Annotated in this window: 123 protein-coding genes and 1 pseudogene (2 of these 124 running past the window's edge); 80 read left to right on the top strand and 44 right to left on the bottom strand. The window is 55.2% G+C overall.

Features of this window, described 5'->3' with window-relative positions:
* Positions 1 to 1276, top strand: the 3' portion of a protein-coding gene (gene cydC, locus ACAM29_RS06205) for a thiol reductant ABC exporter subunit CydC (protein ID WP_369623571.1). It extends 455 nt beyond the left edge of the window; 1276 of the gene's 1731 nt are visible here — the last part of the coding sequence; its start codon lies beyond the left edge, outside the window; the stop codon is at positions 1274 to 1276.
* Positions 1277 to 1293: 17 nt separating this feature from the next.
* On the opposite strand, the gene ACAM29_RS06200 is transcribed toward cydC, so the two are convergent.
* Positions 1294 to 1905: a peptidoglycan binding protein CsiV gene (locus ACAM29_RS06200; RefSeq protein ID WP_369623570.1), complete on the bottom strand. Its 612-nt coding sequence runs from the start codon at positions 1903 to 1905 to the stop codon at positions 1294 to 1296.
* A 4-nt stretch (positions 1906 to 1909) separates the two neighbouring features.
* Positions 1910 to 5359 carry a transcription-repair coupling factor gene (mfd, locus tag ACAM29_RS06195; protein WP_369623569.1) on the bottom strand — a complete coding sequence of 1150 codons (3450 nt, stop codon included), beginning with the start codon at positions 5357 to 5359 and terminating at the stop codon, positions 1910 to 1912.
* Between the two features lie 174 nt (positions 5360 to 5533).
* Here mfd and ACAM29_RS06190 point away from each other — a divergent pair, with 174 nt between their 5' ends.
* The 9 genes from ACAM29_RS06190 (at position 5534) to nqrM (ending at position 14464) form a co-directional block, all read left to right on the top strand.
* The gene (locus ACAM29_RS06190) at positions 5534 to 6976 is read left to right on the top strand and encodes a glyceraldehyde-3-phosphate dehydrogenase (RefSeq protein ID WP_091824384.1); all 1443 of its coding nucleotides are present in this window, start codon (positions 5534 to 5536) and stop codon (positions 6974 to 6976) included.
* A gap of 315 nt (positions 6977 to 7291) precedes the next feature.
* The gene (locus tag ACAM29_RS06185) at positions 7292 to 8632 is read left to right on the top strand and encodes a Na(+)-translocating NADH-quinone reductase subunit A (RefSeq protein WP_369623568.1); all 1341 of its coding nucleotides are present in this window, start codon (positions 7292 to 7294) and stop codon (positions 8630 to 8632) included.
* Positions 8633 to 8644: 12 nt separating this feature from the next.
* A complete protein-coding gene (locus ACAM29_RS06180) occupies positions 8645 to 9853 on the top strand; it encodes an NADH:ubiquinone reductase (Na(+)-transporting) subunit B (RefSeq protein WP_369623567.1) in 1209 nt (402 codons plus the stop codon).
* Positions 9843 to 10619: a Na(+)-translocating NADH-quinone reductase subunit C gene (locus ACAM29_RS06175; protein WP_091824373.1), complete on the top strand. Its 777-nt coding sequence runs from the start codon at positions 9843 to 9845 to the stop codon at positions 10617 to 10619. The genes ACAM29_RS06180 and ACAM29_RS06175 overlap by 11 nt, the downstream gene beginning before the upstream one ends.
* Positions 10620 to 10622: 3 nt before the next feature.
* Entirely contained in the window at positions 10623 to 11282 is a 660-nt protein-coding gene (locus tag ACAM29_RS06170; RefSeq protein ID WP_091824370.1) for an NADH:ubiquinone reductase (Na(+)-transporting) subunit D, read from the top strand.
* A complete protein-coding gene (nqrE, locus tag ACAM29_RS06165; protein WP_217632953.1) occupies positions 11283 to 11894 on the top strand; it encodes an NADH:ubiquinone reductase (Na(+)-transporting) subunit E in 612 nt (203 codons plus the stop codon). It begins immediately after the preceding gene.
* A 38-nt stretch (positions 11895 to 11932) separates the two neighbouring features.
* Entirely contained in the window at positions 11933 to 13165 is a 1233-nt protein-coding gene (gene nqrF / locus ACAM29_RS06160) for an NADH:ubiquinone reductase (Na(+)-transporting) subunit F (RefSeq protein ID WP_091824365.1), read from the top strand.
* Positions 13166 to 13170: 5 nt separating this feature from the next.
* The gene (locus tag ACAM29_RS06155) at positions 13171 to 14208 is read left to right on the top strand and encodes an FAD:protein FMN transferase (RefSeq protein ID WP_206841416.1); all 1038 of its coding nucleotides are present in this window, start codon (positions 13171 to 13173) and stop codon (positions 14206 to 14208) included.
* Between the two features lie 19 nt (positions 14209 to 14227).
* On the top strand, positions 14228 to 14464 hold the full coding sequence (gene nqrM / locus ACAM29_RS06150; protein WP_369623566.1) for a (Na+)-NQR maturation NqrM: 237 nt from the start codon (positions 14228 to 14230) through the stop codon (positions 14462 to 14464).
* Positions 14465 to 14827: 363 nt separating this feature from the next.
* Here the strand turns inward: nqrM and ACAM29_RS06145 are convergent, their stop codons facing one another.
* Positions 14828 to 15046 (bottom strand): hypothetical protein, encoded by a 219-nt coding sequence (locus ACAM29_RS06145; protein WP_369623565.1) that lies wholly within the window; start codon positions 15044 to 15046, stop codon positions 14828 to 14830.
* 272 nt (positions 15047 to 15318) lie between these two features.
* Positions 15319 to 16320, bottom strand: a complete 1002-nt coding sequence (locus ACAM29_RS06140; protein WP_369623564.1) for a hypothetical protein — start codon at positions 16318 to 16320, stop codon at positions 15319 to 15321.
* Positions 16321 to 17150: 830 nt separating this feature from the next.
* Between ACAM29_RS06140 and sthA the strand changes: the two genes are divergently transcribed.
* Positions 17151 to 18551, top strand: a complete 1401-nt coding sequence (gene sthA, locus ACAM29_RS06135) for a Si-specific NAD(P)(+) transhydrogenase (RefSeq protein ID WP_091824360.1) — start codon at positions 17151 to 17153, stop codon at positions 18549 to 18551.
* Between the two features lie 51 nt (positions 18552 to 18602).
* Here sthA and ACAM29_RS06130 read toward each other — a convergent pair whose 3' ends face one another.
* Positions 18603 to 18899: a hypothetical protein gene (locus ACAM29_RS06130; RefSeq protein ID WP_091824357.1), complete on the bottom strand. Its 297-nt coding sequence runs from the start codon at positions 18897 to 18899 to the stop codon at positions 18603 to 18605.
* A gap of 2 nt (positions 18900 to 18901) precedes the next feature.
* Positions 18902 to 19465, bottom strand: coding sequence for a PilZ domain-containing protein (locus ACAM29_RS06125; protein ID WP_175527593.1), 564 nt, complete (start codon positions 19463 to 19465; stop codon positions 18902 to 18904).
* A gap of 106 nt (positions 19466 to 19571) precedes the next feature.
* Between ACAM29_RS06125 and ACAM29_RS06120 the strand changes: the two genes are divergently transcribed.
* Both ACAM29_RS06120 and lolD read left to right on the top strand, forming a co-directional pair.
* On the top strand, positions 19572 to 20822 hold the full coding sequence (locus ACAM29_RS06120) for a lipoprotein-releasing ABC transporter permease subunit (protein WP_091824352.1): 1251 nt from the start codon (positions 19572 to 19574) through the stop codon (positions 20820 to 20822).
* Entirely contained in the window at positions 20815 to 21492 is a 678-nt protein-coding gene (lolD, locus tag ACAM29_RS06115; RefSeq protein ID WP_091824349.1) for a lipoprotein-releasing ABC transporter ATP-binding protein LolD, read from the top strand. Before ACAM29_RS06120 ends, lolD begins: the two co-directional genes overlap by 8 nt.
* A gap of 8 nt (positions 21493 to 21500) precedes the next feature.
* Here the strand turns inward: lolD and ACAM29_RS06110 are convergent, their stop codons facing one another.
* Positions 21501 to 22076 (bottom strand): DUF2062 domain-containing protein, encoded by a 576-nt coding sequence (locus tag ACAM29_RS06110; RefSeq protein ID WP_369623563.1) that lies wholly within the window; start codon positions 22074 to 22076, stop codon positions 21501 to 21503.
* A gap of 43 nt (positions 22077 to 22119) precedes the next feature.
* On the opposite strand from ACAM29_RS06110, the gene ACAM29_RS06105 reads away from it, so the two are divergent.
* From ACAM29_RS06105 to kdsB, 6 genes are all read left to right on the top strand, one after another.
* Complete coding sequence (locus ACAM29_RS06105) at positions 22120 to 24366, top strand: DNA internalization-related competence protein ComEC/Rec2 (RefSeq protein ID WP_369623562.1); 2247 nt, start codon at positions 22120 to 22122, stop codon at positions 24364 to 24366.
* Positions 24367 to 24428: 62 nt separating this feature from the next.
* Positions 24429 to 25049: a MotA/TolQ/ExbB proton channel family protein gene (locus ACAM29_RS06100; protein ID WP_206841423.1), complete on the top strand. Its 621-nt coding sequence runs from the start codon at positions 24429 to 24431 to the stop codon at positions 25047 to 25049.
* Positions 25050 to 25060: 11 nt separating this feature from the next.
* Positions 25061 to 25483 (top strand): biopolymer transporter ExbD, encoded by a 423-nt coding sequence (locus ACAM29_RS06095; protein WP_091824338.1) that lies wholly within the window; start codon positions 25061 to 25063, stop codon positions 25481 to 25483.
* Positions 25483 to 26526 carry a tetraacyldisaccharide 4'-kinase gene (gene lpxK, locus ACAM29_RS06090; RefSeq protein ID WP_369623561.1) on the top strand — a complete coding sequence of 348 codons (1044 nt, stop codon included), beginning with the start codon at positions 25483 to 25485 and terminating at the stop codon, positions 26524 to 26526. The genes ACAM29_RS06095 and lpxK overlap by 1 nt, the downstream gene beginning before the upstream one ends.
* Entirely contained in the window at positions 26507 to 26698 is a 192-nt protein-coding gene (locus tag ACAM29_RS06085) for a Trm112 family protein (RefSeq protein ID WP_091824332.1), read from the top strand. The genes lpxK and ACAM29_RS06085 overlap by 20 nt, the downstream gene beginning before the upstream one ends.
* Before the next feature lie 3 nt (positions 26699 to 26701).
* A complete protein-coding gene (gene kdsB, locus ACAM29_RS06080) occupies positions 26702 to 27469 on the top strand; it encodes a 3-deoxy-manno-octulosonate cytidylyltransferase (protein WP_369623560.1) in 768 nt (255 codons plus the stop codon).
* Between the two features lie 143 nt (positions 27470 to 27612).
* On the opposite strand, the gene ACAM29_RS06075 is transcribed toward kdsB, so the two are convergent.
* From ACAM29_RS06075 to ACAM29_RS05975, 21 genes are all read right to left on the bottom strand, one after another.
* Positions 27613 to 28752, bottom strand: coding sequence for a phage integrase Arm DNA-binding domain-containing protein (locus tag ACAM29_RS06075; protein WP_369623559.1), 1140 nt, complete (start codon positions 28750 to 28752; stop codon positions 27613 to 27615).
* Between the two features lie 227 nt (positions 28753 to 28979).
* Positions 28980 to 29246, bottom strand: a complete 267-nt coding sequence (locus ACAM29_RS06070) for a hypothetical protein (RefSeq protein ID WP_369623558.1) — start codon at positions 29244 to 29246, stop codon at positions 28980 to 28982.
* Positions 29247 to 29506: 260 nt separating this feature from the next.
* Positions 29507 to 29647, bottom strand: a complete 141-nt coding sequence (locus ACAM29_RS06065) for a hypothetical protein (protein WP_369623557.1) — start codon at positions 29645 to 29647, stop codon at positions 29507 to 29509.
* Positions 29648 to 29708: 61 nt separating this feature from the next.
* Positions 29709 to 29873 (bottom strand): hypothetical protein, encoded by a 165-nt coding sequence (locus ACAM29_RS06060; RefSeq protein WP_369623556.1) that lies wholly within the window; start codon positions 29871 to 29873, stop codon positions 29709 to 29711.
* Positions 29870 to 30148, bottom strand: coding sequence for a hypothetical protein (locus tag ACAM29_RS06055; RefSeq protein ID WP_369623555.1), 279 nt, complete (start codon positions 30146 to 30148; stop codon positions 29870 to 29872). Before ACAM29_RS06055 ends, ACAM29_RS06060 begins: the two co-directional genes overlap by 4 nt.
* Before the next feature lie 100 nt (positions 30149 to 30248).
* Complete coding sequence (locus tag ACAM29_RS06050) at positions 30249 to 30512, bottom strand: hypothetical protein (RefSeq protein ID WP_369623554.1); 264 nt, start codon at positions 30510 to 30512, stop codon at positions 30249 to 30251.
* Positions 30509 to 30850 (bottom strand): hypothetical protein, encoded by a 342-nt coding sequence (locus ACAM29_RS06045; protein WP_369623553.1) that lies wholly within the window; start codon positions 30848 to 30850, stop codon positions 30509 to 30511. Before ACAM29_RS06045 ends, ACAM29_RS06050 begins: the two co-directional genes overlap by 4 nt.
* A complete protein-coding gene (locus ACAM29_RS06040; protein ID WP_369623552.1) occupies positions 30847 to 31389 on the bottom strand; it encodes a hypothetical protein in 543 nt (180 codons plus the stop codon). Before ACAM29_RS06040 ends, ACAM29_RS06045 begins: the two co-directional genes overlap by 4 nt.
* Positions 31382 to 31882 carry a hypothetical protein gene (locus ACAM29_RS06035; RefSeq protein WP_369623551.1) on the bottom strand — a complete coding sequence of 167 codons (501 nt, stop codon included), beginning with the start codon at positions 31880 to 31882 and terminating at the stop codon, positions 31382 to 31384. Before ACAM29_RS06035 ends, ACAM29_RS06040 begins: the two co-directional genes overlap by 8 nt.
* Positions 31879 to 32052, bottom strand: coding sequence for a hypothetical protein (locus tag ACAM29_RS06030; protein ID WP_369623550.1), 174 nt, complete (start codon positions 32050 to 32052; stop codon positions 31879 to 31881). Before ACAM29_RS06030 ends, ACAM29_RS06035 begins: the two co-directional genes overlap by 4 nt.
* The gene (locus ACAM29_RS06025; RefSeq protein ID WP_369623549.1) at positions 32049 to 32318 is read right to left on the bottom strand and encodes a hypothetical protein; all 270 of its coding nucleotides are present in this window, start codon (positions 32316 to 32318) and stop codon (positions 32049 to 32051) included. Before ACAM29_RS06025 ends, ACAM29_RS06030 begins: the two co-directional genes overlap by 4 nt.
* Positions 32315 to 33199, bottom strand: a complete 885-nt coding sequence (locus ACAM29_RS06020; protein ID WP_369623548.1) for a DNA cytosine methyltransferase — start codon at positions 33197 to 33199, stop codon at positions 32315 to 32317. Before ACAM29_RS06020 ends, ACAM29_RS06025 begins: the two co-directional genes overlap by 4 nt.
* On the bottom strand, positions 33196 to 33993 hold the full coding sequence (locus tag ACAM29_RS06015) for a DUF3310 domain-containing protein (RefSeq protein ID WP_369623547.1): 798 nt from the start codon (positions 33991 to 33993) through the stop codon (positions 33196 to 33198). The genes ACAM29_RS06020 and ACAM29_RS06015 overlap by 4 nt, the downstream gene beginning before the upstream one ends.
* On the bottom strand, positions 33978 to 34169 hold the full coding sequence (locus ACAM29_RS06010) for a hypothetical protein (protein WP_369623546.1): 192 nt from the start codon (positions 34167 to 34169) through the stop codon (positions 33978 to 33980). Before ACAM29_RS06010 ends, ACAM29_RS06015 begins: the two co-directional genes overlap by 16 nt.
* Positions 34166 to 35095 (bottom strand): hypothetical protein, encoded by a 930-nt coding sequence (locus ACAM29_RS06005; protein WP_369623545.1) that lies wholly within the window; start codon positions 35093 to 35095, stop codon positions 34166 to 34168. Before ACAM29_RS06005 ends, ACAM29_RS06010 begins: the two co-directional genes overlap by 4 nt.
* Entirely contained in the window at positions 35092 to 35589 is a 498-nt protein-coding gene (locus ACAM29_RS06000; protein WP_369623544.1) for a hypothetical protein, read from the bottom strand. The genes ACAM29_RS06005 and ACAM29_RS06000 overlap by 4 nt, the downstream gene beginning before the upstream one ends.
* A complete protein-coding gene (locus ACAM29_RS05995; protein ID WP_369623543.1) occupies positions 35586 to 35831 on the bottom strand; it encodes a hypothetical protein in 246 nt (81 codons plus the stop codon). The genes ACAM29_RS06000 and ACAM29_RS05995 overlap by 4 nt, the downstream gene beginning before the upstream one ends.
* Positions 35828 to 36769, bottom strand: coding sequence for a recombination-associated protein RdgC (locus tag ACAM29_RS05990; RefSeq protein ID WP_369623542.1), 942 nt, complete (start codon positions 36767 to 36769; stop codon positions 35828 to 35830). Before ACAM29_RS05990 ends, ACAM29_RS05995 begins: the two co-directional genes overlap by 4 nt.
* Before the next feature lie 2 nt (positions 36770 to 36771).
* Positions 36772 to 37386: a 3'-5' exonuclease gene (locus ACAM29_RS05985; RefSeq protein ID WP_369623541.1), complete on the bottom strand. Its 615-nt coding sequence runs from the start codon at positions 37384 to 37386 to the stop codon at positions 36772 to 36774.
* 10 nt (positions 37387 to 37396) lie between these two features.
* Positions 37397 to 37639 (bottom strand): hypothetical protein, encoded by a 243-nt coding sequence (locus tag ACAM29_RS05980; RefSeq protein WP_369623540.1) that lies wholly within the window; start codon positions 37637 to 37639, stop codon positions 37397 to 37399.
* Positions 37639 to 37791, bottom strand: coding sequence for a hypothetical protein (locus tag ACAM29_RS05975; RefSeq protein WP_369623539.1), 153 nt, complete (start codon positions 37789 to 37791; stop codon positions 37639 to 37641). The genes ACAM29_RS05980 and ACAM29_RS05975 overlap by 1 nt, the downstream gene beginning before the upstream one ends.
* 460 nt (positions 37792 to 38251) lie before the next feature.
* Between ACAM29_RS05975 and ACAM29_RS05970 the strand changes: the two genes are divergently transcribed.
* Positions 38252 to 38962: a BRCT domain-containing protein gene (locus ACAM29_RS05970; protein WP_369623538.1), complete on the top strand. Its 711-nt coding sequence runs from the start codon at positions 38252 to 38254 to the stop codon at positions 38960 to 38962.
* Positions 38963 to 38972: 10 nt separating this feature from the next.
* Here ACAM29_RS05970 and ACAM29_RS05965 read toward each other — a convergent pair whose 3' ends face one another.
* Positions 38973 to 39704, bottom strand: a complete 732-nt coding sequence (locus ACAM29_RS05965; protein WP_369623537.1) for an XRE family transcriptional regulator — start codon at positions 39702 to 39704, stop codon at positions 38973 to 38975.
* On the opposite strand from ACAM29_RS05965, the gene ACAM29_RS05960 reads away from it, so the two are divergent.
* From ACAM29_RS05960 to ACAM29_RS05835, 26 genes are all read left to right on the top strand, one after another.
* Positions 39695 to 39994 carry a Cro/CI family transcriptional regulator gene (locus ACAM29_RS05960; protein ID WP_369623536.1) on the top strand — a complete coding sequence of 100 codons (300 nt, stop codon included), beginning with the start codon at positions 39695 to 39697 and terminating at the stop codon, positions 39992 to 39994. The two genes, ACAM29_RS05965 and ACAM29_RS05960, sit on opposite strands and share 10 nt — an antisense overlap.
* Positions 39995 to 40037: 43 nt before the next feature.
* On the top strand, positions 40038 to 40469 hold the full coding sequence (locus tag ACAM29_RS05955) for a phage regulatory CII family protein (RefSeq protein ID WP_369623535.1): 432 nt from the start codon (positions 40038 to 40040) through the stop codon (positions 40467 to 40469).
* The gene (locus ACAM29_RS05950) at positions 40469 to 41098 is read left to right on the top strand and encodes a hypothetical protein (protein ID WP_369623534.1); all 630 of its coding nucleotides are present in this window, start codon (positions 40469 to 40471) and stop codon (positions 41096 to 41098) included. The genes ACAM29_RS05955 and ACAM29_RS05950 overlap by 1 nt, the downstream gene beginning before the upstream one ends.
* 374 nt (positions 41099 to 41472) lie before the next feature.
* Positions 41473 to 42228, top strand: coding sequence for a Rha family transcriptional regulator (locus ACAM29_RS05945; RefSeq protein WP_369623533.1), 756 nt, complete (start codon positions 41473 to 41475; stop codon positions 42226 to 42228).
* Positions 42225 to 42710 (top strand): HNH endonuclease, encoded by a 486-nt coding sequence (locus ACAM29_RS05940; RefSeq protein ID WP_369623532.1) that lies wholly within the window; start codon positions 42225 to 42227, stop codon positions 42708 to 42710. Before ACAM29_RS05945 ends, ACAM29_RS05940 begins: the two co-directional genes overlap by 4 nt.
* The gene (locus ACAM29_RS05935; RefSeq protein ID WP_369623531.1) at positions 42710 to 43675 is read left to right on the top strand and encodes a DnaT-like ssDNA-binding domain-containing protein; all 966 of its coding nucleotides are present in this window, start codon (positions 42710 to 42712) and stop codon (positions 43673 to 43675) included. Before ACAM29_RS05940 ends, ACAM29_RS05935 begins: the two co-directional genes overlap by 1 nt.
* A gap of 10 nt (positions 43676 to 43685) precedes the next feature.
* On the top strand, positions 43686 to 43919 hold the full coding sequence (locus ACAM29_RS05930) for a hypothetical protein (protein WP_369623530.1): 234 nt from the start codon (positions 43686 to 43688) through the stop codon (positions 43917 to 43919).
* Positions 43906 to 44091 (top strand): hypothetical protein, encoded by a 186-nt coding sequence (locus ACAM29_RS05925; RefSeq protein WP_369623529.1) that lies wholly within the window; start codon positions 43906 to 43908, stop codon positions 44089 to 44091. The genes ACAM29_RS05930 and ACAM29_RS05925 overlap by 14 nt, the downstream gene beginning before the upstream one ends.
* Complete coding sequence (locus tag ACAM29_RS05920) at positions 44088 to 44561, top strand: hypothetical protein (protein ID WP_369623528.1); 474 nt, start codon at positions 44088 to 44090, stop codon at positions 44559 to 44561. Before ACAM29_RS05925 ends, ACAM29_RS05920 begins: the two co-directional genes overlap by 4 nt.
* Positions 44543 to 44821 (top strand): hypothetical protein, encoded by a 279-nt coding sequence (locus ACAM29_RS05915; protein ID WP_369623527.1) that lies wholly within the window; start codon positions 44543 to 44545, stop codon positions 44819 to 44821. Before ACAM29_RS05920 ends, ACAM29_RS05915 begins: the two co-directional genes overlap by 19 nt.
* 18 nt (positions 44822 to 44839) lie before the next feature.
* A complete protein-coding gene (locus ACAM29_RS05910) occupies positions 44840 to 45064 on the top strand; it encodes a hypothetical protein (RefSeq protein WP_369623526.1) in 225 nt (74 codons plus the stop codon).
* Positions 44988 to 45551 carry a transglycosylase SLT domain-containing protein gene (locus ACAM29_RS05905; RefSeq protein ID WP_369625122.1) on the top strand — a complete coding sequence of 188 codons (564 nt, stop codon included), beginning with the start codon at positions 44988 to 44990 and terminating at the stop codon, positions 45549 to 45551. The genes ACAM29_RS05910 and ACAM29_RS05905 overlap by 77 nt, the downstream gene beginning before the upstream one ends.
* Positions 45552 to 45554: 3 nt before the next feature.
* A complete protein-coding gene (locus ACAM29_RS05900; RefSeq protein WP_369623525.1) occupies positions 45555 to 45929 on the top strand; it encodes a hypothetical protein in 375 nt (124 codons plus the stop codon).
* A complete protein-coding gene (locus ACAM29_RS05895) occupies positions 45907 to 46101 on the top strand; it encodes a hypothetical protein (RefSeq protein WP_369623524.1) in 195 nt (64 codons plus the stop codon). Before ACAM29_RS05900 ends, ACAM29_RS05895 begins: the two co-directional genes overlap by 23 nt.
* A complete protein-coding gene (locus tag ACAM29_RS05890; RefSeq protein WP_369623523.1) occupies positions 46082 to 46450 on the top strand; it encodes a hypothetical protein in 369 nt (122 codons plus the stop codon). The genes ACAM29_RS05895 and ACAM29_RS05890 overlap by 20 nt, the downstream gene beginning before the upstream one ends.
* 168 nt (positions 46451 to 46618) lie before the next feature.
* Positions 46619 to 46945, top strand: a complete 327-nt coding sequence (locus ACAM29_RS05885) for a DUF4258 domain-containing protein (RefSeq protein ID WP_369623522.1) — start codon at positions 46619 to 46621, stop codon at positions 46943 to 46945.
* 67 nt (positions 46946 to 47012) lie between these two features.
* Positions 47013 to 47447, top strand: a complete 435-nt coding sequence (locus ACAM29_RS05880; RefSeq protein WP_369623521.1) for a helix-turn-helix domain-containing protein — start codon at positions 47013 to 47015, stop codon at positions 47445 to 47447.
* A gap of 458 nt (positions 47448 to 47905) precedes the next feature.
* The gene (locus tag ACAM29_RS05875; protein ID WP_369623520.1) at positions 47906 to 48445 is read left to right on the top strand and encodes a terminase small subunit; all 540 of its coding nucleotides are present in this window, start codon (positions 47906 to 47908) and stop codon (positions 48443 to 48445) included.
* Positions 48432 to 50423 carry a phage terminase large subunit family protein gene (locus ACAM29_RS05870; protein WP_369623519.1) on the top strand — a complete coding sequence of 664 codons (1992 nt, stop codon included), beginning with the start codon at positions 48432 to 48434 and terminating at the stop codon, positions 50421 to 50423. The genes ACAM29_RS05875 and ACAM29_RS05870 overlap by 14 nt, the downstream gene beginning before the upstream one ends.
* A gap of 71 nt (positions 50424 to 50494) precedes the next feature.
* Positions 50495 to 50797 carry a hypothetical protein gene (locus ACAM29_RS05865; protein WP_369623518.1) on the top strand — a complete coding sequence of 101 codons (303 nt, stop codon included), beginning with the start codon at positions 50495 to 50497 and terminating at the stop codon, positions 50795 to 50797.
* A 192-nt stretch (positions 50798 to 50989) separates the two neighbouring features.
* Positions 50990 to 51199, top strand: coding sequence for a phage head-tail joining protein (locus ACAM29_RS05860; protein ID WP_369623517.1), 210 nt, complete (start codon positions 50990 to 50992; stop codon positions 51197 to 51199).
* Complete coding sequence (locus tag ACAM29_RS05855; protein ID WP_369623516.1) at positions 51196 to 52689, top strand: phage portal protein; 1494 nt, start codon at positions 51196 to 51198, stop codon at positions 52687 to 52689. Before ACAM29_RS05860 ends, ACAM29_RS05855 begins: the two co-directional genes overlap by 4 nt.
* Positions 52676 to 53059, top strand: coding sequence for a hypothetical protein (locus ACAM29_RS05850; protein WP_369623515.1), 384 nt, complete (start codon positions 52676 to 52678; stop codon positions 53057 to 53059). The genes ACAM29_RS05855 and ACAM29_RS05850 overlap by 14 nt, the downstream gene beginning before the upstream one ends.
* A 33-nt stretch (positions 53060 to 53092) precedes the next feature.
* A complete protein-coding gene (locus ACAM29_RS05845; RefSeq protein WP_369623514.1) occupies positions 53093 to 55075 on the top strand; it encodes a prohead protease/major capsid protein fusion protein in 1983 nt (660 codons plus the stop codon).
* 36 nt (positions 55076 to 55111) lie between these two features.
* On the top strand, positions 55112 to 55447 hold the full coding sequence (locus tag ACAM29_RS05840) for a DUF2190 family protein (RefSeq protein ID WP_369623513.1): 336 nt from the start codon (positions 55112 to 55114) through the stop codon (positions 55445 to 55447).
* Positions 55447 to 55761: a hypothetical protein gene (locus tag ACAM29_RS05835; protein WP_369623512.1), complete on the top strand. Its 315-nt coding sequence runs from the start codon at positions 55447 to 55449 to the stop codon at positions 55759 to 55761. The genes ACAM29_RS05840 and ACAM29_RS05835 overlap by 1 nt, the downstream gene beginning before the upstream one ends.
* 104 nt (positions 55762 to 55865) lie before the next feature.
* Here ACAM29_RS05835 and ACAM29_RS05830 read toward each other — a convergent pair whose 3' ends face one another.
* A complete protein-coding gene (locus ACAM29_RS05830) occupies positions 55866 to 56345 on the bottom strand; it encodes a DUF4124 domain-containing protein (protein ID WP_369623511.1) in 480 nt (159 codons plus the stop codon).
* 132 nt (positions 56346 to 56477) lie between these two features.
* On the opposite strand from ACAM29_RS05830, the gene ACAM29_RS05825 reads away from it, so the two are divergent.
* From ACAM29_RS05825 to ACAM29_RS05760, 14 genes are all read left to right on the top strand, one after another.
* Complete coding sequence (locus ACAM29_RS05825) at positions 56478 to 57101, top strand: hypothetical protein (RefSeq protein ID WP_369623510.1); 624 nt, start codon at positions 56478 to 56480, stop codon at positions 57099 to 57101.
* A complete protein-coding gene (locus ACAM29_RS05820; RefSeq protein WP_369623509.1) occupies positions 57098 to 57565 on the top strand; it encodes a hypothetical protein in 468 nt (155 codons plus the stop codon). Before ACAM29_RS05825 ends, ACAM29_RS05820 begins: the two co-directional genes overlap by 4 nt.
* Positions 57558 to 57851, top strand: a complete 294-nt coding sequence (locus ACAM29_RS05815; protein WP_369623508.1) for a co-chaperone GroES — start codon at positions 57558 to 57560, stop codon at positions 57849 to 57851. Before ACAM29_RS05820 ends, ACAM29_RS05815 begins: the two co-directional genes overlap by 8 nt.
* On the top strand, positions 57844 to 58020 hold the full coding sequence (locus ACAM29_RS05810) for a hypothetical protein (protein WP_369623507.1): 177 nt from the start codon (positions 57844 to 57846) through the stop codon (positions 58018 to 58020). The genes ACAM29_RS05815 and ACAM29_RS05810 overlap by 8 nt, the downstream gene beginning before the upstream one ends.
* Positions 58021 to 58031: 11 nt before the next feature.
* Positions 58032 to 58781, top strand: a complete 750-nt coding sequence (locus tag ACAM29_RS05805; protein WP_369623506.1) for a hypothetical protein — start codon at positions 58032 to 58034, stop codon at positions 58779 to 58781.
* Between the two features lie 129 nt (positions 58782 to 58910).
* Positions 58911 to 63503 (top strand): phage tail tape measure protein, encoded by a 4593-nt coding sequence (locus ACAM29_RS05800; protein ID WP_369623505.1) that lies wholly within the window; start codon positions 58911 to 58913, stop codon positions 63501 to 63503.
* A gap of 68 nt (positions 63504 to 63571) precedes the next feature.
* Positions 63572 to 63967 (top strand): hypothetical protein, encoded by a 396-nt coding sequence (locus tag ACAM29_RS05795; RefSeq protein ID WP_369623504.1) that lies wholly within the window; start codon positions 63572 to 63574, stop codon positions 63965 to 63967.
* Positions 63967 to 64314, top strand: a complete 348-nt coding sequence (locus tag ACAM29_RS05790; protein WP_369623503.1) for a hypothetical protein — start codon at positions 63967 to 63969, stop codon at positions 64312 to 64314. Before ACAM29_RS05795 ends, ACAM29_RS05790 begins: the two co-directional genes overlap by 1 nt.
* The gene (locus ACAM29_RS05785) at positions 64315 to 67836 is read left to right on the top strand and encodes a hypothetical protein (RefSeq protein WP_369623502.1); all 3522 of its coding nucleotides are present in this window, start codon (positions 64315 to 64317) and stop codon (positions 67834 to 67836) included.
* Positions 67836 to 68900, top strand: a complete 1065-nt coding sequence (locus ACAM29_RS05780; protein WP_369623501.1) for an RCC1 domain-containing protein — start codon at positions 67836 to 67838, stop codon at positions 68898 to 68900. The genes ACAM29_RS05785 and ACAM29_RS05780 overlap by 1 nt, the downstream gene beginning before the upstream one ends.
* An 11-nt stretch (positions 68901 to 68911) precedes the next feature.
* The gene (locus tag ACAM29_RS05775; RefSeq protein ID WP_369623500.1) at positions 68912 to 69481 is read left to right on the top strand and encodes a hypothetical protein; all 570 of its coding nucleotides are present in this window, start codon (positions 68912 to 68914) and stop codon (positions 69479 to 69481) included.
* Positions 69482 to 69484: 3 nt separating this feature from the next.
* On the top strand, positions 69485 to 71941 hold the full coding sequence (locus tag ACAM29_RS05770) for a hypothetical protein (RefSeq protein ID WP_369623499.1): 2457 nt from the start codon (positions 69485 to 69487) through the stop codon (positions 71939 to 71941).
* Positions 71942 to 71978: 37 nt separating this feature from the next.
* Entirely contained in the window at positions 71979 to 72323 is a 345-nt protein-coding gene (locus tag ACAM29_RS05765; protein ID WP_369623498.1) for a hypothetical protein, read from the top strand.
* Positions 72316 to 72549 (top strand): hypothetical protein, encoded by a 234-nt coding sequence (locus ACAM29_RS05760; protein ID WP_369623497.1) that lies wholly within the window; start codon positions 72316 to 72318, stop codon positions 72547 to 72549. Before ACAM29_RS05765 ends, ACAM29_RS05760 begins: the two co-directional genes overlap by 8 nt.
* Here the strand turns inward: ACAM29_RS05760 and ACAM29_RS05755 are convergent.
* Complete coding sequence (locus ACAM29_RS05755) at positions 72546 to 72758, bottom strand: hypothetical protein (RefSeq protein WP_369623496.1); 213 nt, start codon at positions 72756 to 72758, stop codon at positions 72546 to 72548. The genes ACAM29_RS05760 and ACAM29_RS05755 overlap by 4 nt on opposite strands.
* Before the next feature lie 506 nt (positions 72759 to 73264).
* On the opposite strand from ACAM29_RS05755, the gene ACAM29_RS05750 reads away from it, so the two are divergent.
* Positions 73265 to 73756, top strand: coding sequence for a low molecular weight protein-tyrosine-phosphatase (locus ACAM29_RS05750; protein WP_369623495.1), 492 nt, complete (start codon positions 73265 to 73267; stop codon positions 73754 to 73756).
* Positions 73749 to 74768 carry a UDP-N-acetylmuramate dehydrogenase gene (gene murB / locus ACAM29_RS05745; RefSeq protein WP_091824323.1) on the top strand — a complete coding sequence of 340 codons (1020 nt, stop codon included), beginning with the start codon at positions 73749 to 73751 and terminating at the stop codon, positions 74766 to 74768. The genes ACAM29_RS05750 and murB overlap by 8 nt, the downstream gene beginning before the upstream one ends.
* A gap of 75 nt (positions 74769 to 74843) precedes the next feature.
* Here the strand turns inward: murB and rne are convergent, their stop codons facing one another.
* Complete coding sequence (rne, locus tag ACAM29_RS05740; RefSeq protein WP_369623494.1) at positions 74844 to 78116, bottom strand: ribonuclease E; 3273 nt, start codon at positions 78114 to 78116, stop codon at positions 74844 to 74846.
* 468 nt (positions 78117 to 78584) lie between these two features.
* On the opposite strand from rne, the gene rluC reads away from it, so the two are divergent.
* The 5 genes from rluC (at position 78585) to ACAM29_RS05715 (ending at position 83732) form a co-directional block, all read left to right on the top strand.
* Positions 78585 to 79553, top strand: a complete 969-nt coding sequence (rluC, locus tag ACAM29_RS05735; RefSeq protein WP_369623493.1) for a 23S rRNA pseudouridine(955/2504/2580) synthase RluC — start codon at positions 78585 to 78587, stop codon at positions 79551 to 79553.
* Positions 79554 to 79569: 16 nt separating this feature from the next.
* Complete coding sequence (locus ACAM29_RS05730; protein ID WP_369623492.1) at positions 79570 to 80676, top strand: DNA-binding protein; 1107 nt, start codon at positions 79570 to 79572, stop codon at positions 80674 to 80676.
* An 87-nt stretch (positions 80677 to 80763) separates the two neighbouring features.
* Positions 80764 to 81738 (top strand): HTH-type transcriptional regulator CysB, encoded by a 975-nt coding sequence (gene cysB / locus ACAM29_RS05725; protein ID WP_091824311.1) that lies wholly within the window; start codon positions 80764 to 80766, stop codon positions 81736 to 81738.
* 97 nt (positions 81739 to 81835) lie between these two features.
* Positions 81836 to 82453, top strand: a complete 618-nt coding sequence (gene thrH, locus ACAM29_RS05720) for a bifunctional phosphoserine phosphatase/homoserine phosphotransferase ThrH (protein WP_091824308.1) — start codon at positions 81836 to 81838, stop codon at positions 82451 to 82453.
* A gap of 43 nt (positions 82454 to 82496) precedes the next feature.
* Positions 82497 to 83732: a peptidoglycan DD-metalloendopeptidase family protein gene (locus tag ACAM29_RS05715; protein WP_354407499.1), complete on the top strand. Its 1236-nt coding sequence runs from the start codon at positions 82497 to 82499 to the stop codon at positions 83730 to 83732.
* 33 nt (positions 83733 to 83765) lie between these two features.
* Here ACAM29_RS05715 and pabB read toward each other — a convergent pair whose 3' ends face one another.
* A complete protein-coding gene (pabB, locus tag ACAM29_RS05710; RefSeq protein ID WP_369623491.1) occupies positions 83766 to 85145 on the bottom strand; it encodes an aminodeoxychorismate synthase component I in 1380 nt (459 codons plus the stop codon).
* Between the two features lie 106 nt (positions 85146 to 85251).
* Between pabB and ACAM29_RS05705 the strand changes: the two genes are divergently transcribed.
* The 7 genes from ACAM29_RS05705 to ACAM29_RS05675 all read left to right on the top strand — a co-directional run bounded on the left by ACAM29_RS05705 (position 85252) and on the right by ACAM29_RS05675 (position 94665).
* Entirely contained in the window at positions 85252 to 86118 is an 867-nt protein-coding gene (locus tag ACAM29_RS05705) for an alpha/beta fold hydrolase (protein WP_369623490.1), read from the top strand.
* Positions 86119 to 86248: 130 nt separating this feature from the next.
* Positions 86249 to 86971: a GntR family transcriptional regulator gene (locus ACAM29_RS05700; RefSeq protein WP_206841446.1), complete on the top strand. Its 723-nt coding sequence runs from the start codon at positions 86249 to 86251 to the stop codon at positions 86969 to 86971.
* Entirely contained in the window at positions 86964 to 87857 is an 894-nt protein-coding gene (gene prpB / locus ACAM29_RS05695) for a methylisocitrate lyase (protein ID WP_206841449.1), read from the top strand. The genes ACAM29_RS05700 and prpB overlap by 8 nt, the downstream gene beginning before the upstream one ends.
* 54 nt (positions 87858 to 87911) lie before the next feature.
* The gene (prpC, locus tag ACAM29_RS05690) at positions 87912 to 89042 is read left to right on the top strand and encodes a 2-methylcitrate synthase (RefSeq protein ID WP_206841451.1); all 1131 of its coding nucleotides are present in this window, start codon (positions 87912 to 87914) and stop codon (positions 89040 to 89042) included.
* Positions 89043 to 89130: 88 nt separating this feature from the next.
* A complete protein-coding gene (gene acnD, locus ACAM29_RS05685; RefSeq protein WP_369623489.1) occupies positions 89131 to 91743 on the top strand; it encodes a Fe/S-dependent 2-methylisocitrate dehydratase AcnD in 2613 nt (870 codons plus the stop codon).
* Positions 91744 to 91974: 231 nt separating this feature from the next.
* Positions 91975 to 93153: a 2-methylaconitate cis-trans isomerase PrpF gene (prpF, locus tag ACAM29_RS05680; protein WP_369623488.1), complete on the top strand. Its 1179-nt coding sequence runs from the start codon at positions 91975 to 91977 to the stop codon at positions 93151 to 93153.
* A gap of 198 nt (positions 93154 to 93351) precedes the next feature.
* The gene (locus ACAM29_RS05675; protein ID WP_369623487.1) at positions 93352 to 94665 is read left to right on the top strand and encodes a diguanylate cyclase; all 1314 of its coding nucleotides are present in this window, start codon (positions 93352 to 93354) and stop codon (positions 94663 to 94665) included.
* A 21-nt stretch (positions 94666 to 94686) separates the two neighbouring features.
* On the opposite strand, the gene ACAM29_RS05670 is transcribed toward ACAM29_RS05675, so the two are convergent.
* Positions 94687 to 95754, bottom strand: a complete 1068-nt coding sequence (locus ACAM29_RS05670; protein WP_206841460.1) for a 3-deoxy-7-phosphoheptulonate synthase — start codon at positions 95752 to 95754, stop codon at positions 94687 to 94689.
* A 217-nt stretch (positions 95755 to 95971) separates the two neighbouring features.
* Here ACAM29_RS05670 and dsbD point away from each other — a divergent pair, with 217 nt between their 5' ends.
* The gene (gene dsbD, locus ACAM29_RS05665; RefSeq protein ID WP_354407484.1) at positions 95972 to 97813 is read left to right on the top strand and encodes a protein-disulfide reductase DsbD; all 1842 of its coding nucleotides are present in this window, start codon (positions 95972 to 95974) and stop codon (positions 97811 to 97813) included.
* 51 nt (positions 97814 to 97864) lie between these two features.
* On the opposite strand, the gene ACAM29_RS05660 is transcribed toward dsbD, so the two are convergent.
* Positions 97865 to 99811, bottom strand: a complete 1947-nt coding sequence (locus ACAM29_RS05660; RefSeq protein WP_369623486.1) for an acetoacetate--CoA ligase — start codon at positions 99809 to 99811, stop codon at positions 97865 to 97867.
* A gap of 145 nt (positions 99812 to 99956) precedes the next feature.
* Entirely contained in the window at positions 99957 to 100502 is a 546-nt protein-coding gene (locus ACAM29_RS05655; protein ID WP_091824275.1) for a hydrolase, read from the bottom strand.
* A 167-nt stretch (positions 100503 to 100669) separates the two neighbouring features.
* On the opposite strand from ACAM29_RS05655, the gene paaY reads away from it, so the two are divergent.
* Positions 100670 to 101287 carry a phenylacetic acid degradation protein PaaY gene (gene paaY, locus ACAM29_RS05650; RefSeq protein ID WP_091824272.1) on the top strand — a complete coding sequence of 206 codons (618 nt, stop codon included), beginning with the start codon at positions 100670 to 100672 and terminating at the stop codon, positions 101285 to 101287.
* Between the two features lie 20 nt (positions 101288 to 101307).
* Here paaY and ACAM29_RS05645 read toward each other — a convergent pair whose 3' ends face one another.
* The 4 genes from ACAM29_RS05645 to ACAM29_RS05630 form a co-directional block, all read right to left on the bottom strand.
* A complete protein-coding gene (locus ACAM29_RS05645; RefSeq protein ID WP_206841467.1) occupies positions 101308 to 101898 on the bottom strand; it encodes a DUF2889 domain-containing protein in 591 nt (196 codons plus the stop codon).
* 31 nt (positions 101899 to 101929) lie between these two features.
* Positions 101930 to 102853 (bottom strand): phenylacetic acid degradation operon negative regulatory protein PaaX, encoded by a 924-nt coding sequence (paaX, locus tag ACAM29_RS05640; RefSeq protein WP_206841469.1) that lies wholly within the window; start codon positions 102851 to 102853, stop codon positions 101930 to 101932.
* 81 nt (positions 102854 to 102934) lie between these two features.
* Positions 102935 to 103501: an elongation factor P-like protein YeiP gene (gene yeiP, locus ACAM29_RS05635; protein WP_206841472.1), complete on the bottom strand. Its 567-nt coding sequence runs from the start codon at positions 103499 to 103501 to the stop codon at positions 102935 to 102937.
* 73 nt (positions 103502 to 103574) lie between these two features.
* Complete coding sequence (locus ACAM29_RS05630; protein ID WP_206841475.1) at positions 103575 to 104393, bottom strand: pyruvate, water dikinase regulatory protein; 819 nt, start codon at positions 104391 to 104393, stop codon at positions 103575 to 103577.
* Between the two features lie 210 nt (positions 104394 to 104603).
* Between ACAM29_RS05630 and ppsA the strand changes: the two genes are divergently transcribed.
* The 3 genes from ppsA (at position 104604) to ACAM29_RS05615 (ending at position 108911) form a co-directional block, all read left to right on the top strand.
* A complete protein-coding gene (gene ppsA / locus ACAM29_RS05625; RefSeq protein ID WP_369623485.1) occupies positions 104604 to 106979 on the top strand; it encodes a phosphoenolpyruvate synthase in 2376 nt (791 codons plus the stop codon).
* Between the two features lie 83 nt (positions 106980 to 107062).
* Positions 107063 to 107245 carry a tRNA (uracil-5-)-methyltransferase gene (locus tag ACAM29_RS05620; RefSeq protein ID WP_091824254.1) on the top strand — a complete coding sequence of 61 codons (183 nt, stop codon included), beginning with the start codon at positions 107063 to 107065 and terminating at the stop codon, positions 107243 to 107245.
* A 124-nt stretch (positions 107246 to 107369) separates the two neighbouring features.
* Positions 107370 to 108911, top strand: a complete 1542-nt coding sequence (locus ACAM29_RS05615; protein WP_369623484.1) for a diguanylate cyclase — start codon at positions 107370 to 107372, stop codon at positions 108909 to 108911.
* Between the two features lie 385 nt (positions 108912 to 109296).
* Here the strand turns inward: ACAM29_RS05615 and lpdA are convergent, their stop codons facing one another.
* Positions 109297 to 110730, bottom strand: coding sequence for a dihydrolipoyl dehydrogenase (gene lpdA, locus ACAM29_RS05610; protein ID WP_369623483.1), 1434 nt, complete (start codon positions 110728 to 110730; stop codon positions 109297 to 109299).
* 94 nt (positions 110731 to 110824) lie between these two features.
* On the opposite strand from lpdA, the gene ACAM29_RS05605 reads away from it, so the two are divergent.
* Positions 110825 to 111388, top strand: a complete 564-nt coding sequence (locus ACAM29_RS05605; RefSeq protein WP_369623482.1) for a TetR/AcrR family transcriptional regulator — start codon at positions 110825 to 110827, stop codon at positions 111386 to 111388.
* Positions 111389 to 111684: 296 nt separating this feature from the next.
* On the opposite strand, the pseudogene ACAM29_RS05600 reads toward ACAM29_RS05605, so the two are convergent.
* The 3 genes and pseudogenes from ACAM29_RS05600 to pxpB all read right to left on the bottom strand — a co-directional run.
* Positions 111685 to 111979 (bottom strand): annotated as a pseudogene (locus ACAM29_RS05600) (transposase); the annotation flags it as partial.
* Positions 111980 to 112123: 144 nt separating this feature from the next.
* Complete coding sequence (locus tag ACAM29_RS05595) at positions 112124 to 113068, bottom strand: biotin-dependent carboxyltransferase family protein (protein WP_369623481.1); 945 nt, start codon at positions 113066 to 113068, stop codon at positions 112124 to 112126.
* Positions 113065 to 113252 carry the final stretch of a 5-oxoprolinase subunit PxpB gene (pxpB, locus tag ACAM29_RS05590; protein ID WP_206841488.1) on the bottom strand. It continues 517 nt past the right edge of the window, so only the last 188 of its 705 coding nucleotides appear in the window; the start codon falls outside the window, past its right edge; it ends in the stop codon at positions 113065 to 113067. Before pxpB ends, ACAM29_RS05595 begins: the two co-directional genes overlap by 4 nt.

Raw genomic sequence — 113252 nt, 5'->3', positions numbered from 1 at the left:
GGTATTGGGTTTTCTGGCACTGTACAGCCCTGGGATAGCGTTGCTGACAGCTGTGGGGTTATTGCTGGCAGGGGTGATCACGCCACTGCTGGCACACTTGTCAGCACGTCATGTGGGCGAGCAGCAAGTAATGGCGACCGCTCGCCTGCGTCAACGGCTGATAGGGTTGGTACAGGGGCTGGCCGACCTGTACATCTATGGCGGTGTTCAGCGAGCGATTGATGCTACCGCTGCCGAGGAGGCGAGGCTGCAGAAAACCCAGCTGCGCATGGCGCTGCTGACGGGGCTGATGACGGCGCTGATCGTATTTATTGGTGGTACAACTGGCCTGCTGGCTTTGGCTATGGGTGTTGAGCGCGTATACGATGGCAGGCTTGAACCTGCTCAGCTGGCCATGGTGCTGTTCTGTGTGTTGGCTGTGTTTGAAGTTGTGGCTCCACTATCTCTGGCATATCAGTATCTTGGCAAAACTCGCCGTGCGGCTGCACGCCTGCAGGAAGTTGCTGCAACCGCCCCGCTGATCCACTATCCGCCAGCCGATGAAGCTCCTGTGTTGCTGCCCGGCAGCTTCAGTTTTGATCAGGTATATTTCCATTATGATCGTTCTTCATCAGCGGTACTTGAGAAATTCTCACTGCAGGTATCGGCCGGAGAAAAAATACTGCTGCTGGGGCATACCGGCAGCGGCAAGAGCACGCTTATCAGCTTGCTGGCGCGATTCCACGATCCGCAACAGGGGCATGTGTTGTTGGGTGGTCAGTCGGTTGCCTGCTACAGTGAGTCAACCCTGAGAGCTCAGATGAGTGTGCTATCACAACCGGTTCAGCTCTTTGCCGGTACTGTCGCCGATAACCTTGCCCTGGCCAATGTGAGTGCCGATGAGGCCGATATGGCATCGGTACTGGCAGCTGTGCGACTGGATATGGAGTTGGGCGAAGAGCCTCTTGCATACTCAATAGGCGAGTCTGGCAGCCGCCTTTCAGGGGGGCAGCGCAAGCGGCTGGCACTGGCAAGGGCGCTATTGCGTGACGCCCCCATCCTACTGCTTGATGAGCCAACCGAGGGGCTTGATGCCGCAACGGAAGCCGCCGTTGTGGAGAATGTGTTGCGGCTTTACCCCGAACGAACACTTGTGATGATCAGTCACCATCTGCAAACGGCAGCGTTGTTTGATCGTGTTGTGATACTGGACAAGGGGCGGGTAATTGAGGAAGGATCGCCACAGGCTTTGGCGGCTATCCCCGACAGCCGCTTCAGTCAGCTAAATGCAGTTTGAAAGCCCGTTAAGCCGATTCAGTTACCGACAGGACGAATGATCAAAAGCACGCCCATATGCGGGTGATCAATGTAATGTATCTCGTTGGAGCGCATGCGGCGGGCATCCTGCAGCAGCCATGCAGCAGGGCTATAGCGGTCGCTGCTGTCGGTTTCAGACAGTGTCGGCTGCATCGATCCGTGGCTGCTTAGTTGCAAGCTTGGCTGAGCGTGCAGAAAGCGATTGCGGTAGATACTGATTGAACCGTCCAGCTCGTAGCCTTCAGTACTGGCTTTGATGCGCACGGGTCGTGCCTGGCTTTTGCTGCCAATGGATTGTAGCCATCCGCTGTGATACAGCACTTTGTACTCGCCGCTGCGGGCCAGACGGCTGGCATCTGCACTCAAACGCAGATCGTTGCGTGGCAGCTCCTCAAAGGCCTGTAGAGGGTAGCCGTCCCAGCTGCGTGGGAATACGGCACCACTGACGTCGGCAGGTGCGATATCCGGCCAATATTCCTCGTTCACACCGATTCCGTTTTGATTGGCAAACACCAGCATTTCGACCTTGTACAGGTTGGCGGCGCTGGCCATTGCCGTCAGGCTTGAAAGGGTTACCAGTGTCAGGGTGCGTTGCAGTAAACCGGGCATAGGATTACTCTTTTTCTTTGGGTGACAGTTGGGTGAGCAGTGACTCGACCGCTTCAAAGCGGGACGCGACCTTTTCCATGGGTTGAGTAAACCGCAATACGCTGGCACCGTCCAGACGGAAGCGCTGAGGTTGGCGCTGAATCATGGTGATCAGTGTCAGTGGATCGATGTTCGGCTCGGCTTCAAACTCGATGCGACCGGCCTTGTCGCCGGCATCAAGCTTGACGATGCCCAGGGCTTCCGCTTTCAGTTTGAGATGCGTCAGTCTCATCAGGTTGCGGGTCGGTTCGGGCAGCAGGCCAAAGCGATCAATCATTTCAACCTGCAGTTCATCAAGTGCGTTGGCATCAGCAGCATTGGCGATGCGTTTGTAGATGATCAGTCGATTATGTACGTCCGGCAGATAGTCATCCGGAATCAGTGCGGGCAGGTGCAGGTTGATCTCGCAGCCATGATGCAGGGGTTTGTCCAGATCAGGAGTCTTGCCCTCGCGGATCGCCTTGATCGCCTGATCCAGCATTTCCATATACAGACCGAAGCCAACGCTTTGCATCTGACCGCTTTGCTCTTCGCCCAGCAGCTCGCCCGCACCGCGGATCTCCAGGTCATGGGTGGCAAGGGTAAAACCGGCTCCAAGGGTGTTGGCCTCGCTGATCGCTTCCAGTCGTTTGATCGCATCCTGTGTTATGGCCCGAACGGGCGGTGTCAACAGATAGGCGTAGGCCTGATGGTGAGAGCGGCCCACACGACCCCGCAGCTGATGCAGCTGGGCCAGGCCGAATTTGTCGGCGCGATCAATGATAATGGTGTTGGCACTGGGTACATCAATGCCGGTTTCAATGATGGTGGTGCAGACCAGTACGTTAAAGCGCTTGTGATAAAAGTCGCTCATGACCTGCTCCAGTTCACGCTCGCGCATCTGGCCATGGCCAATGGCCACCCTTGCTTCCGGTACCAGAGCCGTTATCTCCTCGGCAACCTTCTCGATCGTCTTGACCTCGTTGTGGAGGTAGTATACCTGGCCGCCACGCAGCAGCTCACGCAGGATCGCTTCCTTCACCATTGGCGCATCATTCTGGCGCACAAAGGTTTTGACCGACAGGCGGCGGGCTGGCGGGGTGGCAATAATCGACAAATCACGGATACCGGACATGGCCATGTTAAGCGTTCGTGGAATCGGGGTTGCCGTCAGGGTCAGAATATCGACTTCTGAACGCAGCGATTTGAGTCGCTCTTTTTGTTGGACGCCAAAGCGGTGTTCTTCATCAATAATCAACAGTCCCAGATCACTGAAACGGATATCCCCCTGCAGCAGTTTATGCGTGCCGATCAGGATGTCGACCTTGCCCTCGCTGAGTGCGAGAAGAGTGGCCTGTTGTTGTTTGGCGCTTTTGAAGCGCGAAATCAGCTCCACTTCAACGGGCCAATCGGCAAAACGGTCACGGAAGTTTTCAAAATGCTGTTGTGCCAGCAGCGTGGTGGGTACCAGTACGGCGACCTGCTTGCCACTCTGTACCGCGATAAAGGCCGCGCGCATGGCAACCTCAGTCTTGCCGAAGCCGACGTCGCCACACACCAGCCGATCCATGGGCGCCGCAGCGCGCATGTCACCTACCACTGCATTAATGGTATTGGCTTGGTCCGGGGTTTCCTCAAATGGGAAACTGGCTGCAAAGCGCGCATATTCAGCCTCGCTGCAATCAAAACTGAACCCCTTGCGTGCAGCACGGCGTGCATAGATGTCGAGCAGCTCGGCAGCAGAGTCACGAACCTTTTCGGCTGCCTTGCGCCGTGCCTTGCTCCACTGCTCTGTCCCCAATCGGTGCAATGGGGCTGATTCGTCGCTGGCACCGGAGTACCGACCGATCAGATGTAGTGAGGATACCGGCACATACAGTTTGGCCTCATCGGCATATTCAAGCACCAGAAATTCGGCAGGCTGTTGATCGACACTAATGGTTTGCATGCCCTGATAGCGGCCAACACCATGATCAAGGTGCACTACCGGTGCACCTATGGTCAGTTCTGACAGGTGGCGAATGGCCTGATCCGAGTCGATCTGCTGTTTTTCACGCCGACGACGTTGAAATACCTGGCGTCCGAATAGCTGTGTCTCTGTGATCAGCTGCAGCTGGCCTGGTATGAACAGTCCACGCTCCAGTGCGAAGGTGGTGATGGCCAGGTTGGGCCTTTGTGAGATGAAATCCGACCAGTTATCACACTCAGCAAGATCAAGTCCGGCCTTGCGTGCATGTTCCAGCAAGGCCTCACGGCGACCGGCTGACTCCGCACAGATCAGGATCGGCGTAGTGTCATGCTGTCGATATGCCTGAAGAGAGGCCAGCGGTGTCTGGCGGTCATCCGTGCTGAAGTCGGGCAGGTCGACACAGGGCAGGTTGTCACGGCCAGGCTTGAGCTCTTCTGCCTCTTCATTGAGACGGATGACGGGGCGTTGTCGCAGAGTGCTGAAAAGCTCTTCAGCTGAAAGAAACAGCTCGTCAGGGGAAAGTATCGGGCGCTGCAGGTCACCTCGGCGTTCATCGTGGCGTTGGCGTACATCATGGTAGAAGTGTTCGGCTGCCGAGTTGAGTTGTCGGTCATGAAGAATCAGTGTGTTTTCGGGCAGATAGTCAAACAGGGTTGCTGACTGTTCGAAAAAGAGTGGGGCGTAGTATTCGATACCCGGCGGCGTCAGTCCGCTGGATACATCCTGGTATATGGGGCAGCGGGTGTGATCCACATCAAAGCGTTCACGCCAGCGCTGCTTGAAGCGGGTGATGGCATCTTGATGAAACAGGAACTCTTTTGCAGGCAACAGTCTTACCCGATCCACCTTGTCGATGGAGCGTTGGCTTTCCGGGTCAAATGTTCGGATGGTGTCAATTTCATCATCGAACAGGTCGATGCGCAGCGGCAACTCAGATCCCATGGGATACAGGTCGATAATTGCGCCGCGGATGGTAAATTCACCATGCTCATAGACAGTATCTACGGCAGTGTAGCCGGCGTCCGTGAAGCGTTGGCGCAAGGCGATGCTGTCGAGTTTCTGTCCAGGCTCAAGAAACAGAGCGCTGGCGGTAATGAAGCTCAGTGGGGGAAGGCGGTGCATCAGTGTGCTGATCGGCAGAATCAGTACACCGTGTTTCTGTTCCGGGAGTTGGTGCAATGTCTGGATGCGTGTGGAAATAATGTCCTGATGCGGTGAAAAACTGTCATAGGGCAGAATCTCCCAGTCGGGCAGCAAGCGCACCGGCAGTTGGTCACAACTGTAGAACCTGACCTCATTCTGCAGCCGCTCCGCGCTTTCCATATCTTGACAGATCAGCAGCATCAAGCCGTTATGACGGCAAGCGATCTGCTGTGTCAACAGGCCGGTGGCACTGCCCTGTACCTGACCCAGACGGCGGATGTCACCGGGGCCCTTGGGTAATGGAAAGTTGAATTCGACCGCCAATGCTGTCTCTCCCTTCAGGTTGTAAAGGCGAGCAGTTTAACCGTTGAAACTGCAAAACGCAGCCTCACGACAGCAAGGGGACCAAAGTCTAGCCTTGTCAGGTTTGCCCCGACCGTGTGAAAAGAGGATAATGCGCGCACCCAAATTGAGCGTTGACAATTTCGGAGTTACCCCGTGAGCCAAGAACTGATTTTTGCAGACTGGAAAGCCCGTGAAGCGATCGCGGAAGCGATGGTGCCGCTGGTGGGTCGTCTGTATCGTGACCGAAACGTAGAGATCTCTGTCTATGGTCGTCTGATCGTCAAGCGGTCTGTGATCAATATTCTCAAGGCACATCGTTTTGTGCGCCAGCTGGAAGCTGAAGAGCTGTCCGTAGTGGATACCTTCCCGGTACTGGAAGCCGTGGCCGAAATGGATGTGACCAATGCTCACATCGATATTGGCAAACTGGCGGTAAAATTCCGCAACGAAGGTAATGGCCGCACCCTGCAGGCCTTCCTTGCTGATGAACTGGCCGACGCTTCTACCGAGCCGGCTGAAGCGCACGAATCGACCGATGTTGTATTGTACGGCTTTGGCCGTATCGGTCGCCTGTTGGCGCGTCTGATGCTGGATCGTGCTGGCGGTGGCCATTCCCTGCGCCTGCGTGCCATTGTTGTACGCAAGGGTAACGCCGATAACGATCTTGAGAAGCGTGCCAGTCTTCTGCGTCGTGACTCGGTTCACGGCTCCTTCAAGGGCACCATCCAGATCGATGAAGAAAGCAATGCGATCATCGCTAACGGCAATTACATTAAGGTGATTTTTGCCGATGGTCCGGACCAGGTTGACTATACCCAGTACGGCATCAAGAACGCGCTGGTGATCGACAACACCGGCAAATGGCGCGATGAAGCAGGCTTGTCACTGCACCTGCAGTCCAAGGGTGTCGCACGTGCGCTGTTGACGGCGCCGGGTAAGGGCGTCAAAAACATTGTTATGGGTGTTAACCATAACGACATCAATGATGATGACCGTGTGCTGTCCGCTGCCTCATGTACCACCAACGCTATCGTGCCGGTACTGAAAGCGGTTAATGATCAGTTTGGTGTCGTGAATGGACATGTTGAAACTGTGCATTCCTACACCAACGACCAGAACCTGATCGACAACTACCACAAGGGTGATCGCCGCGGTCGTGCGGCTGCGCTGAACATGGTTCTGACCGAGACCGGTGCTGCCAAAGCCGTTGCCAAGGCGCTGCCGGAGCTGGAAGGCAAGCTGACCGGTAATGCGATCCGCGTGCCGACGCCGAACGTGTCAATGGCGATCCTGAACCTGAACCTGGAAAAGTCCACCGACAAAGACGAGCTGAATGCCTTCCTGCGCGATGCAGCACTGCACTCTGATCTGCAAAAGCAGATCGACTACAGCAACTCGCCGGAAGCGGTTTCCAGTGACTTTGTAGGATCGCGTGCGGCTGGTGTGGTCGATGCCCTTGCAACCATCGTGGATGGCAATCGTTGCGTGCTGTACGTATGGTATGACAACGAATTTGGTTACAGCTGTCAGGTGGTCCGCATGGCACAGCATCTGGCCAAGTGCACTTTGCAGGCGTTCCCGAAAAACAGCAAGTAAGCGTCTGTTTGCCTGTGCTGTTGAAAAGGGCTGCCCGTGTTGGGTGGCCTTTTTTGTTTCTGAGATATCTTATTCTTAAATATAATATCCATATTCCTATACGGTCTATTCGTATATACCTTTTTATCACTCTGTTCCAGCTCAGGAAATCAGTGGCTTGTAGAAAAACGACAAGGGTGTCGGTTATACTTGTGCGGATTTTTAGGTGGGAATCCTGCGTCTGTTTCCCGGCACGGAAGGCTGGTTTTATTTTGGCTGACCGCGTTTGGGCGGGGGCGTGATCTCCTGAATATTTTTGATAGTTGGGTGAGACGAATGATCAAGATCAATAAGGGTCTGGATCTACCGATTGCAGGTGCGCCCGAGCAGACCATCAGTGATGGTCCCGCTGTACGCACTGTGGCTCTCCTTGGCCAGGATTATGTCGGCATGAAGCCGTCAATGAAGGTCAAAGAGGGTGACCGGGTGAAACTCGGTCAGGTGATCTTTACCGATAAAAAAACAGAAGGGGTCCAGTATACGGCTCCGGGCGCCGGTGTGGTCCGTGCGATCAACCGTGGCGAACGACGTGTACTGCAATCCGTGGTCATTGAGCTGGACGAACAGGAAGAAGCGGTCGAATTCCCTCGATATTCTGCCGATGAACTGGGCAGTCTGACACGCGAGCAGATCGAAGAAAGCTTGCAATCATCCGGTCTCTGGACTGCGCTGCGTACCCGTCCTTTCAGTCGTGTGCCTCAGGTCGGTACCACGCCTCACTCCATTTTCGTTACTGCGATCGATACTAATCCGTTGGCAGCCAGTCCTGAGCTGATCATCAATGAACAGGCTGACGCATTTACCAACGGCCTCAAGCTGCTGACCTGTCTCAGCGGTGGCAAGGTGTATCTCTGCAAGGCTGCCGGCGCCAACGTGCCGACAGCGGATGGTGTTGATGTGGCCGAGTTCGTCGGCAAGCATCCTGCTGGAAATGCCGGTACACATATACACTTCCTGGACCCGGTGTCGCAGCAGAAAACAGTCTGGACCATCGGTTATCAGGACGTGATCGCACTTGGACGCCTGTTTACTGAAGGTCGTCTGCCGGTCGAGCGTGTTGTTGCGTTGGCAGGTCCTCAGGTTGAGAAGCCGCAGCTTGTGCGCACTCGTATTGGGGCTTCTACCGAGGAGTTGATTGCCGGTCGGTTACTGCCGGGCAAAAACCGTGTTATCAGCGGCTCTGTCTGGAACGGCCGTGCAGCACTGGGACCTCATGCCTTTTTGAGCCGTTATGCCAATCAGGTGAGCGTGCTGCTGGAAGGTGACAAGCGCGAGTTTATGGGCTGGATTGCCCCTGGCAGCAATAAGTTCTCTGTCTTGAACATGTTTGCGTCCGTGCTTTCACCGGGCAAGAAATTCAACTTCACCACAACGACAAACGGATCCGAGCGGGCGATGATCCCCGTAGGTCAGTTTGAAACGTTGATGCCGCTGGATATCCTGCCGACTCAGTTGCTGCGTGCACTGGTGACCGGCGATATCGTGACCGCGATGCAGCTCGGTTGTCTTGAGCTGGATGAAGAGGACCTCGCACTGTGCACGTTTGCGTGCCCTGGTAAGTACGAGTACGGTCCGATTCTTCGCGACAACCTGACGCGCATCGAGAAAGAGGCGTAAGAGAGGCTGGTCATGAGTTTAAGAACCGTTCTGGATAAAATGGAGCCGCATTTCCATAAAGGCGGCAAATACGAGAACTGGTACGCCCTGTATGAAGCAGTGGATACCATTTTTTACACACCCGGCCAGGTCACCAAAAACGCCGCTCATGTACGTGATGGTGTTGACCTGAAGCGCATCATGATTCTGGTGTGGCTGTGTACTTTCCCGGCGATCTTCTTCGGGATGTACAACATAGGCCTGCAGGCCAATACCGCCATGGTGGATTTGGGCCTGACCGAGTCTACCGGCTGGCGTGGTGCGCTGGCTGCATCACTGACCGGGTTCAGCCCGGACAGCGTGTGGGACAACATCATTCACGGTGCTGTCTACTGGCTACCGATTTATGCAGTGACATTTATTGTTGGTGGCTTCTGGGAAGTGCTGTTTGCCATGAAGCGCGGGCATGAAGTGAACGAAGGCTTCTTCGTGACCTCCATCCTGTTCTCGCTGATTCTGCCGCCGACCATCCCGCTGTGGCAGGTTGCACTGGGTATCAGCTTCGGTGTGGTGATCGGTAAGGAAGTATTCGGCGGTACCGGCAAAAACTTCCTCAACCCGGCGTTGACCGGTCGTGCATTCCTCTTCTTTGCCTACCCGGCACAGATGTCAGGTGATGCGATCTGGACCGCTGTTGACGGCTTCTCTGGAGCAACCCCGCTGGGTCTGGCTGCCATGGGCGGCGTTGAAGCGATTCTGGCTGCGAACGTAACCTGGTTCGATGCTTTCATCGGTACCATTCAAGGCTCGGTGGGTGAAACTTCCACTCTGGCGATTCTAATCGGTGGTGCGGTTATCCTGTTTGCCCGGATTGCGGCTTGGCGAATCGTTGCGGGCGTATTCCTTGGCATGGTGGCCACGTCCACGCTGTTCAACCTGATCGGCTCCGATACCAACCCGATGTTCAACATGCCGTTCTATTGGCACTTGGTTCTGGGTGGCTTCGCTTTCGGTATGATTTTCATGGCGACCGACCCCGTGTCTGCATCCATGACCAACACCGGCAAGTGGTTCTTCGGCGCGCTGATCGGTGTGATGGTAGTGCTGATCCGTGTGGCCAACCCGGCGTTCCCGGAAGGTATGATGCTGGCCATTCTGTTTGCCAACCTGTTTGCACCGCTGATCGACAACTTCGTTGTCCAGGCGAACATTAAGCGGAGGATGAAGCGTAATGTCGGCTAATAACGATACTATGGGTAAAACCCTGCTGGTCACCATCCTGCTGTGTGTTATCTGCTCGGTAGTGGTGTCGGCGGCGGCGGTAATTCTCAAGCCCAAGCAGGTTGCCAACAAAGAACTGGACCGCAAGAGCAACATTCTTGCTGCGGCCGGTATCAGTGATCCTGCCAAGAGCGTTGACGAGCTGTTCCAGCAAATCACGACCAAATATGTTGATCTGGAAACCGGCAAGTTCGTTGATGTTGCGTCCAGTTATGACGAAACCAAGGCTGCAAAGGATCCTGCGCAGAACATTCGTCTGAGCCGTGATGAAGATCAGGCCGGTATCAAGACCATTGCGCGTGTGCAACCGGTCTACCTGGTTGAAAGTGCCAACGGCGCTGTCGAGAAGGTAGTCCTGCCGGTTCATGGCAAGGGTCTTTGGTCCACCCTTTACGGATTCCTGGCGCTGGAAGGCGATCTGAACACCGTTGTAGGGCTTGGCTTCTACTCGCACGCCGAGACCCCGGGGCTGGGTGGCGAAGTCGACAATCCTGCCTGGAAAGCGCTATGGCCAGGTAAGGAAGTCTACGGTGAAGACAAGATGGATCCGAAAATCCAGCTGATCAAGGGCAGTGTTGACGCCTCTACAGCCGATGCCGAGCACAAGATCGACGGTCTGTCTGGGGCTACGCTGACCGGCAACGGTGTCACCAACCTGGTTCAGTTCTGGATGGGCGAGAATGGCTACGCGCCGTTCCTGAACAACCTGCGTGCAGGGGAGGCTTAATCCATGTCCAAGACTAAAGACGTTCTGGTAACGCCAATCTTCAAGAACAACCCGATCGCTCTGCAGATTCTGGGTGTATGTTCTGCGCTGGCGGTTACCTCCAACATGGCGACGGCGCTGGTCATGACCCTGGCGGTTATGGTGGTAACGGCGTTCTCGAACTTTTTCGTATCGCTGATCCGTAACCACATTCCGGGCAGTATCCGTATCATCGTGCAGATGACCATTATTGCCTCGCTGGTAATCGTGGTAGACCAGTTCCTGAAGGCCTTTGCTTACGAGATCTCCAAGCAGCTGTCGGTATTCGTTGGTCTGATTATTACCAACTGTATCGTGATGGGTCGCGCTGAAGCCTATGCGATGAAAAATCCGCCGATCCCGAGCTTTCTGGACGGTCTCGGCAACGGTATGGGCTACGGTGTGGTGCTGCTGTTCGTCGGTTTCTTCCGTGAGCTGTTCGGCTCAGGCTCGTTGTTCGGTATTGAAATCCTGCCGTTGGTCAACAACGGGGGCTGGTATCAGGGCAACGGTCTGCTATTGCTGCCGCCGAGCGCATTCTTCCTGATCGGCATGTTCATCTGGATCATCCGTACCTGGAAGCCGGAGCAGGTTGAAAAGCCGGAGTACGAAATGGCTCCGAACACCAAGAAGGAGGCTGCGTAAATCATGGAACAGCTGATCAGCCTTGCTGTTAAGGCGATTTTCGTTGAAAACATGGCCTTGGCCTTCTTCCTCGGGATGTGTACCTTCCTGGCGATTTCGAAGAAGGTACAGACCGCCATTGGTCTGGGTATTGCCGTTATTGTGGTGCTGGTCATCACGGTGCCGGTGAACAACCTGATCTATAACCACCTGCTGCGTGAGGGTGCACTGGCGTGGGCCGGTTATCCTGAAGTGGACCTGAGCTTCCTGGGCTTCATCTCCTACATTGGCGTAATTGCCGCGATTGTGCAGATTCTGGAGATGTTCCTGGACAAGTTTGTACCGGCCCTCTACAACGCGCTGGGCGTATTCCTGCCGCTGATTACCGTGAACTGCGCCATCATGGGTGCTGCTTTGTTCATGGTTGAGCGTGACTACACCTTCGGTGAGAGTGTCGTCTACGGCGCTGGCGCTGGTATCGGCTGGGCGCTGGCCATCGCTGCGCTGGCAGGTATCCGTGAAAAGCTGAAGTACAGCGATGTGCCGCACGGTCTGCGTGGTCTGGGTATAACCTTCATTACCGTGGGTCTGATGTCTCTCGGCTTCATGTCCTTCTCCGGCGTACAGCTGTAACCGGTTGGCATGAATAGCGAAAAGGATGGGATGAACCGATGAATACAGAAGTCATCATTCTCGGTGTAGTGATGTTCACGGCGGTGGTGCTTGCACTCGTAGCCGTAATCCTCGCTGCCCGAGCCAAGATGGTCAGCTCCGGCAATGTGACCATCGAGATCAACGACGATCCGGAAAAATCGATCACTGTTCCTGCAGGCGGCAAGCTGCTGCAAACTCTGGCTGACAAGGGGATTTTCCTTGCGTCTGCCTGTGGTGGTGGCGGTACCTGCGCGCAGTGCAAATGTCAGGTGCTGGATGGTGGTGGCTCCATGCTGCCGACCGAAGAATCCCACTTCACCCTGCGTGAGGGCAAGGAAGGCTGGCGTTTGTCCTGCCAGGTCGCCGTTAAGCAGGATATGAAGGTCCACGTGGAAGATGATGTCTTCGGCGTGAAGAAGTGGGAGTGCACTGTTGAATCCAACCCGAACGTGGCAACCTTCATCAAGGAGCTGACTCTGCGTCTGCCTGAAGGTGAGAACGTGGATTTCCGCGCCGGTGGTTACGTACAGTTGGAAGCACCGCCGCATGAAGTGCACTACAAGGATTTCGATATCCAGGAAGAGTTCCGCGGCGACTGGGACAAGTTCGATATGTGGCAGTTTGTCTCCAAGGTGGATGAGCCGGTTATCCGTGCCTATTCAATGGCAAACTACCCGGAAGAGCGTGGACTGGTTAAGTTCAATATTCGTATTGCCTCGCCGCCTCCGGGCAGCCAGGGCATTCCGCCGGGGCAGATGTCTTCTTACGTCTTCAGCCTGAAGCCGGGGGACACCATTACTGTTTACGGACCCTTCGGTGAGTTCTTCGCCAAGGAAACCGATAATGAGATGGTCTTCATCGGTGGTGGTGCTGGCATGGCACCAATGCGCTCACACATCTTTGATCAGCTCAAGCGTCTTAACTCTACGCGCAAGATCTCCTTCTGGTACGGTGCTCGATCCGTACGTGAGGCTTTCTATGTGGAAGAGTTCGACAAGCTGGCTGAAGAGAATGAGAACTTTACCTGGCATCTGGCCCTGTCCGATCCTCTGCCGGAGGATAACTGGACCGGCTATACGGGCTTCATCCATAACGTGCTGTATGAACACTATCTGAAGGAGCATGAGGCCCCTGAGGATTGCGAATACTACATGTGCGGACCGCCAATGATGAATGCATCCGTTATCAAGATGCTTGAAGATATGGGTGTCGAGCCTGAGAATATCCTGCTGGACGACTTTGGTGGCTGATATTGATGGCTAATCAGATACGTCTGACAAAATGGCTGGCAGCTTCGCTGCTGGCCGTTTTTGTTTTGGGGCTGCTGGGGTGTGACAGTCGCCCCCGAGAGCGCATTGTTTCCTTTGACGGTTTAACGATGGGAACCAGCTTTAGTGTGAAGTGGGTTGCCGAGGATGACACCCGTGTTGCCTCGATTCGTGCCAAGGCCGGTGCTTTGCTGGCTGAAGTCAATCGTCAAATGTCGACCTACATTGACGACTCGGAGCTGTCGAAACTCAATAGTGTTGAGCCTGGTTATGCTCAGACCATTCCTGCCGAGCTGATGTTTGTACTGCAGGAGTCGCAACGGATCAGTGAGTGGACCGACGGTGCGTTTGATGTAACCGTAGGCCCGCTTGTGAACCTCTGGGGGTTTGGGCCGGATGGCCGGATAATACATGCACCGACGGACGAGCAGATTGAGTATTTGCGGGAGCGGATTGGGTACCGGTTTGTTGAGCTGATACCTGCAACCCGACAGGTTCGGCGTCTCGGTGAGCAGTACATTGACCTTTCAGCAATCGCCAAGGGCTATGGTGTAGACGCACTGGCCAATCTGCTGGAGCAAGAGGGAGTTGATCGCTACCTGGTTGAAATTGGAGGTGAATTGCGAGCAGAGGGGCTTAAACCGGACGGTTCAGCCTGGAAACTTGCGATCGAGGCGCCTGTGGCCGGCGCTGAGCGTGTGGCTCAGACGATTATAAGCCTTGAAAGTGATGCGGTCGCGACGTCAGGCGATTATCGTAACTATTTTGAAGAAGATGGTGTACGTTACTCCCATACCATTGATCCCCGCACCGCGCGTCCCATCACTCACCGCCTGGCTTCGGTAACGGTGATCAGGCCCACCTGTGCAGAGGCAGACGCACTTGCCACTGCACTCATGGTGATGGGAGAGGAACAGGGGTACAATTTTGCTATCGAACATAATGTGAAGGCCTTTTTCATCAGCAAGGGTGCTGAGGGGTTTATAACCCGCGCCACGCCTGATTTTGAGGCCTATCTGAACTGATAATGCTCGGAGGTATGTAATGGAAACCATGATTCTGACCTTCGCTGCGCTGCTGTTGATCATCACAGCCATGTCTGTGGGGGTGTTGATGGGGCGTAAGCCAATTACCGGTTCCTGTGGCGGCATGAGTGCCGTTGGCATGGATACCGTATGTGACATCTGTGGCGGTGATCCGAACAAGTGTGATGAAGAGCAGGAGCGCCAACAGGGCAATGTTGGTGGTGATCTTGCCTATGAGGTTAAAGCTAAAGGTTAATGAGGTGTGATCTTGTACCATCAAGACACACCAATCGCCAAAGAAGGCCATAAATGCTTATTTATCATAGCTTTCGTACCATACCGACTACCATCAAGATGCACTGAAGTGCACCGACGCTCACAAAAAAATGTGGGCCATGTTTGGGCCAGTTGTGGCGCAGAGGATGATATGTGGCACAAATCCACCATGGATGGATTGAAGGGCTGTCGGTTGAGGTGCGTACCAGGTTACCGATACCATTAATCCATCTCTTTTTCTTCGGGTTATGCCGAAGAATCAAAGGCCTTCTACTATCGTGCTCTACATAAGTACCGCGGTGTCGTGGAGAGAAAAATCAGGCCGTTCCCAGTGGTCGATTGATCAGGCAAAAGCTAAGGCCTCTGAAATGGCTGCAAGCTTTATGCCGGTATAGATCCTGAAACTGCCAAAAAGGAAGAAGCCAAGAATAAGCAGGCTGCATTGACGCCCAATCACGTTATCGGTGATTGGCTGGCTGATTTTCAGCAAAAGATTGACGATGGTAAGCGTAGGCCGCGTACCTTTGAGGCATACACCGATATTTATGAAAGCCACCTGCATTCGCAGGTGGGCTTAAGAGACATCCTGCTGGCATATATTCACTGCAGGCCTCGCAGTTACCTTTACATTTTTCTCAACGAATGCACGACACTGGTCATACCCCAAGTACATCCGGCTCACAGTCGTCTGGCAGGTTGATCAGCTTGTACTTCGGGTAACAGTAGAGCACGGGACCGGCGGGGACAAATGAACATGAAATAAACATAGGCAATTAAACCCTCATGACACTACGAGTGTAATTGGTTCCGTGACCACTCCTTTTTAAGTACTTATTATTCTAATGACCAGTTCTTACAGAAGTTGAACATATCACGATCACCCCAGACATTTCTTAGAGGTTCTCCAGATATCTTCATGATTAAAGACCGTGTTTTATTTTTGTCACGAGCAAGGCATGAAAATTTTGCAAAATTATTAATATTCCATTGATCTGGATATTTTGCCAATACATCATCAATACCTTGACTCATCTTATCCCAAGAAATTAATGACTTTGTAAAGAGTTGATCGCCGTAAAGCGACTGTGATACGTACCAATAGACTCGAGCATACATGCCAACGCCTTCGGTTTCACGAGTTAGCTCAACAGATCTGGCTGCAAAACTTTCCATCATTTCTAGAGACCCATGCCATCTCGGAGCAAATCTGTTTATAGCAGAGAAATAAATTGGATAGTAATAAGGGTGTAAATCAAGAGCCTCGTCAAGAATATTATTGTAAATATCATCGTCCACTCCTAATCCTTTGGCTACTTCAAGCTTTGCTTCGTACCAGTTAGGATCTTTTGAGGATCGATCTTTGAAATTATCTAAGTGATTTGACGCTTGATTAAGAAATTTATAAAATAAAGCCCATTGTTGCTTATCTACAGTGTTTGCATATCCGGCCCCTCTATAATACCAAGCTTTTCGCAGGAGTATTTTAGAATAATATATTTGGGCTGTAGCGGACTGAGGATATTCTTCAATCCAAGAAGTATATCGATCATCATGAAAGCCCCAATATTGATCTTCATTGGGAATTTTGCTATTGCCTGAGATTTCAGTAATTCCTGCATAAATGAATCCAATTTTCCATACTCCACTAGGAGTTCTTGCATTGGAGTTAGAGTATTGTTCTACAAGTTCTTCTAAAGCCCCGAAATTTTGAGAAACGAGATGCTCTCGGGCCTTATTCATAATGGAGTTTCGAACTTCATGTTCTGTCAGAATTTTTTGGGATGACGCTACATTTGGTATTAATAATATTGTTAATAAAAATAGTAAATTTTTCATCTAACCTCCTCAACAGCTTCAATATTAGCAAGTATGTTTTAAGCCTAAAGAATAATTGTGAACGAATCTGATAAATTAAAGAAATAAAATTAGATATCAAAGCCGATCATTTATAATCATGCAGCGATTCAGTGCATCGCTGTATGGTCCGGCTTGAGCTGTGGTAGAGGCGGAGATAGATGGCAATATAGTGGTAAGAAGCTTTTTCATGTATTCATTCCTTTGAATATTGGGTCGAGCATGAGTTCTAGAATAGCTGAAACGCTGTGGCTTGGCCACTGGTGCTGGGGTGGGTAATCAGGAGTCTTCCACCGCTAGGGTCGAATCCACTCCTCCCTGTGCACATCTACATATTATGGCGACTCAATGGTTACATTGACGCTTCCTTTCTGCAGTGGTGGACCGTAACCTTGATATCGTGATCCAGTAGCAACGACTCGCCTTCTTTTAGTGTGAAGGTAATGGATGTTGTCCGTGCCTTGTACACCTTTGTGTACATTTCTATCTGAGCTTTAATCTATTCCACCGGCCGGCACAAGTCAAATCGATCCTGATCTGGGATTATTGTCGTTTGCCCGCGGCAGCTGTGACAGATAAGATTACGGCACCAGTGGGCGCGACTGCAGCGACACCCAGTCTCGATTCCGGCTCATGAATTCAAACTACTGTAGGCTATGAGTGGGCCAAAATTTTAAATTTGTCTGTAAAGGCAGTGGTTTGGGGCTTATGCCTAAAAGCTAATTGGCTGTTGTCGGCAGTATCTCTATGCTGGTCAGCAACCAAGGGCGGAGTAGTTGGCTCCGATCTCGTTTTCTACTAAGGGGAAAGTAATGGCTGTGTATGACTATGATGTCGTTGTGATTGGCTCCGGTCCGGCTGGCGAAGGCGCTGCGATCAATGCTGCCAAGCAGGGCCGCCGTGTTGCCATTGTCGAAGAGCAGAATACCGTGGGCGGGAACTGTACTCACAAGGGCACGATTCCCTCCAAGGCATTGCGACACTCGGTCAAGCAGATCATTGAGTTCAACACTAACCCCATGTTCCGTGATATCGGCGAGCCACGCTGGTTTTCTTTTCCCAAGGTGCTAAAGCGTGCTGAGAAGGTAATCTCCAATCAGGTTATGCTGCGGACCAATTTCTACGCCCGCAACCGGGTTGATGTGTTTTTCGGCCGTGCTCACTTCCAGAAGCCTGGTGAGATTGAGGTAGCGGGAGAGCATAATTCGAAGGAAACCTTGCGCAGCCGTAACTTTGTGATCGCAACCGGCTCCAGTCCCTGGTGCCCACCGGATATCGATTTCGCGCATCCGCGTATTTATAACTCCGATACCATTCTCAAGCTGAGTCACACACCGCGTACGCTGGTGATTTTTGGCGCCGGCGTCATAGGCTGTGAATACGCGTCCATTTTCAGTGGTCTTGGGGTTAAGGTTGACCTGATTGATATGCGTGATCGACTGCTTTCATTCCTTGATGATGAAATCTCCGATGCGTTGAGCTATCACCTGCGCAACAACGCTGTAAAAATTCGTCATAACGAAGACTACAAATCGGTTACCGGCGATGCGCATGGTGTCACCATCGAATTGCAATCCGGTAAGAAGATACGTGCCGATGCGTTTCTCTGGTGCAATGGCCGCAGTGGCAATACGGCGGGTCTGGGGCTCGACAAGATTGGACTTGAAGCCAACAGCCGGGGTCAGTTGGCAGTCGATGAACACTATCGCACCGAGGCCGATGGGGTGTATGCGGTCGGTGATGTGATCGGTTGGCCGAGCCTGGCATCGGCTGCCCTGGATCAGGGGCGGTCTGCATCGGCTGACATGTTGTCAGCGGATGATTTCCGCTATATCAATGATGTCCCGACCGGCATCTATACCATCCCGGAGATCAGCTCCATCGGCAAAACAGAAGAGGAGCTGACAGCGGAATGTGTACCCTATGAAGTTGGGCAGGCGTTTTTCAAGGACACGGCACGTGCCCAGATTTCCGGTGAACCTGTAGGCATGCTGAAGGTGCTCTTCCATCGTGAAACGTTTCAGATTCTTGGTATCCACTGTTTTGGCGATCAGGCTTCGGAGATCATTCACATTGGCCAGGCGATCATGAGCCAGTCGGGTGAGGCGAATACACTGAAATATTTCATCAACACAACCTTCAACTATCCGACCATGGCTGAAGCCTACCGTGTTGCTGCTATTTCCGGGCTCAACAGGGTTGCGAACCTTTAAGCAACCGACTTTGGTGTGTTGGATTTTTCAGCCGGGCCCAGCCCGGCTGTTTCATTTCTGCTTTGGAGGCAGATAGACACCATCTTCGTAATAACGCCCCTTCACCTTGAGACGCTTTTCAATCCAACGGTTATAGTATTTCCACAGCAGAAAGCCGGGTGTCATCAGTGCCATGATGGCGACCATAAGTCCGGCGCCTGCATGTGACTCAGGAAACAGGCCGCTTATCCAGTCCAATATGCCCAGTGAACGCCCAATCACGAACCATGCAATCAGACCGGCAAAACCGGCTCCCATGGCCAGCAGGTAGAGTTTTGGATGAGGCGTAGGTGTGGGGACATTATTCATGCTCATTCCTGATAGAGCTCGTTCTGGCGTTGTCGAGCCTGTGCTTCAAGAATCAGGCGGGCAAGTTGGGTGCGACAGTTTTCAGGCATATGCAGGAACTCTGCAGCAACTTCGAAGCCTTCGGCCTGGGCCTCGGAACGAATCACACGAGCATAGAGCATCATGCCAAGCCTTGACTCGGTGAATACCAGTTTAAGGGCCAGTGCCTGTCCCGGCTCCAGTGACTGCTGAGACAAAAAATTGATGCCGCCTTCACTTAGGTTGATGAACTGAGGTTCCCCCTGGTCCAGCTTCAGGCTGTCGGCAGTCAGTGCTTGTGCAATCAGTTCTATCTTTCTGTTAAGGGACTGGAGGTAGGCGCTCAGGGGAGCAGAGCTCTCACTGATCCGGTGCAGATAATGGCTACATTCGGCATCGATTGCGTGCAATTGTGCCTGCAATGAAAAATAGGCAGATACCTCAAATTGGAACGGCTGATTTGAATGAGCCACATCCTCGTCACTGACACATTTGTGTTCAATGATGACCGGATGATCGATCCGATAGTATTGACGCCTTTCAGACACGTTAATACTCCTGCGGTTAGTGATAGAATCGCGTAACATTCAGTATAACCAACATAGTGTCGCTGCTGTTAGAGCTGCGGCCACAACAGTGATTGAAACCGGCCACATGTACAGACCTTTGTCGCTTTTTGTCGGACTGCGCTATACCGCAGCCAGACGCGGGAATCATTTCATCTCCTTCATTTCACTTGTATCGATGCTCGGGCTGATGCTGGGCGTGGCGGCGCTCATTCTGGTGCTCTCTGTCATGAATGGATTTGATCGCGAGCTTCGTCAGCGTATTCTCGGCATGGTGCCGCATGCCACGCTTGGAGCCTATGGAGATGAAGGTCTTGATGGCTGGCAAGAGCTGGCCACGGAAATTCGTCTCGAGCCAGGAGTAGCTGGTGTAGCGCCGTTTGTCCAGGCCCAGGGCATGTTGACCAGTTATGGTCGAGTACAGGGCGTGCAGGTCAATGGCATCGACCCACGGGTTGAGAATGAAGTGTCGATAATCAGCGATCATATGCAGCAGGGTGAGACCGGGTTGCTGCAGGCGGGGGAGTACAACATCGTGTTGGGCGAGTTGCTTGCCAGGTTTCTTGGTGTCAGTGTGGGTGACAAGGTGACACTGGTGTTGCCCGAAGCTTCGGTCAGTGTGGCAGGTGTGGTTCCCCGCATGAAACGTTTTACGGTGGCGGGCCTGTTCTCGGTGGGTGCCGAACTGGATGCCAATCTGGCGTATATCCATATCGACGATGCCGCCAGACTCAAGCGAATGCAACCGGGGCGGGTGGATGGACTCCGGCTTAAACTGGACGATCTGTTCAAGGCACCAGAGCTTGCCAGAAGGGTAGCAATGGCGCAGGAACGGCCGTTTTATGTCAGCGACTGGACCCGTACCCACGGCAACCTGTTTCAGGCCATTCAGATGGAAAAGCGCATGATTGCGCTGCTGTTGCTTTTGATTGTGTTTGTGGCTGCGTTCAATATTGTGTCCACACTGGTGATGGTAGTCACAGACAAGCGTTCGGATATTGCGATTTTGCGCACCATGGGCGCAACTCCTGCCAGTATCCTGCGGATTTTTATGGTGCAGGGCGTTTTGATCGGCTTCATTGGAACGGCACTCGGCGTTGGGCTTGGGGTCACATTGGCACTGACCGTGACTGACCTGGTGGCTTGGGTTGAGCGCATGCTGGGAATCCAGTTTCTGTCATCCGAGGTCTATTTTATCAGTTACCTGCCCTCTGAGCTGGTGTGGTCGGATGTTGGGCTTATTACCTCTGCCGCTCTCCTGATTAGCTTTGTCGCCACGCTTTATCCAGCCTGGAGAGCATCACGAACCCAGCCCGCGGAGGCCCTGCGTTATGAGTGAGCCAGTGCTCAGCTGTCGTAATATCAACAAGCGTTATGAAGAAGCGGGTAATACAGTCGAAGTGTTGCACGACATTAGTCTGACCGTCGCTGTGGGAGAGCGCGTAGCCATAGTGGGTAGTTCGGGCAGCGGCAAAAGTACCCTATTGAATATCCTCGGCGGATTAGATACGCCGGATAGTGGTGAAGTTGAAGTGGCAGGTCAGGCGTTGTACTCGATTTCCGAAACGCAACGATGTCGTTTGCGTAACCAGTCGCTTGGGTTTGTGTATCAGTTTCATCACTTGCTGCATGAGTTTACGGCACTGGAAAATGTGGCAATGCCACTTCTAATCGGAGATATGAACTCCAAACAGGCGATCGAACGTGCCGAGCAGTCACTGGTGCGGGTTGGTCTTGGGCACAGGCTTGCGCACAAGCCAGCCCAGCTCAGTGGCGGGGAGCGTCAACGTGTGGCTATTGCCAGAGCATTGGTGATGGAGCCGGCCTGTGTCTTGATGGATGAGCCTACCGGCAACCTGGACCGACATACGGCGGCTGATGTTCAACACTACTTGGATGAGCTTAATCAGACGCTTGATACGGCATTTGTTATTGTGACACATGACATGCAGCTGGCTGAAAGAATGGGGCGCGTGTATGAGCTGGTGGATGGGCGTTTTGACGCCTGAATCCTTGCTCAGGTATTGTCCTTTGGTCGGCGGCTGCGTGACAGTATGCGGCGGCGCCAGCTCTTGTTGACATGCCAGATCCAGAAACGGTTTATCAGAAAGTAACCGATCAGGCCGCTGAGAACCCCGCATATGATGGAGCCCACTAAAAGGGGCCACCAGATGGATGTAAGCTCGGTCTGAAGGGTCTGCAGGTTCCAGCTGTGCTCACTGGCAATGCCGCGTTCAATGCCCAGCACCCAAACGCCGAGACGGTAGGAAAGATAAAAGATGGGCGGCATTGTCAGAGGATTGGTAATAAACACCAGCCCGACTGATATCGGCAGATTGCTGGAGACTAGCACGGCGATCAGTGCCGCGACCAACATCTGCCCTGGTATGGGCAGGAATGCACAGAAAAGCCCCACCAAAAAGGCACGCGCAACGGACTTGCGTGTGAGGTGCCAGAGGTTGGGGTCATGCAGATGACGGCCGAGCCAACCCAAGTGACGGTGGTTGCGCAGCTTGTGTTCGTCGGGCATGAATTTTCGGATCAGCTTTCGAGGCATGAGAAACAGTCGCGGCCAGAGTCTGAAAGTGGCCACATTATGACGCCTGTGCTCTGCCAAGCCAACTCGGAGATCAAGGATGATCGCGTATATCGGCGGAATTCTTACAGTAGCACTGTTGCCGTCACTGACCTATGCCGCATTGTTGGCTCTGTTGCTGCTACTATTGCGCTTCAAGCGGCTTCGCCAATCGCTTCTGTTTTATCTCCTTGGTGTGGCTGTTGCTGCTATTTGGGGTGCCTGGCAGTTGCATCATCGTTTGCCATCTAGCCCTCAAGCGCAGGATCTGCAGATTACCGGTCGAGTGGACAGTCTGGTTCAGCGCGATGACCAGCGGCAGGTATTTGAGCTTGCGGTCCTGACTGTAGAGTCGGATTTACCCACTCATCAACGGCTGCGACGCATTCGGCTCAGTGTTTACCATACTGATATCCGTTTCGGCTTTGGTGATGAGATCAAGGCCGTCATACGTCTTCGCGCTCCAAGGGGACTACACAACCCCGAAGCAAGAGATACTGAACGCTACTACCTTGCTTCGGGTCTTGATGCGCGCGGGTATATCCGCACGCTTGTGAAGCATAAACCTGCAGAATCTTTCGGTGTGGGTGTGGTGCGTATGAGAGTCAAAAACTGGCTGCACGAGCAATTTGAACCACAGGCAGCAAACACCTTAAGTGCATTGATCATTGGTGATCGCACAGGGCTGGATGATCAGCACTGGGAATGGCTGCGCCGTATCGGAACTGCACATTTGCTGGTCGTCAGTGGTTTGCATATTGCCGTAATGGCAACGCTGGGCTGGCTGTTTGGACGGCTGATCGCGGTGCCCCTGCAGTTGTGCGGTTGGATGGGGTGCAGTCGCTGGCTGCCAACCGCTGCTGCCTTGCTGCTGGCGACTCTGTATGCGGCACTGGCAGGCTGGGGATTACCAGTACAGCGCGCGTGGCTAATGCTTGTGGTGTTTCTGCTGGGTAACTGGCAATTGTTGAGCCTGTCAGGCTGGCAGCGCCTAAAGCTTTCGTTGCTGGTGATAGTATCCGTACAGCCGCTGGCGATATTGGAGCCGGGGCTGTGGCTTTCCTTTGGCGCGGTGGCACTGATTCTCTGGCAGCTGCAGCAACGCCGGCAGCAGCCGCTCTCCTGTGTCTGGTTACGCTTGCCCGGAGAGTGGTGGCGATTACAGCTGACACTGTTTGCTGGCATGTCTCTGGTTATGGTTATGAACTTCAATCAGCTCAGTCCGGCGGGGATTGTGATGAATCTCATTGCCGTGCCTTGGATCTCGGCCACGATCTGGGCGCTGCCGGTTCTGCTTCTGTTAGTGCTTCAGTGGCCTGATGCCGCGACGCTGTTGAACTGGAACCTTGAGATGATCTGGGGGCTGCTGCAATGGGCTGCACAGATTCCAGGTCTGTTGCTGCAGGTCGGTCGCCCGAGTCTGACGTTGCTGGTGCTGGCCATTTTGGGTTCAGCAATCATATTACTGCCGCTGCCGTTTCGAATACGGGCCATCGCACTTTTGCCCTGTTTGCCGTTGCTTGTTCAGCCTGTGTCTCAGCCATCAAAAGGGCATTTCAATGCCTGGGTATTTGATGTTGGCCAAGGGCAGGCAATCCTGATTGAAACGGCAGAGGGCCGTCTTCTCTACGACACCGGTCCCGGATTTGGTAATGGACGTTCAGCCTTTGCATATACAGTGGAGCCCTATCTTCGCAGCCAGGCTCGCCCTGAACTTGAGTGGGTGGTAGTCAGTCACGCAGATGCGGATCACAGCGGAGGTTTTGCAGCGTTGCGGCAGGGATATGCAATCGGTACGTTGCTGGGAGGTGAAGAGCTTCCCAATGCACAGGTGCAGGAGTGTCGCAGCGGCAGCTGGCAAATAGGGGACATCTCGTTCACCTTGCTGGATCCCTTCGGCGACTATGCAGGCCTCAGCAGCAATGATCGCTCCTGTGTATTGAGGGTCAGCAATGGGCGCTGTTCACTGCTGCTGACCGGTGATCTGAGTCAGAGTGGTGAATATCGCCTGCTGTCGTCAGGGCAGGTTGAACCGGTTACCTGGCTGGTAGCGGGGCATCATGGCAGTCGTGATTCCACTGCAGGGGCGTTATTGGATTACGCCATGCCAGAACATGTTGTGATCAGTGCCGGATATGGCAATCGCTTCGGTCATCCGCATGCGGATGTCATTGAACGCATCGAGAACCGCGAAATCCCCTGGAGCAGTACTGCCAGGCAGGGTGCGCTGCTGCTGAAAGCTGACAGTGACAGCTGTAGCGTGATCTCACACAGAGAACTTAAAAAGCGTTACTGGACAGCTGGTTAACGCCTACTCCTGCCTATGGGGCTGTGTTAGAGTTATTTCAATCAACAGGAGGTGATCTGAAGGTGTTTGAACTTATTGTCGCTGGTGGCTGGCTGATGCTGCCAATTATTGCCTGTTCAGTGGTTGCGCTGGCTATCTGCCTGGAGCGGCTGATGGTGTTGCGCCCACGGAAAATTACTCCCCCGGGACTGTTGGCCCAAGTCTGGGAGATGACGCGCAGTGGTACTCTCACTGCCGAGTACATGAGTGTTATCCGACAGGAAAGCCCACTCGGGCGCATCATTGTGGCCGGCATGAACAACTCCCGTCATGGTCGTGACATCATGAAAGAGAGTATCCAGGAAGAAGCCTCACATGTGGTGCACGATATGGAGCGGTTCCTGAACCCTCTGGGGACCATTGCTGCCATAACACCACTGTTGGGTCTGTTGGGTACTGTTATTGGCATGATCAAGGTGTTCACGGAGATCATGATTCAGGGTACCGGTAACGCCGGGGTGCTGGCTGGTGGCATCTCCGAGGCATTGATAACCACGGCGGCAGGTTTGTCTGTTGCCATCCCCGCCCTGGTCATGCACCGTTATTTCCAGCGGCGCGTCGACTCTCTGGTACTGACCATGGAGCAGGAATCGATCAAGCTGGTCGAAGCGATCCATGGTGATCGTGAAGTTGATATTCGCTAACGGAGTCCAGGGTGAAATTTCAACGTCAACGCAGGGAAGAGATCAATATCAACCTGACACCATTGATTGATGTGGTCTTTCTGCTGCTGATTTTCTTTATGATATCCACCACCTTCACGCGCGAAGCTCACCTGACCATCAGTTTGCCGGAAGCTTCTGCGGAAGGAGAAGCCCAGCAACAGACAGGCAGCATTGATGTAGTTGTAGGAGCTGAAGGGCAGTACACAATCAATGGCGAATCTTTGGTGAGCAGCGATGCCCTGACCCTGCGCCGAGCGTTGCTCAAGCTCGCGGGTGAGGCGCGCGACGTGCCATTCATTATCACGGCAGATGCCCAGGCGGCACACCAGTCGGTGGTTACCGTCATGGATGTAGCCGGAAAGCTGGGTTTCAGTAAGCTCAGCATCACCACTCAAAAAACCAGCGCCGACTGATGTCACTAGCCTCTGCCTGGTATCGCAATGCCCGTTGGTTGAAGTTGCTGAGACCACTGTCAGCGCTGGTGGAGCGGGTTTCCCGCAAGAGGTTTTCGAACCGCTTCGAAGCGTCCGCGGAAAATCAGCTGCCGGTCCCTGTGATCATCGTGGGCAATATCAGTGTAGGGGGAACGGGCAAGACTCCGCTTACCATCGCGTTGATTGAACTGCTGCGAAGGCACGGCTGGACACCGGGCGTTATCAGTCGAGGCTATGGCGCCAAGCCGGCGTGCTACCCATGGCCAGTTACATCTTCTACTTCAGCCCGGGAAGGGGGAGATGAGCCCTGTCTGATAGTGCGGCGAACAGGAGTGCCACTGTATATTGATCCGAATCGCGTTGCGGCTGCACGTGAGCTTCTGCAGCATCATGCCTGCGATGTTCTGATCAGTGACGATGGCCTGCAGCACTATGCATTGCCGCGTACGGTTGAAATCGCAGTGATAGACGGTGCTCGAGGGCTTGGCAATGGGCGCTGTCTGCCGGAGGGACCTCTGCGTGAGCCTCCAGAACGGCTGCAGCTGGTGGATCTCGTGGTCGTCAATGGCCCGCTTTCACCAACCGCACGAAAGCAGCTGACTGATCTTCGCCTGCCATGGTGCCCAATGAATCTTGAAGCTGGAAAACTGTATCCGCTTGCTGGTGGTGACGCGATAACGGCCGATACCTGGCCACTTGAGCGACGTGTCGATGCGGTAGCTGGTATTGGTAACCCGGCCCGTTTTTTTCAAACTCTGCGTGAACTGGGCTTTGATCCGATTGAGCACCCTATGGCTGACCATGCAAACCTGAATGAAGATGCACTCAGCTTTGGATCCGGGTTACCGTTGATCATGACCGAGAAAGATGCGGTAAAATGCAGCCAGTTCGATCTTGCCAATGGCTGGGCTCTTAGAGTGGATGCCCAGCTGGATGCTCATGTAGAGCAGACCTTGCTGACACGCCTGACCTCCAGGTCGGCACAACCCACAGGACACAAAGATGGATCCGAAACTGCTTGATATTCTCGTTTGCCCAGTCTCCAAGGCACCGCTTGAGTGGAACAGGGAAAGCAATGAGCTGATCTGCCGTGCCAGCGGCCTGGCCTACCCGATCAGAGACGATATTCCGGTCATGCTGGAGTCCGAGGCCCGTACCCTGACGACCGATGAACGACTCAAAGAGAGCAAGTAAGCCATGAGTTTTTCAGTTGTCATTCCTGCTCGATATGCTTCCAGCCGCTTTCCGGGCAAGCCGCTGGCGGATCTTGCCGGCAAACCGATGTTGCAACATGTCTATGAGCGTGCCTGTGAAAGTGAAGCAGTTCGCGTCATCATTGCAACGGATGATGAGCGTATTGCACATGTTGCCCAGAACTTTGGCGCTGAAGTATGCATGACTTCAGACGACCATCCTTCCGGTACTGACCGGCTGCAGGAGGTCGTTCACAAGCTGGGGTTTTACGCCGACGATATTGTGGTGAACGTTCAGGGCGATGAACCCTTGATTCCACCCAGAATCATCAACCAGGTTGCACACAACCTTATGGCACTGCCGATGGCTGGAATTGCAACCCTGTCCGAGCCGATCGAAACGGTTGATGCGCTAGTCAACCCCAACGTAGTCAAGGTGGTGACCGACCACCAGGGCATGGCACTGTATTTCAGTCGCGCACCAATACCTTGGCCGCGTGACAGCTTCATGAGCGAGGTAGGTCGGTCCACCATGCCGGAAGGTTTTTCCTGGCAAAGGCATATTGGCCTGTATGCCTATCGGGTCAAGTTGCTGAATGACTTTGTTCGTTGGCCACCAGCACCCTTGGAACAGACCGAATGCCTGGAACAGCTGCGTGCACTCTGGAATGGTGTTGGCATCCATGTGGATTCGGCTGATGAAACACCGCCTGCAGGGGTTGATACGCCTGAAGATCTGGAACGCATCCGCCAGCTGTTGGTACTTAAATAGCAGGGGTAGGGATGACTAAACCAACGCGCATTCTTTTTGTTTGCTTAGGCAATACACGAACAGACATATAACACATTGAAGCAAAAGGCGCTTTTTCGATTTTCTCAAAACTTTCGCAATAAATTCGAAAAACCAAAAGCGCCTTAAATCGCCAGATCGGCAGATACAACCGTCCATTCTATGCCGTGACCGTCCAGATAATGCTTGGTCATCTTGGCGTCTGTGTGTCCAAGGAGGGCCTGCGGATCGATACCCTGATCGCGGTAGAGGTGGGCGCCCAGTGAGCGTATTTCGTGGAAGGTTGGGCGTTGCTTCTGCGGGAGGTCATCGAACAGCCCGCTGCGGTTTCGTGCGCTGGCAAAACCCCTTGTGATGTTGTCAGGCTGCAGTGGCATGCCCGGCGTGATTGCCACGTTGGTAACACCTGATGATTTGCGACCGTTTAGGTGGTGTATCAGGTAGCGACTGACAATATTGGTTTTTCGGCAGCGCCCAATGATTTCTGCAAGCTGCGGCGTGATCTGTATCGCCAGATGCGCAGCTTCGTTGATTGAGTCGGTGCGCTGGCCCTTCTTGGCCCGTGATGTTTTCTGCTGCTTCACGTACAGCACGCCGTCACGGATATCCTTGAACTGCATGGCGGCAATGTCTTCACGGCGCTGAAGAGTAATGAGCCCGAGCATCATTGCGTTTTGGATGTGTGCTGGCGCCAGTTCATAGATTGCATCGAACTGGGTTTTGGTGAGCCGGTTACGCTGCACCTTGGCATTAATCGGAAGAGTCTTGGTAGCAGGGTTCTCATCGGCAAGGCCATGAGCAATGGCGTAGTCGAAGCACCTGATCAACTGGCTACGCATGCGCGATGCCATACGGCGCTTGCCTTCTGCCAGCCACTGATCCAGAAACTCGGCGCAGTGATAGACGGTGATATCGATCACAGGCAGGTGCCCGAGCTTGCTCTTCATCAGAGTGCAGTCATACGTGAGCTGCTTATCTGTCTTTTCGGCCAGGTTCTTCTCGTCCTTGCGGATCTTCTCGTATTTATCCAGCCATGCCGAAAACAGCGCTGTCTTGCCCAGCACTCGATCAACCAGTGATACTTCAATCATCAGCATGCTGTTGAGCTGCTGCGCTGCCAGTATCGCCTGCGTGCGGTCTGCACCCATGCCGTGCGATTTGCCGGTGTGTGGGTGCTTGTACCGGTAGTAGACTGCGCCGGCTTTACGGTCGGCGTATAGGTTGGGTGGCATGTCTTTATTGCGTTTGTTGCGTGGCCTATTCATGCTGACCTCAGTACACGTTCCACCATAAGATCGGCTTCTGTCAGGGTCTCATAGACCCACCATTTGCCGCCAAACTTCACGCCATCGACGTGCCCCCTTTGGATCCAGTTTATGACGGTCTTCTGGGTCGGGCGAGATTCTGGCGTAAACTCTCTCTCCAGGTATTGTTCGATGGACATTTTCCGCTTTCGGATGGTCATCGTATATGTCCTCTCTATGATGTGTTTCTATACAGCTGGCGCACATGTCAGTCGGTATTCGTTAAAAAAACCTCGATATTCTGGGCCCGGCCAGCGGCTACCCGGGTATATTTCGCGCTCTTCCAGATGCGGCAGTACATCGCGGTACCAGGTTTGCCGGAAGTGGTTATCGAAGTGCGATTCGTATCCGAGCGCATCAGCCAGCTGCTGGATATGAAACCACTCCGGCAACTGGCGCGCCGTCTCAAGTGCGATCGGTGGGGCGAAGAGGTCGATCTGCTGTTCTTCCGGCATGGGGCCTCCGATTAATCTGTCGCGACACCGCTCGCCAGTCCCAGTATTGCGGCTGGGGTGGCCGGGCTTCTGCGGGTTTTGGTGGTTTCATGTATGAGGCGTTATCCAGCGACAAAATGCCGCGAGGATTAACCATTATCGGAATATTCCAGAACAGGTTATCCGCTTTATATTCATCTACCGCGCACTTCTCGCACTGCGCGCCATCTACGCCGATAGAGCCGTAAAAGCTACTACCGTTCGGGCCGGGTATTTCAACATCACAGGTTCTGCATTTCATTTCCAACCTCAATCTTGTCCGTGCAATCCCGCTGCGCCATCGTCACTGGGATGCCTTTGTAGTGCTCTATGCCGGCCTCTTCATCGCCCAGCATCCAAGCGCGATATCGCTCACAACTCATGCGCTCCGGGCACCATTCCCCGTCCGGGTCGAAGTCGTACCGACCAGCGCACCGAGGTACATCAAGAGGTAGGGTCATTGGCTTTTTCCTTTGGATGCCAGTCTGCAAATACCCACCAAAGAACGATTATCACCCAAAGCCCGGCTGCGTTCTTATCGTGGATTTCAAGCATGGCTGCCGCGATTGCCAGTCCGGCGAGAGCTATGCCTTGGCCGATGTAGGTCATGCTTCATCCCTCACTACCTTCTTCGGCTTGAACCAACCGAGATAATTGATCTGCTCGATCTGCAGCGTTCCATTTTTCCCCATCCATAGCGGAAGCTTCCCAATGCTACAGAAAGTTTGTTTGAGCATTCTTTGATCGTTGATCAGCCGTTGATCATCTATCCAGATGGTCACCACGTTATCGGCGTACTGGCTGTCATTGCCGCGATGAGGTCGGTACCGGAACCGAACAAGATAGTGATACCTGCGTCCGGTTATTCTGCTGAGAATGCTCATCCCGCCACCCACTGATAAATCCCATATCCGACACCGAACACCACTGCTACAACAATCACGATGGCGATGTAGGGCAGGGCGCGAAAGAATTTGTTGCCTGTCACGACTGCACCTCCTCTGCTTCTCTGAGGAAGACGATACCTAAAGCGGTCAGTCTTTTTTGTTCGCTGGTTTTCGCGTCATGCAAAAAACCGCCATGAACCAGAATGTTGTAAATGGTATGGCCAGACCAATAACCGTCGAGCTGATTCTTCAGGTTCTTGATAATCAACTTCCGCTTCTCGGCAACGCTGCCGTTCACCAAGTCACCAAAATTCGTGCCAATGAACAGCGAGTTTATGTATTCGTCAGATAGGACTATCACGACTGCACCTCCACCCATTTGCAAAAGCCCTTCAGGATAGGCTGTACATTTCTCTGATCAGCCCAGCCAGCGAAGCCGATAAAGCCGTCTGGGTTGAAGCTCACCGCCTCACGATCATCGAAGTAAAGCGCCTTGCAGCGGATGGTTGCCCATATGCCGCGTTTATTGTCAGGCTTTAAAATAGGGCGCTGCTTGCACCGGAGTGACTCTCGAATCAGTCCCGATTCGACCATCTCCTGATTTATCAGATTGCGGAGCTGCTGCAGGTTATGGCGTGTCAAGTCGTCGTACTTCAGTCCGGATTTATCGAACGCCGTCCGTGCTTCATCTCTGGTCACGACTGCACCTCATTGGCTTGCTGGCGGAGTTGGTTGGCGTAATCCTTGATGGTGTATCGTGGCACCTCGATGTATTCCTGATCATCGTATTCAGGATCGAAAACGCCCAGCTCTCTGGCAAACTGCTCAATCACCTCGGCATCGTGCTGGGCTAAGCTGTGCTCTGACTTCCGCTTAAGCACAGCCTTTGCATCATCTGCATACACTGGTGTTACTTCGCCGGCATGAGCAAGCATGTGCAGCACTGACTGGCATGATGTCAGTTCGCGCACCAGTTCAGCCTGATAGGCGATCAGTTGATCGCGCTCTTGCTCTGCTTCCGCCTTCGCCTGCAGTGCCTGCTCGCACACTGCAACGCTGTCGATGTTGGCGGTACGCAACCGCTCCACCTCGGCCTGCAGCTTCGAGTTCTCCTCTTGTATCTCGGATATTCGCTCATCCGCTGACATTGCAGCACTGCGCATTTCACCGCCCAGCTTGATCATTTTTTCGTAAATGACACGCACGTCATCTATCAAGGTTTTATTGTCCTTATTCATCCGCTTTCACCTTTCGCTTAATTTCCATCATGTGCTCATGACAGCATGCGCCATGCCCCATCCAGAGCTGGTTCGAGGGGCGTCCGCAGTGGCAGGCAGGGAAGGGATCTGCTTTGTTGGCGTCGTAGTAGGCTTGAGGATCTTTGGCCCAAGGCTCGCTCTCGTCAGGTATGTGGCCGGGTCCAAGCAAGCCGTTTTGCACCCACGCCATGGCGGCCTCTGCGCCTTTGCCGTGCTGCCATTCGATCCATGCCGCTTGGTTTGCGACAACTTGGTCGTGGATGATCTTTCCGAATTGTTTGTTGGTATCCGTCAGTCGCTCCACCTCGGCATGCAGTTGCTCAATCACTCCAATCGCACGCTCCAGCTCCACCTTGCGGCCAATCATCCGGGCAATCACCCGGTCATCACCAGTTATGCCTTTTGCCTTGCGGGTGCCTACCCGCTGCTGCAGGCGCTCCAGATCGCTGCGCATTTTCTCTATATCGTTCATCGCTCGGTCCTCTCAAACCCTGTGCATTTAACGATCACCAGCTGCTCGTCGCTTTTGTCTTTGGCCACCAGCGGCTGCATGCTTTCAAAGTCACGCCAGCTGCAGTCGGCGTCACGGTGCTGGCAGGCGGCGCAGCGTCCGCCTTTTGGGTATGCCTTTGGCTGGGTCATACAGGCGCCTCCGGAAACATATCAACGGTCTTGTCACAGCGAGGCGTTGCGGCGGCATCACCAATGGGCTCAAAGGCCGTGCAACGTGGGCCAGACTCATCCTCTACCCATTCCGCCGGGTATTCGGGGTCGCTGATATCAAAGGCCATGGTGGCAGTAATGATCGAGCAGTCCTGGTTAATGTCGCGCTTGCACTGCTCGCAGAATTTGCTCATGAAGCACTCGCCTTCGGTGCCATTACTTGGGCGGTAGGGTGTGGTGGTCATGCTGATTCCTCAAATCCGAAATAACGCTGAAACTCGCGGCCCAGCCATTCGCCCACCGGTACGCTGACGCCGTTGCCGATCATGCGGTAGGCGTCGGTGTCGCTGCAGTTGAATTGATACCAGTCGGGCACACCCTGCAGGCGGGCATATTCGCGGACGGAGTAGGGGCGCACGCCCAGTGGGTACCGCTTGTCTGCGATCAGGCGGGTGCTTTTGTCCTTGGCATAGTGGGCAACGCAGGTGGGGGCTATGTCGCCCCGGGCTGGGTCGCTGATGATCGGCAGATCCCGATAGGCACCATTCATGCGTTTGGCCACAGCCTTGGGCATGGTGATGCGGGGCTCTTCTTCCAGGATGGCCGACAGTGGTATCTGTTTGCCTTGCTCTGGCTGGCGCCAGTTAAACCGGCGGCGACTGCCAATGATGATCAGCCTGTCCCGGCGCTGCGGTAGCCAGGTGCTGCTGGCGATGGGGCAGAACACTTGCACGAAATAGTCCGGCATCTGCGTCATGGCTTCCATGACGACCGGAAAGGCCCGCATGCCGGGGACGTTCTCGACTGCGTAGACTTCTGGCCGTGCGATGGCGAGGTGACGCAGGGCATGCAGGAACAGCTCGTCACCGGTGCGGGTGCCGTGTATGTCGGCAATGGTGCTGTACTTGGTGCAGGGGTAGGTGAACACCATGCCGTCACAGTCATCACCGGCAACCAGCTTTTCGGAGATGTCGGTCTGCTGGACGTGTTCGCCCAGGTTGTCGGCCTGCACTCGGCAGCAGGTTGGGTCGATCTCGTAGGACTTGCCGATCTGCAGCCCGGCCTGCAGCAGGCCTATGTCCATTAGACCGCCTCCGCTGAAGTAGGAGTTGATGGTGGGGGTCACTGATCTTTCTCCAGCTCAATCAGAAGGTCGATGAAGTGCCGGGCTTTGCGCAGATCCTCGGTGCCGTTTTTGGATCGCCAGCGGGTGACGTACTTGATCACGCAGCCCTCGAAGTAACCGATGCCGTTGGCGTGGATGTACTCGACTGGCTGGATCTTCAGGGACTTGTAGTGGTCGCCGCCTTCCTGTGTATCGAGCGCGCGTACCGGCTCGACCATTTTGGTGTCGTCACCGGAATGGTCCTGCTTCAGCTGCTGGCGCTTTGCTTCGAGCGCTGTGGGATCGCCTTCGATCATTTTCCCGGCGTCGGGAATATGGTCTGAACTGTCCGGAATCTCCGGTTGGTTGAGCGTGACGCGTGGATGAATAACGCGGTCTACGCTGCCGGGGTTGGGAGCTGTGCAGCCAATCCATTGTTTCAAGCCGCTTTCCCAGTGCTCCCAGCCATACTGGCCCAGCCGGAAATAGTAGCTGCCGATTACGTGGGTGGCGGTGTCGAGTGGCGGCAGTGCTTCAAGGTTGTTTAACACATCATCCGCTGGACAGGGGGCGTGCAGCCAGCAATCCCTATCAGTGCGCCAGAACCACCACTCGCCATCGTGCGCTACTTTGTACCAGCCGGGAACGTGGCCGGCGCCACCGGTGCTCCAGTAGTGAGCGGTGGCCGGTCGCTGGTCGACTGGCTCGATGCGCTTGTCGACGCGGTGCTGTTCGTCGCCTGCGTCTTCCAGGTAGTGCAGGCCGTCGTTTCCGTTCTGGCCGACTACATCCATACGGCTCATTTCAGCTTCCATCCTGCTATCTCCTCTGGATTGATACGGTTGCCCTTCATGTCGTGCCAGATCGGGGCGGAGTCGGTGTTGCCGGGGTGGTTGGGGCGGACGCCTTCAATCTGGCGCCCGGTGATTAGTTCGATGATCAGGGGCTTGCCCAGTGCCGGCAGGTCGGCGGGTGGGTTGAATGGTTTCATGATGCATCCTGTTCAGTTCTCGCGGGTGCGCTGAGGGTGTCGATGGCTTCTTGCAGCTTGTGGTACTTCACGACCCACTGCTGAGCAATCGCCTTAATGTCTGCCGGGATCGGCTCGGTGCGCATCACGTCACCGGTCTGGTGTGTGAGTACGCGGCGCTGCCCGGTTGGCAGGTGTTCAATGAAGATCCAGTCACGGGTGTTGCGGTCGTGGCCGGTGATGCCCCATGTGTCGTCCTTGTAGGCCCATTTGTACTGCTCGGGGTCTGCATTGCCTTCTGCGATGGCGGTCATGTCATCGAGGCTGTCTTGCAGATCGCGGTTCATTTGCCGGGTGGCGTCCAGCTCCCGCGCCAGTGCCGCCTTGTCCTTCTTGAGCTGCTCGGCTGAGCGGACGGCGGTTTCGTTGCGGGCGGTCAGATCCTTGTTTTTGTCCTGCAGCCGTTTGACCTGCTTTTTCATCTTGTCGGGGTTCATTTCCCGGTAGATGCGGATCTGGGCGTTGAGTGACCGGATCTGTTCCTGCAGGCGCTCGATGGTTTCGTTCGCCTTGTCGACGTTGGCGTTGTTCTTGTCGAGCATCTGCTCACACTGGCGCTGGTAGTGCTCGGCCAGTTGCTGATACTTGGCTGCGTTCTCCATCGCGGTGGTGAGCGATTCGGTGACCAGTGCATGCTCGGCACGGGCTTTGACTTCGGCGGCTTCGGCCTTTTCGGCACGCTGGATGGCGGCAGGGTAGCCGTTCCAGCGTTCGATCATGCGCTCAAGCGGTTCCTGTTCGGCCTGGCGTTTGGCGGCGCTGAGTTCTTCGGTGTGGGCAATGCGCTGCTGGCGCAGTTGATCCTTGAGCTGCTGGATCTCGAACTGTTCCAGCGCTGCCGCGATCTGGGCGGGGCTGGGTTCGGTGTGGCGGGTGAGGGTGGTCATGCGGCCTCCTGTTCTACCAGTTCGACTTTTTCAAACTCACAAACCCAGCGCACACCGGCTTTCGCTTCTGCTTCGCTGCGTTCGTCTGGAATCACCAGGTAACAACCGGGGCTGTATTCGCACACCTCATCAATCACGCCGGTTCGTCCGCGCTGCGTGCATTTGATGCGACTGCCGATCGGATAGGGAGGCTGGATGTTGTTGTGTTTCAGCCAGCGCCGCTCGGCTTCTTTGAGCTGCTGGCGGGCGAAGTAATCCAGCTCATCCAGCGTTTCCATATCTTCCCGGTCGGTGTCCCAGTCACACCACTTTTCAAGGCGCTTGCACAGCTCGAAGCCGCCCATGCCCAAGTGGTACTGGCTGGCAATGTCGTCTGCGTCGCTGCAGAGTTTTTCAACAAGGTCTGGGTTCTTGTCCAGGAATGCCCGCACTGCAGTTTTGAGAAGGTCGCCTGTGAGTGTTGGGCGAGGTGGGTATTGGGTCATGGGGTTCATGCTGCTTGCTCTCCGTTATATTCCAAAAGCTCAACCTCAATGTGGCCAATGTCGGTAAAGTCGGGGTCACCCTCCACGTACACACAATTGAGTCCGTTAATCATGCAGATGACTTCATTCATGGCGCTGGCGAGGTCTTCTTTGTCGACGTGCTCGTCATTCAAGAAGGAGTTGATCTCATTGCGGAGGCGGTTAACTTCATCGCTCAGGTTGCGTCTGAAGCCGTTCATCGAGAGCTTCATGCCGCCACCCCGTCTGTCTCCTGTGCCAGCTGGTAATCTGATCCACCAAATGCGGCAATCAGTTCGTTCGTCAGCTGGGTGAGTTGCACATTCCAGCGCCATACATCTGCAAGAATGGCTGCTTCTGCGTCTTCAGGCGTTTCAGCCTCAAGGTAATCGCGGTATTCATCCACCATGCGCAGGCGGTGAATACTGAGGTCCGAGTGCAGTACGAACCGGAACTGCTGCATCCACTCCAGCGCCAGGCGTCGGACGTAGTAGCCCCCGGCAATGTGGGCGGTGATCTCTTCACTGAGTAGGTCCTGACCTTTGGCTGCGATCCGTCCGGCTTCAAGCATCGGATCGATCAGCACGCACTCATCTTCAAGCGCAAAGCCTTTCGGCATGCTGGCACCCTGTAGCCAGGTGGTCATCACCTTGTCTAAAGGGTGCAGGGTCTGGATCAGTGTGACCTTGAGTGAGCCCAGCGCCTGACGTAGCTGGTTCAGCAGGTTTTCGGCTTTGGTGTGGCTTGATGCGTCAATGAAGATGTAGCCGCCAGCTGGATTGATCAGGGCATTGGTGGTGCGCGTTTTGTTGAATGCCCGGGGCAGCATGTCGAGGATCACTTCATCCTTGAGCTTAAGCTTTTCCTTTCGGTAGACCTTGCGGGACTGCTCGGCTTCGATCAGCGCCACACGTTCGTCCAGTGCTTCGCGCACAACGGAGCTTTTCAGGTCGGCTTCCTGTTCTTTCAGGGTGATCAGCAGCATGCCGTTGCTGTCGATCACCAGTGTTTCCTCTGCGAACACGTCTGGCGCTGGCTCTGCCCAGCCGGAGCGGCTAAGTTCTGATGCGCCACGCGGCTTGAAGATGTGTTCACGCAAGGCAGCTTCGAGGTCGTGAACGGGCGGCAGGCCTGTAACGGTGTAGGCGATGATGTTTTTGGGTGCGAACATGGTCAGATAGCCTCTTTCTGTTTTGCGTTCTGGTAGCCAAGGCGCTTCAGGTCATCCAGGTACTGGATGATCCGGCAGGCGTGTTCGGCTTGGCTGGCAGCGTCATCGATGGCGCAGTGGTGGATGCCCGTGCGCTGGATCTCGATGTTGGGGAACTGCTTTTTCAGCGTGCGGTAGCAGCGGTTGTGGTACCGGCCCCAGGGCAGATCGAAACCGGCCACGCGGTAGGCGTTTGCCAGTATCACGTTGTCGAAGTCTGCGCCGTTGCCCCAGATTTCGAGATGCGGGCCGTAGGGGTCGCCATCAGGCGGGCAGGCCGCGACGTTAAGGTTGTGCAGCCAGCCTTCCAGCGCCCTCAAAGCCTCTTCCAGCGGTTCTGACCAGCCGGTGATCTGTTGGCGCGCTTCTTCTCTCTGCTTGAGCCAGAAGTTGATGGTGCTGCCGCTGACGGTCAGGCCTGCATCAAGGCAGCTCTGCAGGTCTACGGTGACGTAGAAGCCTCCTTCGCGGTCGACTTTGCCCATGTGCGGGTTAAAGGCCACTGCGCCGATGGCGACAATGGCGGCAGTGGGGCGGGTGTCCATGGTTTCGAGGTCGAGCATTACGTGGTTGAGCACGCTGTTCTCCTTACGATTTGATTAGCCGCCAGAATTCGGCGCCGTCAATTGGGTTACCGCCCCAGGCGATCCAGTGGGTGCCATGCTCATCGATGGCGGCGATGCCGGGTTGCCATTTGTGCGGGTCACGCAGGGTGTCTATCCAGCTGGTTGGGACGCCTGCGTTAAAGATCACCAGCCCACCGGTCAGGCGTTTGCGCTGGCGGTAGCGGTTGGCGGTTTGGGTTAGCAGGTGGGGGAAGGGGGTCTGCATCACAATTCATCCAGTAATGGCTTGATGCGGATGTAGACGTTGTCACCCTTGTACACAGCATGGATGACGGTACCTACAACCATGACGCACCAGCCAGCGAAGAAAATGGCGCAGATGCCAAGGCAAAAGGCCAATAGGTAGAATGCTTCCATTGCGGTTCTCCTGTTTCGTTACGGCTGCGCACTCGGTGGAATGCGCAGCGATAATGTGCAGGTGTTGCGGTGTGCTGCAGTTACTCGCCACTGTCAGCTTGGCGATGGTTTATCAACCGTCACGCTGTACTCGGGACTGCTGCCGTTCTGAGGCATCCGCGCAGGGAGCGATGGGAAGCACGGCGGTGCCGTGGGTGGGTCAGAGCCACCATGGGCCAGAAGTTTATTGCTCGCGCTGTGCCGACTGGCGCCGGGATCTGGCCGCGAGGATCTTGTTTTTTAAAGAGCGGTGCAGGTTTGGCCTGCTGCGGAAGTTATCTAGCTATACCCTTCCGATAACCAAAATATAACCAAAGTTATAATTCATGACAATAACCAAAGTTATATTTTTTTTTCTAAGCCTTTCCGGAAGTGCGTGAAAGTGGTCTTCTTGAGAGGGGTTAATCAGGGAGGTTATAGGATGCAGGTACCAACAGATGACCACGGACAGCCAATTTCACAGCGCATTCAGCGCACAGCTCGGGTAACTCGGGATATCGATGAACTACTGGGGATTTGTCGTGGAATTGCCTTTGATGGCGATGTGAACCAGCGGGAGGCAGAGAATCTGTTCGCATGGCTATCTGCCAATGCAGAGCTGGCGTCGGTATACCCTGGCAATGTTATTATTGAAAGACTGGCGGATGCTTTACGTGATGGTGTTTTGGATCAGAAAGAAGCATCAGAACTGCTACTGTTGCTTAAGTCTGTAATCGGTGGACAGGTTCAAGCAGTCGCAGAGAAAGTGGATTACTCCACAGGCGAGGTTCTTCGCAAGCTTGGCCCAACCGAACTGCCAATCAATGATGATGTAGATGTTGTGTTCGACGGGATGGTGTTTACGGTTACAGGTGAGTTCTGTAGCGGTAAGCGGAAGGAGGTAGAGCAAGAAATCACCAAGCGCGGTGGCGCATGCGTCCGCAAGCCAAACCGTTCAACCGACTATGTTGTGGTGGGTACTTTCGCCAGCCGTGACTGGGTGCACGGCAACTATGGACGAAAGATAGAGTACGCTATCGAGATCCGCGCGGCAGGGTACGGCATAAACTTGATATCTGAAGAGCGTCTTCTTCAGGCATTAAGAGCCACTCTCCACAAGAACCTTGAGGCGGCACGATACGACGATGTGTGAAAGTAGGCGTCTAAATTTGCCTGAATGTTAACCCTACCACTTGGCCGATGATGCGAATGCAGTCCAGATTGTGATTTGCCAGAACCTCATCCGGATAGTGGTTTTTGTCTGAATTGTCACTGATGATACGCCACGCACCATCAATCCTGCGGGCAAAGCGTTTTACTCTTGTTTCGCCCTCAAATTCAAATGCATAGACCTTTCCATCAAGCAATCGGGTGGCGGCCAAGTTCACCATCACCTGATCACCATGCATTAGTGTCGGCTCCATGGATTCACCGTTTACGTTTACAATCTGAGCGGCGTGTGGATCAACGCCCATGGCACTGAGTCTGGAAAGCGATACAGGCACTGTTTCAACTACCCTGTCATGGTCAACACATATCCCATTGCCTGCAGAAATCTCTGCATTCCTGACAGGCACTTCAAATACCTCTGAAGCTGGCTGATAGATACCCGCTGACTCCTTGATTTTCGCTTCCTTGCCTTTCTTGATCTCGTCGAATACCAGCAAACTTTGATTGTGCAAATCTTCGACTTCGCAGCCCAGGGCCTTAGCTATCTTCCATAGATAACGCGAATTGTCCGTCTTCCCGGAGATGATCTTGTGGATAGTTGGCTGTGAAACCCCAGTGGCGTCCGCGAGAGCCTTCTGGGAAAGGCCTCGTTTGTTCATGAGGTGGGCGATATTGCGCGAGATGATGTCTTCCATATAACCCATGTTATAGGCAAGTGAGCCCATCTCAAATTCCCTCAGGTATTGATTTATTTATAACTAAAGTTATTATTCATCTGTTGGCTATAACTCAGGGTATAAAGCAGATGAAGAAAACTGAAGTCTTGCAGCACTTTAAGAGTCAGAGCGAGCTTGCGCGCAGGCTCACAGCTCATGGCTTCCCGATCAGTCAGCCTGCCATTAGTAAGTGGCCTGAAGAGGTTCCCTCTCTGCGTGCATTCCAAATCCAGTTGATCACAGGTGGTGCACTTAAAGCTGATCGTGCTCATGACCAACCATCTACATCTGCAGCATAACCACGAACAACTGAAATATCTCATTTAAAAAGGACGGCTCAATATGGACCACATCGATTCCGCAATTTACGACACCGTTCACAACGCTGAGCTGGCGCCAAAACAGCTGGCTGAGCGGCTGGGTATGTCACACCAGATACTGATTAACAAGGCAAACCCTCAGTGCGAGGCCAACAAGTTCAGTGTTCATGAGCTGATGGCGTTGCAACGCCACACGCAGAGCACGCGCATTGTTGAGGCGATGTGTCTTGAGCTGGGCGTGAACGCACTTGGCCCGGTGAAAGCAAAAGCCGATTCGCTTATGGACGCAATGCTGACGGTGGTGGCTGAGTGCGGGGATGTATCCCGTGCCGTTCATGACTCGCTGGAAGACGGCAAGCTGACCAACCGCGAGCGCAACGAGATGCAGCGTGAAATCAATGAGGCGATCGATGCGCTGATGAGCATGCGCCTGGCGATCAAGGAGCATAAGTGATGACGACCCATGATCAATGCATTTTTGATTTGCTCGAACTCATCCATACATCACCAGGGCTGACAGGCGGCCAGCTGTGTGCGCGCACAGCCTCGTTGACTCATCGGGTCATCCACTCAGCCATCGTAGATATGACCGGACGAGGCTTGATTGTCAAAACAGGCCAGCAGGGAGAAAAGAATGCGTACTACCTGACTGACGCAGGCCGCGCATCGCTTGAATGTGGTGAGCTTCCGGGGCCAAAGGCAGCCCAGCAGGCCGCTGAACAGGAGAACCCTGCCGAGCCGGAAGCTGCCACAGAGGCTGTTGAAGCCGCACAGGATGAATTCGTGGATATCCCTGTATTCGGTGCTCTGCCTGAAGCTAAAGCTGGCGCTGATGAGGTGATTTTTGAAGCGCAGGTGTGTGAGCCCTTGCCGGTGATCGATCTGGATCAGCGCACGATTGATTTGGCGCTGGCTGAGGTGCGAAAGCTGACCGCCGAGCGGCGCAAGCCTTCCAGTGTTGATGATTGCCTTCTTTTCCTGCGTGAGTTTTCGGACTGCGTTAAGGCCCGATTTCCGGCTGCTGCTGCGATGTTGAACTGCACAGCCAACCATTTGGAAAAAGTTTACCAGCAAGACGTGTAACGCTGGTTGTGGCCCTGCGGAGGGGTAAAACGCCGACCGGGATTAGCAGAGAGCGCCAGCAGTATTAGGCCGTGCCCGGCATAGGAAAAACATCTGCAGCAGAGCGATGACGCCTCCTTTAGTCAGGCGCTCTCCTGAAAGCACAGGGTAATACAGCAGCAGTTCGGCTGCGCCGGGTGTGAGTAGGGTCGCGGACAGCTCGGAAAGACGGGCCACTGATCTGCGCCTTCAGCCGCTGGGTTTTTATCCTGGCCCGCAGGCATGGAAGAGGGTGCAGTTCAGTGGGTGGCAGATTTGGCACTTACCAGACAAAAGAAAACCCGGTGCTGAATGGCTGGGGAGCCGCACCGGGTTAACTCAAAGAGGGCTTCATTATGAATGATGTTATCCGAGTGAGCAATACCGAAACAGTCACCATGACCAGTGATGAGATCGCTGATCTGGTTGAAAAGCGCCACGACAATGTAAAGCGCACCATTGAGACCTTGACCAATAAGGGCGTTATCCAACTTCCTCAAATTGAGGAAGTACGTAATCACTTGGGTCAGGCAGTGAGCGTCTACTTAGTCGGCAAGCGCGACAGCTATGTGATCGTTGCGCAGCTATCCCCTGAGTTCACAGCCCGGCTGGTAGACCGCTGGCAGGAGCTTGAGCAACAAGTAAGTAATCTTTACCAGTTGCCCGATTTCACCAACCCCGCAGCCGCCGCGCGTGCCTGGGCTGATGCAGTTGAGCAGCGCCAGCAGTTGGCTATTGAACACCAGAAGGTGAGCCGCGATCTGGAGCACATGAAGGCTCATTTCATCGATGGCATGAAGATTGTCGACTTTGCCAAAACGCTGAACGGCGTGAACTGCCAAGAGGTTCAGAAGTATTTGGCTGAGCAGGGCTGGCTGCGCCGTGATGGTTTCAGCGGCTGGCGCGTTAACAGCCGTGTACGTGACAAATACCTGGCTGAGCGCACCACCATATGGACACACCCCACCACTGAAGAGGAGCGCGAGCGCCATTACCCTGTGCTTTTGCGTGCTGGCGCTGTTCGCCTGTTTCAGATGTACACGAAGGAGTTGCTGCCCATGAAGCAGACATGGAACGGCAAGATTGGGCATGGCTCGGAGGTAATGCAGTGAGCAGCGAATTGTTAATGCGCGCATGGGCCTACAACGGCAAGCCGGCATCCAAACTGGTTGCTATCTACATCATGGATAGCTTGGGCGAGCCTGTTCAAATGCGGGACATGGGATTGCAGGACTACTTCAGCCGCTTTGAAGAGTCAGCTGCTGAATTTGCAGGCATTACTGTCCTAGAGGCGCGCACAGAAATTAACACCCTCTGGCATCAGGGATTCTTTTTCGTACCTGAACTATGGTCTGCAGAGGTCCAGAAAGCCCGTCCGGCCTACAAGAAACGGAAAATATCGAGCAAGATCAGGAATTCTGTATTAGAGCGGGATAGCTATACCTGTCAACATTGTGGCTCGACTGATGACCTGACAATAGATCATATCTACCCCGAGTCACGAGGCGGATCAGATGACATGGATAACCTTCAGGTTCTGTGTCATCGCTGCAACAGCATCAAAGGCGCTTCCTTGCCTGAGGAGGATGTCTAATGCAATACACCCTATCCATCAACCAAACCAAAGCGCTTGAGTGGGGCCTTAACGCTCAGCAGGCGCTGCTGTTCTCGTTTGTGTACGAGTGCCCGAGCTGGTGCAAGGCTGTCACAAAGGATGACACGGTGTTCTATGCGCTCAGCAAGCAGAAGATCGTTGATGAACTGCCCCTGCTGACCGACAAAATCGACACGGCATACCGCCTGCTGAAGCAGCTTGCCGCCAAGGGCATGATCGAGCTGTCACACACCAGCAGCATCACTCTGGTGCGCCTGACCGACATCGGCAAGACCTGGAATCATGACCACAAAGGGTCGGAAAAATATCCGAGCAAGGGTCGGAAAAATATCCGAGGTAAGGTCGGAAAAATATCCGAGCAAGGTCGGAAAAAAATCCGTGAAGGGTCGGAAAATTCTCCGACAAATCAAGATACCAGTAATCAAGATACCAGTAATCCTGTTGATGACGCTGGCGCGTCCAGCAGCACGAATTCGGACGATTGCGTTGATCACGAACACACCGATGCGACCGACACGCATGTCGGTACCATCCCGGGCCGCGAGACCGAAGACCAATTCCTGTCCAACCTGTTCAATCCAGCTTCTGACGAAACCCTGCCGGCCGTGCCAACGCCAGCGCAGAGCCGGGACCAGTTCGCCATGCACTTCGAGTGGTATCCGTCGCAAGACTTCCAGTTGAGGCACTCCCGGTATGGATCTGCCCTAGGGCCCGACGGTATGCAAATGGTCTTGGAGGAGTTTCAGCACTACTGGACCGAGGAGTCCAGAGCTATGTCTGAGTTTGATCAGGACGAATGGGAGAGGAAGTTTCTTCGCCAGTTGCAGTGGGCATTCAAAAACATGCGGACTGCTACCAGCGCAAGTGGCACCCAGGCTACGCGCCAGCAGAAACGTGCCGCAATATCCGCAGCAACCATGAATATTAGCGACACGGACTGGTGAGACAAAAAACATGACAGCAATCACTGATGGACTGATCACAGAAGCTGACCGCCTGGCGCTGGTTAACGCGATCATCGAAGAACGCGGCACACAGACGACCACGCACCAGCTGGTTACGCTGGCGCTAAAGGTAGGTGTAACGCCTGACACGCTGATGCAGGCGGCACAGTGCAACGACGAAGGTGCATTGGCCCAGACAGAGGTTTCGGAGCGGATTCGGGGGTGGCTTGGTGAATGTGGATGATCAGGTGGTGCATGGGATTGATGTTCCGGCGCTGATTAAACGGATGAAGCAGAAGGAAGCGCGCCACGACCGTTGGCAGCTGTTCATGTACGAAACGCGCAATATGGAACAGTACCAGCGGGCAGAGGTGGAAGGTGCAGTGCGGGTGCAGTGGAAGGGGGTACAGAAGTGACTGAGTTTGTAATCGGGATTGATCCGGATTTGCAAGAAAACGGCATTGGCATTGTCAGCAGCGGCAAGCTGGTTGACTTGAAGGCTCTCGATTTCTTCAAGCTGCAGGCCTTCATTCAGGAACAGCACGCCCGGGGTGCCCATTTCGCGGTTGAGAACGTGTCTATCAATAAGCCCCGATTCGGACGGGCTTTGAAGCCCGGAAGCTACAACGCCCAAAACGACAAGATCAGCCAGAACGTGGGCATGGTGAAGGCGGTGCAGGTGTTGATTGTGCAGTTCCTCGACTCGATAGGCGCCAGCTACACGCTGGTTAAGCCGCTGGGCGGTACAGCCAAGGATGCCAAGAAAGATGCAAAGCTATTCAACCGCCTGACCGGCTGGACGGGCCGCAGCAGTGCAGATAAACGCGATGCCGCCATGCTGGCGCTGCATGTCGCAAGGAGGAAGCCGTGCGTAAGGCCAAACTGAAAAGCCGTCCTCTGACTGTGGAGATGCCTACCGGTGAACGCTGCGACAACTGCTTTGGTTCCGGAGCAGTCCTTGGGGCTGTCTCCAGCTACACCTGCGGCGAATGTGGTGGCTCAGGCCTGATATCAGTCGACCAAGACTACTTCGTTGATAACGAAGATGTGCTGGCCAGCATGTGTATCGCCCTGAAGCGAGAAAACCGCGAACTGCGCGAAAGCCTAAACCTTGGGCATCAGCGTGTTGGCAGCAAGATCGATTAACCATGAGGAAAAACCGAAATGACCGAAATCCTGACCCTGAATGCGCTGATGACCCTGGCGTACATCTTCTTTGCCCTGATATGTGCGTGGTACGTGCTGCGGGTGTTCGACCAGCTGGCCCGCGTTCACTTCAAAACCACCATGAGGACTATTGCCAATGACCCCCATGCTGCTGCGCTCTATTTTGGCTGCCGTTTTATCGGTGTGTGTTTGCTCATCGGCTTGGTCGTCGGGCTTTCCTGATCAGTACGACTTAAAGATCCGGCAGGCGGCAAAGCGCTACTTGCCGGGGTATGACTGGCGACTATGGAAGGCACAGTTGTTTCAGGAAAGCCGACTCAAGCCGGATGCAGTCAGCCCTGTGGGTGCGCGGGGGTTGGCGCAGTTCATGCCGGGGACGTGGGCTGAGGTTAGCCAGCAGCTCGGGTATAGCGGGATCAGCCCGCACGCTTCCGGTCCAGCCATTACGGCTGGCGCTTATTACCAGGGGCGGATGATCAGCATCTGGAAGGCGGAACGGCCAGCTGCAGATCGGTACAGCCTTGCAGCCGCCAGCTACAACGCAGGGGCCGGCAACATCATCGAGGCACAGCGTGTGGCTGGTGGGGCCAACGATTACGCCAGCATCATTCAAGCGCTGCCGCAGGTGACTGGTCATCACGCCAGAGAAACCACCACGTATGTGGAGCGGATCTGGACCTATTGGCAGCAGATGGTACTGAGGAGGTAATGCATGGCATTGCGAGCAACAGTGTTGGGGTTTGTGGGGCTGGCGGTATTCGGTCTGTTCTGGTGGGTGAAGGCGACCATCTTGACCGGCGAGGTCAATCAGCTGGCGCAGTCGGTAGAGCAGCTGGAGCAGGACAAGCGCAACCTGCTGGCCGCCTATGAATACTTGAGCACTGAACGTGACCGGCTGGACCGGTTGTATGCCGAAAACAGAAGGGAGAATACCCGTGTGCAAACCATCCTTGAGCGCCAGCTTGAAGCCATGCGCACCACTGAAGCCGATCCGTGCGCTGATGTGCCTGTGTCTGCCGATCGCATTCAGCGGCTGCGCCAGCCCGTCTGGCTCGATACCCCCCATGCAGTGCCGAGCGATTCCTGATGGGTTTTTGCAGGCAACAGAATACCCGGAGCGCCCAGCACTTGGCGCCAGCAACCTCGATATCGACATGTACGCCAAGCGGCTGGAGTTCGCGCTGTGGCGGTGCAACCAAGATAAAAGCGATCTGGATAAGTGGCAGGAGGAAAAGCACCATGGCCCGGACGATGGTTGATCACGCATGTGAACGCTGCGGCGCAGTCCGCAAGGTGAGCCCGGATAAGCTGGCCAAGGGCCTGCAGCGGGTGTGTCGTAAATGCCAGGGTAAGGAGGCTGCAGAAAAGCGCAAGATCGCCATGCTGCGCCGTGGTGGCCCGCGGCATGTCACGTATGAGATCTGCAAGGAGTGTCGCGCTATCTATGAGGCTGCGCCCATTGATGACGATGGCTATTGCAGTGATCGCTGCCGGGAAACAGCAGCGGGGCATACCACCAGTTACCGGCAGGCGGTGGAGTTCTTTCTGTTCGGACGCAAGCCAAAGCCATGGCGGTCGTGGGAGGCGGAGCAGGTTTCGTTGTTTTGAGTGGGCAACAATGGATGTTCGCATGTTGCCCAGTAGGTGAAGGCGGTGTGTATAAAGCATCAGTGTTGCTTGGTGGTACAAACTGGGCCTATAATCTTTATGGTATATATTTTATGGGTTCGTAGGTGGCAGGGAGGCATAGCTGACTTTGATGGGAATAGGTAAACCATGAGTGGGAAGCGAGTTGTTAAGCTGCCATTGCAGCAGGCGCAGGCTGCGAAAATATTAGAAGAGACAGCCAAGGACACCAGTAAGTTGATCTTCACCAACCACGCCGAAGAGCGCATGAACGAGCGGGGGATAACCCGCATAGATGTGATCAGGGTGTTGTGTAAAGGATCAATTGTCGAAGGGCCATCCTTATCTGCCAAAGGCAGCTGGGAAATGCGTGTAGAGGGTATGTCGGCCGGCAGCTCTTTAACTGTTGCCGTAGCAATTGACTACAAAATTCTTGAAGAATCCAGCTGTGTTGCAATCGTCATCACAGCTTTCTAAAAAACGAATATACCACCAAGCAAACATAGAGAGTCGCAAAGGGATTGCGCAACCAGGAGGGAAAGGCATGCATCGCTACACTAGTTGTGGTCTGCCGAACATCTATCTAAAGAATGGATATAAGGAGTACGACACTCCATATGGTAAAGGGGTCGCCATTGAAGATGTTCCAGGCCTGCACAAAGCAATAGCGTTGGCTATCATCGAATCACCTTCAAAACTGACCGGTGCAGAGATGAAGTTTCTGCGCAAAGAGATGAACCTCTCCCAGAAGAGGCTGGGACAGCTGTTGGCAGTTGAAGATCAGACTGTAGCAAACTGGGAAAAAAGAGGACCTTCATCTATGGCGGATCGCTTCATTCGCATTGTGGCAATGGGGCATTATGAAGACGATGAAGTAAAAGGCCTGATAGAGAAGCTGGCCGAAATGGATAGAAAAGAACATGAGTCCTTCTGCTTTGAAGAGTCAGATCACGGGTGGAAAGAAGCAATAGCTGCTTGATTACATCCGTCACGCCGAGCCCAGCCAATGCGCTGGGCTTTTTGTTTATAGCGCACAGACACTTGGTGCGAACATAAGCGCACCAGCACGCACAGCATGCTGAGAAGCAGCCAGCGTACCAAGGCAAGCCGATCAACAACCACGACCACCAACCACACCAGCCAACCGCAGCGCGCAGCAGCGGCAGGCCTGCGCCTGATCGTTGGCCAGCATCACACCAGCTCAGACCAGGGTCATCAGCAACCGATCGGCAGGGCTAAAGCAAGCGCCAGGGCAGGGGGCACCCCCTCGCTAGGTTCTTCCGGGGCACCCCCACCCCCGCGAGGGCGTAGACCCGCCGAGTTTCTGTACTCAGTGCTTTTTCAGGTTTTGGCAACTCCATCAACAGGTTACGGCCACAGACGCCCGGCAGCCGGTGGAGTAGGGTACAGGCCAGTGCGACTACTGGGTTTTGGTACATGGCAAGAACAGGCAACAACCACAAAGGTGCCAACTCTGACGGCGGTTTCGGCACCATCTGTAATGGCGCTGAGCTGGCGCGGATTATCGGTGTCAGCCGTCCGACCATCACCAAGTTCACCAAGGCCGGCATGCCGATCTATGACGAAAAGGGTGCGCGCAATTCACCCCGCTATGACTCGGCAGCCTGCATTCGTTGGTGGAAGGATCGAGAGCTGCAGAAGGCCCGTGGCAGCGGGGATGCAGACGAACTCGACATAGACGAAATACGCCGCCGCACCGAACTGGCCAAGATGAAAAAGGAAGAAATCAGCCTGGCGGTTGAGGAAGAGCGTTACGGTGATGTTGAGGCAATCCTTGAGGAGTTGGGGCATGCCTTGGCCACCATCAGGGCAAGCCTGATCGCCCTGCCAAAATGTGCAGCTCAGCTGGAGCATCAAGAATCCGGATTCATCGAAAAACGCCTTGAGGAAGAGGTGTATCGGATGCTCGAAGAACTGGCCGACTTCACCATAGAGGATGACGATGGCAGCGAGTGAGCCGCTTCACTTTCGTTGCCTTCGTAACCTCAGGCGCCGGCTTGAGGATACCATCAAGGCAAACCTGAAGCCTCCGCCCCGACTCAATCTCGTTGAGTGGGCGGATACCTTCCGGTACCTGCCTGACAACTCTGCAGAAGCGGGTAAGTGGCGCACCGATCGCGTTGAAGCCGCCCGCGCCCCGATGCTGGCCATTACCGACCCTGAGGTTCAGGAAGTCACGGTTATGTGCTGCATCCAGCTGATGAAGACCGAGTTAATGCTCAACGCGGCCCTGTACTACATGCACCAGGAGCCGTCCCCGATCATGTACGTGGCGCCGAAGACGGAAACTGCCGAAGCATGGTCAAAGGAACGACTTGTCAAATCGGTCACCGCCACACCGGCCGTCCGCGATATCTTCAGCAGCAACCGCCGGGGGCAGGGCAATACCATCCTGCAGAAGCAGTTCCCGGGTGGTCAGATATCCATAGTCTCGGCCCGCAACCCGACTGACCTTGCTATGCGCGCCTGTCGAATCATGCTGTTCGATGAGTGTGACAAATACCCAATGAACGTGGGTGCCGGTGAAGGTGGCTCCGGTGGTGAGGGTGACCCGATCCAAGTGGCGTGGGGTCGTGCCACCACGTATGGGCGCCGCGCCAAGAAAATCACCGCCTGTTCGCCTACGGTTGAAGGTCGCTCCCGTATCCATCAGGAGTACCTAAAGTCAAACCAGTGCGTATTCCACCAGCCTTGCCGCCACTGCGGTCACTCGGAAGAGCTGGACTGGTATCGGCACGTCAATATCCCCGAAGATAAGGACGGCAACCTGCTGCCGGACAAGGCCCGCATTGTGTGCGGCGGTTGCGGTACTGAATGGAGCGAAAGCGACCGCTTTTGGTCAATAGCAAACCATGAATGGGTGCCGAAGCGCCCAGAAATCACCCACCACATGGGGTTCAAGGCGTCTGCACTGGCGTCCCCGTTTATCTCGGTAGTAGCGCTGGCGCGTGAATACGTAGATGCCAAAGACAGCCCGCAGGCCCTGAAAGCCTTCACCAACACCCGACTGGCTGACGTATACCGCGAAAAAGGCGACGCACCTGACTGGCAGCGCCTGTATGAACGCCGCGAAACATGGCCCTTGGGCAATGTGCCCGCCGGTGGCTTGATGATCGTGTGTGGTATCGACGTACAGAAAGACTACCTGATCTTTGAGGTGGTCGCGTATGGCCGCAAAAAACGCAGCTGGTCCATCGATATCGGCGTGATTGACGGCCATATCTCGACCGACAGCACCAAGGAAGAGCTGAGCAAGTTCCTTGAAACCCGCTACACCAACCAGCACGGTATCGCCATGCCGATAGAGCTGGCGCTGATCGACTCATCCAACGACACCCAAGAGGTTTACAACACCGTGGCCCAGATCGGCACGCCGCGGCTGCGGGCTATCAAGGGTGTGGGCAGCCTGACCACCATGATCGGCACACCCAAGCCGGTGCAGATCAGCATCGATGGCATCCGCAAAGACGGCGGCATCAAGATGTGGCCTGTGGGCGTCAACGTGCTGAAAGAACAACTCTACAAGTGGCTGCTGCTGCCGCGTCCAACCGACGAAGCACTGGCCGAAGGCTCTGAATGGCCGACCGGTTATTGCCACTTCCCTGAGTGGGGCGATGATTACTTCAAGCAGCTTACTGCCGAAATACTGGTGGAGCGTGCCAACAGCCGCGGTTACCTGGAACAGGTATGGGAACGTATCCGCGACCACAACCACTACCTTGACTGCCGCAACTACGCCCGTGCCGCGTCTGCCATGCTGGGGCTTGATCGCATGGCCGAGGATGACTGGCAAGCACGCGAAACACGCTACGGCAAGGAAGCACCGGAAGGCGCAGAGCCGACCCCAGGCACCACCCCCCAGAAGGTACCGGCGACACCCACTGCCACACCACCGCGCAAAAAGCGCCCATCGAAATGGTTTAAGAAGCGCTGACCGGCTGACTTGTATTCGACTGCAATCACCGGAGGATGACTGGATAAATAACCAGCATGTAGGTGGTAACAGTGGAAAACCAGCACCGAAAAATCAAAGGCTACCGTGAGCTAAGCCAAGAAGAGATCGATCTGATGAACCGCATTAAGGCAAAGGGCGCCGAGATGCTGGCACTTCAGTGTGAGCTGCAGGGCATGCTGATCGCACAGCAGAAAGTTAAAGCTGCCAAGGCAGAAACCAATAGCCTTGAGCGTGAAGAATACAACCGCTTTCTCCATGCGGAGCCTCTGCGCTGGGCAACTATCGGCAAAAACGACATTCAGACCGGAATTATGGCGCTGGTGCGAGCGGTAGCGCAGCCAAGCGAGTGTTGAGGTAGCGATATGTGGCTGTTCCCAAAAAGACATTACGAGAGCCCGGATTCGGTGCGGAAAGCAGCTGAGAAATGCCCAATGCCGCCCGTAAAACCACCAAAGGCAAAATCTGATTTAGAGCGCATTGCCGATGCGCTTGAACGCATAGCGAATCAGATGGAAAAGCGTCCACCAAACACAGGGCCTCGCTGAATGACCACCTTCACCCACGAACAGCTCGCCAACCTCAAGAAAGCCTATGCCCGTGGCGTTATGCGCGTGCGCGAAGGGGATACCTGGGTTGAGTACCAGTCTATGCGAATGATGGCGCAGGCCATCGACCGGATGGAGGCTGAGCTGGGCATCCAACACGCCAACCGCCCGCGTGGAGTGCGCCGGGTACGATTCGGGACGCTGAAATGAACCTGATCGACAAATGGTACGAAGTCACCAACCCCAAGAAGGCCGTTGACCGGCAGCGTCAGCGCATGGTGCTGGACGAACTGCGTGCCTACAACGCCGCCCGCCCAAACCGTGGTTCTGGTGGCTACAGTCGCCGGGGCGGACGGGCAGCGGAAGAGGTGGCGCGGGGTCATCGCGGCCTTGCCGGTGGTGCTCAGGATCTGGTGCGCAATACCGCAATCGGCAACCGCATCAAGGCCGTGCTGGCCAGTAACATGGTGGGTGACGGCATCAAGCCTGACTATATCGGCGGCAGCCCGCGCCGGGTGGAGAAGTACAAAGACACCTTCGAGGCCTGGGCCAATTCGCCGCTGTGCGACTACGAACACCATTACAACTTCTGGGGCCTGCAGCACTTGTGGGCGGCCACCGTGGTTGAATCTGGTGGTGTATTCGTGCGCCGCATCATCAACAACGTCATGACCTTTCCGCTGGTGCTGCAAACGCTTGAACAACAGTACCTGGATGAATCCAAGTCCGGCCTGACCGATGAAGGCGGCGAAATCTTCAGCGGCATCGAGTATCGCGCAGATGGCAGCATTAATGGCTACTGGCTGAAAACCAAACTGGTCGGCAACTTCTACCGCGAAGAAAGCGAGTTCTTCCCGGCGGATGACATCATTCACATTTACTGGAAAGACCGCCCCGGCCAGCATCTGGGCGTCAGCTGGCTGCACCCGATTGCCGATCTGGTCGACATGCGCCAAGAGTGGCGCGATGCCGTGCTGATGCAACAGCGCATTGCCGCCTGCTTTGGCGTCATCGTCAAAGAGCCTTCCGGTGATATGGGGCTGGGCAGCAAGAACAGCACCTTGCGCGACGAAGACGGCCAGGCCTACTCCGAAATAGAGTCCGGCATGATCGCCTACACCGATTCCGGTACCGAAGTGACCGTGGTCACACCACCCAACCTCAACCACACCACTGACTTCAACGCCGAAGTGTTGCAAGACATTGCCGTGGGTGTGGGCGCAACCCGGGAGCAAATTACCGGCGACTTCAGCAAAGTTACCTGGGCGTCCGGGCGGCTGGCGCGGGGTGAGTTTTACACCAACCTCGACCGCTGGCAGAACTTCATGCTGCTGCCGGCACTGGATCGGGTGCACAACTGGTTCGATGACCTCTACACCATCAAGTTTGGCTCCGTATCGGCCAAGCAACGCAGCTGGATCCTGCCGCACCGCTCAGCCGTCAACCCGAAAGAAGAGCTGGACGTGGATATCAAGAAGGTCCGCACCGGTGCCATGACACCCCAGCAGTTCACCCGCAAGCACGGCATCAAGTTTGAAGCGGCCATTCAGGCCTGGAAAGAAGCCAAGGCCACCATGGGTGACCTGCCGTTTGACTTCGATCCGAGCAAATTCAGCTCTGCCGGCAACCAGCTCGATAACAACGACTCTGCCAGCAGCAACAGCGACAGCAAAGAGGATTCGGACAATGAAAGTGGTTGAACATCGAATTACAGGCAAACCGCAAAGTGGAAAAACAACATCAATGGTTTTGCAGGCAAAGGCTTTCTCTGCTGCAGGCATGAAATGCCTATATGTGGTGCCTTCGCATGAAATGGCCCACTTTTATTCAAGAACCCATTTCAGTTCAGAAGTACAGGTTAATCATGCGCTGAATGTAGATCTGTCAGATCTTAAGGTTGGCTGTAAAGGCGGTTTTGGGGCGGTGTTTTTCGATGATGTTGATGCCTATCCAGGCACTTCAAAGCGAGAGATCGAAGCGGGCCTGAAAAAATTAAAAGCTGATTCAGATGGAGCGGGCTTCGTGCAGATATTCATTGCTGTGACAGACAACCCCGTTAAACCGCTGTAAAAATATCCAGCATTAAGACAACGGAGCCAGGCGATGCCGATCAGAAAAGAGCAAATGCCGAACCTCAAGGGTAAGGCTGCATTCCGGCCAGAAACGGCAGACCGCGAAGCCATGACTGTCGAGATGGTGTTCACCACCGGCGAAGAAGGCCTGCGGTACGACTGGTGGAATGACGCCCAGTTCATGGAATCGCTGGAAGTCAGCGAAAAGGCCATTCGCGCCGACCGGTTGAACAAAGGCCTGAGCATTCTCGACAGCCACAACCGCTATGACGGCATCGACAAGGTGCTGGGCATCACCGAAGAGTGGCGCATCGAGAAAGGCCAGCTGATCGGCACCTGCCGCTTCAGCCGCAACCAGCAGGCCGTATTCGATGACGTGGCCGATGGCATCCTTCGGCATGTATCCCTTGGGTACCGCATCCATGAATACAAGGTCACCAAAGCCACCAAGGAAGGCCAGCTCGAAAAACGCATGGCCGTCGACTGGGAGCCGCTGGAACTGTCCATCGTCCCCGTCAGCTTTGAAACCACGAACGGTACCCGTGAGGCCGAGCGTGCCAACACCGAAACTCACGAAGTCATACTGACCACTGAAGAGGTAGACGATATGCCTAAGCCTGTAGACGACAAGCGCGAAGATGCTCCGCAGGATCAGCCTGCTGACGAGCAGCGCGAACACCCGGCTGAACCGCAGACCCGCGCTGTTGATACAGAGCAGGCAGCTGCACAGGTTCGTGCCCAACTGAAACCGATGCTCGACGCCTCCCGCGCCGCCGGCCTTGATGACACCTTTGCCATCGAAGCCTTCGACCGTGGTGTGGGTATCGACGCCTTCCGCGCCGAGGTGCTGAACAAAATGGCTGAAACCCGCAAAGCTGACGCCATCAAGTCCTTTGGTGACCCCGAGCTGCGTTCTGATGGCCGCCGTGACCAAACTGAAACGCTGGTGCGCGGTGCTGAAGAAGCCATCGCCGTGCGTGCCCGTGTCAACGGTGCCACCATGACCGATGCCGCCCGTGAATTCACCGGCATGACTCTGTATGACATTGGCCGTGAACTGCTGGTGGCCCGCGGCATCAACGTGCGCGGTATGTCCCGTGAAAAGATTGCGGCCCGTGCCATGCACTCCACCAGCGACTTCCCGCTGATTCTCGAAAACGTGATGAACAAGAACCTGCTCGACAGTTACCGGGAAACCCCGCGTACCTTCCAGAGCCTGGGCCAGCGTTCAACCGTGAACGACTTCCGCGAGAAGCACCTGTACCGCCTGGGTGACGCCCCGAGCCTGAAGCCGCTGGGTGAAAACGGTGAATACAAGGCCGGCACCTTCTCAGAGGCCAAAGAAAGCTACGCGATCGACACCTTCGCGCGCAAGATCGCCTTTACGCGCAAGATGCTGATCAACGACGACATGAGCGCACTGGACCGTGTGCCGCGCATGTTTGGCCCGGCTGGCGCCCGTCTGGAAAACGACATCGTGTGGGGCCTGTTGCTGAACTATGACTTCATCAACAACAAAGCCGCCGATCACAAGATGGCTGACAACAAGGCGCTGTTTGACGCTGCCCACGGCAACCTGCTGACCGGTGCAGGTTCTGCCCTGTCCAAGGATGCGCTGACCGAACTGCGCAAACTGGGCCGCAAGCAGAAGACGCTGGACGGCCAGTTCATGAACGTCGAGTACAACGCCATTGCGCTGCCGGAAGATCTGGAAACCACCGTGGAAGACCTGCTGCTGCCGCGCATCGTGGCCGCCAAGGTGGAAGATCAGGCCCCGCGTCAGAAGATGGACATCATCGTGGAACCGCGCTTGTCTGTTGTATCGAAGACCGCTTGGTACGCCTTCAGTCGCATGATGGACACCTTCGAGTATGCGTACCTCTCCGGCGAAGAAGAGATGTACACCGAAGTGGTCACCAGCACGGATGTGGATGGCCTGGAAGTGAAGGTCCGCAAGGACTTTGGTGCTGGTCTGGTCGACTGGCGTGGTATGGCCAAGGCTGTGGGCGCGTAAGCGCCCCGTTTCCGGCACCTTAACTGGAGAATACAGATGAAAAACTTCGTACAGAAAGGCGATGTTGTCACTTTCACAGCCCCGACCGGCGGCGCGGCATCCGGCATCCCGCTGGTGGTTGGCTCGCTGGTGGTGATCCCTGCATTTTCAGCCGCAGAAGGCTACGAATGCGAAGGCGTGACCACAGGCGTGTTCAGCCTGCCGAAACTCAGCACCGACACCCCGGCGCAGTTTGCCAAGGCGTACTGGGATGCCACCAACGGTGAAGTGACCACCACTGCCACCGACAACACCCTGATCGGTGTGTTTATGCACGCGCACGCGGCCGGCACCACTGAGGCGGATATCCGCCTGAATGGCGTCGGCATCTAATGTCGCTGCTGCGTGAAATCATGGGTGAGGCTCAGGGCATCGTAAACGATGTTCTGGGCCATACCTGTGTGCTCACCAACACCGCCACCGGTGAAACCACCCCGAACCTCAGGGTGGTCATCAACAGCAAAGTGAAGCTCTACCAAGATGGCATCTTCGGCGGACTGGTCACCACGGCCGTATTCGACCGCAGCCAATGCGACCCGAAGATCGGTGACGAACTCCACGACGAAGACACCGGCATCACCTACACCCTGGAAGCGGTCAAGGATGAAACTCTGTCCAAGCTGGTATTTATAGTGGGTGAAGACTGAGCCTGCATTCACGCATAGCCATTCACCCCCAGCCGACGCTGCACGCCTTCAATCCCGTCATCCAATTCTGACCACGCAATAGTCGGAGTCAGCAGTCTTATCATTTAGTCACTTATGGAGGTGACAATGCCATTGTCAAAGTAAACATACTGCGTGCCATTGCGACCTCTGTCATAGACCCACTGCTCACTCACGCCGCTTGATCCAATCGATCTATTGATATCACTGGGGCGACCCCAAGAAGCGAGCACATCAGACTTGGTCATGCTTAGGCGCACTTGCTTGTTGCGGATCGCTTCTTTGTTCAGGCGCCTCTCCCTTGCCTCTGCGGCCCTCTGTTCGACGATTTCACGGCCTTTTGCTCGTCGCTCTTCGAGATCTTTACGTAGTTCTTCGACTGATCTTGTGTTTACCACTGGTGGCGTGTCACTCGGTGCAGGGGCATCGATACGTGTCGGCACATCCCCCGGGCTGCAAGGCGTACTTTGATACACCTTCCGCCCGTTTACTTCGCAGGTGTACACACCCGCTTGCACCATCACCGGGGCGGTGAACAACAGCGCAAATATGATCCCTTTCCGCATGACAGGCCTCCTGTAGCCTTGTTGTGTCAGCAGCAATGCTAACCCCCAGTTGCCGTGAATTGAAGTCAGTATCTCACAGACACCCCCGCCCGCATGGCATATAAAGGCCACAACGGAACATGAAGGGTACTCATGGCTATCTACCTTGGCAGCAATGCCCACGTATTCAATGCCGGTGACCTGCTGGCGATAACAACGCGACTCAAGGCCCGTGAAGACGAGGTCGAAAACGCGTTGGCGCAGGCGGTTAACCTGGCGGCTGATACCACCATCGAGCTGACCACCGAAGAGTGGAACAGCTACTTCCGCATCAATGGTCAGTACATCGATGGCAAGGTGCGCGTGGTGCGCCGTGCAAGGGCAGGGCGGGCCGAAGCGGTTGTGGGTGCGCGATCCCGTGCGACCCGCGCCGACAACTTCCGATATCAGGTCATGGCCGGGCGTAAGGGTGTGCGCCTGAACGTGCGCCGCGGCAGCAGTGGCGGGGTGATCCGCAATGCGTTTGTGATCCCGCGTGCCAAGTCCAACGGCAAGCCGCTGATTCTGGAACGGCTGCAGAAGTATCGCAAAGGCGAAGGCCGCAACTTCAAGCATGGCGGTGCTACCAGTGGCCGTTTCAACCGTGCCGAAAAGCTGCGCTTCAAAGCCCTGTATGGCCCGTCAGTCAACCAGCACTTCCACGACTCCCGCGACCGCGTGGCACCCAAGGCTATGAGTGCCGCCAAAGCGCAATTCATGAAGGCAATCAACGCATGAACATCACCAGCGACATCATCCCGGCCCTGGACGATATCAAGCGCAGGCTGGAGCAGATCAGCACCGCCAACGGCTACACCAGTAACCCCAGCATCAAACGGGGTTGGCTGGAAATGCTGTTCCGGGGCCGCAATCGGCATGAAGTAACGCTGCCGGTCATCGCTTACCGCCCAGCCAACAGCAATCCGGAACGTGCCGTGCCGGGCAACTCCAACCTCACCGATGTGGTCACCGTGCTGCTGGATTGCGCCGTCAGTACCAAGGACAGCGCCACCCCGGTGGATGACCTGCTGAACCTGCTGAAAGACGTGCGGCGTTCACTTGTTTTCGACCCGGATGACCGGAAACTGGTGATATCCGACATGACGATTGAGGACTGTCCGTTTGACCTTCCTGAATCGGGTGACGATTACGCATTCTTCAGCCAGAAAATCAGCTTCAAGGTGGTCGAGCAATATGCTTAAGCCAGTACGCGATCAGATCATCCTCGATGTTATCGAGCAGGAAACCACCACCAGTGGCGGCATTGTGCTGCCCGGCTCAGCGGTCGAAAAGCCTTACCGCGGCGTGGTGATGGCGCGCAACGAATCCTTCACTATGCCCGATGGCTCGGTGAAAGCAGCAGAAACCGAGCTGGGCGATATCGTCTACTTCGGCAAAACCCACGGCACAGAGGTGCAGTACCAGGGCAAGCAGTATCTGGTGATCTCTGAAGAATTCATCCTCTGCAAGGAGTCATGCCATGACTGAAGCAACCAAGGCAGCAGAACAGAAAGAAACCGAAACCGCCAAGGTCACCGTGAAGGTCACGGCTGATGCTGGTGTAACCTTTGCCCGCAAGCACTACGCCCAGGGCGAATCCATCACCTGCACACCGGGCCAGGCCAAGATCCTGAAAGCCCAGCGTGTGACTGAATAAGGAGTAGCGTCATGGGTGTATTGGTAAACGAATACTACAAGGGCAAGGGTACCGCCTACCTGCGCCGCCGTTCCGGCACTGACGGCCTGCTGCCGATCGGTAACGCCTCTGAAATTGCACTGGCGTTCAGTATCAATAAGCAGGAAATGAAAGACTACGAGAACGCCGGTGGTGCAACCGCTGACACGGCCACCTCTATCGAGTCTGCAACCGCCAACATCACGTTGATGAACCTTAACCCGACCAACATTGCCCGCGTTACCGCCGGTACCACCTCGGTAGTTGAGGCTGGCGCTGTAACGGCTGAAGCGCACACCGTTGGTGCCCAGGGTTCGTTCGTGAAGTTCGACAAGATCCCGGACACCTCCGACACCATCACCGTGACTGGTACCGGCGGCACCCCGGCCTATGTTGAAGGCACCGACTACGAAACCAAAAACGGTGGCATCCTGATCCTTGAGGGTGACATTGCCGCTGCGGCTGAAATCGAAGTGAACTACACCGCGGTTAAGTCCCGCGTGGTGCAGTCGCTGATGGAAATCGGTGAAGAGTACGAAATGTACTTTGATGGTTTGAACGAAGCCCGCTCCGGTAAGGCATCACTGGCCACCATGCACCGCGTAAAGGTGAACCCGACGCAGGGCCTGCCGTTGATCTCGGACGACTACGCCAGCCTGCAGTTCACCGTGGATATTCTGCGTGACGACACTGTGACCGGCTCCGACAAGTCCAAGTACGTCATGATGGAATACGCCGAGTAATCACCCGAGGCACCTCCAGCGTTGACCCTTCAGGCCGCCTCAGTGCGGCCTTTTTTATGTGCAGGATGCACGGTATGCCGCGGGCGCAGGGATGCGCAGGAGCGGCGCTAACAGACAGGTAGGTAAGACATGGCCAGCAACAGCAAGAATCAAGACATCGTTGAACTGATCATCAAGGGGCAGGATGAGTATTCGGACGTATCCGAGGAAGTCCGCCAGGAGCTTGAAGAACTGGCGACCCAAGCGGGGGAAACACGCACCCAGTTTGATCAACTTGAACGCTCGCTGGATCTGGCCGAAACCTACCGTGCGCAAGAGGCGGAAGTCTCCCGGCTGGCGCGGGCACAGGCAGAAGCAAAGATCGAGGTCGACCGGCTGACCTTGGCCAACAAGGAGGCCAAGGGCGAAAACATCGAAGTGGTTGAAGCGCTGGCGCGTGCTCGTGCCGAGCTGGGCTCATACCGCACGGCCACCAACCGTGCCCAGAAGGCGCTGGATAAAACCAAAGACTCCATGCGCCAGTACGGTGTATCGCTTGAGCAGGTCGAGCAAAGCCAGACCGAGATGAAGGATTCATCCTCGCAACTGGCTGACGAGCTGACCGAGTTGCAGAAAAAGCAGGCCAAACTGGTCAGTGACGCACGGGAACAGATTCAGGCGTCCCGTGATAAGGCGCAGGCGCAGCAGCAGTACAACGAAGCCCTGCGACAGCAGAGCAACGCCATGGCGGACCAGTTTCGCAGCTATACCAAACAGCAGGCTGAGCAGCGCAAGGTCAAGGCTGAAACCGAACGCCTGACCCAAGAGCTGCGCGACTTGGCAGCCCAGCTTGAAAAGGGTGATATCAGTTGGGAAGACTTCCGTCGCCGTGCCACTGATGCCGGTCGTGCCGCTGACCTGACACAGAAGCAAGTGGCCGGTGTGCGCCGATCGCTGGAAGGGTTGGTGGTGTCATCCCGTCAGTCTAACCAGGCGTTGCAGGAACAGGCCCGCGAAACCAAACGTGTCGAGCAGGCCACCGAAGATTACCGCTATGAGCTGGAGCGCCTGCTGGAGAAATACCGCGCCGGCAAGATCGACATTGCCGGGTTTGAAAAGGCCGAAGCCCAGCTGCGCCGCAAGATGAAGCTGAATGAACAGCAGGTTGAATCGACCCGGCGTGAAGTAGGGGCATACAGAGAACAGCTAAAAACGCTGCCGCAGGCACAGGCTGCGGCCAGCACCTCAACCGATAAGCTGGCAACCGTAACCAAAGGGCTCGCTAAGGCCTACGCTGTTTTGTTTGCCGCTCAAAAGTCAGTTGAGTTGGCTATGCGTGCCAACCAGGCTTACACCGAAACAGAAGATGCCATGCTTGGGTTGCAGAAAACCACCGAGCTGACCGCCACTGAGGTGAATGGCTTGGTGGCTGAAATGCAGCGACTGTCTGGTGATGTCACCTCTACATCAACCGCTAAGCTGCTGGAGATTGCCGAAGCGGCAGGCCGAATGGGGATTGAGGGCGCTGAAAATATTGCCGCGTTCACACAGTCCATTGATGCGCTGTCATCTGCTAGCGGGTTGGCCGGGGATGAGACTGCCCAAGCAATCGCCCAGATCTTGAACGTAACCGGCGAAGCACAAAAGAATGTTGTGGGCGTGTCGTCGGTTATCGCTGAGCTGGGTAACACCACTGCCACTACAGAAGAACAGATCGTTCACTTTGCCAAACGGCTTGCGACTGATACAGCCTCAGTGCGCCTGACTTCATCTGAAGTGCTCGGCATGTCGGCGAGCTTTGCAGAGATGGGCATGCAGGCAGAGGGTGCCAGTACCGTCATTGGCCGCACCTTCCGCTTCTTGGATGATGCCGTGAAAGGTGGCGGCAAGGGTATGGAAGACCTGCAGCGCGTTACAGGCATGACCGCAAAACAGATTGAGCAGGCATTCGGTCAAGACAAAGTAGGACTGTTCACCAACTTCGTTGCTGGTATCGGCCGCATGCAGGACGGCGGAGAAACCCTGAACGGGATTCTCGACGATATGGGCATCAAGTCTGACGAAAACGCCCGTATCTTGGGTTTGATGTCACAACGCTATACCACCCTGACTGAAAACGTAGAAACCGCCAACAGGGCGTTCGCAGAGGGCGATGCCCACTTTGAGGAAATGGCCAAGAAAGAGGCCGCCCTCAGCAGCAGCATGCAGCGACTGCAGAACCAGATTCAACGTGTAGCAAGCGTGGTAGGTGAGTCATTCTCTGATGACCTGTGGCGCGGGCTTGATGCTGCGGGTGATAAAAGCGAAGAGCTTGAAGAGTCCTTTGCTGAACTGGGTGAAACAGCAGCCGATGTGGTTGAGCAGTTGATTGATATTGGCGAAACCATCGGTGGGGTATTCGAGCCAATCAAGACACTGACCGGCGGTGTTGGCTTGCTTGATGCAGCACTGTCTACGGTTTCATTTGCATTCGACTCGGTATCAGTTGTTGTGAACTCGCTGGTGAAAGCGGTGGCTGAACTGGGTTACGCCTGGAACAAGTTCACCGGTGACACAGATGACATGGAGCAGTGGGCACAGGCTTGGGAAGACGCAGACCAGCGAATCACCAAGTCAATGCAGCGCCAAACCGATGCCGTTAACCGCCTGTCTGGTCAGTCATCCCGTGCGTTCACAGACCTGCGCGACATGTACAACGAAAACCGCGATGCGCTGGCGCGGATGGACGAAGAGCAGCGCAACGCCGTTGAAACCATCATTAACAGCACCGGATACATTGAAGGCAATGATGCGGCGTACAGGAAGCTGACTGAAGCGATGCGCCGGGCAGCTGCCGAAAAAGAGATACTGGATGGGCTCACCCAAAAAGAAAACAAACTGCTCAGTGATCACATAGCCCTGTTGCGTTCACAGGGACTTGAAGAGGCAGAAGCGCTTCAGATCGCACAGCAGGCAGCCATCAAGCGCAGGCAGGAAGTCGAGAAAACCGGCGAGTCCCAGAAAACGGCTGCGCAAAAAGCGCAGGAGGCGATACAGCAATATGAAGAGTCTCAGCAGCAGGCGTTTGCTAAAGCACAACAGCTGGCTACCACGCAGGCTGGCGCTTGGGAGGCACTTGGACTGGATGTAAAAGAGGTAACCGGTGCACTAACCGAGCAGGGCCAGGTTGCCGTCACAGCCTTTGAAACCATCGCCACCTCCGGCCAAGCCAGTGCCGATCAGATCATGCTCGCATTCTCTTCAGCTCTGGCAAATGCCAAGACAGAGCAGGATGTTAAAGCCCTTGAAGAAGCCTTGATCAAAATGGGCAACAGCGGTCATTTGATGGCGATGTACGTTGCCGAGGGGCTTGAAGTATCAAAGCTCCGAGCAGAGCAGTTGGCTGACACGGTCACAACCGCACTCGACCGAAGCTTGCAGGTGCTGGGTGTCGATATCACCAAGATCAAAACCGGCTTTACCGAGATGGGCCGAGAAGCGCTGGATGCGTTCGATGCTGTCCAGACTGAGCTCAAGCGCACTGGCGTGACCGGCAAAGAGGCTGCCGAGATCACAGGGGCTGCATTCGATAAAACGCTGGCGCGGATCAGTACCTCGAAAGGTCTGGATGAACTAAAGAAAAAACTCAAAAAAGCAGCAGAAGATGGCACGATCAGCTGGGAGGAGTACCGTAAAAAGCTCAAGGAGATAGAAGAAAAGTACGATGACCTGAAAAAGGCATCAAAGGACAGTATCGACGCGCAGGAAAACGACCTGAAGCGACTCGCTAACCAGGCAGGCAAAACAGCGAAGTCGTTCAAAGATAAAGCCTCATTCACAGAAAGTGATACTGCCGCAAACAAGGAAAACGCTGCAAGCACAGAAGAGCAGACCGACTCATTGGGAAGTTATACCCACGCCCTCTTCATGGCCGGCAAGTCACAAAAAGAATTTGCTGAAATGGGCAGTCAGATGGCGTCGGAATTTGATCGTATCTGGCAAGAGATTGAAAACGAGTACAAAGGCAAGGAACTGCCGGGTATTCCTTCTGGCGCCTATCTCGCTGAGATGAAAAAGGCCGAAACAGCCATGAATAAAATGGCAGAAGAGTCTATTCATCGCTGGAACCAGCAAGAACAAGCCATCCGCCGCGTAGAGGCCGCGCTCGAATCCGGCCAGCGCATGAGTGAATCGGTACTGGATGGCTTGGACCTGATCGACAGCCAGCGACTCGAAGGCGTCCGTTCAGCTATTCGCAGCATGAACGAAGAGGCTCGGCAGGTAGAAGAATCGCTCAAAGGTACAGTGGCAAGCCTGCAACAGCAATTGGCCGACCTTAGAGGCGACCGGGAGCGCTCAGAGCAGCTGGCGCATGAGCAACAGATGCTCAAGCTGCGCGAGCAGTACGAAGAAGCCAAGGAAAAAGGTGGCAATGAGGCTGTCAGGGCTGCGCGTGAAGCCATGAACCTGCAGGAGCAGATCCACCAGGAGCGCATGAAACAGGTACGCGAGCAGAAGCAAGCAGACGAAGCCCGTAAACGCGAACAGCAAACAGCCGAAAGCCAGGCACCTGCCGCCGATAACTCGCCAGTCGGCAACGCACCTCAGTCGCAATCACCAAGACCTGAAAACCGCGTACCGGATAGAGTTGTCCGTCTGCAGCTTTCAACTCCTGGAGGCGAAATGGCCGAAGGCGACTTTACCGAGCAAAACGCTGACCGCTTCCTGCGGGCCTTGAGCGAAGCGGGCGCTGTAGTGAAATAAAGGCGCTCAACAGACAACCACCGCCAACCGCGTTACAAAGATCACCTGTATGGATAAACAGGTGATCTATGGCTATTACCCTCGACGGGCTTGAACTGCCGGCAGACCTTGAATGGCAGGACGAATTCGATTGGCAACCGGTGGCGCACTCATCTGAGCGCAGTCTGACCGGCAAGCTGTTGATCGAAGAGGCCCCGCTGATCAAAGGCCGGCCCGTCACCCTGTTTGGTGGTCCGAACGCCTGCTGGGTGCCGCGCTCGCTGGTGCAGGCACTCAAGGCCATGGAATCCATCCCGTCTGACCCACAACAGCCCATGATGCTCGACTTTCACGGCCAGCAGCTGCTTGTTATCTGGAACCGTGCCAACGGCCAACCGGTTGAAGCCAAACCCGTTCAGCGCATCCGCAACCCCGGCGAAACCCACAAGTATTACATCACCCTGCGGCTCATGGAGGTTGCCTAATGTCCCCTGATCCGATCAACCACATCATCGAGATCAAGCAGCAGCTGGGCAATCTGCGTGCGCACCATGAATCCGAGCGCGAAACCAGCAGGCAACTGCGTGTGCAGCAAGAGGAAATCAAGAAGTCGGTAAGCGACATCCTGACCCGCTTGGCAGCCATGCCCGACGAAGAACACCAGGAGCATCACCAGTTCGTGAAAACCATGATCCGCGAATACGAACAGCGACAGCAGCTACGCGCCGCCGTGATCAATAAGATCGCAACCGGCGGAGCGTGGGCACTGGTCGCCGGGCTGGCAACGCTGGTCTGGTACGGCATCAAACACAAAACAGGAGTGGGCGAATAAATGACCATCCTCAGCACCGACATCAAACTCATGGCCTCCGAGCGCCTGACCGACAACGAAGACGGCGGTGGCCAGATGAGCGCCGTCGAGATCCAAGACGGCGTGGTCAACAACCTGTTCCCAGACATTTCACGCCTCGACCGCACCTACGGCCGCGTAAACCTGCGCAAGCTGTACCTCGCCGTGCGTACCGCCAACCGCGATATCTACTACGGCAGCCACGCTATCATCACTGATCCGCCCGATGATCCGAACGTCAGCGTCTTGATGTTTACCACCGGCAGCTATACCGACGAGCGCACCAGCGCACGCGACCGCATCGAGAGTTACGTGGTGGTAGGCCCGGTCACCCGTTACACCGTGCTGGGTGATCAAATTGAGGGGCAACGCCTGCTGCGGATGTACGCTATGCCCGAGGCTGAACTACCCAAAATCGGGGATGTATATGCGCTGTCAGAAGAAGATGACGAAGGTAACCCAATAGCCGAATTGCAGTACGTCCGCGTGAAAGAAACAAGTGGAGAACTGCAGCAGTTTGAAGATGATATAGGGGTGTTTACCCGGAAGATTGTTACCGTCGGCATCAGCGATGCACTGCGTCGCACGTTTAAAGGGGCAGTTGCTGTATTGCGTGAGACAAACAGCCATGAGTCACCAACCCGATTTCGCGACACCACGGTAGCGGATGCATCCAAATACTACGGCATTGTGCAGCTGGACCAGCCCACGCAGCCAGGCGATATGAACATCAAGGCCAAAACCATCTATGGTCAGCTGGTGCCCAGCGCAACCGCCGAAAGCCCTGTTTCCGATCTTCCCGCAGGCCACAATAACGCCAACTTGGTAGCCTCCGGCGCACCCTACACCGTCACCACCACCGTGACCGGCGGGCGCTGCGCCTTTGGCCGCCCCGTTGTGCCGGGTAGTGTCAGCATCAGCAACCTGAGCGATGACAAACTGGGCACCCTGCGCGACGGCGGCGGCGCCGACCGGGGTCAGATCGACTACAACACCGGTCTGCTTTCAGGCCTTTCACTCAGCGGCGTCCAAACCATCACCGCCACACCCGCTACCGCCGTGGCCGAGCCGTCCATGACCGCTGCAGTACCGATCAGCCTTGCAAACCGGGGTTACAACTACGTTCAAACCCTGTTCCCGATCCCCTCGCCGGGCACACTGGTGGTGGACTACATGGCCGAGGGCAACTGGTACCGCATGTACGATGACGGCACCGGCCAACTGCAGGATGAGCACGGCGGTACCGCCAACATCAACTTCGTCACCGGCACCGTAGTCGCCACACTGGGCGGCCTGCCGGACGTAGACAGTTCGGTGATTTTTTCATGGGCTACACCGGCGCACTACGAAGAACGCACCACCGATCCTGACGTACAACTGCCCTACATGGCTGTGATCGTAGGCGCACAAGAGATCCTGCCCGGTAGCTTGACCATGAGCTGGGAGGCCGGCGGCGTAACCAGAACTACAACCGACAACGGCACAGGTGATCTGACCGGCGATGCCGAGGGCCGGGTGATTTACGGATTGGGTCAAATTGGTTTCCGGCCGTTGCTGGTACCGGCAAGTGGCGCAACACTCACAATCGAATACCAGCGCGGCGCCCAGCAGGTCGAAACCATCACCAGCAGCGAATACACCCGTGCTGGTGATAATGCCGTGTTCACCTTGCCAGGCGCACCCCTGCGACCCGGTACCGCGAATCTGGAACTTCCACGCGCATGGACCCGCACAGTCGTGAAAGAGGGCGGAATGCTCGGCCCCAGTACGGGCACCACCCAGACCGACCATGCGGGCACAGACATCATTCAGTATTCAGACAACGCAGATGGTACGCTCACGGGCGGCGGTACCATTAACTACACTACCGGCGAAGTCAGCATCCCTGTTTCGGCCACATCCACCGAAATCACCAGTGGCGGCACGCGTACAACAACCAACACCTGGGACATATCTGGCCCCATCACGGCGCGTTACCAGCTCGACAGCGTCATACCCGACGACATGACAGAAACCGCCGAACTGCCCGATGCTCGCATCGACCTGCTGCCCACCATCCGCCGCTTTATTGTGCCCGGTAGCGTGGAGTTCCAGTGGGGCGGGGAAACCTACATCGACCGCGAAGGCACCCTCTACAACCAGTGGAGCCGCGAAACCGGCGCAGCGACCATGGCGGGGAGCATCGACTACAGCACCGGCATCGTCAGCTTGTACGGCTACGCAGGCGGCCACAGCAACACGCTTCAGATCCGCACGCTGCTGGCCCGGTACGAACAAAGCCCCACGGTTGCAGGCGTCTACTTCCGCACTCCCGGCGCACCGCTGCGACCGGCGAGCATCTACGTCAGAGCCGTGCGCCCAGACGGCAATGTCATTAGCGCGACCGCGTCCCTGACAGGCACAATTGACACCGACACCATGGAGGGCACCGTCAACTACGAAACCGGCATCATGGACCTGCAGTTCCGCGAATACCTGACAGCCGGCGAAGTGCCAGCCGCACTCATGGCACTGCCCGGCTGGGCCGATGACGCACTGGTGACCGAAGGCCCACACGCAGGCAAGTACCGCGTGGCCATCGCCGTCGATGCCAGCACCATCAAATACAACGCCGTGGTCTACACCCAGATGCCCCTGAGCGCCGATGTGCTGGGTTTGGACCCGGTACGCCTACCGATGGATGGCCGTGTCCCCATCATCCGCTCCGGCGACGTGGTCGTGGTGCACAGCACCCAGACCGACACATTACCGAACCCCGTCAGCGCTGGGCAGGCCATTACCCTGAGCCGCGACAAGCTGGCCAGCGTGGTGCTGGAAGACAGCGAGGGCGCCAAGCTGGATGCTGCCCTCTACACCACCAACCGCGAAACCGGCACCGTCACAATGGCCGACCCGCTGGACCTGAGCGCCTACACCCAGCCGCTGATCGCCCGCCACCGCGTCGAGGACATGGCACTGGTGAACGAGGCGCAGATAAACGGCCAGCTCAGCCTTGTGGGCAGCATCAGCCGCGCCTACGACCCGGCCGATACCTGGGTTTCCAGCGCCATGATCTTTGGCGATCTGGGCAGCCGTGTCCATCACCAGTTCAGCCAAGCCACCTGGACCAACGTCTGGTCAGACGAACGCATCGGCAATCCGACCACCGCACAATACAACGACCTGCTGTACCCGATTCAGGTGGACAACAAAAACAGCATCCGTGAACGCTGGGCGATCATTTTCACCAGCGCGACCACGTTTAACGTAGCGGGTGAAGTTAGCGGTGTAATTGGCACCGGCAATACCAGTGAGGACTGCACCCCACTGAATCCCACCACCGGAGAGCCGTACTTTATTGTGCTGTCTGCAGGCTGGGGCAGCGGCTGGGCCACCAACAACGTGCTGCGGTTTAACACCGATGCCGCCCACGCGCCGATCTGGGTCGCCAGGACCACCATCAGCGGGGCCGCCACGCACAACGACGACTCGTTCAAGATTGAAGCCAGGGGGGATGCAGACTGATGATTCTTGTTAATGGTAGAGAGCTGGGGCTGATTGCCGCCGGGATGCAGCACGCCGTTGGCGTTAAGGCGGACAGTACGGTCGTTGCGGTTTCAGGCACCGCCAGCTACATCAACGGCATCGGGGGATGGAGCGACATCGTGCAGGTCGCCGCCGGGGGGGCTCACGCCGTTGGCCTAAAGGCGGACGGCACCGTTGTGGGCGTAGGCACCGCTGGCTACATCAACGGCATCGTGAGCTGGGGCGACATCGTACAGGTCGCCGCAGGGGACCGGCACACTGTTGGTTTGAAAGCGGACGGCACCGTTGTGGGCGTAGGCACCCTCTCTGCCTCCATCAACGGCATCGAGAACTGGAGCGACATCGTACAGATCGCCGCCGAGTGTAATAGTAGGCAAACTATTGGTCTGAAGGCGGACGGCAGCGTGGTGGGCGTAGGCACCGCCACCTACATCAACGGCATCGAGAACTGGAGCGACATCGTACAGATCGCCGCAGGGGGACAGCACACCGTTGGCCTGAAGGCGGACGGCAGCGTGGTGGGCGTAGGCACCGCCACCTACATCAACGGCATCGAGAACTGGAGCGACATCGTACAGATCGCCGCAGGGGGACAGCACACCGTTGGCCTGAAGGCGGACGGCAGCGTGGTGGGCGTAGGCACCGCCACCTGCATCGACGGCATCGGGAGCTGGAGCGACATCGTGCAGGTCGCCGCCGGGGGGCAGCACACCGTTGGCCTGAAGGCTGACGGCACCGTGGTGGGTGTTTCAAACAACGCCAGCTACATCAACGGCATCGACCAATGGCAGCTCAGTATCGGCCAATACTACCCCATCAGCGGCATCACCAGCATCGACGGAACACCCACCCCTATGACCGTCCGCGCCTACGAGGCCGATACGGGCGCTTTAAAAATCGAAACCCAGTCCGACGCCAACGGCCAGTACACCCTGCACCTGCCCAAGTGGTACAACGGCTACATCATGGCGATCCCACCCGAAGGGCATCGCCCGATGGCGCACGGGCCGATCACCCCACCACCCGACGACACCCAGGTATAAGGAGCTGACCCATGCACCAGCCAAGCACCGCACTGCTGGCAGCCCGATCCGCTGCCACCCTTAACCTGATTGATGCCGACGCAGCCCCAGGTGGGCTGCAGATCTGGAGCGGGGGAGAGCCAGACCTGGGCCGCGATGTGACCAGCATCCCCGCCCACGCCACCAGCACAGCCTACACCGAAGGCGACTACGTGACCGCCGGACTACACTACTACCGCGCCGAGAACAGCGGCACCAGCGCCGGCACCGCACCTACATGGCCGACCGATGGCGGCACCGTGGCCGACAACGACATCACCTGGCAGGACATGGGTGAAATCCCCGCACTGCTGGGCACGCTGCCGTTCACCCAACCTGCCGGGACCATCAGCGGCCACACCCTGACCCTGACCGTAGCAGGCACCCCAACCGCCAGCCAAAGCGGCACCGCCACTTGGGCACGGATCGTCAACGGGGCGGACGGGCTGGTCTACCAGGGCGACTGCGGAACCATCGGCAGCGGGGCGTTTGTTGAGATGGGCACCACCAACGTGGTTGCGGGCGGGGAGCTTCGGGCCGACACCCTCAACATCGACGGGTAAGCGATGCAGACCTACTACACGCCCGCCCACCACCAGCTCGATCTGGCGCAGGAGGGCAGCTACACTCCACCGGGAGCCGACAGCACCGCGTTTGAGCTGCCGTACCGGACACCGCTGCCCAACGCCCTGAACCTGGACAACCCGAGCGGTTACGAAGCACCCCCGGCGTACATCGTCGCATTTCCGGCCGATTACCAGACCCCAGCCCATGACCAGCTCCACCTGGACTGCCCGGCCGGGTACGCGGCACCAGCCGCTGACGCCTGCAATTTCGGCTTCCCGGTACTGCCGCCTGAGTTCATCGGCCTGAGCATCAACGCCACAGCCCCGGCCAGTACCACCCAGATCCGCCTGAGCGTCCTCAACCCCGGCACCACCCTAAGCATCAATGCAGCCGGGCCAGCGTCCAGCCTGCACCTGCAGATCAATCCAACCGCACCAGCAACCCGCCTAAGCATCAACGCCCATGCACCCAGCAGCCAAAGCCAGATCCGCATTGATGCCGAGGTGCCGGTTTATCCGATCAGCATCAATGCCACCGGTCAGGCCGCTACCGTCAGTATCCGCGTAGAGTGGGGCCAGCGCATCCCCGGCGCATCCCTGACCACCGAGGGTGGGGGCTTCGGCACCCGTATGGGCTGGAACGATGCACCCAGCAAGCCGCAGCAGTACCACGGTCAGTGGCAGAACGCCGAGCGTGTAAACCAGACCACCGGCAGCACCTGGGAAGACGCCCAGCGAATAGACAGCCACACAGACCTGCCGCACAACCAAATGCAGCAGCTCGACGGTACCGACCAACTGCCGTGGGGCACCTTCGATAGCGCCGACCGAGACAACCAACAGGGCTACACCCAACCACCGGCGCTTGACTTGCGACAGGCAAAGCCTTGGGGTGATTTCGAGCACACTCCAGCAGCCGAGCCGCAATCCCAGTACATATACCCGCCCGCAAAGGATCGTGGGCAGCAGCAGCCGTGGTTCAGCACCGAACTGTTTCAGCCACGCACTTACTGGGTGCCAGCACCGCCAAAAGAGTGGCCGCCGCTGCAGCCGGGCACGTACACCCAAGCAGCTACAGGCGCCGATCTGGACTGCCCCAGTGGATACGACCAGCCGCAACCGAGCAGCTATCTGGAATGGACCAACAGCGGACAGTGGCAGCGCTGGCACTACCGGAACGTGAATTTTGGGGAAGTGACCGAGGAAGATGTTACAGATCCAGTGCCATGGCCACCCAACCCCGTCGAAGCCAACCGGCCCAGCGACAGCGCATGGGTCGGGGCACATGACCAGATGCAGCACAGCGACCTGGAAACCGAACACCCCTGGGGGGCAGGGAGTTGGAGCCGCCCGACGCCAGACTATGGATGGGATGGAGGCTGGGACAACGAACAGCCCGAACCCGCCGAGCGACCCCAGCAGCCGATCATACACGAGGTCTACCTGTTTATGCCGAACATCACCCTATACCGGCTGCCTGACGGCACCGAGTTTGAGGCCACCCAGTGCGTCTGGAGTACCGACCGCGACTCTTGGGGCTGGCGCTTCACCGCCAATTTGAAGCGCGACGCCGATCTGGCGATCATCAAGCCCACCAGCAACGGGCTGAAAGAGATCGCATGCGAGATTAACGGCCACACCTTCACTGCTTTGGTGGAGTCCTATGGCCGCAACCGGCAGCACGGCAATACTGGCTACACGATCAGTGGCCGTAGCCGCACTGCATGGCTGTCAGACCCTCATGCGCCGTTGCGCAGTAAGGCCTTGACTGCGGCTTACAGCGCCGCTGCACTGGCCGAGCAGGAACTGGCCAACACAGGGTTTAGTTTGCAATGGAACGCCCAAGACTGGTTGATTCCCGCCGGCAGCTACAGCTATAACCAGCTCAACCCCATCTCGGCAATCAAGCGCCTGGCCGAAGCCGCCGGCTACATGCTGCAGAGCCACCCAGAGTTGAAGCAACTGATCGTCAGCCCGCGTTACCGCGTGGACCCGCACAATTGGAGCCAGCCGACCACCGCACTCGATGCAATTCTGCCTTCTGATTTCATTATTCAGGAAAGCGGGGGTTTCAGGGAGAAGCCAGCCTACAACCGCGCCATCGTCACCGGAGGGCTAGCCGGAGGCGTGATTGTTACTGTCACCCGCGACGGCACAGCAGGCGATATCCTCGCCCCAATGGCCACCGATGACCTGATCACCCATAGCGACGTAGGATATCAGCGATGCCGGGCACTGATTGCGGAAGGCGGCACCTGGGAGGAGATGAACATCACCACAATGCTGACCCAATCCGGACAAGCACCGGGACTGTTGTTGCCAGGGCATCTGGTGGAGATCCAAGACACAGACGACACCTATCCGGTCATAATTGACGGAACCAGCATCACCGCCACCAGCAGTGATACCGAGATCAAAGTACGGCAGCAGCTGGGTGTGCAGAGGCGTATGGCGTAAAGCTGTATACTGATATCACATGAGTTGGAGCGAGAAGATGAAAGAACTGACCAACGAAGAGCTACAAGCGATCGCCAGGCACGCATGTAGCACAGAGATAGAAGAGTGGGATTTGATTTCTCCTGGCCACCAGGAGGAGTCTATCCAGGCATGGATTAGCGGGTTTAAATCTGCACTGGCCTTGGCGCAAAAAACCATGTGCAGTGAGGCCGAAGCTGACCTGCTGAAGCACCTGGCAGAGAAGTATGACCCTGATTCATCTATCCTTGAATGCCCTCTGTGCACCTATGAAGCCTTGTGGGATCTGGAAGCCACAGAAGGTGGAAGAGAAGCGTTTGAGGCTGCTTACCCGGATATGCTGAAGAGAAAACGCCGTGGCTAACATCTGGAAGCAGTTTGAGAACCTACTGGAGCGGGACGCCACGCTGGTGGCAGAGGTGATCAGTATCAACCCCAGCAACGTGACTGTGGAGCTGCTGAGCGGCGATAGGGTAAACGTGCGCGATGGTGGAGTGGGGGCCGCGGCGGGGGAAATTGTGTTTATCAGAGGCGGGGAGGTGGTGCAGAAGACTCAGGCACTTCCGAGGCACAATCTAATCCTGTACTAATTGCTTTTTAGCGACTCAAGCGTTTCGATGAACTCAGAAAAAACGGTAATCAAGTCTTTTTTTCGACGTATCTCTACCTGCTGAGCAGCTCTCATTTCTTTAGGCATATTGTCGCGCCACATCGCTCTCAGCAGAGCTTCTTCCACTTTTAAAGACGCCTTCTCAGAAGCAAGCAGCTCTTTGTATAGAGCGATTTTCTCCTCAAGCATTATATCAATCCTTTCTTTATGTCCGACTCAATTATGAGTGTCGCTTGTCGCAACGCGAAAGCTACGGACTCAGGCGTAGGTTCTGCTATCACAACAGCGAGGTGTCTGTCGTTATCCCAATCAATACGCAGCTCTGGCTTTTCGTCAGGCCGTGTAACAATGAATATCTTCTGAAGTTCTGTCATAGCTGTCTCCTTATTGATATAGCCCGTGCGATGTACGTGCGAAAAGTGCGAAACCTTTAGCTGGTCATCAGAAAGAGATAGAAAAACAGGTCGCTCGTAACATGCTGAATTTGCTGTCCTATCTCTTTCTATGTGTTTCTGAATTACAGCCCCAGCTTGCTTGCCACGTAATCCGCGTCTTTGTCGCGTGGCGTATGTGCACGGCTGCTTTTTCCGTTTTTTCCTTCTTAAAACTATTCTGCAACCTTTTGTTTTATAATGCCAGTTAGTGGTCTTTTTTACTGCTTTGTATAGAGCCATTTTTGTATATAAGGTATTGTTTTGAAAGAGAAAGCTTCTGTTTTGTTCGTTTGCTTAGGCAATATCTGCAGATCACCAACGGCACATGGCGTGTTTGAGCATTTGTTGAGTCAAGACAATGGCGGCATGAGGGTTGATGTTGACTCGGCGGGTACCGGTGACTGGCATGTTGGCAAGGCGCCGGACCCACGTACTCGAGCCGCAGCGGCACGGCGGGGGTACTCACTTGAGCACTTGCGTGCTCGGACCGTTGAGGATGAGGATTTTGGTCGGTTTGACTATATTCTGGCGATGGATGACGCCAACCTGCGCGAGCTTCGCAGGCGCTGTCCTACAGACTTTCGTGGCCATCTTGGCCTGTTTCTGGAATTTGCAGCCAACAGCCGTGTTCGCGAAGTGCCAGACCCCTATTACACCTCCGGTGAACAAGGCTTCGATGAGGTACTCGATTTGGTAGAGGCGGCTTCTGCAGGCCTGTTGCGACACCTGCGCTCTGGTGGGTGCCGTGACTGAATCGCTACAATTCAGGACTGAATATCCCTTGCAGGCCCTGAATACGTTCGGGCTGCCAGCAGTGGCTGAGTACTACACTGAAATTCATGCCGCTGATCAGTTGAAGCAACTGGAGCAGTGGTTGAAACATCACCCTATGCCGCTGTTGCTGCTTGGTGGCGGCAGCAATCTGGTGCTGGCTGATCGTGTGCCGGGGCTTGTTGCGCGGATAATGATTCGTGGGTGGCAATTGTCTGACCTGCCGGGAGATCATGTCCGTTTGCGTGTAGGGGCCGGGGAAAATTGGCATGCAACAGTTGAAAGGTCAATCAGGCAGGGACTCTACGGACTTGAGAATCTTGCCCTGATACCTGGAACCGTTGGAGCGGCACCGGTACAAAATATCGGTGCCTACGGGGTTGAGCTGAAGGATCGAATCAGTGCAGTCGAAGTGTTTGATCGACACGAGCACCGCCAGCGTGACCTGACCCCAGAGGCGTGTCGATTTGGTTACCGAGACAGCCTGTTTAAAAGCAGTGAGCCTGAGCGGTACGTTATCACGGCTGTGGAGTTTTGCCTTGCGCGGCAGTTCACAGCGGAAGTGAGCTATGCAGGCCTGAGAGATGGGCTTGGCGACGGTCCTGTCACATCGGAGCGTGTATTCGATACAGTGTGTAGAATCCGTCGTACGAAACTGCCTGACCCCTTAGACATCGGTAATGCCGGCAGCTTTTTCAAGAACCCGGTGGTATCGGTTGAGAAGTATGAGCAACTGAAGCATCGGTTCCAGAATCTCGTTGCCTATGCTGACACCGGTGGTTATAAACTGGCTGCAGGCTGGCTGATCGATCAATGTGGTCTGAAAGGGTTTGCCCTCGATCGCGCTGGCGTGTTTGCCCAGCAAGCGCTGGTGCTGGTAAATCTTGGCGCTGCTCACCGTGAGGATATTGAACATCTATCCATGCATGTGCAAAAGGTGGTGCAGGAGCGTTTCGGCGTCATTCTGGAACCGGAGCCACGTTTTTATCCCTGATCGCAATGTGCAGTAACTAACGGATAAAAAAAACCGCAGGGGCGTTCGCCGCTGCGGTTTTTTTATCTGTGAGCTTTACAGGTCACCGTCCTTATTGTCTGCCTGCTGACGACGGCGCACTTCGCGTGGGTCATTGGGCGCACGACGAGCACGGCGGCGAGACACGGGCTTGGTAGACGCTGTATCGTCTGCCTCGGCCTTTGTCTCATTGGCTTCAGTTTCAGCTTTTTCTTCGGCTGCAGCAGGCTGCTGATTATCAGACTCAGACTCAGACTCAGACTCAGACTCAGCTGGCTGCAGCTCCGCTTTTACCGCAAGAGTTTCCACTGTAGCCGGGTCTATTTCTGCAGCCTCATTCCGGTTCGCTTCCTGATCACTGTGCTGATCGGTAGCGGGGGACTCAACAGCCACCTTGGGTGTGTCGTCCTCGCTCTGGGCAAACAGTTCGACAGCGGTGTCAGGTACTGACTGCACTGATTCTTCAACCATTTCTGCAGCCGAACTGTTTTCGGCATCAGTCGCAGGCTGGGTCTGTTCTGCATCGGCAGTCTTATCCTGACGAGACTTGCCACGACCACGACGGTCACGTCCACGTGAACGACTGGAGCGCTTTCGCTCGCTGCTGTTATCGGCCTGCTCGTTGCTTTCCGCTTCAGTGGCAGTGTCGACTGAAGCAGACTGCTCGGCTGCTGCAGCTTTTTCTACAGCAGAGGGCTGTTCATCAGCTGGCTCGGCTTCCGTGGCAGATGATGTCGCAGTCTCTTCCGGTGCTGGTACATCCGGCACTGCTTCAGCAGAAGTGGCTGCCGAAACGGCTTCCTCTTTGGTAGACGACTCTTGTTGTGCTGTCGAAGGCTCGTTTTCGATAGCCAAGGTCTCTACCGCTTCAGTGGCTGTCTCAGCGACTTGCGGCTTGGCGGCAGCGTGTACCTGCTCTGCAGAATCGTGCATCGCTGCAGGGCTGACCTCGGCCGTCACCACTTCAGTTTGCTCAGCAGCATCATCAGGCACTGCCAAGGTAGCATTGGTGATCTTGTCTTCAGCAAGCAGAGTCTGAATTTCGTCTTCAGCCTTTTCGTCACGCATTTCCTGAGGTAGAGGTGTACGAGTGGCGCTGCGTTGTTCGGTGTTACGACGACGGCGTCCACGACGACGGCTGCGGCTGCCTTCTTCTGTTACCTCGGCCTGGGGTGCTTGAGATTGCAGTGCCTCAGACTTGCTTTCAGGTGTATTACTGCTCTGGTTGTCCTCAGCTGCGGTATTCTCCTGACGGGGTGACTGCTCATCGCGACGGTTGCGACTGCGACGGCGGCGGCTGCGGCCATTGTTTTCTTTCTTGTCTTTGTCTCCGTTGCCGGTTTCGCCAATCGGTGGCAGATTGGCATCACGTTCAACCGTAATCACCTCATCGCTGTCACGACGCTCACGGCTGTTGCGGCGACGATCATTCTCGCGGCGCTCGCGTGCGCGGCGCTTATTGTCACGACCGCTGTCACGATTGCCTCGGCTGGTGCGGTTGTCGTTTGCATCATTATTGCCTGAGATACTGGGCTGTGCTTCCTGCTTATTATCCTTGGCTGGAGCAGACTCGGCCTTGCCTCCGAACAGAGTGCGCAATGTAGTCAGTACGCGTTCACCAAAAGAAGCCGAAGCGGCGGCAGGTGCTGCTGTGACAGACGGGGTCTGGGCAGTGGGCTTTTCAGGAGCTGCCACGGGAGTGTTTGCTTCGGTTTTTCCCTGTGGTGCGCGAGTGGGTGGTACAACCGCTTTCACGGCAGCCTGCTCGCGCTTCACCGGCACGACACGACCAGGATCAGGTGTTTCTACCTCGATCTCTGGCTGCAGGGTGTAGCTCGCATCATGGGTGGTGGCAATTGTATGATCGTCACGCAGGCGAACCACTTCGTAGTGCGGTGTTTCCATGTTCGGGTTGGGTACGATAACGACACGCACCTGATGACGCAGTTCGGCGTTGTGCACCTCATGACGTTTTTCGTTGAGCAGATAGGTGGCAACGGTGACTGGCAGGATGGCACGAATCTGTGATGTGCGATCCTTGGAGGATTCTTCTTCAATCAGGCGCAGAATCGACAGTGCCAGTGATTCCGTATCGCGAATAGTCCCCTGACCGTGGCAGCGCGGACAGACCATGCCACGAGACTCACTCAGTGAAGGACGAAGACGCTGACGTGACATTTCAAGCAGACCGAAGCGTGAAATTCGTCCCATCTGAACGCGGGCGCGGTCAAGTTTGAGTGAATCGCGCAGGCGGTTCTCCACTTCACGCTGGTTTTTGATCGGCGTCATATCGATGAAATCGATTACGATAAGTCCGCCGATATCACGCAGGCGAAGCTGGCGTGCGATCTCCTCGGCCGCCTCCAGGTTGGTCTGTAATGCGGTTTCTTCGATGTCACCACCGCGAGTTGCGCGGGCAGAGTTGATGTCGATAGATACCAGCGCTTCAGTGGGATCGATAACAATGGAGCCACCGGAAGGCAGTTTGACTTCGCGTTCAAACGCGGTCTCGATCTGGCTTTCAATCTGGAAGCGGTTGAACAGCGGAGTCTGCTCCTTGTACAGCTTGATGCGGTTCTCATAACTCGGCATCACCTGCTGTGCAAACAGAACGGCCTGTTCGTAAACGGTTGGGTTGTCAATCAGCACTTCGCCGATGTCAGCGCGCAGGTAATCACGGATGGCGCGAATGACCACGTTGCTTTCCTGATAGACCAGGAAGGGGGCGGGGCGCTGATTAACCTCCTTGACGGCATCCCAAAGGGTGATCAGGTAATCCAGATCCCACTGCAGTTCTTCAGAGCTGCGACCAATGCCAGCGGTGCGCACAATGGCGCCCATACCGTCGGGGATGTTGACACCTGACAGCGCCTCCTTGAGCTGAGCGCGGTCGTCACCCTCGATGCGGCGAGAAATGCCGCCGGCACGTGGGTTGTTCGGCATCAGAACAAGATAGCGACCAGCAAGGCTGATGAAAGTAGTCAGCGCTGCACCCTTGTTACCACGCTCTTCCTTGTCGACCTGCACAATGACTTCAGTGCCTTCCTTGACCATCTCCTTGATATTGGGGCGCTGGCCACGCTCGGGCTGTTTGCAGAAGTATTCGCGGGCGATCTCTTTTAGCGGCAAAAAGCCATGGCGCTCTGCACCAAAATCAACAAAAGCCGCCTCCAGGCTGGGTTCAACCCGGGTGATGCGGCCTTTGTAGATGTTGGCTTTTTTCTGTTCGCGACTGTCAGATTCTATATCCAGATCGAACAGACGCTGGCCGTCAACCAGCGCAACGCGCAACTCTTCGGGCTGAGTTGCGTTGATAAGCATTCTTTTCATGTTATGTGCGTTCTCATAAACGCAACGCTTTACGCCCTTCACAAGCAGAGGGTAAAGAGTCTGATGTCCAGTCTTTGGATCGGCAGCCGCGGGTGGCAGTCTTGCCTGCAGTCACGCAAACGGCGTGCTGCATATCGGCGATGAAGGAAACGCTGACCCATGTCGTTATAGGTTCTGGCTGTGGCTGCCCTGATGGTGCGGGCAGGTTCCTGGTCAGCGTGCGTCTTCACCTCCAACTGGACCTTCCTGTCAGGCGAAGGCCGTGAAAGCGTTACGTAAAAAGTTTGTGATCCCATGTTGGGATCTCAGTATTCTGCCGTGGGTCGGGGTCTTGAGCGGCCACTCATCCTGAATTAAATGGCGGGGCCGGCTGCATGGATTCCAAATTTACTAAAGCCAACCGCCTGCGGCATCGGTAGAATATAACAGTTAACCCCATAGGCATCAATTGAGAGTCAGTCCGTCTTTATGACGCATACAGCAGAAAATGAGCAGCATCAGGTCCGTTATCTGGAAGTGGATGTGGATCAAGCCGGCCAGCGAGTCGATAACTTTTTGCGCACTGCATTAAAAGGTGTGCCCAAGAGTATGATTTACAGGATTCTTCGCAAGGGCGAGATCCGTGTTAACAAGAAACGAGTAAAGCCGGACACTCGGCTGGAATCGGGTGATGTGGTACGCATACCACCGATCAGAACAGCGCAGCGTGGCGAGGCCGCCCCTGTCGGGCAAGGACTGGCAGATCATCTGGAAGAGGCCATTCTGTACGAAAGTGACAGCCTGTTAATCATTAACAAACCCACCGGGCTTGCTGTTCATGGCGGCAGCGGTGTTAGCGTTGGCCTGATTGAAGCCTTGCGGCAGGTGCGGCCAGATTGCCGTTTCCTCGAGCTGGTGCATCGGCTCGATCGCGATACATCAGGCTGCATCATGGTTGCCAAGAAGCGCAGCATGCTGCGCTACCTTCATGAAGCATTGAGAGAACGCAAGGTTCGCAAGATTTACCACGCGCTGGTGGTCGGCCGCTGGACGGCTCGCTGTAACCAGGTGGATGCCCCGCTACAGAGATTTGAACTCAAATCGGGGGAGCGCATGGTCAAAGTACACCCTGACGGCAAAGCTTCCATTACGTCGTTTAAGGTGTTGCAGCGCTTTGGGGATCTTGCGACTCTGGTGGAGGCAAGACCTCTGACAGGACGCACTCATCAAATCAGGGTTCACACGCAATTTGCAGGGCACCCGATAGTTGGTGACAGCAAGTATACTCCCGACGAGGATAACAGCGGCTTTCGTCAGCTTGGGTTGAGGCGCCTCATGCTGCATGCAGCCCGCCTTGAACTAACTCTGCCTGATGGTGACAAACTGCAGGTCGATGCGCCTCTGGACGAAGCGACAGCGACTTCGCTACAGCAACTCTCAGTTGTGCACCCGCAGTGATAAGGATGAAGCGAGTATGGATAAAGAACTGAAAGCGGCTCTTTTTGCTGCTGCCGATCGTTGTCTTCTGGCGGGTGAAGCGCCCACCCCGGAGCGTCTGAAAATTGACCTGGGGGAACAGTGCAACGCGGTACAGACAATTAACACGGGGCTGATTGAGTGGTGGCAGTTACTTCCAGCGCGTGTACGTCTTAGTGATACCAGTCCTCACATCCCCGATATGCCGGATGCGATGAAACAGACGTTCAGTAGAATTTGGCACCAGGCGGTACAGGAAGCCCACACCGAACTAAGCTTGCAGATGCAGCGCCCGGATCCTTCACTGGATCAGGCACAGCGTGCCTGTGACGACGCCTTGCGCCGTACTCAAGGTGAAGTAGGGGAGCTGGAAGCCCGTTACCGAGAACAGGGAGTCAAGCTCGACCAGGCGCGTGAGCAGACTCAGGCATTGGAAGCGGAAATTCAGGTACTGCGTCAGAACCTGGGTAACGAAACGACATTGCGAAAAAAGGAAGAGCAGCTGCGCTCCAATGCCGACCAGGAGTTGGCGCACCTTCGCAAGGCACACGAAGATGCCAAGCGTGTATTTGATCAGCGTATTCGTGATGAGCAGCGACACGGACTGGAAACGGTTGCCAAGGCTGAAGTTGATACCCGCTACTATCGCAACGCGCTTGAAAAACTGCGTGATGAATCCGGGCGCAGAGAAGGTGAGCTGACCCGAGATATACATGAGCTTCAGGGGCTGCTGGCACGACGCGATGTCAAAGTGGAAACCCAGACAACTCAAATCAAAAGTCAGGATGAGGAACTGCGCAAACTGAAGGCGCAGGATGTTCAGCAGCAGCGAGACTTCGCGCAGCTCAATGCGCAGCTTCTTACCGAGACCAACCGCAGCAAGCGTCTCGAAGAACGTGTACGGCAGCTTGAAGAAGAATTACAGCGACTGAACCAGAAGCAGGTTGGCCTTAACAGCGAGAGCGGCCGTCGCGAGAATCAGCTTCGCGGCCTGCTTAAAGAGAAAGAAGAGCAGCTGCTCCAGGCTCAAGGGCGTGCAGGAACACTGGAGAAACGAGTGGCGGGGCTGGAAGAGGAAAACAAACGCTTGAAAAATCGGGCCTGAAAGATAACCCTTGTATTCAAGGGGATTTTCTTCATTATTCTATAGTGTTATATTAAATAAATATCTAATAACTCCAAGGGTTTTTCGATGAAGCTGCAGCAGCTGCGTTACATCTGGGAGGTTGCTCATCACGATCTCAACGTCTCGGCAACGGCACAAAGCCTGTACACATCACAGCCGGGCATAAGCAAGCAAATTCGACTGCTTGAGGACGAGCTCGGGGTCGAAGTGTTTGCGCGCAGTGGCAAGCATCTGACCCGTGTAACCCCCGCTGGCGAAGCGATTCTTGCCATTGCGGGAGAAGTGCTGCAGAAGTGTGATGCAATTCGCCAGGTTGCTCAGGAGTTCAGTGACGAGAAAAAGGGCAAGCTGGAAATAGCAACCACTCATACGCAGGCTCGATACGCGCTGCCGGATACCATCCACGATTTCATCAAAATCTACCCTGATGTGTCCCTGCATATTCACCAGGGCACGCCTATGCAGATCTCTGAGATGGCCGCTGACGGCACGGCTGATTTTGCCATTGCAACTGAAGCCATGTCCCACTTCAGTGATCTGATTATGATGCCTTGTTACCGCTGGAATCGATCTGTTGTCGTACCAAAAGGGCATCCTCTGACAGAGCTGCCGGAGCTGACGCTTGAAGCACTCTCCGAATGGCCGTTGATTACCTATGTATTCGGTTTTACCGGTCGCTCAAAACTGGACGAGGCTTTCAGCAATCGTGGCCTGGAGCCCAAGGTGGTGCTGACCGCCGTTGATTCGGATGTAATTAAAACCTATGTACGTCTGGGCCTTGGGGTTGGCATCATCGCCACCATGGCATTTGAGGAAGGCAAAGATGAAGGCCTGGTCGCGCTCGATGCGAGCCATCTGTTTGAGCACAGCATCACCCGCATTGGCTTCCGCAAAGGGACTTTCCTGCGTGGCTACATGTACGACTTCATTCAAACCTTTGCACCTCATTTGACACCTGATCTGGTACGTCAGGTACAGGCGTGCAGCAACCGGCATGAGGTTGATGCGCTGTTTGAAGGCCTCAATCTGCCTGAGCATTAAGCGTAAAAGCCCGCTGTAACAGGCCTTGAGCATTGAAAGCCTCTGAATGACAGGGTAAATTGTGGAGCAATTTATTAACTGACTGGAGGCGTCCCGCGTGGAACTGGCTTGTCTTGACCTTGAAGGTGTATTGATTCCCGAAATCTGGATCGCATTTGCTGAAGAAACCGGTATCGAGGAACTTAAAGCCACCACCCGGGATATCCCGGATTACGACGTACTGATGAAGCAGCGTCTGCGCATTCTAGATGAGCATGGCCTTACTCTGCCTCAGATACAGGACACCATCAGCCGTCTGACTCCGCTTGAAGGAGCCCGTGAGTTTATCGATTGGCTGCGGGAGCGCTTCCAGGTGGTGATCCTGTCAGATACTTTCTATGAGTTTGCTGCTCCGTTGATGAAGCAGCTTGGCTACCCGGCTCTGCTTTGCCACAAGCTGGAAGTGAATGATGAAGGGCGCATCACCGACTACACGTTGCGCCAGCGCGACCCGAAGCGCCAGTCTGTACGTGCATTTCAACTGCTGAACTATCGTGTGATCGCAACCGGTGATTCCTACAATGATACGACCATGCTGACGCAGGCTGAGTCCGGTATCCTGTTCCACGCACCGGATAATGTCATCGCTGAGTTCCCACAATTCCCGGCTGTACATACCTACGAAGACCTGAAGCAGGCTTTTGTTGATGCCAGCGTACGTAACCTGACTGTCTAATGACTCGGCGACAGCAGCGGATGCTACAACAGAGGATAAGAGCATGAAGATGATAAGACCCAAACGCCTGCTTCTGGCCCTCGGTGTTGCAGTGCCTGTATCCCTGGTAGCAGCCGGTCTGCTGTCCTATCAACCACTGTCAGCTCCACTTGAACTGCGGTTGTCGGTGCCTGAAGTATCCGACCTTTCTTCTGCAGATGCTGAAGAGGTTAAGGATCTTGAGCCGGCTGACTTTGTCTATACCATTGAGCCTGGTGATACTCTCAGTACCATCTTTGAGATGCTGGGTATACCCCAGAAACATATGTATCAGGTACTCGAAAGTGATGTTTCGATTCTTGCTCTGGATACACTCAAGCCTGGTGATCAGTTGGCGTTCTGGCTTAATGAGGGGGCGCTGAGCAAGCTGGAATTGATCTTCAGCCCAGCCCACCAAGTGGTGTTCAGCCGTGTTGGTGATGAAACGTTTGAATATCACGAGAATTTGCTTGAAGGCGAGTGGAAAGAAGAGCTCATCGCGGGCGAAATCAACGGCAGCTTCTATGTGGCTGCCAAAAATGCAGGGCTCAATGCGCTTGAGGTTCAGCGCATCTCAAACCTGCTGCAAGACAAGATCAATTTCCGGCGCGACCTCCGTGCAGGCGACCTGTTTCAAGTCGTGCGTGCCGAGCAGTTCGTGAATGGCGAGCCGACAGGCAACTCACGACTGGAAGGGCTGCGGATTATCAACCGTGCGCGTGAATTGACCGCTTTCATGTTTGATGGCCATTACTATGATCTGAATGGCGAGAGTTTGGCGCGGGCATTCATGCGCTATCCCACTGAGCGCAAGTTTCGTCTCAGTTCGCCCTTCAACCCCAATCGCAAGCATCCTGTCACGGGGCGTGTTAGACCTCACAACGGTACCGACTTCGCGACTCCGATCGGTACCCCCATTCTGGCAACCGGGGATGGTGTGGTAACACGGGTGCAGAACCACCCCTACGCGGGTTTGTATATCGTGATTGAACACGGTCAAAAGTACCGTACCCGATACCTGCACTTGAGCAAATCGCTGGTCAGCAAGGGGCAGACTGTGAGTCGGGGGCAGAAAATCGCCCTGTCAGGAAACTCAGGGCGCTCTACCGGTCCGCATTTGCATTATGAGCTGCATATCAGCGGCCGTCCAGTTGATGCCATGCGTGCACCGATCCCTGTTGCCGAGGCTGTGGGTGACAAGGATCGTGTGGCGTTTAACGAGCTGCGCAATCGCATCTTGGCACAGATGGGGGAGAGCTAACCTCTCTCTCCCGTTTCCATTACTCAAACGGTTCTACAGTTGTTCCAGGGTCTGCAACAGGTTGTTGACCTTGTTATAGGATTCCTGATATTCGTCGTCGATATCCGAATCGGCGACAATTCCTCCCCCCGCCCAGCAATAAATCCTGTCTTTCTGTACCAGTAGCGTCCGAATGGTAATGCTGGTATCCATTGTGCCGCAGGCGCTGATGTAGCCAATCGAGCCGCAGTAAATGGAACGGCGCTGAGGTTCCAGCTCATCGATGATCTCCATGGCGCGAATCTTGGGGGCGCCGGTGATTGAGCCGCCCGGAAAGCAGTCTCTCAGCAGCTGAACTGCAGTCACACTTGGTCTCAATATACCGCAAACGCTGCTGACCATGTGGTGCACATTCGGATAGTGCTCGATGCTGAACAGCTCGGGCACGTTTACACTGCCAGGCAGGCAGCTTTTGCTCAAATCGTTGCGTAGCAAGTCTACGATCATCAGGTTTTCAGCACGGTCCTTGGGCGACTGCAGCAGTTGCTGTGCCAGATACTGGTCTTCGTCTGTGTTGGTTGCACGCGGTCGTGTACCCTTGATGGGGCGTGTTTCAATCTTGCCTTCACGAGAAGCCTCAAGGAAACGCTCGGGCGAAAGTGACAGAATCGTACCGTCGTTCGACTCAAGGAAGGCGGCGAAGGGAGTGGGGGCAGTTTTACGCAGGGCGCGATATGCCAACCAAGGGTCACCGCTGCAGGTGGCGGAGAAGCGCTGGGTAAAATTGATCTGATAGCAGTCACCCGCATGGATGTAGTCATCAATCCGATTCAGTGCCTGGCCATAGGTTGCACGGTCCATATTGCTGATAAACGCAGTTGTGAGTACAAACGGGTGTGCCTGCCGCACGCTGTCCGCCGTGAGATTCTGCGCGAGCCGCTGCTGGACCTGTTGCAGGCTGGTCTCATTCACTTTGGGGTGGTGCATCAGGCAGCTGCGCTGCAACTGATGGTCAATGACAACAGCCCAGAGATAACGGCCGACCCGCAGCCATGGGAAATTGATATCAGCCTGAGCCTTGCTGGGCAGCTGCTCAAGCGCACGTCCCAGATCATAGCTGAAGGTGCCGATAAAGCCGCCATTGAACGGTATATCCGGATCTGTCGTGGGTATTTCAATCTCTGCAAGCAGATTCTCAAGGCAAGCAAAGGGGTCGTCTTCCTTGGTGTCGAGGGCGATATCGTTTCGATTGATCTCCAGACCCTCGGGGCCAAAGCGGACTACGAGGTCGGGAGCGGCCGAAATGATATCGTAGCGTCCGCAGTGAGCGACGGGGTGTGAACTGTCAAGCAGGACAGGTTCGCCAAGATCACGCATGATCTCGAAGATCCGGTGTGCATCCAGCGGATAGGGTAGCGACTGATATTGAATCACCCTTGATCCTCACGCAAAAAGCTCATTTTACTCCTGTCCCCGGCGGGGGGCGAGTCCGTTGCCGCACATAGGTATAATTGCTTCATTGTGTAGTCAGGAGTTCAGCATGAAACACCCCTTCGTCATCAGTGAGCATCAACTGGTACTGCCGGATCAGCACCTTCATTACCGTCTGTACCGCAACCCAGTCCTGCACAATGGCCGCAAACTGCTTTTGATCCATGGTGCGGGTGTGGCAGGTGAAGACACCTGGCACATGCTGACCGCCTTTCTTGAGCACTGGCAGGAGATCCTCGTGCCGGATCTGCGCGGCGCAGGGCAAAGTGCATTCCCGGATGGGGGCGAGCACCCCTTTAGCGTGCAGACTTTGGTCAGTGACATGTCTGCGCTACTCGACCAGCTTGGGTGGTGGCAGTTCGACCTGGGAGGCTATTCCCTGGGTGGGCTCGTGAGCATGCTGCTCAAGCAGCGTTACCCAGATCGTGTCGGCAAACAGTTTTTACTGGAGTCGGCTGTGCTGGATCGGCCCGACTGGGTCAGCACCATTGAGTTGCGACAGCGCTATTCGAGCGCGGCCGTGCATTTGCGCTCTGATGACCGGGAGCAGGGGATACGTCAATTCCTCGACACTATTTCACCGAACCGCAAGGCAAGTGCGCAAACAGAATCGGTTGCAGTCAGTCGATTGGCGCGTCGGCCGCTGGGCTTTGCTCATGCATTGGACGCCGTAACGGCTGCTATCAACAGTATCGACCGTGATGCGCTACTGGCATCTCAAGGGGATGTGAGTAGCTTTATCGGAGGGTTGAGTGTGGAGTTGATGCATCAGCTGCATTTGACTCTGGCTGAACAGATGCCCAATTGGCACTACTTTATGGTGCCAGGAACCGATCATTCATTACCGTTCCAGAAGCCACGACAGATCGCCCGCATCATGAATGCGGAACTCGCACGCTACCTGTGCGAATGCTGAGGGAAAGCCCCTAGACTTTTGTCTGATGTTGACAATTTTTCAGCCAGATCAGGTTGACGCCCCTTTTTGGCATGGGTATCGTTGCTTCTGAAAATATTGTCGACAATCTTGATCAGGGGTTGTAGCTGACGTGAGTGAAGAAATCGGGTATCCGAAAGTGGTGCCGCTTGAACCGGAAGCCCGTACGCTGGCTGACCGAGTGTGCCGCCAGATCGTGACGGCCATTGTGAAGGGTGAAATTCCGCCCGGTCACAAGATCAGCGAGCCCGAGCTGGCCAGAACCTATGGTATCAGCCGCGGCCCGTTGCGCGAAGCCATTCGCCGCCTTGAAGGCTGGCGCCTGGTTGAGCGCAAGGCGCATGTAGGGGCTCGGGTGGTTAAGCTGAGTGCGCACGAGTTGATCGAGATTTACCGCGTTCGCGAAGCGCTGGAAGGCATGGCATGCCGACAGGCCGCCAAGAACATGACAGATGCCGAGATCGAGAGTCTGAAGCGCCTGCTGGATGAGCATGAAGCCTCCATTGAGCAACGCGAAGGCCGCTCCTACTTCCAGAAGGAGGGTGATCTCGATTTCCATTACCGAATTGTACAGGGCAGCAAGAACTCCAAACTGCTGGAGCTTCTGGGTGACGACCTGTACCACCTGGTACGTATGTACCGTTATCAATTCAGTGTGTCCAGCTCGCGCCCCAAGCGTGCCCTCAAGGAGCATCGTCAGATTATCGATGCAATCGAGGCACGAGATGAGGAGCTGGCCGAGATGCTGATGCGTCGTCATATCAGTGCCGCACGCCGCAACATCGAAGACAAACTGGATACAGTGACCAAACCTGAAGGGGATAAACATGGCTGAGAAAATGACTGCGGGTGCGCGCTTCCGTAAAGCGCTGGCTGAGAACCAGCCGCTGCAGATCGTTGGTACCGTCAACGCTTACAATGCAATGATGGCTACACGAGTGGGACACCAGGCGATCTACCTGTCCGGTGGTGGTGTTGCCAACGCTTCTTACGGCCTGCCTGATCTGGGCATGACCTCAATGAACGATGTGCTGGAAGATGTATGTCGCATCACCAGTGCCGTCGATACACCACTGATGGTTGATATCGATACCGGCTGGGGTGGCGCATTCAACATCGCCCGTACCGTAAAAGAGATGATCAAGGGTGGCGCTGCGGCCGTTCATATCGAAGACCAGGTTGCGCAGAAGCGCTGTGGCCACCGTCCCAACAAGGAGATCGTATCCCTTGAAGAGATGGTTGATCGTGTCAAGGCAGCCGTTGATGCCCGTACCGATGATGATTTCTTCATCATGGCACGCACTGATGCGTTCCAGATGGAAGGGCTGAATGCCGCTGTTGAGCGTGCCCAGGCCTGCCTGGAAGCCGGTGCCGATGCGATTTTTGCCGAAGCCGTACACACGCTGGATGACTACCGTGCCTTCTCCAACGGCATCAACGGTTCTCACTTGCTGGCGAACATCACCGAGTTTGGTGCCACGCCGCTGTTCAACAAGAAAGAGCTGGGTGAGGCTGGTGCCACTATGGTGCTGTACCCGCTGTCAGCCTTCCGTGCCGCCAACAAGGCTGCACTGAATGTATACGAACACCTGCTGAAAGATGGCGACCAGAAAGCGGTTGTCGACACCATGCAGACCCGCATGGAACTGTACGATTTCCTCAACTACCACGACTTTGAGCAGAAGCTGGATGCGCTGTTCAAAGAAGGCAAAAACAAATAAGAATCACGGTATCGGGAGGTCTGACCTCCCGACAACAGATTGAAGGAGAGACAGATGGCAGAAGCAAAGAAACTCGGCGGTGCCGGTCTGCGTGGACAGTCCGCTGGTGAAACCGCTCTGTGTACCGTTGGTAAAAGCGGTGCCGGCCTGACCTACCGCGGCTATGACATCAAGGAGCTGGCTGACAAGGCCCAGTTTGAAGAAGTGGCTTATCTGCTGCTGTACGGAAAACTGCCGAACCAGGCAGAACTCGACGGCTACAAGGCGAAACTGAAGGGTATGCGTGGTTTGCCGGATGCACTGAAAACCGTGCTGGAGCAGATCCCCAAGGATGCGCACCCGATGGATGTAATGCGCACCGGTTGTTCAATGTTGGGGAATCTGGAAACCGAGCAGGACTTCTCCGAGCAGCACGATCATATCGACCGCATGCTGGCCGCCTTCCCGTCGATCATCAACTACTGGTACAACTTTGCCCACCACGGCAAGCGCATCAACACCGAAACCGACGCTGACTCAATTGGCGAGCACTTCCTCTGGACTCTGCACGACAAGAAGCCCGAGCCGCTGCACGTCAAGGTGATGCATGCATCCCTGATCCTCTACGCTGAGCATGAGTTTAACGCGTCCACCTTTACCGCTCGCGTATGTGCCTCCACCCTGTCTGACATCCACAGCTGTGTAACTGCGGCTATCGGCTCTCTGCGTGGCCCGCTGCACGGTGGTGCCAACGAAGCCGCCATGGCGATGATCGAAAACTGGAAGTCCGCTGACGAAGCGGAAGAGGCGATCATGGGCATGCTGGCACGCAAGGACAAGATCATGGGCTTCGGTCATGCGATCTACCGTGACTCCGATCCGCGTAACGCCATCATAAAGGAGTGGTCACAGAAACTGGCCGAGCAGGTGGGTGATACCGTGCTGTACCCGGTTTCCGAGCGTGTTGAAGCGGTTATGTGGCGCGAGAAGAAACTGTTCTGTAACGCCGACTTCTTCCACGCGTCTGCCTATCACTTCATGGGTATCCCGACCGAGCTGTTCACGCCGATCTTCGTGTGTTCGCGTGTAGCCGGCTGGACAGCGCATGTGATGGAGCAGCGTGCCAATAACCGCATTATCCGTCCGTCCGCTGACTACACAGGTCCCGAGTCGGCCGAATGGGTTGCGATCGAAGACCGTCCCTGATCAGGCTGTCTGATCGTCCCTGGTTGCAGCGGTCTGCGTCCGCAGCCGCTGCCATATGCCCCTGAATACATCGATGGACACCAGTCATATGAACACTCAATACCGTAAATCACTTGCGGGCACCGGTCTGGACTATTTCGACACCCGCGCGGCGGTCGATGCCATTGCACCGGGTGCTTACGCCACTCTGCCATATACCTCGCGTGTACTGGCCGAACAGCTGGTACGCCGCTGTGAGCCCGAAGCACTGACCGATTCACTGAAGCAGCTGATTGAGCGCAAGCGCGACCTGGATTTTCCCTGGTATCCGGCACGCGTGGTTTGCCACGACATTCTGGGTCAGACAGCATTGGTTGATCTGGCCGGTCTGCGTGATGCCATTGCCGAGAAGGGCGGTGATCCTGCCAAGGTCAACCCGGTTGTACCGACCCAGTTGATCGTTGACCACTCGCTGGCCGTTGAGGCAGCCGGCTTCGATCCGGACGCGTTCGAGAAGAACCGCGCCATCGAAGACCGTCGCAATGAAGACCGCTTCCACTTCATCGAATGGACCAAAACCGCATTCAAGAACGTGGATGTGATCCCGGCCGGTAACGGCATCATGCACCAGATCAACCTGGAGAAGATGTCCCCGGTGATTCAGGCCCGTGATGGTGTTGCCTTCCCGGATACCTGTGTCGGTACCGACTCCCACACCCCGCACGTGGACGCGCTGGGCGTCATCGCCATCGGTGTGGGTGGCCTGGAAGCCGAAACTGTAATGCTGGGTCACCCGTCCATGATGCGTCTGCCGGATATCGTCGGCGTCGAACTGACCGGCAAACGCAAGCCGGGCATCACCGCAACCGATATCGTACTGGCTATCACCGAATTCCTGCGTAAGGAACGTGTGGTTGGGGCCTACCTGGAGTTCTTCGGTGAAGGTGCTGACAGCCTGACTATCGGTGACCGTGCCACCATCTCCAACATGACACCGGAATACGGTGCCACTGCGGCGATGTTCTACATCGATGGGCAGACTATCGATTATCTGAAGCTGACTGGACGTGAGCCTGAACAGGTAGCCCTGGTGGAGCAGTATGCCAAGGAAACCGGTCTTTGGGCTGATGACCTGAAAACCGCCCAGTACGAGCGTGTGCTGAGCTTTGATCTGTCTACAGTTGAACGCAACCTGGCCGGTCCGTCCAACCCGCACCGTCGCCTCCCGACCGCTGCTCTGCACGAGCGTGGCATTGCCGATGAAGACAAGCTGGCGGCAGCCCGTGCTGAAGAGGCTGAAGGCAAGCTGCCGGACGGCGCTGTGATCATTGCGGCAATTACGTCATGTACCAACACGTCTAACCCGCGTAACGTGGTGGCAGCCGGTCTGCTGGCCAAGAAAGCCAACGAGCTGGGTTTGATCCGCAAGCCTTGGGTGAAGTCTTCTTTTGCACCGGGCTCCAAAGTGGCTCGTCTGTACCTGGAAGAGGCTGGATTGCTGTCGGAACTGGAAAAGCTGGGCTTCGGTATCGTGGCCTATGCCTGCACCACCTGCAACGGCATGTCCGGTGCACTGGATCCGAAGATTCAGCAGGAGATCATCGATCGCGATCTGTACGCGACTGCTGTTCTTTCCGGTAACCGTAACTTCGATGGTCGCATTCATCCATACGCCAAGCAGGCGTTCCTGGCGTCTCCGCCGCTGGTTGTGGCCTACGCCATCGCCGGTACCGTTCGCTTCGATATCGAGAAAGATGCGCTGGGCACCGACCAAAACGGCAACCCGGTCACATTGAAGGATCTGTGGCCGTCGGACGAAGAGATTGATGAGATTGTAGCCAAATCGGTGAAGCCGGAGCAGTTCAAGCAGGTCTACATTCCGATGTTCGATCTGGGTCAGGTCGAGGAAGCGGAAGGCCCGCTCTACGACTGGCGTGAGATGTCCACATACATTCGCCGCCCGCCGTACTGGGAAGGTGCGCTGGCCGGTGAGCGTACCCTGACTGGTATGCGTCCGTTGGCGGTGTTGCCTGACAACATCACCACCGACCACTTGTCACCCTCCAACGCCATCATGATGGACAGTGCGGCTGGTGAATACCTGCACAAGATGGGAGTGCCGGAGGAGGACTTCAACTCATACGCAACGCACCGTGGTGACCACCTGACGGCGCAGCGTGCAACCTTTGCCAACCCGAAACTGATCAACGAGATGGCCATCGTCGACGGTGAGGTCAAGCAAGGATCGCTGGCGCGTGTTGAGCCTGAAGGCAAAGTCATGCGGATGTGGGAAGTGATTGAAGCCTACATGCAGCGCAAGCAGAACCTGATCATCGTGGCCGGTGCTGACTACGGTCAGGGCTCGTCCCGTGACTGGGCGGCCAAGGGCGTGCGTCTGGCGGGTGTTGAAGCGATTGTGGCCGAAGGCTTCGAGCGTATTCACCGTACCAACCTCGTGGGCATGGGTGTGTTGCCGCTGCAGTTCCGTGAAGGCGAAACCCGTCACACCTACGGCATCGATGGTACCGAAACCTACGATGTGAAAGGCGAGATCGCACCGGGTGCCACCCTGACGCTGGTGATCAACCGTCGCAACGGTGAAAGCGTTGAAGTGCCGGTGATCTGTCGTCTAGATACCGCTGCCGAAGTGGAAACCTACAAGGCCGGTGGTGTGCTGCAGCGCTTTGCCAAGGAGTTCCTGGAAGCGGAAGGCGCTGCCTGATTCCGGACTCTGTAACCGCTCGGGTCATTTTGATGGCCCGCGCATTTCCCGGACTTGATATTGAATCCGTGCCGGGATGTAACTGCAACGGACACGCCGTAAACCCATCCATGGGGGCTCGATGGCGCCATCCTTGGCGCCACACGGTCCGTTGCAGCCACACCCCGCCATTCGTTCTCGTCTCTCGACAGTATTCCAAGCCCGGCAACCGACTTATTTTGGAGCATCTCAATGTCCAGTGTTCCCCAGATTAAAATTCCGGCCACTTATATCCGTGGCGGTACCTCCAAGGGTGTTTTCTTCAACCTGACCGACCTGCCTGAAGCAGCTCAGGTACCGGGCGAAGCCCGTGACAAGATCCTGCAACGCGTTATTGGCAGCCCCGATCCCTACGGCCAGCAGATTGACGGCATGGGCGGTGCTACGTCCAGCACCTCCAAAACCGTCATTCTGGCCAAAAGTGAACAGCCCGATCACGACGTGGACTATTTGTTTGGACAGGTCGCGATCAACAAGGCGTTCGTCGACTGGTCCGGCAACTGTGGCAACTTGACCGCTGCGGTGGGGGCTTTTGCCATCAGCAAAGGGCTGGTTGACCCTGAGCGCGTGCCGGAAAACGGTATCTGCACCGTGCGCATCTGGCAGAAGAACATCCAGAAAACCATTATCGCCCATGTGCCGATCACCAACGGTGAGGTACAGGAAACCGGTGATTTCGAACTGGATGGCGTAACCTTCCCGGCAGCCGAGGTAGTGATCGAGTTCATGGACCCCGCCGATGGCGAAGGCTCCATGTTCCCGACCGGTAACGTGGTCGATGAGCTGGAGGTACCGGGGGTGGGTACCTTCAAGGCCAGTATGATCAATGCCGGCATCCCCACCATCTTCGTCAACGCGGCCGATATCGGTTACACCGGTACCGAACTGCAGAAAGACATCAATGGCGATGCCGAGGCACTGGCCCGGTTTGAGACCATGCGTGCCTATGGTGCAGTCAAGATGGGCCTGATCAAGGATATCGAAGAGGCCGTTGCCCGCCAGCATACTCCGAAGATCGCTTTTGTGGCACCGGCGACCGATTATGAAGCTTCCAGCGGCAAGCAGATCAAGGCCAGCGATATTGATGTATGTGTGCGTGCGCTCTCCATGGGCAAGCTGCATCATGCCATGATGGGCACCGCATCTGTTGCAATTGCCACCGCTGCAGCCGTACCCGGCACGCTGGTTAACCTGGCTGCCGGCGGTGTTGACCGAGACGCTGTGACCTTCGGCCATCCGTCCGGTACCCTGCGAGTGGGTGCCGCAGCTGAACAGGTTAACGGTGAATGGACGGCCACCAAAGCGGTCATGAGCCGCAGTGCCCGAGTGTTGATGGAAGGCTGGGTTAGAATTCCGGGCGATACCTTCTAGCAGCCATTTCACTGTGATCTGATACAACAACGCCCGCCTTTTACAGCGCGGGCGTTTTATTATTGGATGAATATAAGCTTAAGCGAGACAGTATTTGCTTGACTGGCGTACAATCAGACTTCTAAACCAGCAGTACATGGATTGGTCATGCCACCCCTGCATCGTCCCCACAAACCCATTTCCAGTCGAGTTGTTTTTTTGGCTGCACTCCTCCTGGTCATTGCCGGGCTGGCGGTGACGGAATATGTTGTCCGAATGGCGGAACAGCGGGTGGCTCAGGTCAGGACCATCGAAGCAACAGCGATTCTGGCACAGATGCGAGCGCAGCTAGAAAGCGAAATCAATTCTGTCCTTTATCTCTCCCGAGGACTGATAAGCTACGTGGCTGTTCAGCCTGCCTATGACCCTGATCGCTGGCGTGAGCTGGCGGCTGAAGTGGCTCACGATTCGACGCTTTTGCGCAATATCGGTTTGGCGCCTGATAACGTGATGCGTTTTGTTTATCCGCTTGAAGGTAATGAGCAGGCCCTGGGGCTTGATTACCGCAACACACCTGAGCAATGGCCGGCTGTTGAACGTGCCATTTCAAGCGGAAAGTTGAACCTGGCAGGACCATTCGAGCTGAAACAGGGCGGTGTCGGCATTGTTGCTCGCAGCCCGATTTATTTCATGGATGACGGAAAGAAGCGCTACTGGGGGCTGGCATCCATCGTTATAGATTTCCCACGTCTGCTTGAGCAGGCCAGGGTGAGTGCTCATGTTGAGGGCTTTGATATAGCGATCAGGGGGCGAGATGGTTTGGGTGCCAAAGGCGCGGTGTTTTTTGGGCTTGCCAAGGTGTTTGAAGACCCTGTAGTTGAAATGACGGTTCATTTCCCCAACGGCAGCTGGGTAATGGCTGCGCGCTCAAGCCCGGGTGTTTCAACGCCTGTTATTGTTATCCGACTTGCCGCATGGTTGCTGATCATGATTCTGGCAGGCCTGTTTCTGTTGCTGTTCCGCCTTTATCGCTTTGCCCACGAGCAGTCTGTATCCGACCCGCTCACCGGTCTGGCCAATCGACGGCTGCTGCTGGGGCGTGCAGAGTGCCTTGCCCAATTGTACTCACGCACAGGGCAGGGGTTTGCACTTTTCTTTGTCGATCTGAACCGGTTCAAGCAGGTGAATGACCGGTTCGGTCACCATGTGGGTGATCAGCTATTGATCGAAGCGGCCAACCGGTTGAGTCAAAGTGTCCGACAGTCCGATACGCTGGCTCGCAACGGGGGCGATGAATTCATTTTGCTTCAGCCGGGGGTCAATGCCGGCGATGCATCGACTATAGCATCGAAGCTTGAGGCGATGATGGACCGGCCATTTATGATTGAGGGGCATTCGTTGCAGATTTCGGCCAGTGTGGGCTGCGCGGTGTTCCCGCAGGATGTGAATAATGTGGAGGCCGTGATCAATTTGGCTGACAGCCGGATGTACGAGCGTAAACAGGAAAAACGAAAACGGGCCCGCCAGAGCTGAACTCTGGCGGGAGGGATATACTCAGCGCTGGCTCAGGACCGGCTTGAGTTTCTCGTTCATGGTGCGCAGGCTGTCTTCGGTGGTTTTCCAGTCGATGCAGGCATCAGTAACGGATACGCCATACTTCAGCTCAGACAGATCCTGAGGAATGGACTGGTTGCCCCACTCCAGGTTGCTTTCGATCATCAGGCCAACAATTGACTGGTTGCCTTCCAGAATCTGGTTGGCCACGTTGTCTGCCACCAGCGGTTGCAGCGCCGGGTCCTTGCTGGAGTTGGCATGACTGCAGTCGATCATGATGTTGGCTTTCTGTCCGGCTTTTTCCAGCGCCTGCTCACACAGTTTTACACTGACAGAATCATAGTTGGGTTTGCCGTCGCCGCCGCGCAGTACGACATGTCCATAACGGTTGCCACGGGTACGCACGATCGATACCTGGCCGTCGCCATTCATGCCCAGAAAGCTGTGAGGATGGCTGACCGACTTCATGGCATTTACCGCCACATCCAGACCACCATCGGTACCGTTCTTGAACCCCACGGCACAGGAGAGACCGGATGACATTTCGCGGTGGGTCTGAGATTCCGTGGTACGGGCGCCAATAGCAGACCAGCTGATCAAGTCCTGCATATACTGAGGGCTGTTGGGGTCCAGAGCTTCTGTTGCCAGCGGCAGGCCCATTTCAGCCAGATCCAGCAGCAACTTTCGACCAATATGGAGTCCTTCCTCGATATCAAAGGAGTCGTTCATGTGTGGGTCGTTGATCAGGCCTTTCCAGCCCACGGTGGTGCGAGGTTTTTCAAAGTAGACACGCATAACCAGATACAGAGTGTCCTTGACCTCTTCGGCCAGCACCTTGAGACGGCGGCCATACTCCAGAGCTGCTTCAGGGTCATGGATCGAGCAGGGGCCAACGACCATAAACAGGCGATTGTCCTTGCGATCGAGTATGTCCTTGATTACCTGGCGGCCCTGCATCACGCTGGCGGCAGCGGTTTCCGTCAGGGGCAGACGAGCCTTGAGCTCTTCCGGCGTTACCAGAGGGGTGTTGGATTCAATATTAAGGTCTTCTACACGTGTATCGGTCATCGTTAAGTCCTGACAGCGGCTGGAATGCTGAAAATACGGCGCCCGGCGCCGATCTCAGCTAGTTTTACCATATCGCTGCAGTGGTTATAAGTGCCTTTAGGTTGTAGTTGTACTCACTTGTTCAGGTGTCAGTGATAAACTTGCTTTTTTGCGATGAACGTTCAGACCCTGTCAGGGTCACAATTCACATCTCATTGACCGATAAAGGAATTCAGCCTTGTATCCCGCTCTGTCAAAACCCCTGTATCTGCTTTTGACCTTGCTGCTGGCGCTGCCGTCAGCTGCCAACGCATTCAGCTTTGGCTCATCCAGTAATGAGCCACTGCCGGTCGAACAGGCATTTCAGCTGCGCAGTGAGCTGGGCAATGCAGGTGAAATTAAGCTGGTGTGGGACGTACAACCGGACTACTACCTCTACCGTGACAAGATCGAGATCGGTCTGCCAGATCATCTGCAACTGGTCGACCGGCGTGATGTGAGTGGTGAAATGAAAGAGGACCCGTTGTTTGGGCGGGTGGAGGTCTATCACAACACTGCACAGGTTGATTTGTTGCTGGGCCATCAGATGGGTAAGGCTGATGCGGGCACTCTCAATGTCACCTATCAAGGGTGCTGGGAAGGCGGCGTCTGTTATCCGCCCGTAACCGAGCAGCTGGATGTGAACAACTTGCCGGCAGCAGCGGGTCTTGCCTGGGCTGAGTCGTCAGCTGTGGCATCGGTACCTGCCACGGCCCAGGCTGACCAGCCCTTTGTCAGTGAGCAGGATCAGTTCGCGGGCCTTTTGGCCAGTGGCAACTGGCTCCTGATGCTTGGAGCCTTTTTCCTTGCCGGCCTGGCACTGTCGTTTACGCCCTGTGTCTTGCCGATGATTCCGATACTGTCTGGAATTATCGCGGGGCAGGGGCATCATGTCAGTACTCTGCGCGCCTTTATGCTGTCGCTGGTTTATGTGCTGGCAATGGCGCTGACCTATACCCTGGCCGGCGTTCTCGCGGGCCTGTTTGGGGCCAATCTGCAGGCAAGCTTTCAGAATCCGTGGATTATCGGCAGCTTCAGCGCTGTTTTTGTGTTGCTGGCCCTGTCGATGTTCGGCTTTTATGAATTGCAGCTGCCCTCGGCACTTCAGAGCCGTGTCAGTACAGTCAGTCATCGCCAGAAGGGCGGTACCCTTACAGGGGTGGCCGTAATGGGTCTGCTGTCAGCGTTGATCGTCGGCCCGTGCATGGCGGCCCCGCTGGCCGGTGCGTTGATCTATATTGGCCAGAGCGGTGATCCTGTATTGGGTGGTGCTGCATTGTTCGCGCTGTCGCTGGGTATGGGCGTACCTTTGCTGCTGGTGGGCGCGTCTGCCGGCAAGTTGCTTCCAAGAGCCGGTGTCTGGATGGAAAGTGTCAAGGCTGGGTTTGGTGTCATTCTGTTGTTGATGGCGGTCTGGATGCTGGATCGGGTGGTTGCCACCGAAGTAACTATGTTGTTGGCCGGTCTGATTCTGGTAATCAGTGCCGTTTATCTGCGCGCATTGGACAAACTGCCGGAACACGGCAATGGCTGGCATCGCTTCTGGAAAGGGGTGGGGCTGATCCTGCTGGTATACGGCGCTGCGCTGCTGATCGGAGTCATGGCGGGTAATCGCAGCCTGCTGTATCCACTGCAGGGAATTGTCGGCGGTGGGGCCCAGGCGCAGCAGAGGGCTGAGCTGCCCTTCACCACGATCAAAACCGAGTCTGAGCTGGATGCGATTCTGCAGCAGGCTCAGGCCAACGGCCAGCCTGTGATGCTGGACTTCTATGCGGACTGGTGTATCGCCTGTATCGAACTGGAGCATGTCACCTTCAGCGATGCAGGTGTACAGAGGGCCTTGACTCCGTTCCGGTTGGTCAAGCTGGATCTGACCGCACACAATGACGAGGCACGTGCCCTGTACAAACGATTCGGAATCATCGGTCCACCGGCACTGGTTTTTTACGATGCAAATGGTGAGGTACGCCCCGATCTGACTTTAATCGGTGTGATCGATCCTGAAGATTTCATCGCTCAGACCGGCCGGGTCACATTCTGAGACGTAAACAGTAAAGCGCCGAAGCTTTTTCGGCGCTTTACTGATGGTGTGTCAGCTCTGCAGCTCAGGCAAGTCGCAGAACAGCTCCAGCGCCTCGGGGTTGGCCAGCGCATCCTTGTTTTTGACCTCTTCTCCCAATACCACCTTGCGCACAGCCAACTCAACAATTTTGCCGCTGATGGTGCGCGGAATGTCCGTTACTTGTATCACCTTGGCGGGAACGTGACGGGGGGTGGTGTTGGCCCGAATGGTATCCCTGATCCGCTTGATCAGCTCATCGGTGAGGTTGAAACCTTCCTTGAGTCGCACAAACAGGACGACCCGAACATCATTGTCCCAAGGCTGGCCGATACAAAGGCTTTCCAGTACTTCGTCCACCTTTTCAACCTGACGATAGATTTCGGCCGTGCCGATGCGAACACCACCGGGGTTAAGCACGGCATCGGAGCGCCCATGAATGATCAGACCATCATGTTCGGTAATCTCGCCGTAGTCACCGTGCGCCCAGATGTTGTCGAACTGGCCAAAATAGGCATCATGGTATTTCTGACCATCCTCGTCATTCCAGAACCCGATTGGCATGGATGGGAAGGGGCGGGTGCAGACCAGCTCGCCCTTTTCACCGCGCACAGGTTTGCCGTTGTCATCAAAGATCTCGACCGCCATGCCAAGGCCTCGACACTGCAGTTCACCCGCGTAGACCGGACGGATAGGGCAGCCCAGCGCAAAGCAGGAGACGATGTCGGTGCCGCCTGAAATGGATGACAGCTGGAGTTCATGCTTGATGTCACGATAGACATATTCAAAACTTTCATGTGCCAGTGGCGAGCCGGTCGACAGCACTGAACGCAGTTTTTCCAGGTTATGGCTCTCACGAGGTTTAACGCCGGCTTTCTCAAGCGCTGCAATATATTTTGCACTGGTGCCAAATACCGTGATCCCTTCCTGTTCGGCGATATCCCAGAGAATGGAAGGTTGGGGAGCAAAGGGCGAGCCGTCGAACAGCATCAGGGTACAACCGGTTGCAAGCCCGGATACCAGCCAGTTCCACATCATCCAGCCACAGGTGGTGTAGTAGAACAGGCAGTCGTCACGGCCCACATCCGTATGCAGGATATGCTCTTTCAAGTGCTGAATCAGGGTGCCACCGGCGCTGTGTACGATGCACTTGGGTACACCGGTTGTGCCTGATGAGTACATCACATACAGGGGGTGGTCGAACGGCAATGGCTCAAACTCGATTTCACTCGCTTGCGCGTCGATAAAGTCAGGCAGCAGTACCGCACGATCAAGGCCGCTGATATCGGGCGTGGCTTCAAGGAAGGGGACTACAACTATTTTTTCAACCGAATGCAGTTGATCAGCGATCCCCTGTACCCGCTCCAGACTGTTGAGCCGCTTGCCGTTGTAGCGATAGCCATCCGTTGTCAGCAGGATTTTCGGCTCAACTTGACCAAAACGGTCCAGTACGCCATTGATGCCGAAATCCGGTGAGCAGGAGCTCCATATTGCGCCAATGGAGGCGGTTGCCAACATGCCGATCAGGGTTGCCGGAATGTTGGGCATGAAGCCTGAGACGCGGTCACCTCGAGTAACCCCCTCGCGCCGCAAAGCACTCGCCAGTTGTGCCACCTGAAGGTAAAGTTCGGCATGACTCAATTCTATCCGGGTGTCGTCCTCGCCGCGGAAAATAACAGCTGGTCGTTGATCCCGGTAGCGCAGCAGGTTTTGGGCAAAATTCAGTCGCGCATCAGGAAACCAGCGAGCACCGGGCATGCGTTCAGGATGCTCCAGCACACGGTTCCCCTTGTCACCGATAATCCCGGCGTAATCCCACAGGTCACTCCAGAAAGTCTCGCTGTGCTCAGTACTCCACTGATGCAGGGCTTGATAGTTGTTCAGATCGAGCTGATGGCGCTGGTTCAGAGTCTGCATGAAATCATAAAGGCGGGTAGCCCGGCAGCGTGCCTCATCGGGTGCCCAGAGTGGCTCAGTCATCGACCTCTCCTGATTGTTCTCTTGTTGTTATGGTGAGTCGGCTGTATGCACGAAACAGAAGCAGGCAGCCGAAAGTTTACGTTAACGTAAACTTTCATGGATCTGCCGGTTTTAGTCAAGGGGGTAGGGGTTATTGCTGAATGGTTTAGCGCAGGTATTCGCGGCTTATTTCGCGGAAGGTGTCGGTTCCGGCACGGCGCAACCACTCAAAGGCGACCATTTCACGGGTGACTACATAAATGCCGCACTGACGGAATCGCGCCAGAGCAGCCGCCTTGTCGGCCGGTGAACGAGATGACACACAGTCCTCAACCACATAGACCTCACGTGCCTGCTGCTTCAGTTCAATGGCGGTTTGCAGCACGCACACGTGGGTTTCCATGCCGATCAGGATCACCTGGTTGTGTTTGCCGGCATTGATGCGGCGGTTGGGCTCGGGGTCGGACATGGCCGAAAAGTGAATTTTCTCCATCACGTTTTCAGGCGGCAGAATCGCCTGAAGTTGTGGCAGTGTGGCACCCAACCCCTGCGGGTACTGCTCGGTGGTCAAGACAGGCACTTCAAGCCGGTTGGCAATATTGATCAGCCATTCGCAGTTGCTGACAATCTGGTCAGCTTCATGGATAACCGGCGCCATGCGCTGCTGGATGTCGATCACCAGCAGGCAGGATTTGTCAGGATGAATCAGCATGATGTCTCCTCGCTGCGTTTTTGTTGCAGCATAGCGGCTGCAATGATTTTAGGGAAACCGGATGGATCAATTCAGCGTTGTCGATATGGCATCTTGGCAGGGATGTGGTAGCCTGCCGAGCCATTAATGCTGATAATCACAACAAAACAGTAGCCATGGAGTCTGTTATGAAAGTCTATTCCATTGACGGCATTACCCCGGTGATTGATCCAACGGCCTATGTACACCCGACTGCTGTACTGATTGGGGATGTAATCATTGGTCCGCGCTGTTACGTGGGGCCGGCGGCTTGTTTGCGCGGTGACTTTGGTCGCCTGGTGCTGAAAGAGGGTGCCAACATTCAGGATACCTGTGTCATGCACGGTTTCCCCGGTACCGATACCGTGATCGAAGAGGATGGGCATATTGGTCACGGGGCTGTGCTGCACGGTTGCGTCATCAAGCGTAACGCACTGGTTGGGATGAATGCCGTGATCATGGATGATGCAGTGGTTGGCGAGTCCGCGATTGTGGCTGCCATGTCATTCGTAAAGGCCAAGTTCGAAGTTCCGGCACGTACACTGGTGGCAGGATCACCTGCGCGCATTATTCGTGAGCTGAGCGATGAAGAAATTGAGTGGAAGGGAATGGGCACGCGCCAGTACCAGGACCTGACCATCCGTAGCCTGAATACCATGCAGGAGGTGGAACCGCTCACAGAGGTTGAGCCTGATCGCAAGCGACTCAGCTTTGATGACAGTGTCATTCCGTTGTCTGAACTCAAACAGCGCTCAGCCCGGGATTGAGTGACAGGATACGCCGCAAGTCAGGACTGCGGCGTATCATCCTTGTCTGAATCCTTGTCACCGGTATAGAACTGCGGCCAGTAGCGTTGAACCACTGGCCCGTGGGTATCAAAGCTGTGGCAGGTGTTCAGTGTTGGCGGAGGTGTTTCGCCACCAATGCCAAAATCCTCCCGTTTTTCGCGCTCCTGATGGGTGGTCTGGTAGGCGGTGGTTGCCATGGTGCCTAGCATCTCCAGCAGATGGGTGCAGCCCTGAGTTCCACCCAACAAGTCACGGGTCAGACGAGTAAAGCCAGGTGCAATCCGGTGACCGATCAGGCGGCGAAAATTGTCGGCGATACTCGGGCAATGCTTGAATGGCGTGTAGTCCATGCTGGCCTGAACGTCATGAATCAGCAGGTCGTAATCAACGGTCAGCCGCAGTGCCATCTTGTGAAGTGGCTCTCCGGTGGGAATGATGCCATCGTTGCGCTCAATAACCTGCAGGTCAAAGCTCTTCAGGTCTACCAGCTCGCCCTCCACGTCCCATAGTCCATCTCTGCGCTTGTAGCCTTTGCAGGTAATATAACGGGTGTGCAGCAGTTCACGGTCTTCAGCAGGGGGCAGGGGCATCGTTCGTCACTCGGTTTGCTGGCCAGGCGGCTTAAAGGCCGCCAAAGCGTTTGTAAAAACGGGGCGCGGGTTCAGGCAGTGGGCCATCCGCGGTTTCCTGGGTAGCCGCCAGCCATTGATCGGCTCCGGAGTAAATCCGGCGGTAGATATTCCGACACAGCACCCGCGCTGATGTACCGGCCCAGTCGGCAGGCAGCAGCTTTTCGGGGAGCAGCGGGTCACGTAGCAGCAATCGTCGGTAATGGTGGATCAACAATGTGCGCAGCTGAAAGCACTGTTCCGGGTCAAGATTTTCGGCAGACTCCAATGCACGCAGGATCGGACGAAATCGGTCAAGAAACTGCTTATAGTCCTCTGCCAGTTGCTGCAGATTCCAGCATTCATGCACCAACTGTTTCAGCGCAGCCGACGTTTGGGTTGTACCCACCATCTCAGCACGCATATGGATCACTTCAGCCTGAACGCACAGCTCCTGCAGGGTGTTATAGAGCTCCTGCTGATCAGCCATCGGGTGTGCCATGATGCTCGGCGCAATGTTACCGAAACCCTGCCACTCAAGCTCTTTCTTCAGTACCTTGCGCAGCTCGTTATCCAGCTGGGTGGCGAGCACCATGTCCCACTTGCCGTCCCACTCGGGGTAGAGTTCGGCGTAGATGCGACGAAAGGCACTCTCAAAGCGGCGCCGACCGGAATCGGTCAGGGTGTAGTAGCTGCGGCGGCCAATCTGATTGGAGGTCAGCCAGCCGTCTTTGGTCAGACGAAAGATGGAAGTGCGCACCAGTCGCTGATTCAGGCCCAGTGGCTCCAGCAGATTGATCAGGCTGCCCAGCCACACGGTACCGCCACGGGGCGCGATGGCATCACCAAAAATGGTGATGATCAGCGATCCGCCTCGGATGGGCCTCTGTTCCTGGAACTCCTGAACAAGTTCTTCAATACAGCGCAGTCTGGTCATCAAAAATGTATCATTTTCGTTAAGAAGCAGGGGATTCTATGTTGAACCCGGGGCGGGCATCAAGGAAAACCCCTGCAAACCTCAGGCGCGCGAAAGGTACTTGCCGGTTTCTGTGTTGATCTTGACCTTCTCACCCGCTTCGAGGAACTCGGGTACCTGCAGTTCAAGGCCGGTTGCAAACTTGGCCGGCTTGGTGCGACCAGTCGCGCTGGCTGCTTTCATGCCCGGTACGGTTTCGATGATTTCCATCACCACGGTGCCGGGTACTTCAATAGTCATCACCTTGCCTTCAACCAGCAGTGCCATGATGTTTTCCATGCCATCCATCAGGTAGGGCAGCTGTGCTTCGATCGTGTCGGCATCAATCATGTACTGGCTGTAGTCTTCTGAATCCATGAAGGTGTACAAATCACCTTCCTTGTACAGGTAGGAGCACTTACGCCGTTCGAGCTGCGCTTCCTTGAGCATGTCGTCGCCGGTGAAGGTTTCTTCATACTTGCCGCCACCGGGCAGCTTGCTGAAGCGCATCCGATACAGGGTCTGGGCGCCGCGTGCTGTCGGGCTCTTTACATCGATCTGCTGTACCAGCATGTACTGGCCATTGAGTTCGATCAGGTTACCGCGTTTGACATCTGCCGCTTTGGGCATGGTGATACTCCACACAGAAGTGAGAAACAGGTCGCCATTTTATGAGAAAAAACGGCGGCGGCACAGTAGTCCATCAGCTTATGCGACGCTTGAGCCCAGACTCGTTAATGATGCGGGTCGCAATCTCTTCAATGGAAAAATTGGTAGTGTTGATACAGGGTATGTTTTCCTTCTGGAACAGTCGCTCAACGGTACGGATTTCAAAGTCGCACTGATCCAGCGAGGCATAACGGCTGTTGGCGCGGCGTTCGTGACGAATGGCTGCCAGCTGAAAGGGATCGATGGTCAGGCCATAGAGTTTATGCCGGTGCTGCTGAAGGCATTCAGGCAGGCGGCTGGCCTCCATGTCCTCTTCTGTCAGTGGGTAGTTGGCCGCACGGATTCCAAATTGCAACGCCATGTAGAGGCAGGTAGGGGTTTTGCCACAGCGGGATACACCCACTAGTATAATGTCGGCCTTGTCATACTGGCGGGTTCGGGCACCATCATCGTTATCCAGTGCAAAATTGACTGAGTCGATGCGGTCCTTGTAGCGATCCATCTCATTGATCGCATGAGACTTGCCAACTGAATAGGAAGAGTGAGTTTCCAGCTCTGACTCAAGCGGCTTCAGGAAGGTGGAGAAAACGTCGATCTTGAAGCCGTTACAGGTGGCCAGCAATTCACGAATCTCGTCATCGACAATGGTATCAAGCACGATGGGAGGTTTGCCGTCCTCCTCTCCCTGGCGGTTGATGCGCTCAACAACGGCCTTGGCTTTATCAATCGTGTCTACATAAGGCAGGGTGATCTTTTCGAACCGAATGGCCTCGAACTGTGACAGCAGGCTGTTTCCCAATGTCTCAGCCGTGATGCCAGTGCCATCAGAGATAAAAAATGCGGTTCGTTTCATCAGTGGGCCTCAAGTGTCGACAATTGAAAGCATGGGTCTGTGATCAGAAGCGCGATTTTAACAGATAAAGTGGCGGTTGTTTTTGTAGCAAAATTACATTTCGCGACAGCCAAGATTTTTGCGCTTATCTGCAGTATCATCCGGTTTTTCCGGTCAATAATAATAACAATGATCCTTACGTCAAACAGCTCAGATTCAGGAGAATTGGCTTTGCAGGATTATGTACTGCGCCTTGAACAGGCAGGCATGGGTGATGTCGACAAAGTCGGCGGTAAGAATGCATCCTTGGGCGAGATGATCCATCAGCTCAGTGATGCTGGAGTGCGTGTTCCGGGTGGCTTTGCTACCACGGCGCAGGCCTATCGTGATTTTCTGGCACAAAGCGGCTTGGCTGATCGCATCAACAAGGCACTGGATGCCCTGGATGCAGACGATACGCGCGCCTTGATTGAAACAGGCCGCAATATCCGCCAGTGGATCATGGGAGCCGATTTTCAGCCTGAGCTGAATCAGGCCATTGAAGCCGCTTGGGCGGAGATGAGTCAGGGAGAAGCGATCGCGGTTGCCGTTCGTTCCTCTGCCACCGCTGAAGATCTGCCCGATGCCTCTTTTGCCGGTCAACAGGAGACCTTTCTCAATATTCGCGGGCTTGATAACGTCAAGCAGGCGATCAAGGAAGTGTTTGCCTCACTCTATAACGACCGCGCGATCTCCTATCGTGTGCACAAGGGCTTCACTCACGCCGAGGTCGCACTCTCTGCCGGCATTCAGCGCATGGTGCGCTCTGAAACCGGTGCGTCGGGTGTCATGTTCACCATGGACACCGAGTCTGGCTTCAACCATGTAGTGTTCATTACTTCTGCCTATGGTCTGGGTGAAACCGTCGTTCAGGGCGCTGTGAACCCTGATGAGTTTTACGTGTACAAGCCCACCCTGGCTCAGGGGGCGCCTGCAATACTGCGACGTACTCTGGGATCAAAGGCGATCAAAATGATTTATACCGGTGATGGCAGTACCGGTAAGGCTGTTGAGACGGTCGATGTGCCAAAAGCTGAGCGCAACACCTTTTCCATCAATGATGCCGATGTGGAAGAACTGGCGCGTATTGCTGTAATCATCGAGAAACACTACGGTCGTCCGATGGACATCGAGTGGGCGAAGGATGGTGATGACGGCAAGCTTTACATTGTACAGGCGCGACCGGAAACCGTACGCAGCCAGAGCAAAAGCACTGTCATTGAGCGTTACCTGCTGAAGGAAAAGGGCAAGGTACTGGTTGAGGGCCGTTCCATTGGCCATCGTATCGGTTCAGGTACCGTGCGCGTGGTAAATGGTCTGGACGAAATGCATGAAGTGCAGCCGGGCGATGTACTGGTGACCGACATGACCGACCCGGACTGGGAGCCGGTGATGAAACGCGCGGCGGCCATCGTGACCAACCGCGGTGGCCGCACCTGCCATGCGGCGATTATCGCCCGTGAGCTGGGTATCCCGGCCATTGTCGGCTGCGGTGATGCAACTGAAAAGCTCAACGATGGACAGCTGGTGACCGTGTCCTGTGCCGAGGGCGATACCGGTCGTGCCTATGAAGGCAAGCTGGCATTCGAGCATCAGAGTAACAGTGTCGAGTCGATGCCAACCCTTTCATTCGACATCATGATGAACGTGGGCAACCCGGATCGCGCGTTTGATTTCCAGTCACTGCCCAATGCGGGTGTCGGTTTGGCACGACTGGAGTTCATCATCAACCGTATGATCGGTGTGCACCCCAAGGCGCTGCTGAATTTCAACGATCAACCACGCGACGTCAAGCAGGTGATTGAGCGCCGTATTGGTGGCTACGCCTCACCTGTCGATTTCTACGTCGACAAGCTGGTCGAGGGGATCTCTACTCTGGCGGCTGCCTTCTACCCGAAGAAGGTGATTGTGCGCATGTCCGACTTTAAGTCGAACGAATACGGTCACTTGATCGGCGGCGATCGCTATGAACCCAGTGAAGAAAACCCGATGCTGGGTTTCCGTGGCGCGGCACGTTACATCTCTGACAACTTCCGTGACTGCTTTGAACTGGAGTGTCGTGCACTCAAGCGGGTGCGTGACGAGATGAAGCTGACCAACGTCGAGATCATGATTCCGTTCGTGCGTACACCGGGCGAGGCCAAACAGGTCGTTGAGCAGCTGGCCGAGAATGGCCTGAAGCGCGGTGACAATGGACTGCGCCTGATCATGATGTGCGAAATTCCATCCAACGCCTTGCTGGCGGACCAGTTCCTTGAATACTTCGACGGTTTCTCCATCGGCTCCAACGATCTGACTCAGTTGACGCTGGGGCTGGACCGTGACTCCGGTATCATTGCGCACCTGTTTGACGAGCGTAATGAAGCGGTCAAGTGCCTGCTGGCGATGGCGATCAATGCCTGCCGCAAGGCCGGCAAGTACGTCGGCATCTGTGGCCAGGGGCCATCGGATCACCCGGACCTGGCGCGCTGGTTGATGGAGCAGGGGATCAACAGTGTCTCGCTGAACCCTGACTCGGTACTGGACACCTGGTTCTTCCTTGCCAATGAGGAAAAGCCTGGCGCCTGAATCTGAAGCGCCGGGCTGTGGCGATACCTTCAGTCAACAGCCCGGCAGCTCTTGTCCCATGGCAAAGGTCACAAGAGGGGATCATGACCGATAACAGGGTAGTGGATTTCAATGAGGCTGGGGACAGATGTCGCCAGGAAAAGCGGCACCAGCAGAAAGAATCGCGTGTGGAATCGATGCGCAAACGGTTTGCTGCCGCTTTGCCGGACAAGCCGACTCCCGTCAAGGACTACTTCAAGAAAAAGCGCGCTGGCAAAAAACGCTGATCTGGTTGGTTAAAACATGGAGCATGCTTTTCAGCGTACGTGATGTATGCTTTGATTAATAACAGGCATGAGCCTGATTATCCCTTTCCGGGGTAAAGTGCGAGCCAAGTCTGGGTATCACTATATGGATGATAAAGGACCAAACAGATATCAAAGTACCCCGCTTGAAAGCACTCTTTCCGTCGATCAGCTGGTCAACAGCCTGGTTAAAAGTGAGCAGGAGCTAAAAAAACAGCTCACACTTTTTTCCGCCTTCCTCGATGCGCTGCCAAATCCCATTTTTGTCAAAGACAATGAGGGCGTCTTTATTGCGTGTAATGCTGCATATGAAGAAGCGTTTGGGATTCAGCGCAAGAATTTTGTTGGCAAAACCGTTCTTGATCTTGAATACCTGCCTGAATCTGCACGCCTGGCTTTCCAGCAGGCAGACCTGAAGCTTTTGCAGAAACGCGGAGAGACGCGTGAAGAGATCGAGCTGGCCTTTAGCGACGGTAAGCCCCGTACGGTCCTCTATCAACGGAAAACCTTTGATATGGGTGATAATCAGGGTGGGTTGCTGGGGCTGATCATTGATATCTCGGAACGAAAAAGAGCGGAAGAGTTTGAACGCTTTCGCAACCGTATTCTGGAAATGCTGGCAAGCAGCGCCGTACTTGAAGATATTCTGCTTGAACTGGTGATGGGCATTGAGTCACTGTACCCGGACATGCTATGCAGCATTATGCAGACTGATATTCTGGGCAGCCATCTGTGCAACGGTATCGCCCCAAGCCTGCCTGATTTTTATAATGCAGCGTTGAAGAAGGTTGAGATCGTGCATGGTATGGGGTCATGTGGCACTGCGGCCTTTACCGGTGAGCGCGTCATCGTTGAGGATATTTCAACACACCCCTACTGGAAAACAGTCAGAAAGCTGGCGGAGCAGGCCAACTTGAAGGCATGTTGGTCTCAGCCAATCAAGACAGGCCACGGGACTGTTCTGGGTACGTTTGCCATTTATCACCGCACAACGGCTGTACCCACTGATGAGCAGATAGAAATCATCGAGCACTGTGCTAGGTTGTCCAGCATCGCGATTGAAAAAAGACGCGCTGAAAACACCATTCGTGAACTTGCCTACTATGATCATTTGACAAGCCTTGCGAACAGGAGGTTGCTGGACGACAAGCTTGCCCTCGTACTTTCAGACGAGACGTCAGCTTCAAGTTATACAGCGTTGATGCTGCTCGATCTTGACAACTTCAAGCCATTGAATGACCAATATGGCCATGCCGTGGGTGACCAGTTGCTGATTGAAATTGGCAAGCGACTCAGCCGTCATGTACGAAGTGGGGATACGGTAGCTCGACTGGGAGGAGATGAGTTCGTGGTAGTGCTGGAGAGATTGAGCCCGGATTTCAATACGGCAGTCAGGCAGGCAAAACAGATAGCCGAAAAAATCCGAGTCGCCATAGAAACCCCCTGCGAACTCAAGTTTGTACAGGAAGATGGCAGCCTGCAGTCAGTCGTGTACCAGTGTACGGCAAGTATCGGAGCAACTTTGTTTACGGGTGGCGATTTGAGCCAAACAGAGCTGATCCGCAAGGCGGATGAAGCGATGTATCAAGCGAAGCAGTTGGGGCGCAATACCGTGAGTTATGATAATTTCTGGTGTAAGAAGAGATAGGAAGATGGCGTATCTACAGCAAGGCGCTGTAACTGAGGGAGGCTCAGATTATGCAATGGAGAGGCTTTGGTTTTACAATCATAAACGACCACAAAAAAGGCAATGATGGTCAGTCGCCACTGAAAGTCGCTTAGTCTCTATGTTTAGTGCCAACTTAAAGGGGGAGGCTTACCGCCGCAGCTTCAGCCATACTGTAGCTCTGATAAACCACCAGGCTGACGGTTTCCACTTTGAACTCGGTTAAAAACTAAAGACGCTGTTTCGCCATTGGACACCTCCTCTTCAGTGGCGAATCTACCACCTTAAGTTGGTGTCCGGAATCATTGAACCAGTACAAATAGAGAGGGCAGTTACACAAGTGTATTTACAGGCTCGATGGCAACGTTCAGGCTACCACTTTTTTCTTTATCGCCTTAGGGTTTAATATATCGGTCACCGTGCCATTTGCTAGCTCGGCGGCCAACCCGACAGTTTCATGCAAGGTGGGGTGGGCATGTACGGTCAGAGCAATATCTTCAATATCTGCGCTGAATTCAATAGCAAGACTCAACTCACCAATTAGTTCACCGGCGTTTTTACCTACGATTCCCCCACCTAACAACGTGCCTTTGCCACTGTCATAAATCAACTTCGTCTTGCCCTCACTTCTATCAGCCCCTAAGGCACGACCACTTGCACTCCAGGGGAAACTAGCAGTCGCGTAGTTAAGCCCTTTGAGTTTTGCCTCCTTTTCCGTCAGACCTGTCCATGCAATCTCCGGATCGGTGTAGGCAATAGACGGAATAGTCAATGGATTGAAGGCAGCATTGTGGCCGGCGATCACTTCCGCTGCCACATGCCCTTCGTGAGATGCTTTATGTGCCAGCATTGGGTTGCCGACGACATCACCAATAGCAAAAATATGCGGTACAGCGGTACGTTGCTGGCGATCAACTGGGATGAACCCTTGATCATCTACTTGGATGCCGGCAGACTCTACTCCAATACAGTCGCCGTTTGGGCGCCGCCCCACGGCCACCAATATTGCATCAAAAGATTCTGTCCATTCTCCGCTTTTGGTCTCCGTCGCAGTTACGTGCAGAGCATCCTCACGAGCCTCAACCCGAGTGACCTTTGTATTCAGTCTAATATCGAAGCGTTGTTGATTGTATCGCTGGTAAATACCTACCAAGTCCTTGTCTGCTGCGGGAATAAGTTGATCGGCAAATTCTACTATGGACACCTGACTACCCAGTGCCTGATACACAGTCGCCATCTCCAGTCCAATGATCCCCCCTCCCAGCACCAGTAAACGTTTAGGTACCGTGTTGAGCTGTAGGGCTTGAGTAGAGCTCCACACCCGTGGATCGTCTGGAATGAAAGGCAATGAGACCGGGCGTGAGCCGGCAGATATGATGGCGTAGCGGAAACGGATATTGGTCTGTTTGTCTCCTTGCACAACTTGCAACAAATGCGCATCGGAAAAATGGCCTTCACCTTGCACAGTGCGGATCCCTCGGCTCTTGGCCATACCCCCAACGCCTTGGACGAGTTTGGCAACTACTTGATCTTTATAGGACCTAACCCGTGTAAGATCCACCTTGGGCGCCCCCAAGGAGATACCCAGATTGCCGGCTGTGTCCACTTCAGTGAGAACTGAAGCAACGTGCAGCAACGCTTTGGATGGAATGCATCCGATGTTGAGACAAACGCCACCCAGTGTCGGATAGCGCTCTACCATGGTGACATCAAGCCCTAGATCAGCCGCACGAAAGGCTGCTGAGTAACCGCCCGGCCCTGAACCCAGAACCAGAACGTCCGTCTCAATAGTTATCGTCATACCGCCTCCTTTGCTGTTGAGCTTTATCTATCTATTGATAGAGTGGTACACTACCAACTATTCTCAGCAAACGCTATAGGGCATTAAAAACAATATGAGCAGTACAGCAGAAAAGATTATGGATGTAGCCGAGACATTAATTAGAGCACGAGGCTATCAGGGATTTGCATTTAGAGAAATAGCGGATGCAGTGGGTATTAAAAGTGCTAGCGTACACTACCACTTTCCTACCAAAGGGGACTTGGTTCTAGCTACTATGGATCGCTATGCTCAACGATTTGAATTGGCTTTAAATAACATAGATTCCAAAACCGAAGCCCCTATTGAAAAGCTGAATCAATATATAGAAATGTTTAGGAGAGAAATGCATGAAGACCGTAACTTGACACTATGTATTATGCTAGGTGCAGACATCGCAGTAGTACCAGATACCGTAGTAAAGGCGCTCAAAGAGTTTTATAGTCTTAATCTCAATTGGCTATCTACTCAGCTTTCGGAGTCCATGAACGATCAGGCGTGCCAAAACCTTACATCAAGAGCATCATACATGCTAGCTAGTTTGCATGGCGCACTAATCGGTGCTCGTTCATTAAATGAACACCACTACTTTGAAATGGTAGTTGCCGAATTGGAGCGGGAATTGATAGCCCCTAAGTAATGTCGTCTTATAAACGTATGGATAAGCCCTTTTAAAGCGATTAAAACTGCTTTTTTCTGTGTCTAGGTGCATAGAATGCATACATTTCCCCTTTTTAACCGACTGCAGCCGCCTTTTCAGGCAGTACAGACGGATTAGCCCTGTGTTTTCAATATCTGGTCAACACAAAATGTTGGCCAGTTTTTTTCGTGGTGAAATGGGGCTTCGATGATGATATCACCAACCAGTGAGCGCTCTTTCAGAAGGACACTGGCCGCAGACAGCCATTGGCTCATCTCTTCAAAAAACTGTCGGGCCAGATAGTGGCGTTCGAGCAAGTACCGGAACTTTAGAATGGTGGTGTGATCGGATATGGCCTTATCCAGTAAAGGCCTGCAAATAGCCGCATTGAAGCAATCTCGTACAGTGCGTCTTCCATAGCTGGATCACTAAAGTTGTACCATTGCTGCAAGTAATAAATCCGCAACATAGTAGACAACGTATATGGCCGGCTGTCTTGCCACTTTTGGGGTAGTGAAGCTCAATAACTGCTTCAAAACGCACACATAGGATAACCTTTTCCATTCGACCCAGGAGCTTCTCCTTGCGGGTTTATGAATGTAAGTTACTGAGCGCATTCTATGCGTCCTCGATTATGTGCAGCCAGCATTATCCCATGTGGCGGATTGATCAAACCTCCCTTAGTTCGGATGAGTGGAAACTAACGTTTACGTTGGGGCGCAATACCGTGAATATCTACTGACCCTGAAAAAATGCCAGAAACCGCTTTTCCTGTTCCTGAGCTTCGTGCAACGCAATCGGCCGGAAACGAATTTCACTGCCAGGCATTCGTTGCGCCAGCGCATCCAGACTGCGGGGCGTGACAGCACCGAGTTTGGGGTACCCGCCGACAGTTTGACGATCCTGCAGCAGGATGATTGGTTGACCGTCAGCAGGCACCTGAATGGCTCCCAAACTGATGCCTTCCGATATCAATGTCACCCCGTGATGCTCAAGTGCAGGCCCGCTCAGTCGTGCCCCCATTCGGTCACTGCGGGGTGTCAGTGTATAACAACTGCTGAAAAACCGGTGCAGCGTTGAGGACGGGAAACGGTCCAGCTGTGCACCCATAATCACATCCAGCACAAGTGGGGCAGTGTAGTCCGGTAGCCATTGCTCTGGCATCTGACGCTGTATGCCGTGCGATTTTACAGTATTGCAAGGCAGATGATCACCGGCCTGCAGTGCAGAGCCGTCTCCCCGCAAGCCCCCTGTGCCTTCACGCACCAATGTCGAGTTGCTGCCACCGAGCCCCGGGGTAAGTGCAAAGCCTCCCTTTACCGCCAAGTAGACGCGGACGCCGGAGGCCGGATGACCCAATACAAGCCGATCACCCGGCTTCATATTCAGTGCCGTCCAACGAGGCTGTGGACTTCCGTTGATGTGAAGGCTCGTATCTGCTCCGGTAATGGCAATTTGAAGGTGAGTCTCAGCCATGCATTCAAAACCGCCAAAGCTGATTTCCAGTGCCGCTGTATGCCAGGGATTACCCACCAAGCGATTGGCCCATGCCCAGGCGTGGCGATCCATTGGACCGCCACAGGCCAGCCCCTGATGCATAACACCGCGGCGGCCGGAGTCCTGCAGTAAGGTCATAAAGCCGGGCTTGATAATGCTCAGGCCAGGTAAATCGGCTGTCATCGGGCAAAGCCTCCGTCCAGTTCACCACCCAGCGCGAGATACTCATCGCGGTCAATGGGGCGAAAACGCACACGTTGACCTGCCTGAAGCAGGCTGTTTGGCTCACGTCGGGTGTCAAACATGGCTAGCGGAGTACGGCCAATGATATTCCAGCCACCGGGTGAGTTGCGTGGGTATATTGCAG

The organism is Marinobacterium sp. BA1 (genome assembly GCF_041155135.1).
Taxonomy (GTDB): Bacteria; Pseudomonadota; Gammaproteobacteria; order Pseudomonadales; family Balneatricaceae; genus Marinobacterium; species Marinobacterium iners.
The sequence above is the reverse complement of the archived record's forward strand: the minus strand, read 5'-3'. Positions and strand labels throughout refer to the sequence as shown.

Coding starts and splice junctions, on each gene's coding strand:
- ACAM29_RS06130 (WP_091824357.1), bottom strand. CDS start 18,899: ATGAATAATGTCCCCACACCTACGCCTCATCCAAAACTCTACCTGCTG.
- ACAM29_RS05815 (WP_369623508.1), top strand. CDS start 57,558: ATGCTTAAGCCAGTACGCGATCAGATCATCCTCGATGTTATCGAGCAG.
- ACAM29_RS05895 (WP_369623524.1), top strand. CDS start 45,907: ATGCAGTGCCGAGCGATTCCTGATGGGTTTTTGCAGGCAACAGAATAC.
- ACAM29_RS05715 (WP_354407499.1), top strand. CDS start 82,497: ATGAAGATGATAAGACCCAAACGCCTGCTTCTGGCCCTCGGTGTTGCA.
- ACAM29_RS05755 (WP_369623496.1), bottom strand. CDS start 72,758: ATGCTTGAGGAGAAAATCGCTCTATACAAAGAGCTGCTTGCTTCTGAG.
- ACAM29_RS05885 (WP_369623522.1), top strand. CDS start 46,619: ATGAGTGGGAAGCGAGTTGTTAAGCTGCCATTGCAGCAGGCGCAGGCT.
- ACAM29_RS05800 (WP_369623505.1), top strand. CDS start 58,911: ATGGCCAGCAACAGCAAGAATCAAGACATCGTTGAACTGATCATCAAG.
- ACAM29_RS06060 (WP_369623556.1), bottom strand. CDS start 29,873: ATGACCTACATCGGCCAAGGCATAGCTCTCGCCGGACTGGCAATCGCG.
- ACAM29_RS06180 (WP_369623567.1), top strand. CDS start 8,645: ATGAGTTTAAGAACCGTTCTGGATAAAATGGAGCCGCATTTCCATAAA.
- cysB (WP_091824311.1), top strand. CDS start 80,764: ATGAAGCTGCAGCAGCTGCGTTACATCTGGGAGGTTGCTCATCACGAT.
- ACAM29_RS05820 (WP_369623509.1), top strand. CDS start 57,098: ATGAACATCACCAGCGACATCATCCCGGCCCTGGACGATATCAAGCGC.
- rne (WP_369623494.1), bottom strand. CDS start 78,116: ATGAAAAGAATGCTTATCAACGCAACTCAGCCCGAAGAGTTGCGCGTT.
- yeiP (WP_206841472.1), bottom strand. CDS start 103,501: ATGCCCAAAGCGGCAGATGTCAAACGCGGTAACCTGATCGAACTCAAT.
- ACAM29_RS05605 (WP_369623482.1), top strand. CDS start 110,825: ATGAGCAGTACAGCAGAAAAGATTATGGATGTAGCCGAGACATTAATT.
- ACAM29_RS05780 (WP_369623501.1), top strand. CDS start 67,836: ATGATTCTTGTTAATGGTAGAGAGCTGGGGCTGATTGCCGCCGGGATG.
- ACAM29_RS05765 (WP_369623498.1), top strand. CDS start 71,979: ATGAAAGAACTGACCAACGAAGAGCTACAAGCGATCGCCAGGCACGCA.
- ACAM29_RS05775 (WP_369623500.1), top strand. CDS start 68,912: ATGCACCAGCCAAGCACCGCACTGCTGGCAGCCCGATCCGCTGCCACC.
- lpxK (WP_369623561.1), top strand. CDS start 25,483: ATGTCACTAGCCTCTGCCTGGTATCGCAATGCCCGTTGGTTGAAGTTG.
- ACAM29_RS05805 (WP_369623506.1), top strand. CDS start 58,032: ATGGGTGTATTGGTAAACGAATACTACAAGGGCAAGGGTACCGCCTAC.
- ACAM29_RS05875 (WP_369623520.1), top strand. CDS start 47,906: ATGGCAAGAACAGGCAACAACCACAAAGGTGCCAACTCTGACGGCGGT.
- ACAM29_RS05975 (WP_369623539.1), bottom strand. CDS start 37,791: ATGGAAGCATTCTACCTATTGGCCTTTTGCCTTGGCATCTGCGCCATT.
- ACAM29_RS06055 (WP_369623555.1), bottom strand. CDS start 30,148: ATGAGCATTCTCAGCAGAATAACCGGACGCAGGTATCACTATCTTGTT.
- ACAM29_RS05950 (WP_369623534.1), top strand. CDS start 40,469: ATGACGACCCATGATCAATGCATTTTTGATTTGCTCGAACTCATCCAT.
- ACAM29_RS05910 (WP_369623526.1), top strand. CDS start 44,840: ATGACCGAAATCCTGACCCTGAATGCGCTGATGACCCTGGCGTACATC.
- lpdA (WP_369623483.1), bottom strand. CDS start 110,730: ATGACGATAACTATTGAGACGGACGTTCTGGTTCTGGGTTCAGGGCCG.
- ACAM29_RS05835 (WP_369623512.1), top strand. CDS start 55,447: ATGTCGCTGCTGCGTGAAATCATGGGTGAGGCTCAGGGCATCGTAAAC.
- ACAM29_RS06030 (WP_369623550.1), bottom strand. CDS start 32,052: ATGACCCAGCCAAAGGCATACCCAAAAGGCGGACGCTGCGCCGCCTGC.
- ACAM29_RS06120 (WP_091824352.1), top strand. CDS start 19,572: ATGTACAGACCTTTGTCGCTTTTTGTCGGACTGCGCTATACCGCAGCC.
- nqrM (WP_369623566.1), top strand. CDS start 14,228: ATGGAAACCATGATTCTGACCTTCGCTGCGCTGCTGTTGATCATCACA.
- ACAM29_RS06075 (WP_369623559.1), bottom strand. CDS start 28,752: ATGAATAGGCCACGCAACAAACGCAATAAAGACATGCCACCCAACCTA.
- ACAM29_RS06015 (WP_369623547.1), bottom strand. CDS start 33,993: ATGGAAGCTGAAATGAGCCGTATGGATGTAGTCGGCCAGAACGGAAAC.
- prpB (WP_206841449.1), top strand. CDS start 86,964: ATGGCTGAGAAAATGACTGCGGGTGCGCGCTTCCGTAAAGCGCTGGCT.
- ACAM29_RS05795 (WP_369623504.1), top strand. CDS start 63,572: ATGGCTATTACCCTCGACGGGCTTGAACTGCCGGCAGACCTTGAATGG.
- ACAM29_RS05995 (WP_369623543.1), bottom strand. CDS start 35,831: ATGAAGCTCTCGATGAACGGCTTCAGACGCAACCTGAGCGATGAAGTT.
- ACAM29_RS05935 (WP_369623531.1), top strand. CDS start 42,710: ATGCAATACACCCTATCCATCAACCAAACCAAAGCGCTTGAGTGGGGC.
- ACAM29_RS06145 (WP_369623565.1), bottom strand. CDS start 15,046: ATGCAGGTGGCTTTCATAAATATCGGTGTATGCCTCAAAGGTACGCGG.
- ACAM29_RS05930 (WP_369623530.1), top strand. CDS start 43,686: ATGACAGCAATCACTGATGGACTGATCACAGAAGCTGACCGCCTGGCG.
- ACAM29_RS05630 (WP_206841475.1), bottom strand. CDS start 104,393: ATGAAACGAACCGCATTTTTTATCTCTGATGGCACTGGCATCACGGCT.
- ACAM29_RS06040 (WP_369623552.1), bottom strand. CDS start 31,389: ATGAATAAGGACAATAAAACCTTGATAGATGACGTGCGTGTCATTTAC.
- ACAM29_RS05770 (WP_369623499.1), top strand. CDS start 69,485: ATGCAGACCTACTACACGCCCGCCCACCACCAGCTCGATCTGGCGCAG.
- ACAM29_RS05990 (WP_369623542.1), bottom strand. CDS start 36,769: ATGTTCGCACCCAAAAACATCATCGCCTACACCGTTACAGGCCTGCCG.
- ACAM29_RS06170 (WP_091824370.1), top strand. CDS start 10,623: ATGTCCAAGACTAAAGACGTTCTGGTAACGCCAATCTTCAAGAACAAC.
- ACAM29_RS06035 (WP_369623551.1), bottom strand. CDS start 31,882: ATGAACGATATAGAGAAAATGCGCAGCGATCTGGAGCGCCTGCAGCAG.
- ACAM29_RS05900 (WP_369623525.1), top strand. CDS start 45,555: ATGGCATTGCGAGCAACAGTGTTGGGGTTTGTGGGGCTGGCGGTATTC.
- ACAM29_RS05845 (WP_369623514.1), top strand. CDS start 53,093: ATGCCGATCAGAAAAGAGCAAATGCCGAACCTCAAGGGTAAGGCTGCA.
- ACAM29_RS05730 (WP_369623492.1), top strand. CDS start 79,570: ATGGATAAAGAACTGAAAGCGGCTCTTTTTGCTGCTGCCGATCGTTGT.
- ACAM29_RS06105 (WP_369623562.1), top strand. CDS start 22,120: ATGATCGCGTATATCGGCGGAATTCTTACAGTAGCACTGTTGCCGTCA.
- paaY (WP_091824272.1), top strand. CDS start 100,670: ATGAAAGTCTATTCCATTGACGGCATTACCCCGGTGATTGATCCAACG.
- ACAM29_RS05840 (WP_369623513.1), top strand. CDS start 55,112: ATGAAAAACTTCGTACAGAAAGGCGATGTTGTCACTTTCACAGCCCCG.
- ACAM29_RS05620 (WP_091824254.1), top strand. CDS start 107,063: ATGACCGATAACAGGGTAGTGGATTTCAATGAGGCTGGGGACAGATGT.
- ACAM29_RS05810 (WP_369623507.1), top strand. CDS start 57,844: ATGACTGAAGCAACCAAGGCAGCAGAACAGAAAGAAACCGAAACCGCC.
- nqrF (WP_091824365.1), top strand. CDS start 11,933: ATGAATACAGAAGTCATCATTCTCGGTGTAGTGATGTTCACGGCGGTG.
- acnD (WP_369623489.1), top strand. CDS start 89,131: ATGAACACTCAATACCGTAAATCACTTGCGGGCACCGGTCTGGACTAT.
- ACAM29_RS05645 (WP_206841467.1), bottom strand. CDS start 101,898: ATGCCCCTGCCCCCTGCTGAAGACCGTGAACTGCTGCACACCCGTTAT.
- ACAM29_RS06140 (WP_369623564.1), bottom strand. CDS start 16,320: ATGAAAAATTTACTATTTTTATTAACAATATTATTAATACCAAATGTA.
- ACAM29_RS05870 (WP_369623519.1), top strand. CDS start 48,432: ATGGCAGCGAGTGAGCCGCTTCACTTTCGTTGCCTTCGTAACCTCAGG.
- ACAM29_RS05860 (WP_369623517.1), top strand. CDS start 50,990: ATGACCACCTTCACCCACGAACAGCTCGCCAACCTCAAGAAAGCCTAT.
- ACAM29_RS05790 (WP_369623503.1), top strand. CDS start 63,967: ATGTCCCCTGATCCGATCAACCACATCATCGAGATCAAGCAGCAGCTG.
- prpF (WP_369623488.1), top strand. CDS start 91,975: ATGTCCAGTGTTCCCCAGATTAAAATTCCGGCCACTTATATCCGTGGC.
- ACAM29_RS06155 (WP_206841416.1), top strand. CDS start 13,171: ATGGCTAATCAGATACGTCTGACAAAATGGCTGGCAGCTTCGCTGCTG.
- kdsB (WP_369623560.1), top strand. CDS start 26,702: ATGAGTTTTTCAGTTGTCATTCCTGCTCGATATGCTTCCAGCCGCTTT.
- ACAM29_RS05965 (WP_369623537.1), bottom strand. CDS start 39,704: ATGGGCTCACTTGCCTATAACATGGGTTATATGGAAGACATCATCTCG.
- ACAM29_RS05705 (WP_369623490.1), top strand. CDS start 85,252: ATGAAACACCCCTTCGTCATCAGTGAGCATCAACTGGTACTGCCGGAT.
- ACAM29_RS05905 (WP_369625122.1), top strand. CDS start 44,988: ATGCTGCTGCGCTCTATTTTGGCTGCCGTTTTATCGGTGTGTGTTTGC.
- ACAM29_RS06000 (WP_369623544.1), bottom strand. CDS start 35,589: ATGAACCCCATGACCCAATACCCACCTCGCCCAACACTCACAGGCGAC.
- ACAM29_RS06005 (WP_369623545.1), bottom strand. CDS start 35,095: ATGACCACCCTCACCCGCCACACCGAACCCAGCCCCGCCCAGATCGCG.
- ACAM29_RS05970 (WP_369623538.1), top strand. CDS start 38,252: ATGCAGGTACCAACAGATGACCACGGACAGCCAATTTCACAGCGCATT.
- ACAM29_RS06010 (WP_369623546.1), bottom strand. CDS start 34,169: ATGAAACCATTCAACCCACCCGCCGACCTGCCGGCACTGGGCAAGCCC.
- ACAM29_RS06200 (WP_369623570.1), bottom strand. CDS start 1,905: ATGCCCGGTTTACTGCAACGCACCCTGACACTGGTAACCCTTTCAAGC.
- ACAM29_RS05980 (WP_369623540.1), bottom strand. CDS start 37,639: ATGCAGACCCCCTTCCCCCACCTGCTAACCCAAACCGCCAACCGCTAC.
- ACAM29_RS06070 (WP_369623558.1), bottom strand. CDS start 29,246: ATGCCGGAAGAACAGCAGATCGACCTCTTCGCCCCACCGATCGCACTT.
- rluC (WP_369623493.1), top strand. CDS start 78,585: ATGACGCATACAGCAGAAAATGAGCAGCATCAGGTCCGTTATCTGGAA.
- ACAM29_RS06185 (WP_369623568.1), top strand. CDS start 7,292: ATGATCAAGATCAATAAGGGTCTGGATCTACCGATTGCAGGTGCGCCC.
- paaX (WP_206841469.1), bottom strand. CDS start 102,853: ATGACCAGACTGCGCTGTATTGAAGAACTTGTTCAGGAGTTCCAGGAA.
- ACAM29_RS05855 (WP_369623516.1), top strand. CDS start 51,196: ATGAACCTGATCGACAAATGGTACGAAGTCACCAACCCCAAGAAGGCC.
- ACAM29_RS05785 (WP_369623502.1), top strand. CDS start 64,315: ATGACCATCCTCAGCACCGACATCAAACTCATGGCCTCCGAGCGCCTG.
- lolD (WP_091824349.1), top strand. CDS start 20,815: ATGAGTGAGCCAGTGCTCAGCTGTCGTAATATCAACAAGCGTTATGAA.
- ACAM29_RS05850 (WP_369623515.1), top strand. CDS start 52,676: ATGAAAGTGGTTGAACATCGAATTACAGGCAAACCGCAAAGTGGAAAA.
- ACAM29_RS05595 (WP_369623481.1), bottom strand. CDS start 113,068: ATGACAGCCGATTTACCTGGCCTGAGCATTATCAAGCCCGGCTTTATG.
- ACAM29_RS05955 (WP_369623535.1), top strand. CDS start 40,038: ATGGACCACATCGATTCCGCAATTTACGACACCGTTCACAACGCTGAG.
- ACAM29_RS05830 (WP_369623511.1), bottom strand. CDS start 56,345: ATGCGGAAAGGGATCATATTTGCGCTGTTGTTCACCGCCCCGGTGATG.
- ACAM29_RS05825 (WP_369623510.1), top strand. CDS start 56,478: ATGGCTATCTACCTTGGCAGCAATGCCCACGTATTCAATGCCGGTGAC.
- ACAM29_RS06175 (WP_091824373.1), top strand. CDS start 9,843: ATGTCGGCTAATAACGATACTATGGGTAAAACCCTGCTGGTCACCATC.
- ACAM29_RS05945 (WP_369623533.1), top strand. CDS start 41,473: ATGAATGATGTTATCCGAGTGAGCAATACCGAAACAGTCACCATGACC.
- ACAM29_RS05660 (WP_369623486.1), bottom strand. CDS start 99,811: ATGACTGAGCCACTCTGGGCACCCGATGAGGCACGCTGCCGGGCTACC.
- ACAM29_RS05890 (WP_369623523.1), top strand. CDS start 46,082: ATGGCCCGGACGATGGTTGATCACGCATGTGAACGCTGCGGCGCAGTC.
- prpC (WP_206841451.1), top strand. CDS start 87,912: ATGGCAGAAGCAAAGAAACTCGGCGGTGCCGGTCTGCGTGGACAGTCC.
- ACAM29_RS06065 (WP_369623557.1), bottom strand. CDS start 29,647: ATGAGTTGTGAGCGATATCGCGCTTGGATGCTGGGCGATGAAGAGGCC.
- ACAM29_RS05880 (WP_369623521.1), top strand. CDS start 47,013: ATGCATCGCTACACTAGTTGTGGTCTGCCGAACATCTATCTAAAGAAT.
- sthA (WP_091824360.1), top strand. CDS start 17,151: ATGGCTGTGTATGACTATGATGTCGTTGTGATTGGCTCCGGTCCGGCT.
- ACAM29_RS06025 (WP_369623549.1), bottom strand. CDS start 32,318: ATGACCACCACACCCTACCGCCCAAGTAATGGCACCGAAGGCGAGTGC.
- ACAM29_RS06085 (WP_091824332.1), top strand. CDS start 26,507: ATGGATCCGAAACTGCTTGATATTCTCGTTTGCCCAGTCTCCAAGGCA.
- ACAM29_RS05655 (WP_091824275.1), bottom strand. CDS start 100,502: ATGCTGATTCATCCTGACAAATCCTGCCTGCTGGTGATCGACATCCAG.
- ACAM29_RS05615 (WP_369623484.1), top strand. CDS start 107,370: ATGGATGATAAAGGACCAAACAGATATCAAAGTACCCCGCTTGAAAGC.
- ACAM29_RS05670 (WP_206841460.1), bottom strand. CDS start 95,754: ATGACCGATACACGTGTAGAAGACCTTAATATTGAATCCAACACCCCT.